Origin of the sequence: Microbacterium sp. APC 3901, from assembly GCF_030407765.1 — a bacterium.
In the GTDB taxonomy this organism is placed as follows: domain Bacteria; phylum Actinomycetota; class Actinomycetes; order Actinomycetales; family Microbacteriaceae; genus Microbacterium.
This window is the reverse complement of the sequence record NZ_JASDCU010000013.1, coordinates 1-112,583: the sequence shown is the minus strand read 5'-3', so window position 1 is coordinate 112,583 and position 112,583 is coordinate 1. Positions and strand designations below refer to the sequence as shown.

Genomic DNA, 112,583 nt, shown 5'->3' with positions numbered 1-112,583 from the left:
GCTTCTCGACGTCGGCCATGCTGCGAACCCCGATCACGTGCAGGTAGAGCACCTGCCTGTCGCGGTCGGCCTCGACCACGAGCGACCCCGGCACCAGAGAGGAGATGACCGCCACGTGCGTCATCATCAGGTCGTCGGCGTAGCGCAGGGGCACCGCGATGATCGCTGCGCCGGGCTGATGCCGGAAGTCGAACACCTGCATGGTGACCGCGACCGCGCCTCGGAGCACCGCGAACAGGAACTGCACGATCAGGAGGGCGGCGTACCAGATGTTGATGCGCCCGGACAGCTCGACGGTCGGGAGCCGGAAGACGCGCGTGACGAACACCGCCACGACGAGCCCCGAGATGAAGGCCAGCACCGTGAACTGGCTCCACAGCAGCATCCAGAGCACGACGAGCCACGCCAGGAACGGCAGCTGCACCCGGATGTCCCGCCAGAAGTGGCGGCCGGTCTCGGTGGGGCTCATCCGTCGACCTCGTCTTCCAGCTGCACGAGGGTGACCGGGTCGAGCAGAGCCGCACCGATGCGGTCGCACAGTGCGTAGAGCGGCCCGGCGAACACGGTGAGCGCGAGAGTGACTCCGACCATGCCGGCGGTGGCGATCGTCATGATGCGAGGGATGCGGCGACGCTCCTGCTGCTCGTCGGCAGCCGGGGCGTTGCCGAGATACGAGATGCGACCCTCGGTCTCAGTCGAGTCGTCCTCCTCGCGCCAGAACGCGAGGTTCCACGCGCGCATCAGGGCGTAGAGGGTGAGCAGCGAGGTGACGATTCCGCCGAAGATCAGCACGATCATCAGAGGGGTGCCCACGGATGCCGCCGCCTCGAACAGCGCGAACTTGCCGATGAACCCGGAGAACGGCGGGAGCCCGCCCAGGTTGATCGCGGGGATGAAGTAGAGCACGGCGATCACCGGCGCGACCTTGAGCAGACCCTTCACGCGGAGGATCGAGGTGCTTCCCGCTCGGCGCTCGATGAGACCGACGGCGAGGAACAGGGTCGTCTGCACGACGATGTGGTGGACGATGTAGTACACCGTCGCACCGATCGCCGCCGGGGTCGCTATCGCGAGGCCGAAGATCATGTACCCGACGTGGCTCACGAGCGTGAACGACAGGATCCGTTTGAGCTCGGCCTGCGCCACGGCGCCGAGCACGCCGACGATCATGGTCGCGAGAGCGATGATCAGCAGCACGGTGTCGATGCTGTTGTCGGCGAAGAGCTGCGTCTCGGTGCGGATCAGCGCGTAGACGCCGACCTTCGTCAGCAGGCCTGCGAACACGGCGGTGACGGGCGCGGGTGCGGTCGGGTACGAGTCGGGCAGCCAGAACGACACCGGGAAGATCGCGGCCTTGATGCCGAACGCGATCACGAGCATGAGGTGCAGCACGAGCTGCGTCTCCTGCGGGAGCTCGGTCATGCGTTCGGCGATCTGCGCCATGTTCACGGTGCCGAGCGCGCCGTAGATCATCGCGATCGAGGCGAGGAAGAGGATAGACGACACCAGGGAGACGACGATGTAGACGGCACCGGTGCGGATGCGCGACTCAGTGCTCCCCAGGGTTATCAGCACGTACGACGCCACGAGCAGGATCTCGAACCCGACATACAGATTGAACAGGTCACCCGCGATGAAGGCGTTGAAGATTCCCGCGGCGAGGATCAGGTACGACGGGTTGAAGATCGAGATCGGGGTCTCGTCGGTGCCGTCGGCCGCGCCCTGACCGATCGAGAAGAGCAGCACCGCGAGCAGCACGATGCTCGAGACGAGCACGAGGAGAGCCGCGAGCCTGTCGACGTAGAGCACGATGCCGAACGGCACCGGCCACCCGCCGACCGAGACCGCCAGCGGCTCGCCTGCGTCGACGACGACCAGCAGCACGGCGGCGATCACCGACACGGTCGCGAGCGTCGCGACCGTGACGAAGGCCTGCAGGCGCGGGTTGCGACCGAAGATCAGGGTCACCGCAGCGCCGAGCAGCGGAAGGGCGACGAGCAGGGGGACGAGGGCGCTCATCGGCGGTCCTCCTCGTCGTCGGTGTGCTCGGGTGCGCTGTCTTCGGATGCCGTGTCGGCCGCCGTGTCTCGGGCGGCATCGGCCGCGTCGGTCTCGTGAGCCTCGGCCGCGTGCGTGTCGGCATCCGTTCGGAAGTCGTCGGAGGGCGGCGCGTCGGCTGAGTCGTCATCGTCGGACGGGGCCGATTCGGCCGTGAGGACGGATGCTGCGGCATCCGCGTCATCCGCGTCCTCCCCGTCGCCATCGCGCTCGGGGGCACGGGCGGCCGTGGGCCTGTCGGTCGGGGCGTCGTCGTGGATCGAAGGGTGGTCGCGCATGTGCAGCACCGTGATCGGCGATGTCTGCACGCCGACGAAGTCGGTGGTCGCCTCGTCGTCGGCTGCGTCGGCCTCGTCGTCCATGAGGTCCTCGTCGGCGTCGGTGCGCTCGCGGAGAGCGATGTCGGCCTCGTCGTCCTCGACGGTGTCTGCCTGGCCCAGCTGCCACGAGCGGTAGATGAGTGCGAGGAGGAAGGCGGAGACGGCGAAGGTGATGACGATGGCCGTCAGGGTGAGCGCCTGCGGCAGCGGGTCGCTGACCTCGCCCTCGACGCCGTAGAACGGCGCGCTGCCCGGCACACCCATCACGATGAGGAGCAGGAGGTTCGTGGCGTTGCCGAGCAACAGGAAGCCGATCAGCACGCGGGTGAGACTGCGCTCGAGCATCGCATAGACACCGCACGCGAACAGCACGGCCATGATCACGATCAGGGTCAACGAGACATCCATCAGACGCTCACCCCCCGCTCGCGGAACTCCTGCGCCTGACGGTCGACCTCGGCACCGAGGCTCCGCAGGACGTCGAGCACGAGTCCGATCACGACGAGGTAGACGCCGACGTCGAAGACGGTCGAGGTCACGAACTCCATGTGGCCGATCCCGGGGATCTCCCACTCCCAGAAGGTGCTGGTGAGAGGGGCCATGCCGAAGAACAGCGGCACGACCGCGGTGCCCACCGCGAGGATCAGACCGGCACCCAGCAGCCGGCCCGCGTCCGTGGGCGCAGCCGCGCCGAGTTCCCAGCGTCCGCCGGCGACGTAGCGCATGACGAGCGCCATGCCCGCGACGAGTCCGCCGGCGAAGCCGCCACCCGGGAGGTTGTGGCCGGAGAAGAGCAGGAAGATCGATACGACGATGATCGTGTGGAAGAGGATGCGGACGATCACCTCGAGCAGGATCGACCTGTTCTCGGGCTTCATCTTCGGGCCTCCGACGAGCCAGGCGCGGGGGCTGCTCTCGTTCTCATCGGTCTGGAAGCGCACACCCTCGGTCGTCTCGACCAGGGGACGGCTGAGGGTCCGTCGGCGACGGGCTTTGGGAAGCGTCTTGGTCGCCGACAGCATGTCGGCGCGATGCGTCACGAAGACCAGTGATGCGACACCGGTCGCGGCCAGCACGAGCACGGAGAGCTCGCCCATCGTGTCCCAGCCGCGCAGGTCGACCAGTGCGACGTTCACGACGTTCTTCCCGTGGCCGATCTCGTACGCGAGCTTCGGGAAGGTCGCGGAGATGGGGTCGGCGACGCGCGACTGGGTCGCCACGATCGCGACCAGGGCCATCGTCAGGCCGACTCCGACTCCCAGCAGCGCTCGCGGGATGCGACCGACCGACGCGTTGTGCTCGCCCATCCGCGCAGGCAGGCGACGAAGGACGAGTGCGAAGGTCACCATCGTCACGGTCTCGATGAGGATCTGCGTGAGCGCGAGGTCGGGGGCGCCGCTGGTCGCGAAGAGAGCGACCATGCCGAGGCCGGTGATCGAGACGAGCACGACGCCGGTGTACCTCTTCTGAGCCCGCACGGCCATGACGCCGGCGGCGGCCATCAAGGGTGCGACCACGATCTGCGTGGGAGTGTGCCACGCCGAGAGCTGGAAGCGGTCGATGTCGCTGGCGACGAGGGCGGTGATCTCGGCCGCGACGAAGACGACGAAGATCGTGCCGACGTAGACCGGAAGCGAGCCTCGCTGCGTGAGCGTCGTGCTCAGCACCGAGAGGCGGTCGACGCCGCGCATGACCAGGTAGTAGACGTCTGCCGCGGTGAATCGGATCAACCGGGCCTTGCGATCCCACCCTGTGCGCAGCGTGAGCAGGAAGACCGCGGCGCCCAGCAGGATCGACAGGATCGAGATGCCGAGGGCAGGCTCGAGACCATGCCAAAGGGCGAGATGCCCTGGCCCCTCGGCGGGGACCCCCTCGGCGTCGAGCCCGGGCGTCGCGGTGAGGGCGTATCCCTGCAGAGCGACGTCGAGAGCAGGGGCTCCGATGCCCGCCGCGAGGGTGAGGCCGGCGAGGATGATCGGCGCCGACAGGAACCCGACGGGCGGATCGGGCCACGCCGTGTCCGGCAGGCGATCGCCCGCCGCGTCGCGCTTGGTCCAGAAGGCACCCCAGAGGAAGCGGATGCCATATGCCGCGGTGAGAATGGATCCGACGCTGACGCCGATGATGGCGACCAGTCCCCACGGTGATCCATGCAGCGCGTCATCGAGGAGGGCCGTGAGAGTGGACTCCTTCGCGACGAAACCGAGGGTCGGCGCGATGCCCGCCATCGACGCGATGGATATGAATGCCGCAGTCGCCATGACCGGAGCCTGGCGCCCCACGCCGCTCAGCTCATCGATGTCTCGGGTCGACAGCTGCCGGTCGATTACGCCGACGATGAGGAACAGCGCCGACTTGAACAGGGCGTGCGCGATCACGAGTGCGAGACCGGCCAGGGCGCTCGCCTGCGTGCCGTAGCCGATCACGATCGAGAAGAACCCGAGCTGGCTGACGGTGCCGAAGGCGAGGATGCGCTTGAGGTCGGTCTCTCGCAGCGCTTGGATGCCGCCGAGCAGCATCGTCACGATTCCCAGCGAGATGATGATCGGACGCCACGGTCCGGTGAACGCGAAGATCGGGGCGAAGCGCGCGATCAGGTAGATGCCCGCCTTCACCATCGCCGCAGCGTGCAGGTACGCGCTCACGGGAGTCGGCGCCGCCATCGCCCCGGGGAGCCAGAAGTGGAACGGGAAGATCGCGGACTTGCTGATGGCGCCGACGAGCAGCATGACCACGGCGGCATCGACGATGGCCCCTGTCGGCGCGATCTCGAGGATCTCGCGAATGCTCGACGTGCCGGCATCGACGACCAGCAGCACGACTCCGACGAACATCACGAGTCCGCCGAGCGTGGTGACCAGGAGCGCCTGGAGGGCAGCTCGTCGGCTGGCCGCTCGGCGTCGGTAGTGGCCGATGAGGAGGTACGAGAGAATGCTCGTCACCTCCCAGAACATGACGAGCATGACCAGGTCGTCGGTCAGGACGAGACCGTACATAGCACCCGCGAAGCCGAGCAGGACCCCGGCGAACTGGCCGATACCCGCGGAGTCGTCGTGGAAGTACCAACGGCAGTACAGCAGCACGAGGGCGCCGACACCGGTGACGATCAGTGTGAGAACCCAGCCGAGGACGTCCATGTTCATCGACAGGTTCAGTCCGAGCTGCGGGATCCACGCGACCGAGACGAAGGGCGTCGGACCGTCGAGCACCTGGGGGGTGAGCACGAGGGCGTGGATGAATGCCGCAGCGGGAATGAGAGCCGCGATGGCGAATGCCTGAGACCCCAGCCAGCGCACCAGGACGGGCATCAGGATCGACCCGAGGAGGAACACGGCGAGGAGAGTCAGCATATACGCGGCTCCTCAAAGCTCGTCGGCCGGGGGCGGCGCAGGCGGGCGGGCGGGTGTCGATCTCGAGTTTACCTTGATATTTCGCTCTTCAGGGTCGATCATGCCGACGCCGAATCGTCCAAATGGCCGGTTTTTCCCGCAATCCGGGCACTTTGCGCGATGGGGATCGCGAAATCAGATCATTCGGATGCGTCGATCGTGGCATCGCTCGTGGTGCATCCTGGTCGGGAGGGGCCGATGCCGTGACGACCGTCGCCGTGTCGAACCGCCCCGTCGGACGAAGGAAGAACTCATGCGAATCGCCCTGCACTCCGAGATCCGCGACGGCGCGATCGACGACTACCGCACGAACCACGCCCGCATCCCCGATGCTCTCGCCGCGACCTTCTCGCGCATCGGCATCCACGACTGGACGATCTGGAGATCCGGTCATCGCCTCTTCCACCTGGTCGAATGCGACGACTGGGATGCCGCCGTCGCCGCCCTCCAGGACGACCCGGCCGATCACGCGTGGCAGGCCGACATCGGCCGCTTCGTCGAGCTCTTCCGCGATGCCGAGGGCTATGAGGCGACCGCTCCTCTCGAACAGGTCTGGGACCTGAGGTCACAGATCGCGTGACCTGCGCGGAGTCCGGAATGCGCCCGGGGTCCGTGACAGAGTAGCCCCGTGACGCGGGCGTGGGTGCGGGAGCTGGCCGGGTGGCTGAGCGCTGCCGCTGTGGCGCTCGTCACCGCCGGTGCGGTCGCGTCGTCAGCCCGAGCCGATCTGCTCTTCCGCGACGGCGACTCCCTGGTCGTCGCGATGCTGGCCCGCTCGGTGCTCTCCGGAGAATCACTCGATTGGGCGATGTCGAGTGTGCTGTTCCTTCCCGAGTCCGCCGCCTTCACCGCGCTCGACGCGGGAACGTCCGTGGATGCGAACGGTCTCTTCGCGATCAGCGCGGTCGTCAACCTGCTCGCCGTCTACGGAGCGATCCGCCTGGTTGCCGGTCGCGCCCGCACAGGCAGGTCTCCTGTGGCCTGGTCCGTAGTCGCGCTCTCGGTGTTCGGCGCGCTCGCGATGACCGACGTCTCCGCGTCCCGCGAAGCGCTGGACCTCGCGTCGCTGCAGTTGACGACGACGTACTACTCCGCGACCGTCGTCGGCGTCATCGTCACGATCGGCGTCGTGCGGCGCACGATCGACCGTCGAACGCTCACACCGTGGCTCTCGCTCACCCTCGGCCTCGTGGCGTTCGTGTCGACCCTCTCGAATCCCCTCTACGCGGCGTGGGCGACGATTCCGCTGGTGATCGTCCTGGCCATCGCCGCCCGCCGGCCGGAGGTGCGATCGCAGACGCCGGTCCTCATCATCGTGCTGCTCGCCGGCACCGCGCTCGGGTTCCTGTCACGTATTCCGCTCGCGGCATGGATCACGAAGACCGGCGTCGGCTACGTGCAGCCCGCGCAGTGGCACGAGTCGATCGACCACTATGCGCGGCTCGTCGGCGACCGGTCGCAGAGTCCCCCCGGGGTGATCGGGCTGCTGATCGCCGCCGCACTGCTCGTCGTCGCCGTCGCGCGAACCGTGCGGCCTCGCGACCCCGGCTCCCGGCTGGTCGCCGCGATGGCCTGGGTCGCGCCGGTCGTGGTCGTCGTCGGCGCCATCGCGCTGGGGACGCACGCCGCACGGTACCTGCAGCCGGTCGTCTTCGCTCCGGTGCTCGCGCTCGTGGCCGCTCCGCACACCCTGCGGATCAGCGAGAGTGCGCGGAGGGCCACGGCAGCGATCGCCGCGACTCTGCTCCTCATCGTCGGGGGCCTCAGCATCCCTCGACTCGCGGATGCCGCCACCCGGCCCGACGCCGACCTCGCCTGTGTCACCGACTGGGTCGACGCCGCCGGTCGCACCGGTGCCGGCCAGTTCTGGACCGTACGGCTGCCCGCACTGCATCTGGCCGATGCCTCACGACTCGTGCAGGTCGATCATCAGCTCAACGCGTACGCCTGGCTGGTGAATCGCACGGACTTCCTGGTCGGCGAGGTGTCGTTCCTCGTCGAGGATTCACAGACCGTGCCGTGGGACCTGCCCGAGGGTGTGCTTCCCGAGACCATCGTCGACTGCGGTCGATATTCGATCCTGGACTTCGGAAGCGAGACACTGCCGTTGGGTCCGCAGCGCTCCTGACGCCGGATCCGTCAGCGGGCGGGCGCCGCCGTGGTCGTTCCCTCACGGAACCGACAGGTGAGGTGCAGGGTGCGGCCCGGCTCCCCCTGCAGCATGCGCGCGACCTGCTCTCCTGCAGCTCGCCCCTTCTCGACGGCCGGCTGCACGCTGGTCGTGAGCACGAGGTCACCGAGTCCATCGGCCGCGATGCCGTCGAAGCCTGCGACCGACAGATCCTCAGGCACGCGCAGCCCCAGCTCCTCCGCCGCACGGATGACGCCCACCGCGATCAGGTCGCTCTGCGCGAGGATCGCCGTCGGCCTCGTCGCGGCATCCGCCAACAGCCGTCGACCCGCGAGGAGGCCCTCATCGATGAAGCTCCCTCCCGCCGAGATCGCCGGTGCGTCGGGGAAGATCTCGCGCATGCCGGCGAGGCGATCGATCGTCACATCGACCGTCGCCGCGTCGATGCGCTCCTGCGTGACCGGCCCCCGCTCGCGTCGCGTGTCGAGCGGCAGGGTGACGAGCGCCACGTCACGGTGTCCGAGATCGCGCAGATGCCGAGCGACATCCGCCGCGGCCGCGGTGTTGTCGAGCATGATCTTCGGGATGCCCTCTCCGGCGTCTCCTTCGATCACGACCACCGGAAGCCCTCGGCTGCGGACGATGTCGAGCGATGCCTTGGCACGCCCGGAGCATCCGATCAGCACGACCGCATCGACCGGGGCGTTCGACAGTGACGATCCGTCATCGCCCGGCTCGTCGCGCATCAGCAGGATGCCCGCGCTCAGTTCGGCCATCCCGTCGGTGAGCCCGTCCATCATGGCGGTGGTCACCGGGTCGAGGAAGGCCGCGCGCAGGTGACCCTCGAGCACCACGGCCACGATGCCGCTGCGACCTCGGCGCAGCGAGGCCGCACGCGGGTCGGGCCCGGCGTATCCGAGGTCCGCCGCTGCGGCGAGCACTCGCTCGCGGGTCGCCGGCGCGACGTTGGCCTTGCCGCTGAAGACCACGGATGCCGTCGACGTCGCCACTCCTGCCTCTCGTGCGACGTCGGCGATCGTCGCTCGGCGCGGGCTGTCGTGGCTCGTCATACTCCGAGGATAGCTGCCCGGGTTCCCGATCATCGAATCGATTCGATATGCTGTGCGACATGGACACGGCTCTCTCTCGATCGCAGTATGTGCGCTGGCGCACGGCGATCTTCGCGATCTTCCTCGCCAGCGGTCTGTCGATCGCGACCTGGGCCTCGCGCGTCCCCGACATCAAGCTCGCGCTCGAGGTCGACAAGGCGCAGGTCGGCATGCTGCTGCTCGGTGCGGGAATCGCCTCGATCATCGGAATCTCGACCAGCCCGGCGATCATGGCGCGCACCGGCGCGCGCCTGGGAATGATGGTGTCGATCTTCACGTTCGCCTCCGGCGTCGCCCTGATCGGCATCGGAGCCAACGTGCTGGGTTCGTACTCGGTGGTGCTCATCGGTCTCGTGCTGTTCGGACTCGGCAACGGCTGCGTCGACGTCATGATGAACGTCGAGGCCACCGCGATCGAGCAGCACTCGGGCAAGACGATCCTTCCGCTCTTCCACGCCTTCTTCAGTTTCGGCACCGTGATCGGCGCCGGCCTGGGCGCACTGGCCGCTCAGCTGCAGATCACCGTCTTCACGCACACGCTCGTCGTCGCGATCGCGATCGCCGCCATCGGCGTCGTCAGCATCGCCAGCGTCCCCCGCCGTGCCGAAGCGCTCGACCCGACGACGGACGACGGCGAGAAGGTGCACTGGCGAGAGCGGATGCACGTCGCCATGTCGGCCTGGCGAGAACCGCGCACCTATGCGATCGGTGTGGTGATGCTCGGCATGTCGTTCGCAGAGGGCGGCGCCAACGATTGGCTGGCCCTCGGCGTCGCAGAGGACCACGGCGCCGGAACCGCGCTCGGCGCCGCCGCCCTCGCCACCTTCTCCGTCGCGATGACGGTGGTGCGCGTGTTCGGCGGACCGCTCGTCGACCGGTTCGGACGCGTCGCGGTGCTGCGCATCCTCTCGGTGGCGGCGGCATCCGGCATCCTGCTGTTCATCCTGGCGCCGAGCCTTCTTCTGGTCTTCGTGGGTGCGGCGCTGTGGGGCGTCGGCGCATCGCTCGGCTTCCCGCTCGGAATGTCGGCCGCGGCAGACGACCCGGCCAAGGCGGCTGCGCGCGTGAGCGCCGCGGCGACGATCGGCTACATCTCATTCCTCGGCGGCCCGCCCGTGCTGGGCTTCATCAGCGAGCACATCGGCCTGCTCAACACGCTCTACATCCTGGTCGGCCTGGTCGTGCTGTCAGGCCTGTTCTCGGGTGCCGCCCGCCCCCTGCGCAAGGACGAGATGTCCGCAGCACCAGCCGCGACGACGACGACGGTCTGACCGCATCCGCACGCGCGACGGTATCCGTCACCGCAGAAGGAGTGCGCCCGACGAAGTAGGCTCGACGGGTGCGTCTCGTCATCGCCCGCTGCTCCGTGGATTACACGGGCCGGCTCAATGCCCACCTCCCGCTTGCCACGCGTCTGCTCGTGCACAAGGGAGACGGGAGTCTGCTCGTGCACTCCGACGGCGGCAGCTACAAGCCGCTGAACTGGATGAGCCCTCCCTGCTCTCTCGCCTCCGAGGAGCCGGGTGAAGAGGAGTCGATCGCCGGCGTCACCGAGGTCTGGCGTGTCACGCACAAGAAGACCGGCGACGCGCTTCGCGTGCAGATCTACGAGATCCTGCACGACACCAACCACGACCTGGGCGTCGACCCCGGGCTGCAGAAGGACGGCGTCGAAGCCGACCTGCAGCGCCTGCTCGCCGAGCAGGTCGAGCGCATCTCCGACGGCGCGACCCTGGTGCGGCGCGAGTACCCGACGGCGATCGGGCCCGTCGATCTTCTCGTGCGGGATGCCGACGGCGCGGCCATCGCGGTCGAGATCAAGCGCCGCGGCGACATCGACGGCGTCGAGCAGCTCACCCGCTACCTCGAGCTGCTAGGACGCGACCCGCACCTCGCCCCCGTGCAGGGCGTCTTCGCCGCGCAGGAGATCAAGCCGCAGGCGCGCGTGCTGGCCGAAGACCGCGGCATCCGCTGCCTCGTGCTCGACTACGACGACATGAAGGGCATCGAGTCCGGCATCCCCCGCCTCTTCTGAGGCGAGCTGCACAGATGTTCACCGTGTTCGGTCGCTTCGCGCACTGCCCATAGGCTGGAAGACATGGCTTCTTCCCCCTACTCGTGCGTGCTCTGGGACGTCGACGGCACCATCGCCGACGCGTCGGTCGGCATCCTCCGCCGCCTGAACGTCGCCCTCACGCACTTCGGTCACCCCGCTCCCACGCGTGAGCAGCTGGTGCACTGGATCGGGCCGCCGATGTTCCAGTCCTTCCAGGAGCAGGCGGGGATGACTCCCGAGCAGTCCGCCGAGGCCGTCGCGTTCTACCGCACGCTCGGCAAGGCCGACGGCTACACGACCGACGTCGCGACCTACCCGGGCGTGCCCGAGATCATCCGTGACCTGCACGCCGCCGGCATCCCGCAGGCGACCGCGAGCTCGAAGCCCGAGATCCAGGTCGACGCGATCGTCGACTTCTTCGAGCTGCGCCCGTACTTCCTCACGACCGTCGGCGCGACTCAAGACGAGTCCACCCTCGCGTCGAAGACCGACATCGTGGCCGAGGCGCTGCGCCGTCTGGCCGATCGCGGCGCTGACGTCTCGCGGCCGGTGCTCATCGGCGACCGTCACCACGATGTCGAGGGCGGAAACGCGAACGGCGTCCCCGTGGTCTTCGTCGAGTGGGGCTTCAGCGACTCGCACGAAGGTGACGAAGCCGCGTTCCGCGCAGCATCCGCCGACGAGCTTCGCGCGCTGCTGCTGAGCTGACTGCCGGGCTGCGGGCCCGCCCCTCGGGAGGAGAACTTCCCTTGGGCAGGAGCCTCGGTCCGAAACACTCCTCCCGAGGCGCAGTCCTCCTCCCGAGAGGCAGACCCGTGCCCGTCGGGCAGGAGGATCCCCTCGGAATCAGCCCGCACAGCACAGAACTCCCCGCCGGAGGGTCGCAACGAGTGCGGACCTCCGGTCGGGGAGTTCTATGACGTCCGCTCTCAGAGCGGACGGATGTTCTCAGCCTGCAGGCCCTTGGGGCCCTGCGCCACGTCGAACTCGACTCGCTGGTTCTCTTCAAGAGAGCGGTAGCCGGATGACTCGATGGCGGAGTAGTGCGCGAAAACGTCAGCGCCGCCGTCGTCGGGGGAGATGAAGCCGAAGCCCTTCTCCGAGTTGAACCACTTAACCGTGCCCTGGGTGCTCATGTACTGCCTGTTCTGCTGGAAAGAAGCCGACGCAGGATGCCCCGACGTGCTCCACGCTAGTGGAGCACGCGCTGAGCGGAAGTCCCGAGGTCAGCCCGTAACCCAAATGTTGCATGAGCGGTCATCTGCGGTCACACGACGGGCGCAGAGGAGCGCAGACGGACGTGCCGGAAAATGGTGTGGCCCTCACCGCGGGGGGAGCGATGAGGGCCGAAGACGACCGGAGGGTGCGTCAGATTCCAGCCTAACCCCTCCGCCACGCGTTTGTCCCCCATTTGGGGGACAAACTTGAAAACTTGTGAAGAGATCACAAACGATAGCGGCCCTCTCGAGCAATCCGTTGGGGACAGAACTACTCGAGAGGGCCCAATCGCATGCACGAATCGCCTTTGCCTCTGGGGAAGGCAGTCCGTCTCTGGGGAAGACGAAGACGATCAATCCCCTGTGCATGCACTTTCACACTAGGGGAGGTCGCCGGATCCCGCTACGGCAGCTCGAGGCACTGTGACATCGATGGGACGCCGAGGTCGCACCGCCTCGCGAGTAGCCTGGTGCGGTGACCATGCTGAATAAGGACATGACCCTGTGCATCTCGCTGTCCGCACGCCCGAGCAACAACGGCACGCGATTCCACAACTTCCTCTACGAGGAGCTGGGTCTGAACTGGATCTACAAGGCGTTCGCGCCGACCGACCTCGGCCAGGCGATCGCCGGCGTGCGAGGTCTCGGCATTCGCGGCTGCGCGATCTCGATGCCCTTCAAGGAGGACGTCATCGCGCTCGTCGACCGCATGGACCCCTCTGCCACAGCGATCGACTCGGTGAACACGATCGTGAACGATGACGGAGTGCTCACGGCCTACAACACCGACTACAGCGCGATCGCCCAGCTGATCGAGCGCAACTCCCTCGACCCTGCGGCATCCGTGCTGCTGCGCGGCTCGGGCGGGATGGCCAAGGCCACGGCCGCCGCCTTCCGTGACGCCGGGTTCTCGCGAGTCACGATCGCGGCGCGCAACGAAGAGCGCGGTCGAGGGCTGGCCGACCTCTACGGATTCGCGTGGACGGCGGACGCGGATGCCGCGACGGCCGACATCATCGTGAACATCACGCCGATCGGCATGGCGGGTGGGGCCGACGAGCGTGCCCTGTCGTTCACCGAGGCGCAGATCGCGGCGGCATCCGTCGTGTTCGACGTCGTCGCCCTGCCTGCCGAGACTCCGCTCATCGCGGCGGGACGCGCAGCCGACAAGACCGTCATCACCGGCGCCGAGGTCGCGACCCTGCAGGCTCTCGAGCAGTTCGTGCTCTACACCGGCATCCGCCCGACTCCTCGCCAGGTGGCCGCGGCCGAGGAGTTCATGCGGGCGCAGTGAGCACGCCACCCGTATGACACGGGAAGACGGTCACGCACCCCGAGCTCGCACCCGTCGTGCACGCGCTGCAGGCTGTGACCGTCGACGCCTGACCGCGGCGAGCGCGGCCCCCCGCTCAGGCCACCGTGCGCGAGACCGTCACCTGGATGCTCTTCATGAGCGGCTGATCGCTCTGCGCGCTGAAGTCCTTGCGGCCGATCAGCACGTTCATCTCGGGCATGTAGCCGGCGGCGCTGCCGCGAGGGAGGTCGTAGGGCACGGCGCGGAACGCGGTCAGCATCCGCGTCGATCCGTCTTTCGAGGTCGACACGATGTCGACCAGATCGCCTTCGACGAGTCCCCGGTCGCGCATGTCGTCTTCGTGCAGGAACACGAGCTCTCGCAGGTTCTTCACGCCGCGATAGCGGTCGTCGTTCGAGTAGATCGTCGTGTTCCACTGGTCATGCGAGCGCATGGTCTGCAGCACCAGGGTCTCGGCCGACTCGGGGATGACGTTCGGCAGAGGTGCGTGCGAGAACTCGGCACGCCCCGACGGGGTCTCGAACTCGCGCTCCCGCGCCGGCTGCGGGATGCGGAAGCCGTGCCTGTCGCGGATCAGGTCGTTGAACCCCTCGAACCCTGGCAGCACCTTCGCCATCACGTCGCGGATGTTGTCGTAGTCGCCGACGTACCAGTCCCAGGGAGTGGCGGTGTGCGGCAGGGTCGCCTTGGCGAGCCCGGCGATGATCGCCGGTTCCGACCTCAGGTACGCGGATGCCGGCTGCTTGCGCCCCATCGAGAGGTGCACCATGCTCATCGCGTCCTCGACCGTGATGCCCTGCGGCCCCTGAGCCTGCTGGTCGCGCTCGGTGCGACCGAGGCAGGGCAGGATCAGCGCCTTCTCGCCGTGCACGAGGTGACTGCGGTTGAGTTTGGTGCTCACCTGCACCGTCAGGCGACACTTCTCGAGCCCCTGCGCCGTGAACGGGGTGTCGGGAGCCGCGAGCACGAAGTTGCCGCCCATGCCCACGAACACCTTCACGCGGCCGTCGTGCATCGCCTCGATCGTGCGCACGGTGTCGAGCCCCGGATGCCGCGGCGGCTCGATGCGGCATGCGTCGGCGAGACGGTCGAGCCAGGCACCGGTGGGATGGTGATCGATGCCGCAGGTGCGGTTGCCCTGCACATTGCTGTGCCCACGGATGGGTGAGGGACCTGCGCCCTTGCGCCCGATGTTGCCTCGGAGCAACAGCAGGTTGACGATCTCTCGCACGGTGTCCACACCGTGCTCGTGCTGACTCACGCCGAGGCACCAGCTGATGATCGTGCGCTCGGACGCGAGGTACACCGCAGCGGCCGCGCGGATCTGCTCCTCTGTGAGCCCCGACTGCATGACCAGGTCGGTCCACGAAGTGGCCTCGACCAGCGCGCGATACTCGTGCATCCCGTGGGTCAGAGCGTCGAGGAAGTCGGTGTCGAGCACCGACGGGTCGTCCGCTGCCGCTTCGAAGACGGCCTTCGACATGCCTCGGATGAGAGCGAGGTCACCGCCGGGACGCACCTGCAGATTCATGGTGCTCGTGCCGGTCGCCGTGAAGCGCGCCATGTCGACGAAGTCGTGCGGCACGATCGTTCGGGTGGCACCGGCCTCGACGAGCGGGTTGACGTGCACGACCTGGGCGCCACGCTTCACGGCATCCGACAGCGCCGTGAGCATGCGCGGAGCGTTGGATGCCGCATTCACGCCGAGCACGAAGAGTGCATCGCAGTCGTCCCAGTCATGCAGGTCGACCGTGCCCTTGCCGGTGGCGATCGAGGCTTTGAGCGCGCGGCCGGACGCCTCATGACACATGTTCGAGCAGTCGGGCAGGTTGTTCGTGCCGTATTCGCGCACCATCAGCTGGTAGAGGAACGTCGCCTCGTTGCTGAGCCGTCCAGAGGTGTAGAACGACGCCTCATCAGGGCTGTCGAGCGCCTGCAGCTCGTCGCCGACCAGCGCGAACGCGTCGTCCCACGTGATCGGCACGTAGTGATCGGTCGCTGCGTCGTAGACCATCGGCTCGGTCAGGCGCCCCTGGTCTTCGAGGTCGAAGTCGGGCCAGGTCGCGAGCTCGGTGACCGTGTGCTCGGCGAAGAACCGCCGATCGACGCGCTTGCGAGTCATCTCCCACGTGACGTGCTTGATGCCGTTCTCGCAGATGTCGAGCTTCAGATTGCCCGGGTCGTCAGGCCACGCGCAGCCCGGGCAGTCATAGCCCGAGACGGGGTGGTTCATCTGCAGCATCGAGAGCGGGCCGGCGATCGGTTCTCGCTGATCCAGCACCACCCGCGCCACCGACAACGCAGCGCCCCAGCCCGCAGCGGGGTGACCGTACGGCTTGCGTGACCAGGGCCGATCGGTGCGAGGGCCGTAGCCGCCCTGGCGCGGCTCGACCGGCATCAGCCCGAAGGCGGTTCCGGCCGTTCCGGCGGTTCCCTGGTTATCGAGCATGGTGTGCCCCTTCTTGGTGGTGGGCAGACGACGCGAGTCCGTCGATGCGCACCCGATGCGCGTGCGTGTAGATGTTCATCGAACGCCCGCGGACGAATCCGACGAGCGTCACGCCCGACTCTTCGGCGAGCTCCGCCGCCAGAGACGAGGGCGCCGAGACGGCGCTGAGCAGAGGGATGCCGGCCATCGCGGCCTTCTGCACCAGCTCGAAGCTCGCTCGACCGGAGACCTGCAGGATCTGCCGGTGCAGCGGCAGCCGATCGTTCAACAGCGCCCACCCCACGACTTTGTCGACGGCGTTATGACGCCCCACGTCTTCGCGCAGCACGAGCAGGTCTCCCGAATCGGCGTCGAAGAGAGCGGCGGCGTGCAGCCCGCCGGTCTTGTCGAACGCCGCCTGCTCGGCGCGCAGACGATCGGGGAAGGCGGCGATCTGCTCGGCATCCACCTGGACGTCGTCGTCGGAGACCGGATGCCGCGACACCGTACGCACCGCGTCGATGCTGGCCTTGCCGCAGACGCCGCACGAACTGGTCGTGTAGAAGCGCCGGGCAGCGTCGGGGTCGGGAAGCGCGACGCCGTGAGCGAGGCTGATGTCGAGCACGTTGTACGTGTTCTCCTGGCCGCCGGCGCCCGGGCCGCCGCAATGGATCGCCGAGTGGAACTCGGCGGTCGCGGCGATGATCCCCTCGGACACGAGGAACCCCGCCGCCAGCTCGACGTCGTGCCCCGGGGTGCGCATGGTGACAGCGAGCGGCGATCCCGCGACCCGTATCTCGAGCGGCTCCTCGACGGCGAGCGTGTCGGCTCTGCGAACCGCACCCTCGCCGAGGGTGAGCTTCAGAATCGGTCTCCGCGTCGTGATCCGCCCCACACCAGCGAGCGTACTCCGGGTCCGCTCGACCCGACCGGTCAGCTGTGGCTCTCGGCGATCATCGCGATCGTGCCGATCATCGTCTTCCTGCTCTGTCTGATGGCGTTCAAGCTCAGCGGACTCGTCGCGGGAGCGATCGCCACCGTGGTGCAGATCATCGTCGCGGCGTGGCCGTTCGGCATGCCGTTCGCCTCGATCGCCGGCGCAGGGCTCGCCGGGGTGCTCACCGCCCTCTGGCCGATCGCCTACATCATCGTGATGGCGGTCTGGCTCTACAAACTCGCGGTCGCCAGTGGTCGCTTCGATGTGATCCGCGCCAGCATCTCGGGAATCTCCCCCGACCAGCGCATCCAGGTGCTGTTGATCAGCTTCTGCTTCGGCGCGTTCCTCGAGGGAGCCGCGGGATTCGGGGTCCCGATCGCGATCTGCGCCGCGCTTCTCGTGCAGCTCGGCTTCGCGCCGATCAAGGCCGCGATGCTCTGCCTGGTCGCGAACGTCGCCGCCGGCGCCTACGGCGCGATCGGCATCCCGGTGGTCGTCGGAGCGCAGGTCGGAGAGGTTCCGCTCGCCGACCTCACCGCCGACATGGTCTTGGTGCTGCAGGCACTCACGCTGTTCGTGCCGTTCCTGCTCGTGATGATCCTCGACGGCTGGCGCGGCGTGCGCGAGACCTGGCCGATCCTGCTCGCGACGAGTGTCGCGTACAGTGCCGCGCAGGCGGCAATCCTGATCTTCCTGGGTCCCGAACTCGCCGACATCGTGCCCGGTCTGCTCGGGATGGTCGTCATCTTCGTCGTCGGTCGCATCTGGCAGCCGAAGCGGGTCTACCGCGAAGACGGCGGCGAGGCCCCCGCCCCCGTGCGCCAGGACTTCGGAGACGTGGTCGTGGCGTGGAGTCCGTTCTACATCCTCACGGGCGTGATCTTCGTCTGGAGCATCCCCGCATTCAAGGCGCTCTTCGCTCAGGACGGCGCGCTCGCTGGCCTCGTGGCCGCGGTGCCGATCCCCGGGATCACCGGGGTCGTCGTGCCCGCGGGCGCCACCGACCCGGTGGCGACGACGTGGGCTTTCACCCCTGTGAACGCGACCGGCACCGCGATCCTCCTCGCCGTGCTGATCACGTTCTGGACGACGCCGCAGCTGCGGGCACCGGACCTGTGGCGACAACTGCGCGTCACCGTGCTCGACCTCTGGCGGCCCATCGTGCTGATCGCCCTCGTGCTGATGATCGCCAACATCGCCAACTTCTCGGGTGGTTCGGCGAGCATCGCGAATGCACTCACCGCCGTCGGACTCGTCTTCCCGCTGCTGGCGCCCGTGATCGGCTGGTTCGGGGTCTTCGTCACCGGTTCCGTGGTCAACAACAACACTCTCTTCGCCCACCTGCAGACCGTGACCGCGCAGAACATCGGGGTCGACCCGACCCTGCTCGTAGCCGCGAACACGGCGGGCGGCACGGTCGCCAAGGTCGTCTCCCCGCAGTCGATCGCGATCGCGGCGGGCGCCGTCGGACTGACCGGACGCGAAGGCGAGATCCTGCGGGCTTCGATCGTCTACAGCCTCGGGATGCTCGCGTTCGTCTGCGTCTGGGTCTTCGTGCTCTCCCTCGTCATCCCCGGCGTCGCCTGAGCATGCCCGCCGAGCAGATCGCACTGGCAGCGCACCGCTGCCGACCGAGAAGATGGAACGGGCGTCGACCCACGGCGCGGGAGAGGTAGGCGATGGAGACCACACGGCTCAGTGCTCCGGACGGCATCGACACGCTGCTCGGCGTGGACGCCGGACGCAGCGAACACGAACGCAGGCACTTCCTCGCGCGCGAGCTGATCGCGATGCGTCTCGAAGCCGCTCATCGCGACATCCGTCTGCGGCGCGAGGAGCCCGGACCGTTCGGATACCAGACTCACCTCTTCGCGATGGTGGGCGACGACGAGCTGCCCTTCGTCATCAAGGCGGCGAGCCGAGGCGATGCCACCGTCGTCGGCCTCGCAGATCTCGGCGTGCCGCTCGGCCTCGACGTCCGCAGCAGCAGGGTGACCGAGCGGGATCTGTCCGAGATACGTCGTCACTCGCATCTGCTCCCGGAGGCCGACGACGACGAGCTGACGCAGCATTGGACTCGCGTGGCCGCCGTCCGAGAGGCGGATGGTCGCGGGGCGCGGGTGCAGCCCGAGCACGTGCGACTCGATCCCGTCAGCAGCACGGGGTGGGTGCCCGATCGACGCATCCACTACCGTCTCGTAGACCTGTCGCGCGACGGATGGACGGTCACGCTCGCCTACAGCGCTGGTCCTTTTGCTAGCGAGCGGTGACGCTCCGGCGACTGGCCTCCGCTCAGCGCCTCGGAACTGCGGCGTCCTCGACGCGACCGTCCACCAGGTGCAGCACCCCGTGCATGCGCGGAAGGTGCACGAGGTCGTGCGTGACGAGCAGCGTCGAGGTGTTCCGCTCGTCCGTCAGTCGCAGGATGAGGTCGATGATCTTCGCCCCGCGTTCCTGATCGAGGGCGCTGGTGGGCTCATCGACCAGGAGCACGCTCGGATCGTTCATCAGGGCTCGAGCGATGTTGACTCGCTGACGCTGTCCTCCGGAGAGCTGGTGCGGCCGCTTGTGGCCGTGCTCTGCGAGGCCGACCGCCGAGAGCAGCTCATCCGCATGAGCGGATGCCTCGGCGCGGCGGCGTCGGCTGCGCGGCGCACCGAGCTCGTTCATGACGCTCAGCTGCTCGCGGGCGGTCAGCGACGGGATGAGGTTGGCCTGCTGGAAGACGATCCCGATCCGGTCCCGCCTCAGGCGCGTCGCCTCGGCCGGGCTGAGCGCGGTGACGTCGCTTCCGTCGATGAGGATCTGTCCGGAATCCGGACGCAGGAGAGTGCCGGCGACGGCGAGCAGGCTCGACTTGCCCGAGCCGCTGGGCCCCGTGATGCCGGTGACGGTTCCGGGGTGGGCGGTGAGGGACACGCCATCCACGGCGGTCACGCGGGAGTCGCCGTCGGGGAAGGTCAGAGTGATGTCGTTCAGGCGGATCATCGGTTGCTCCCGAGTGCGGTGAGGGGGTCGGCGGAGGTGACGGATCGCAGGGCGAAGGCGGCGCCCGCGAGGCCGAGGGCGATCATGATGCCTCCAGGAAGAATCGTCGTGACAGGGCTCAGCAGGAACGGAAGGGCGGTGCCGGCGAGCAGGCCGAGCACGGTGACCAGGCCCAGCCCGATGCCGATGCCCACCAGCAGGACGATCAGCGCCTGACCCAAGGCGTCGCGGATCAGTGATCCGGTGCTCGCGCCGAGTGCTTTGAGCACGGCGACATCGCCCTTGCGCTGCATGGTCCAGACGGTGAAGAAGGCCCCGATGACGAGCCCCGAGATGCCGAAGAGCATGGCCACCATGAGCAGGAGCGATCCGATCTCGGAGCGGAAGGCGCTCAGCGCCGTCAGCGACCCGAGCGTCGTCTCGGAGATCGTGTCATGCGCCGCATCCGCGGCATCCCAATCAGGGTCACCCGTGACAGCGAGCACCGTGGCGTAGGCATCGGGGTTTCCGGTGGATGCCGAGTACGCCTGCCAGTCGTGCAGGGTCATCTGCACGACCGGCGTGTGGCTGTACCACGCGTCTCCCTCGACCGTCTCGACGTCGTAGGAGACGCCGGCGATCTCGACCTGGTCTCCGACCGCCACGTCGAGCGCATCCGCGGCGGGCACCGACAGGCGCAGCTGACCGTCGCCGGACGGCGCACTCGCGTCGAAACCGGGCTCGACACCGAACACCGCGATCGCGGCACGGGTGTCGTCGGTCTCGGCGCGGGTCTGGCTGATGCCGAGTGGGCGCGCCTCGGTCACGTCGGCCGTCGCCGCCCACTCGTTCGCCTGCTGCTCGGTGATCGCCGAATCGGCGAAGCTGGCCGCACCGTCTCCGCTCGAGGGCGCGGAGAACACGATGCGGTCCGCGGGGAGCGCGAGCACGCCCGAGACGTTCTGGATGGCGAGTCCTCCCGTGAGTCCGCTGAGGAACCCCACGAGAAGGGTGATGAGGGCGACGACGGAGCCGATGAGGATGAATCGCCCCTTGGCGAAGCGGAGATCGCGTAACGCGACGAACATGAGAGTGCCTTTCCTGTCTCCGATGCGGCGACCATTCCACTCTCGCCGTCCTGGTCGTCAGGATCATCGGCCACTCGGAGAGCATTCCGCGCCCGGGATGAGGACGCCTCGATCGTCCTTTCGGACGATGCCGCGCTCGAGGCGGCGGCGTAGAGTTCGAGCTATGGCGCATACCGCTCTGACCCCGGTGTTCGTGGGTCTGCGGACCGGCCTCCACGTTCTCTTCTTCGCCCTGACAGGGGTCGTCATCGCCCGTGCCGTGCTCGACCCGTCGGAGTCGAGCGTCGCCGCGATCGTGCTGGCTCTGATCGTCGCAGCGACGTACGCGTCCGGTGTGCTGCTCGCTCGCCTCTCACCCGGGCGACGACCCGTGTCTCTGGGGTGGCTCGCGCTGCTGTCCCTGGAGTGGCTGGGTCTGCTGTGGGTGAGCGCCGATGCCGCCTACCTCGTCTTCCCTCTGTTCTTCCTGTTCCTCCATCTGTTGGGGCGGTGGGCGGGGTCCGCCGCGATACTCGCGTCGACCATCGTCGCGGTGTGCGCGCTCGGCATCCGCGGCGGGTGGAGCGTCGGCGGCGTCGTCGGCCCGTTCGTCGGCGCCGGCGTCGCGCTCCTGATCGGCCTCGGATACCAGGCTCTGGCGAGAGAGGCCGAGCAACGCGAAGCGCTGGTCCGCGAGCTGCTCGCGACCCGTGGACAGCTGGCCGCGCAGGAGCACGAATCGGGTGTTCTCGCGGAGCGCGCTCGCCTTGCCCGTGAGATCCACGACACGCTCGCGCAAGGACTCTCCAGCATCCAGATGCTGCTGCATGCCGCGGAACGCGCCGACGCCGAGCGCCCAGGGATCGAGCACATCCGACTCGCGCGCGAGACAGCTGCCGCGAACCTCGTCGAGGCGCGGCGGTTCATCCGCGAGCTGACGCCTCCCCAGCTCGATGATCAGACGCTCGGTGGTGCGCTGCGTCGACTGGCCCGCACGCAGTGGGCGACGCAGGGGCTCGACGTGCAGGTGCGGGTGTCGGATGCGGTCGTCCTGCCCATGCATCTGCAGACGGCGCTGCTGCGCATCACGCAGGGTGCGATCGCCAACGTCCTCCAGCACGCTCACGCGACGACGGCGACGGTCACGATCAGCGTCGAGAACGACCACCTGCGCTTCACCGTCGAGGACGACGGAACCGGATTCGATGCGGAGCTCCCTGCGCCGGGGACCGCCGAGAAGTCGGATTCCTTCGGTCTGCGCGCCACCGCCGAGCGAGTGCAGCAGCTGGGCGGACGACTCGAGATCGATGCGGCACCCGGACGGGGAACGACACTCACCGTCGACCTCCCGCTGACGGAGTTCGCATGATCCGCCTCGTGATCGCCGACGATCACCCCATCGTCCGCGCAGGCCTCACCGCCCTGTTCAGCCTCGAACCGGATCTCGAGGTGGTGGCAGAGGCAGGCACACCCGAGGAGGCCGTCGCCTGCGCCGAGCGCGAGAATCCCGATGTGGTGCTGATGGATCTGCAGTTCGGGTCCCACTCCCAGACCACAGGGGTGGATGCGACGCGACGCATCCGTGCACTCGCGGCTCCGCCATACGTGCTCGTGCTCACGAACTACGACTCGGATGCCGACATCCTCGGCGCCGTCGAAGCCGGCGCGAGCGGTTATCTGCTGAAGGACGCCCCGCCGCATGAACTGACCGCGGCTGTGCGAGCGGCAGCTGCCGGAGAGAGCGCGCTCGCGCCCGTGATCGCCTCCCGCCTGCTCGACCGCATGCGCGCGCCACGGGTGAGCCTCAGCAGCCGCGAGATCGAGGTCCTCGAGCTCGTCGCCGCCGGACGATCGAACAGCGAGGTCGCCGATCAGCTCTTCGTCAGCGAGACGACCGTGAAGTCGCATCTCGCGCACATCTTCTCGAAGCTCGACGTCAGCTCACGCACCGCCGCGGTCTCGGCGGCACGCCGGAAGGGCATTCTCCGCTGAGAGGTGGTGTGTCGCAGCGGCTCTCAGATGTCGTATACGGAGCGTCGGTGCGCGACCCGGACGACCGTCACGAGCACCTGCTCGTCGATCACCTCATAGAGAACCCGATAGTCGCCGACTCGTATTCTCCAGGCGTTGTCGTACCCGGCCAGCTTGCGGCACCCGTGCGGACGCGGGTCGTGCTCAAGATCGGCCACCCCGCCAAGTATCCGTCGGCGGATCTGCGGGTCGAGCTTGCGGATCTCTCTGGCAGCGGCAGTCGTGAACTCGATCCGAAAGCGCGTCACGCGACTTCCGCGCGCAGCTCATCCAGCGACACGCGTTCACCGTCATCGGCCGCCCGAGCGGCGGCGAACTCGGCAACGTCTCGAGCCGCCTCGAGTTCTTCGAGCAGCTCGAGATCATCGACACTGATCACCACGGCCGTCAGCTTGCCGTGGCGCGTGACGCCCACTCGCTCCGAGCCGTACGCGACCCCGCCGAGAACATCGGCAAGGCTGTCGCGCAGATCCTTCGAGGGCACGCTGCGGGTGATCGTGTTCATGCGTAAATAATACCACTTATGTACATAATGCCGAGATTTCGCGCCGCTCGCTGTCGTGAGTACGCGCCCCTCAGACGGCCGGCGGCGGAGCGGTCGACGCACGCACGATCAGCTGCGAACCGAGGGTCACGACGTCGTCGATCGCGGTGCCGTTCATCGCCTGCAGCAGCAGGTCGACGGCGAGTGCGCCGCTGCGCTCGATCGGCATCCGCACCGTCGTGAGCGCGGGGGTGACCGCACCTGCCAGATCGATGTCGTCGATGCCGACGATGCTGATGTCGGCGGGGCAGCGCTTGCCGAGTTCGAGCATCCCGGCCTCGAGGCCCAGGGCGACGAGGTCGTTGTAGGCGATCACCGCCGTGGCACCGCTCGCGGCGGCCGGGGCGGCAGCAGCGCGCCCGCCCTGGATGGAGGCGGCGTGGTGGCTGAGTCCGGTGAGGCGGATGCCGTGGCGCTCGCACGCCCGGGCGACGGTGTCGGCCCGACGCACGTCGGCCCACGATCCGCGGGGGCCGGCGGCGTACGCGATATGCGTGTGCCCGAGCGCTGCGAGGTGCTCGATCGCCTGAGCGGGTCCGTGCTCGGTGTCCATCAGCACGCAGGGCGCGCCGTCGATCTGGCGGTTGACCACGACGTAGGGGGTGTCGCCGACCAGTTCGAGCACGTCGGCGTCGGGAAGACGAGGGCTGCACAGCAGCATCCCGTCGAGCTTGCGGGCCTGCTCGATCTGCTCGCGCTCGCGGCGCAGATCCTCGTCCGCGTCGAAGAGCACGATGCGGTGGCGCCCATGCCACGCCTGACCCTGGATCGCCTTGAGCAGAGTCGCGTACACGGGGTTCGACACGTCGGGCACGACGACACCGAACGTGCGCGTCGCCGTGGCGGACTGCGAGGTCGCGTAGCCGAGCTCGCCCGCGGCTTCGAGCACGCGACCGAGGGTGTTCGGCGCGAGACGATCCGGCTCTCCGAAGGCCCGGGAGGCGGTCGCGATCGACACGCCTGCGCGCCGCGCCACATCTGTCAGCGTCGCTGCCATCTTCACCTCCCACCCTCGCTGCAATCCTACGATCCTCGACCTCGATGTAAAACAGGTTGACAAGTTTGTACAAACACTGCACACTGATTTTCATGACGATCAACGCCGATCACCCTCAGCGGTGCGCGGCCCCGAGCGAAGGAGCCACCGCGTGAGCATCCCAGCACCGGCCCTGCGCCGCACGACCTCTGCGACAGCCTCTCCCCTGGTCGCTCCCTCCGCAGCCGGCATCCTGCACCTCGGACTCGGCAGCTTCCACCGCGCACATCAGGCGGTCTACACCGCGGCCGCACTGCAGTCCGCCGGCGGCGACTGGGGCATCGTCGGCGTCGCATCCCGTTCGCGATCGATCGTCGACGCGATGCACGCGCAGGACATGCTCTACTCGGTAGCGACCATCTCGCCCGGCAGCACGTCGCTCACCATCCCCGGCGTGCACACCGACGCCTTCGTCGGCGCCGACCAGCCTGAGCGCGTGATCGCGCAGATCGCCGACCCCGGCATCCGCATCGTGACCCTCACCGTCACCGAGAACGGCTACAGCTACTCCCCCGCAACCCAGCGCCTCGATCTCGACGACGACACGGTGCGCGCCGACCTGCGTGGCGGCGCCGCACGCTCCACGATCGGCCAACTCGCCCGCGGGCTGCAGGCCCGCGCCGCTGCCGGTGGAGCACCGATCTCGATCCTCAGCTGCGACAACCTGTCGGCCAACGGCAAGCACACCGAGAAGCTCGTCCGCGAGTTCCTGGGCGAGCTGCCCGGATCCGAGGGCTCCGATGCTCTCGCGTTCCTCGACCGTTCCGTGTCGTTCCCCTCGAGCATGGTCGACCGCATCGTGCCGTCGACCACTGCCGAGCTGCGCACCCGCGTGAGCGCCCTGCTCGGCGCCCGTGACGACATCCCCGTGCCGGCCGAGCCGTTCACGATGTGGGCGATCGAGGACCGTTTCGCCGGAGGCCGCCCCGCGTGGGAGGCCGGCGGTGCCGTCTTCACCGACGAGGTCGCACGCTACGAGCAGATGAAGGTGCGTCTGCTCAACGGCACGCACTCGCTCATCGCCTACCTCGGGGCACTCAGCGGAGTGGGCACGATCCCCGAGGCGATCGGACTCGACCGCATCGAGCGTGCGGCTCGTGCCGTGCTGCGCGACGAGTACGAGCCCTCGATCGAGGTGCCGTCCGGCGTCGACATCCGCGCCTACGAGACCGAGCTGTTCGAGCGCTGGGCCAACAGCGCACTCGGCCACCGCACCAGCCAGGTCGGCACCGACGGGTCCGTCAAGCTGCGTCAGCGCATCCCCGAGCCGGCCCTGCTCGCCCTCGGGAACGGCGAGATGCCGCACATGATCGCCCTGACGGTCGCCGGATACCTGTCGTGCATCGCTCCCCTGCCGGGCTTCGACCCCGGCCTGCACGCCGCCGCGATGACCGACGGTGCCCGCGAACGACTGGCCGGATACGCGGCCACCGCCCGCGACGGACGCGAGCTGGCGCAGCGCGTGATCGGCGACATGCACCTGTTCGGTGATGGACTCGGATCTCAGGATGCGTTCATCGCGCGCGTCGGCGAGCTCGTCGACACCATCCGGAGCAGCGGCGTCGACGCCGCGATCGCGGATGCCGTCTCGGCATCTCGGACCACGAAGAAGGAGCTGCGGCCATGAAGGCTCTCGCCATCCACGGCAAAGAGGACATCCGCTGGGAGGACCGTGAGGTTCCGACCCCCGGCGACGGCGAGGTGCGCCTTCGCGTGAACTACGTCGGCATCTGCGGATCCGACCTGCATTACTACTTCCACGGCGCCAACGGCGAGTACACGATCCAAGAGCCGCTGACCCCCGGCCACGAGCTGTCGGGCGTCGTCGATCTCGACCCGTCGGGTCGCCTGACCCCTGGAACCCCCGTCACCGTGCACCCCGCGCGCTACGGCCCCGAGGTACCCGGCCTCGAAGACCGCCCGCACCTGCGCCCCGGCGGCGACTACTTCGGCAGCGCCGCGGCGAATCCGCACCGCCAGGGTGGAGCATCCGAGATGCTGATCGTCGAAGAGCAGATGGTCCGCGTGCTGCCGGCATCCCTTCCGCTCGAACGCGCAGCCCTCGCCGAGCCGCTCGCGGTCGCCATCCACGCCGTGAACCTCGCCGGCGACATCGCCGGCGCGCGGGTGCTCGTGATCGGCGCGGGCCCCATCGGCCTCCTCGTCGTGGCCGCTGCCGTCAAGGCAGGAGCATCGGTCGTCGGCGCCAGCGATGTGCGCGAAGAGCCCCTCGAGCGGGCCAGGTCCCTCGGCGCGACCGAGGTCTCGCTCGTCGGCCGCGACTCGATCGAGAACGAGTCGTACGACGTCGTCTTCGAGTGCTCCGGCGTCGGAGTAGCCCTCACCTCGGCTGTCCGCGCCGCTCGTCGCGCCGGCGCCATCGTGCAGGTCGGGATGCTCCCCAACGCCGACATCGGCGTGAACCTCGCCCCGATGCTCGCCAAGGAGCTCACGATCCGCGGCGCGTTCCGCTTCTCCACCGAGATCGACGACGCGGTCGCCCTGCTGGCCGAGTCCGACGCCCTCGACTCCGTCATCTCGCACGTCCTCCCCGCATCAGACGCCGTCCAGGCCTTCGAGCTCGCTCGCGACTCATCGGCCTCGGCGAAGGTCCTGCTCTCCCTCTAGCGACACCGCACCCGACATTCCACCCCACCCTGTTCCTGGTCCGAAGGAGTACCTCCCATGTCAGAACCGCAGACGACGGCCACGGCCGCCGATCCCGCCGAGAAGAGGTCCGTCAAAGACCTCGTTCGCGCCGCCATCTCGGGATGGCTCGGCACGGCCCTCGAGTTCATGGACTACCAGCTCTACTCGCTGGCAGCCGCGCTCGTGTTCGCCGACCTCTTCTTCTCGTCGGAGAACCCGGCCGTCGCCGTGGTCGCCGCGATGGCCACGTACGGCGTCGGCTACGTCGCCCGCCCGGTCGGTGCCTTCTTCTTCGCACGCCTCGGTGACAAGACCGGCCGCACGAAGGTGCTGTTCTACACGATCCTCCTGATGGGCCTCGCGACCACCCTCATCGGCTTCCTGCCGACGTACAACCAGGTGGGCGTGCTCGCTCCGATCCTGCTGGTGCTGCTGCGCATCGCGCAGGGCTTCGGCGCGGGAGCCGAGATCTCGGGCGCCGGCGTCATGCTCGCCGAGTACGCGCCGGCCAAGCGCCGAGGCATCATCGCCTCGCTCGTCGCGCTCGGCACCAACTGCGGCACGCTGCTCGCCTCTGGCATCTGGGCCATCCTCCTCGTCGCGTACAGCGAGCAGGAGGTCATCGACTGGGCATGGCGCATCCCGTTCATCGGCAGCGCGATCATCATGCTCTTCGCGATCTGGGTGCGATTCAACCTCAAGGAGACCCCGGTCTTCGAGGAGCGCGACGACGTCGTCGACGGCAAGGCCCTCTCGAAGGCGGAGACGATCCAGCTCGCCACCGAGACCGGCGACGTGCGCACCCTCGAAGCGATGAACCGCAAGCCCTGGAAGGCGTTCTCGATCGCCCTCCTGCTGCGCTTCGGCCAGGCAGGCAACTCGGGCATGATCCAGACGTACCTGATCAGCTACATCACCGTCGTGCTGCTGCTCGACCGCTCGATCGGCGTGAACGCCGTGATCGTCTCGTCTCTCGTCGCCTTCATCACGGTGCCGCTGTCGGGCTGGCTCGGCGACCGCTTCGGCCGCAAGCGCATGTACATGATCTGGTCGATCGTCGCCCTCATCATCATCGTGCCGACGATGCTCATGATCAGCAGCGGGGTCACGGCTCAGGTCTTCATCGGCTACGTCGTGCTGCACAACCTCGCCGTGATGAGCTTCGCGTCGCTCGAGAACCTCACGCTCCCCGAGCTCTTCGGCTCGCGCAACCGCTACACGTTCACGGCCATGGCACGAGAGATCGCCGCGATCATCGCGACCGGTGCCGGACCCGTCATCGCCGCCGCGTGGGTCTCGGCCGTCACCGGCTCGTTCATCCCGATCATCATCATGCTGTTCATCTTCACCCTGAGCGCGCTCATCGCCTCGATCTGGATGCCCGAGGTCGCAGGCCGCGACCTGACCGACCCCCGCGACGCGATCTGATCGCCCCGCACATCACGACCAGGGGTGCGGGCGCCCGAACGCCCGCACCCCGCACCTCGACCCGCTTCTTCAGGAGAACGACATGACCATCGAGATCGTCGACGTCAACATCACCAGCCCCGGACGCAACTTCGTCACGCTCAAGATCACGACCTCCGACGGCATCGTCGGCCTGGGCGACGCCACGCTCAACGGACGCGAGCTCGCCGTCGCGTCGTACCTCTCCGACCACGTCGCCTCGATGCTCATCGGACGCGACGAAGACCGCATCGAAGACACCTGGCAGTACCTCTACCGCGGCCCGTACTGGCGTCGCGGCCCTGTGACGATGGCGGCGATCGCCGCGGTCGACATGGCTCTGTGGGACATCAAGGCGAAGAAGGCCGGGATGCCGTTGTACCAGCTGCTCGGCGGCGCCAGCCGTGAGGGAGTCCGCGTCTACGCGCACGCCTCCGGCACCGACTACGCAGCGCTCAAGAACGCGATCACCGGCTATGAGGAGCTCGGTTACACGGCCGTGCGCGTGCAGACCGGCGTGCCTGGCCTCGGCCAGATCTACGGCGTCTCGTCGACCGGCCCCGGCGTGCGCTACGACTACGAGCCCGCCAAGCGCTCGGGCGACCGCCCCAGTGAGGAGACCTGGGACACCCGCAACTACCTCAACCACATGCCAGGGATCTTCTCGCAGATCCGCGAGGACTTCGGCACCGACCTGCGCATCCTGCACGACGGACACCACCGGATGTCGCCGATCGAGGCCGCGCGCTTCGCGAAGGACATCGAGCCCTACGACCTGTTCTGGCTCGAGGACTGCACCCCGGGTGAAGACCAGACCGCGCTGCGCCTCGTACGCCAGCACTCCACGACGCCGCTCGCGATCGGCGAGGTCTTCAACTCGGTCTTCGACTACCAGACCCTCATCACCGAGCGCCTGATCGACTACGTGCGCTCGGCCGTCACCCACACCGGTGGCATCACGGCCATGAAGAAGCTGCTCGACTTCGCCGCGATCTACGGCATCAAGTCGGGCATCCACGGCCCGACCGACATCTCGCCGGTCGGCATGGCCGCCGCCCTGCACCTCGACCTGGCGATCCACAACTTCGGCATCCAGGAGTACATGCCCCACAACGAGCAGACGCTCGAGGTGTTCCAGACCTCCTTCACGTTCGACAAGGGCTTCCTGCACCCCGGCGACCAGCCCGGTCTCGGGGTGAATCTCGATGAGGATGCCGCGGCCGGCCACGAGTACACCAAGGCCTACCTGCCGGTGAACCGCCTGCTCGACGGAACCGTCCATGACTGGTGAGGCCATGACCGGTGAGGCCATGACCGGTGAGGTGCGCCGGGTCGCCCTGCCGCAGCGCACGGTCGACTCGCGCCTCATCGTCGTCGCCCGCGCGAAGCGCGCCGAGGACTACGACGCCGTGATCGACGTGCTCATCGACGCCGGCATCCGCAGTGTCGAGCTCACGCTGACCACTCCCGGCACCTTCAATCACTTTCCGCACCTGCTTGCACGATTCGGCGACAGGATCGATCTCGGCATCGGCACAGTCACGAACACCGCTGACCTGACACGGGCGATCGAGGTGGGCGCGGCCTACATCGTGACCCCGATCACCTCGACCGAGTTCGTCACGCGGACGACGGATGCCGGTGTGCCGATCGTCCCCGGCGGACTCACGCCGACCGAGCTGTTCGCCTCGTGGTCTGCGGGTGCATCGGCCGTCAAGGTGTTCCCCGCAGGCCAGGTCGGGCCCTCGTACCTCAAAGACCTTCGCGGCCCCTTCCCGGACCTCGACGCGGTGCCCTCCGGCGGCGTCGACCTCACGGGCGCCGAGGCCTGGCTGCGTGCCGGAGCGGTCGCGGTGAGCGTCGGCGGTCCTCTGCTCGGCGATGCCTTCAGCGGTGGGGACCTCACGGCGCTGCGCGAGCGCGCAGCGGCGTTTGTCGAGGTGTGCGCGAGGGACTCCGCGTGACCTCTCCGTCGCGGTCCGTCGTCACGCTCGGCGAGACCATGGCGCTCGTGCGCACGACCGAGATCGGCTCGCTGCGGCACGCGAACTCGCTGGCGTTCGGCATCGGCGGCGCCGAGAGCAACGTGGCGATCGGCCTCGCGCGGCTCGGCATCCCGACATCGTGGCTCGGACGCGTGGGCGACGATTCCCTCGGCGAGCGCGTCGCGCGGGAGATCCGCGGAGACGGTGTCGACGTGCGAGCGATCGTCGACCCGGATGCCGCGACGGGCCTGATGGTGAAGGAGCGCCCCTCCGCGGCATCCACCGCCGTGCACTATTACCGCGCCGGGTCGGCCGGATCGAGACTGCGGCCGGACGACCTGCCGGACGGATGGATCGAAAGCGCCTCCGTGCTGCACCTCACCGGCATCACTCCCCTGCTGTCCGACACGGCCGAGGCCGCCGTGCATGGTGCGATCGACCGGGCGCGGGTGTCCGGAACCATGGTGAGCTTCGACATCAACTACCGCTCGGCGCTCGCCTCGCCCGAGATCGCGGGCCCGGTGCTGCGCGGTATCGCCGAGCGCGCCGATCTCGTCTTCGGCGGTGCCGAGGAGTTCGGCATCCTGTACCCGGCGATGTCGGTGGCGGGTGCCGCGGCACGACTGCAGAAGGCCGGGGGTGCGACGACCGTGCTGAAACAGGGACCCGACGGCGCCTCGGTCTTCACGACTGACTCCGTGATCGGCGCATCCGGTTTCACGATCGACCCGGTCGACACCGTGGGGGCGGGTGACGCCTTCGTCGCCGGCTACCTCAGCGCTCTGCTCGACGGAGAGGATCTCGACGCCGTCCTCCGGCGAGCGAACGCCTGCGGCGCGATGGCCTGCCTGGTTCCCGGTGACTGGGAGGCCGCTCCGACCCTGCGCGACCTCGAGCGGTTCCTCGACGGCGACTCCGACCCGGTGCGGCGCTGAACCGGCGTCGACGCCGCCCGAGAACGCGTAGCCTCGAAGGATGTCCAAAGCCGTCTTCTCTCCGTCCACGGCTTCCGGCCCACCCGATCCAGAGCCCGCGCGCGGATCGCTGTTCTCGCACGCCGCAGTGAACTCCCGCCCGGTCGCTCTCGTCTACCGGCTCATCACGCTGGCGGTCATACTCACCGGTGTCATCCGGCACGCGAACCTCCTGACCGGCGAGCCGTCGTGGACGACCGTGCTGTTCTACACGATGGTCAGCAATCTGATCTGTCTCGCCTGGGTGCTGCTCCTCATCGTCCGTACCGTCCGAGACCTGCGTCAGAGCGGCCCGTTCGGGACCTCGACACCCAGCGCCCGCGTCAGCGGAGCGGTGATGTTCGCGATCACGGTCACGATGCTGATCTACCTGATCGTGCTCGTGCCCACGAGGTTCGCCGACGGCGACGCCGAGATCTTCTCGCTCACCGACAACCTGATCCACATCATCACGCCCGTGCTGGTGATCGTCGACTGGCTGGTCTTCGTGCCGAAGGGGTCGTTCCGGTGGGTCGACCCGCTGCTGTGGACGCTCACCCCCTACGCCTATCTGACGTGGGCGTTCGCCTATGGCGCGCTCGGCGGAGAGTTCACGCCCGGACAGGCGTATCCGTACCCCTTCATGGATGTCGACGCGCTCGGGATCGCGGGTGTCGCGCAGTGGATCATCGCCTTGACCGTCGCCCTCATCGCGGTCGGCTTCGTGTTCGTCATCCTCGACCGTGCGCTCGGCTCACTCGCCCGACGGGTCGCGCAGCACTGATCCGTTCCGTCTTCCCACGGCGCCGGGGAGGCTGCGCGCAGGACCGGCACTGCGCCTCGGGAGGAGAACTGCGCCTGAGGAGGATGAATCCTCGAATTCCCTCCGCCCGAAGCGCAGTTCTCCTCCCGACGGCGCCTGAGGCCCTGGCCCGGACCTGCATCCGTGCTTCAATCCCGCAGATGTGCGAGGCCTGCGAGTCAGTTGATGATCTCGGCACTGTCGTCGGCGTGGAGTGCGGCGAGCCTCTCCCGCCAGGTGGCGAGCGCCTCGGGTGACAGGCGAGTCCAGTCGAGCACTTCGCGGACGACCCTCAACGGCGCAGCGCTGCGGTAGGAGCGAGTCGGATTTCCGGGGAACTTCTTGTCGGTCACATTCGGGTCGTTCTCGAAGTCGCCGGTCGGCTCGACCTCGTACACACGCGGCTCGCGATCACCCGGTGCGAGCTCTGCGGCGAGACCCGCACCATCGGACACGGCGGTGAAGTAGATGTGATTCATCACGATCTCGGGGCGGTAGTTCGAGGCGAACCCCGCCGTCAGAAACTCACCCGGACGCAGATCCGCCTTGGTGCCGTGGAAGAAGGGCCCGTCATCCAGTGCGTCGCTCACCGGCACAGCCTACGACTGCCGCGGATGCCGGGGAAGGGCGCTGCGCCTGGGGAGGGCACTGCTTGTGGGGAGGTCGCGCTGCTCGTGGGGAGGAGAACTGCGCCTGAGGAGGATGAATCCTCGGATTCCCTCCGCCCGAAGCGCAGTTCTCCTCCCGACGGCGCGGTTGCCTCAGCCTCCGGACGGCGCGGTGGCCCGAGTCCCCTCAGTCCCCTGAGTCACCCGAGCGACGCGTACCGACACCCGGCTCGTCGTTATGGACGGACTCGTCCTGCACGGATGACTCCGAGGACGGATCGACTCGCACCGGACCCGACCCTCCGGAGTCCGCGCCGGCATTGCCCGCGGGAACCTCCCCGACCTGGTCAGGGTCGTCGGCATCCCGGTCCTCGATGAGCGCCGCGATCCCGTCTTCGGAGGGTTCCGCGCCGCTCACACCCCGGCCAGACTCCTGGCCGTGGCTCACTCCGTGCCGTCCCGCAGATCCGAGGGCGCATCGCCGCTGTGCGACATGCCTTCGTCTTCCGGGGCGAGATCGCCCTGTCCGTCCTCGCCGAGCTCGGCGTCGAGCGGTTCGTCGCCCTGCGTCTCCGGCTGCGAGGTGTCGGTGGGGAACGTCTCATCCACGAAGTGGTCGACCGGGGGAACCCCCGGCATGTTCGGCGGGAAGCTGTTGGCGAATGCGTCGATGTTCGACATGGTGCCCTCCTTTATTCGTCCGAATCATCATGATCCGCCTGATCCGCGGCGAGCGCAGGGAGGTTGACACACGACCTCCGGACGGGGAGGATTCCGCGCCCGCCCACACAGCACCGTGAGAGCATCGATCACAGACCACGACACGAGGGAGTATTCGGATGCTCGACACAGCAGACAGCGTGCGGCTCGGTCGCTCAGGACTCCGGATCTCCCCGGTGGTTCTCGGATGCATGAGCTTCGGAGCCCCGGATCGCGGCGCGCACGGGTGGTCCCTCGACGAAGAGGCCAGCCGACCGCTGATCAGGCAAGCACTCGAAGCCGGGATCACCACCTTCGACACCGCTGACGTCTACTCCGACGGCACGAGCGAGGAGTTCGTCGGTCGCGCTCTGGCCGACTTCGCGAACCGCGATGAGATCGTGATCGCGACCAAGGTGCACGGGCGCATGGGAGCGGGCGCGAACCAGGCCGGGCTCAGTCGCGCCCACATCCTCTCCGGCATCGACGCGAGCCTGAGGCGCCTCGGCACCGACCACGTCGACCTCTACCAGATCCACCGATGGGATCCGCAGACGCCGATCGAGGAGACGATGCAGGCTCTGCACGACGTCGTCCGCTCCGGCAAGGCGCGATATATCGGTGCGTCGTCGATGTGGGCATGGCAGTTCGCGAACGCTCAGCACGTTGCGGCGCAGAACGGGTGGACGCCGTTCGTGTCGATGCAGGACCAATACAACCTGCTGCAGCGCGAAGAGGAGCGCGAGATGCACCCGTTCTGCCTCGATTCCGGAGTCGGGGTTCTGCCATGGTCGCCGCTCGCGCGCGGCAGGCTCACGCGCGACTGGGACGAGAAGACGGCGCGCACCGCGACGGATGCCTTCGGAGCGACGCTGTATCGCCGCGAAGAGGAATCGAACCGCGCCATCGTCGAGGCGGTCGCTCGCGTCGCCGAGGCGCGAGGAGTGTCCCGCGCGCAGATCGCTCTCGCATGGGTCGCTCAGCAGACTGCGGTCACGGCGCCGATCGTCGGCGCGACGAAGGCGAGTCACATCGAGGATGCCGTCGCGGCCGTCAGCATCCACCTGGAACCCGCTGAGCTCGAAGCGCTCACCAGTGCGTATACGCCTCGCGAGCCGGAGGGTTTCTGACCCAGGTCGAGCGCTACTCGATCTGGCCGATGGGCTCGCGCTTCTCGGCCTGGAACTGGTCCTCGGCACGTCCCCGTGCCCAGTAGGCCGAGATCGACAGCGATTCTCTCGGCACCTCGCGCTGTTTCAGCAGAGCCCGGACAGCCTTGATGGTCCCGCGCTCTCCGTGTGCGAAGACTCCGGGGTGACCCGCACCCCACGGCAGTTCGGCGAGAACGGCCAGCAGTTCGTCATCCGTGCCGGTCCAGCGAACCGTCACGCCGGCCGGCACCTCGGGCAGGAGGCGGTCGGCGGGGTCGGCGACCGTGAGGATGACGTGCCCGACGGCATCCGCGTCCATCGCTTCGACGGCCGACGAGATCGCCGGGAGGGCGGTGTGGTCGCCGACGAGCAGATGCCAGGGCGTTCCCGGTGCCGGCAGGTACCCGCCGCCGGCTCCGCTGACGACGAGCGTGTCGCCGACCTGCGCCGACCGAGCCCAGGGGCCCGCGACGCCCTCGTCGCCGTGCACGACGAAGTCGATCACGAGGCGCTGCTGCTCGGCATCCGCGGCGCGCACCGTGTACGTGCGCCGCGTGGGCAGCTTCTCGGGGCTCTCCTCGCGCAGCTGCGCGAGGTCATAAGGAGGAGTGAGCCCGTGGCGCGGGTCTGCGAACAGGATCTTCACGTACTTGTCGGCGAAGACGTTGTCGGTGAAGGCCTCATATCCGTCGCCTCCGGCCGTGACGCGCACGAGGTCAGGACTGACCTGCTCCACCCGCTGCACGCTGAGCACGGCCTGGCTGGGCGTTCGACGAGGCTGGTCCGGCATTGCGTCTCCTGACGGTGGGGAACGAAGTCCCCTACAGTCTGCCGTCCACCGCGCGGAACGAGGGCCGCTCAGCCGGCGCAGAGGTCGGTGTCGGCGCTGCGGTTCACCGCATCGACGGGCCGCGGTGGCACCGGCGTCTCCCCGGGCTGCGCGATGAGGGCTTCGTAGTCCGCTCCGAGAAGCAGCTGCACCCCGTCGACCTCTCCGATCTGAACGGTCACCGCGAGGCCGAGTTCTGCGGCCAGCGCCTGAGCCGTCTGCTGGGCGTCGGGGGTGTCGGCAGCCGTGATGGTCGTCAGTTCGACCGGATCGGCGTTGGCGATGCTCGCCACGGTGTATCCGTAGCCGGCCGCATCCTCCGAGACACGGGATGCCAGGCCGCTGACACCCGCGCCGTTGAGGATCTGCACCGCAGCCGTGCGCACCGGCGCCTCGGGCTGCACCTCGTCGGTGGTCAGCACGATCGGCACGTCGTCGATCAGCGCACGGAAGATGACGTCGGCATCCGCCGTGGGCACGACGCGGTTGGGATCTTCAGGAGCCTCGGTCGTCGGCATCGTGAGGAACGTGACGCTGCTCAGTGGAACATTGGCGACGCGCGCCGCGAGGCCCGCCAGGTCGGTGAGCGCGCCGAGCCCGGGGTCGACGGTCATCGACGACGTGACGGCGTCGAGAAAGGCGTAGAGACGATCGGGTCGCACGAGCACATTCGACTTCGTCGCCTTCTGCACGATCGCCGACAGCACCATCTGCTGATGCCCGAGGCGGGCGATGTCGCTCTCCTCGGCGAGCGCGTGCCTGGTGCGCGCGAGTGCGAGCGCCTGGTCGCCGTTGATCGACTGAGCGCCGGCGGGCAGATCGAGCCTGGCGTGGCCGTCCTGCAGGGGTTCGGGCAGGCACACGTCGATGCCGCCCATCGCATCGACCATGCCGATGAAACCCTCGAAGTCCATCTGCACGAAGTGATCGATCGTCAGACCTGTGAGCTGCTCGACCGCCGCGACCGAGCACGCCGGCCCATACTGCAGCGCCGAGTTCAGCATCCCCCAGCCGCCGCCATACGACCCACGTCCGTTGTCGTCGCACGCGGGCAGGTCGCCGAGGGTGTCACGCGGAAGCTGCACGGCGTCGATCCGAGTGTTGTCGCTCGAGATGTGCGCGACGACCATCGCGTCGCTGCGCTCACTGCCGTCGTCTTCACCGAAGCCCTCGGATTCGAGCGCCCTCGAGTCGGATCCGAGCAGCAGGATGTTGAGATCCCCCGTCGCGAGCTCGGGTTCGGTCTCTCCGTCGTCGGAGCGGATCGGCGCGGTGGTGACGTTTCCCTGCAGCTGCGCGTAGGCGATCGCGCCGACGGCGACCAGCGCCACGACGACGGCCGCACTGATCCAGCCGATCACCCGACCACGCCGTCGGCGGGGTCGTGTGACGGGTCCGGAATCGCTCGAGTGGTCGCTCTGGTCGTCGCTGCGGGAGGATGCTGGCGGTCTCACCTGTTCACACCATCACGACTCGGCCGCCACCACCGACACGTGGAGGCGGCGAGTCCTGCGAGGGTGCTGTGAGCTCGGGACTCAGGCCGTGACGTAGCCGCGGGAGGAATCGTCGTGGACGAGGCGGTAGTCCGGACTCGCTCCGCGGTGGTCGGCCAGGCTCCACACCCGTGCCGAGCTGGGCTTGCCTGCCGACGACGCACCGTATTCGAGGACGAGCGCATCCGGCATCCGTCCGTCGCGGTATTCGCCGACGAAGTAGCGCGGGCTCCCCAGGCCGCCCGACTCCACCCGCCCGATGAAGTGACCGGACTCGGTCACGCGAGGCGGGGCGGCGAGCAGGTCGGCGGTGGTGATGCGCTGCACGGCCTCCTGCTGTGCAGAACGCAGCAGCGGGGCGGGCAGAGATCTGTACTCTGGGGCGTGTTCGTGACTCATGCGAGCCTCCTCAGTCAGGGATGGTGGTGTCTCACGGACAGTGGTGCCGGGGCTGCAACCCCGGCACCACGTCGTCTCTCCACCGTACCTTATTTTGAGTCATTCAAAATAAACGACTGAACCCGCGCGCCCTGAGCACGGCGGCACGGCGGGCGATTCGCCTCTGACACACTTCCGACGCATGCGAAAGGCCCGGCTTCCTCGAGAGGAACCGGGCCTTTTCACATCTGTTTCTCGCTGTGCGCGAGGGGGGACTTGAACCCCCACGTCCATAAGGACACTGGCACCTGAAGCCAGCGCGTCTACCATTCCGCCACTCGCGCGAGTATGTCGGGCTCCGAAGAACTCAACTTCCCAAAGATATCACGCGTTTCGCCTGTCGAAGAAACCGAGGCCAGCACCGGGCTCAGCACCCTCGGCGCACCGGGCTCAACGCCCCCGGGAGGACTTCTGCCCCTGGGGAGGAGGATCTCCTCGCATTCCTCCTCCCCAGGGGCAGTTCTCCTCCCGAACGGCGCACCCACGACCGCCGCGAGACACCCTCTCAAGACCGCGCACCCCTCCCCCACTCCCCCGGATTCTCGGCACTTTCCCGCCTCGCGACGGCGTTCACCCAGCACACCTGGCTACGATGTGCGTACCGGTCGGTATGCCAGAGGAGCCCAGTGGGACTACTTGACAGCTTTGAGAAGGGTCTCGAGCGCGCTGTGAACAGCGCCTTCGCGAAGACCTTCCGCAGCGGCATCCAGCCCGTGGAGATCGCTTCGGCCCTTCGGCGCGAAGCGGACACCAAAGCGGCTGTGGTGAGCAGGGACCGCATCATCGCGCCCAACAACTTCGTCGTGCGCCTCAGCACAGACGACGCAGAGCGGATGCAGGGGCTCGGCGGAGCCCTCACCGACGAGCTGCATGCACTTCTCACGAAGCACGCGAAGGCCCAGGGCTACAGCTTCTCGGGCCCGCTCGCGATCTCCCTCGAGGGCGACGACAAGATCGCCACCGGCACGATCAACGTGAGCTCGGGCACGGTCGAAGGCCGCGTCAACTGGCAGGCCGTGATCGACGTCGACGGTCGTCGCCATTCCCTCACACGCGCACGCACGGTCATCGGCCGCGGAACGGATGCCGACATCACGATCGCCGACGCCGGATCCAGCCGCAAGCACGTCGAGGTCCTCTGGGACGGCGAGCGCGCCATGATGCGCGACCTCGGCTCGACCAACGGCACCAAGGTCGACGGCCAGAAGGTGCGCGAAGCCGCGCTGCCCTCCGAGACCACCATGACCATCGGACGCACCGATCTGGTGTTCCGCATCGTTCCCGTCGCAAGTCCGTCACGCCCGCCGCGGCCGCGCGACGACGACGCGACCCGCGCGTTCGGAGCCATCTCGTGAGCACTCCCAGCGAGCTCGTCCTACTCCTGCTGCGCATCGGCTTCCTGCTGATCCTGTGGTTCTTCGTGTTCGGTGTCGTGTACTCGCTGCGTGCCGACCTGTTCGGCATGAAGGTGCGCAAGCTCCCGGCCGAGGCTGCTGCCGCGATGCCCGCCCCGACACAGGCACCTGCATCAGCGCCGGCATCTCGCCCCGCGTCTTCGAAGCCCAGCACCGGACCCGCGACGGTCGCGACGGCCAAGCGTCTCGTGATCACCTCAGGGCCGAAGGCGGGACTCGAACTCCCCCTCGGCACCGAGACGCTGACGATCGGCCGCTCGAGCGAGTCCGCTCTCGTGATCCGCGACGACTACACCTCCAGCCATCACGCGCGCCTGCTGCTCCGAGGAGACAGCTGGGCCATCCAGGACCTCGACTCGACCAACGGCACCTACGTCGCCGGCCAGCGGGTGACCGGCGGTCCGGTCGGCCTCGCCCTCGGCACCCCGATCAAGGTGGGCGCCACGACCTTCGAGCTGCGAGCCTGACCCCGGCATGGTCTTCGAAGGCTCGAGCGCCGCGATCTCCCACACCGGGAAGGTCCGCTCCAACAACCAGGACTCCGGATACTCCGGGGCGAACCTGTTCGTCGTCGCCGACGGCATGGGCGGCCACGCGGGCGGCGACGTCGCCTCGAGCATCGCGATCCACCGGCTCGAGCCTCTCGATCACCCCTACACCTCGGTCGAAGACGCCCAGGCCTCCCTTCAGGCCGCCGCGACGACCGCAGCCGGCGACCTGATCCGTGCCGCCAAGGATCGCCCCGAGCTCGCCGGCCTCGGCACCACGCTCAGCGCGATCATCATGGTCGACGACTACGCGGTCATCGGCCACATCGGGGATTCGCGCATCTACCTCTACCGCGACGACGCGGTCACCCAGATCACGGCCGACCACACCTTCGTGCAGCGGCTCGTCGACTCGGGTCGCATCACCCCCGAAGAGGCGCGCTATCACCCGCGTCGTTCGGTGCTCATGCGCGTGCTCAGCGACATGGACGCCGACCCCGAGCTCGACATGTTCGTCATGCACACCCAGCCGGGCGACCGCTGGCTGCTGTGCTCCGACGGACTTTCGGGTGTCGTCGACGAGGCGCACATCCTCAAGGCGATGCGCATGGGCATGGCACCGGGGCGCACGGCCGACAATCTGCTGAAGCAGGCGCTCGACGGCGGCGCGCCCGACAACGTGACGATCGTCCTCGTCGAGGTCGGCGGACAGCACGCCATGCACTCCGGCACCGCGACGATCGTCGGGTCGGCATCGAACCCCGCCAACATCACCGTGCCGCCCGTGCGCGCACCGCGCGGCAACTGGCTGCATCCTGTCCGGCAGGCGGCGAACGAGCCCAGCCACTTCGAGCCGGCCCCCGAGTACCTCGAGGAGCTCATCGAAGAAGACCGCCGACGCGCCAAGCGTCGCCGGCTCGGGTGGATCGCCGGGATGCTGGTGGTCGTCGCAATGCTGGTGTTCGCCGCCTTCGCGGCCTACAGCTGGACCCAGACCCGCTACTTCGTCGGCGCCGACGAAGACAGTGTCGTGATCTATCAGGGCGTGCAGCAGAACATCGGCCCGATCACACTGTCGACACCGCTGCGCGACACCGACATCCTGCTCGCGAACCTGCCGCCGTACCAGCGCGATTCCGTCGAACGCACGATCACCGCCCGTTCCTTCTCCGATGCCGAGGCGATCGTCACGCGGCTTCAGGCCGGAGCCGACCGCGTGACCGGCGAGACTCCCCTGCCGACTCCCGCGCCCACCGCGACGCCCACGGAGGATGCGGGATGACCGCCGACGTCACGGCCGACACGAGCGTCATCAAGGCCCTCAAGAAGATGCGGATGCCGCAGACGCAGCGCAACCGCGAGTTCTGGCTGCTGCTGTTCGCCGTCGCGATCAGCGGCGCGTCTCTGACCCTCGTGCAGCTCGGAGCCCTCGGCCTGATCGACCCGATGATCCTCGCGATCGGCGGCGGACTCGCCGTCCTGGCGTTCGCGGTGCACTTCGTTCTGCGCGCCGTGGCATCCGCAGCCGATCCCTTCATCCTGCCGATCGCCACCCTGCTCACGGGCCTCGGCATCGCGATGATCTACCGCATCGACATAGCCGAATCACTGACCGGGTGGAACGCGTACTCGACGAAGCAGCTCGCGTGGACCGCGATCTCGCTCGCGGGTGCGATCGCCACCATCATCCTGCTGCGCAACTACCGGGTGCTGTTCCGCTACACCTACATCTTCGGCCTCTCCGGAATCCTGCTGCTGCTGCTGCCGTTCGTGCCCGGCCTGCGCATCCCCGACGCGAACGCCCAGGTGTGGGTGTCGCTCGGTGGCATGTTCGCCTTCCAGCCGGGCGAGCTCGCCAAGATCTGCCTCGCCATCTTCTTCGCCGGCTACCTGGTGCGCACCCGCGAGAGCCTCACTTCGGTGGGCACGAAGTTCCTCGGCATCACCTGGCCGCGCATGCGCGAGCTCGGACCCGTGCTCGTCGTGTGGGCGATCTCGCTCGGAATCATCGTGATCCAGCGCGACCTCGGCACCGGAACCCTCATCTTCGGCATGTTCGTCGCGATGCTCTACGTCGCCACCGGCAAGACCAGCTGGGTGCTGATCGGCCTCGGCCTGGTCGCCGCGGGAGTCGCCGTCGCCACGCAGATCCTCAGCTACGTGCAGGGTCGCTTCACGAACTGGCTGTTCCTCTTCGACTCCGAGAAGGTCGACCCGGACGTCGCGGGATTCCAGCCCATGCAGGGCTTGTTCGGTCTCGCGCACGGCGGTCTGCTCGGCACCGGATGGGGTCAGGGTCGCCCCGAGGTCACCCCGCTCGCACACAGCGACTACATCATCACCAGCCTGGGTGAGGAGATCGGTCTGATCGGGCTGTTCGCCATCCTCTGCCTCTACATGGTGTTCGTCAGCCGCGGCGTGCGCATCGGGCTCGCCGGTCAGGACGACTTCGGCAAGCTGCTCGCGATCGGCCTCTCGTTCACCATCGCACTGCAGGTGTTCATCATGGTCGGCGGTGTGACCCGGCTCATCCCGCTCACCGGTCTGACCACCCCGTTCCTCGCCGCCGGCGGCTCGTCGCTCGTGGCCAACTGGCTCATCGTCGCGATCCTGCTGCGCATCTCCGACGGTGTCCGCAGCCAACCCAGGGCGGTGATCGGCTGACATGACGAAAGAACTCCGCCGTCTCAGCATCGTGATGCTGTTCATGTTCCTGTCGCTGTTCGCGGCGACCAGCTGGATCCAGGTCGTCGAGGCCGATTCGCTCGGGCAGAACCCGAACAACAGGCGCACGCTGCTCGACAGCTACGAGATCCAACGAGGATCGATCATCGTCGACGACGTGGCGATCGCCTCCTCGACGGCCTCTGACGATCGCTACCAGTTCCAGCGCGTCTACACGGATGCCGCGATGTGGGCGCCTGTCACCGGGTACTTCAACCCCGCTCTGCAGTCGGCGACGGGAATCGAGCGGGCGATGAACTCCGACCTCTCCGGCACCGGCTCGAGCGCGTTCTTCGCAGAGATCGAGCGGATCCTCTCGGGGCAGCCGCAGAGCGGATTCAGTGTGGAGCTGACTCTCGACACCGCTGCGCAGCGAGCGGCCTACGAGGGACTGCAGGGGCTCAACGGCGCCGTCGTCGCGATCGAGCCGAAGACCGGGCGCATTCTCGCCATGGTGTCGACGCCCGGCTTCGACACGAACCTGCTCGCGACCCATGACGCGGATGCCGCGAACGCGACCTACGATCAGCTCGACGAGGACCCGACGAAGCCGCTCTCGAATCGGGCGATCGCCGGCGACCTCAACCCTCCTGGCTCGACGTTCAAGCTCGTCGTGGCGGCTGCAGCCTATGAGTCGGGCAACTGGACGCCCGACTCGACGCTCCCGAACCCCGCGCGATACACACTCCCGGGTTCCACGAACACGGTCGCCAACGCCTGGGGCGGCACGTGCGGCAGCGGTGACACGGTCACCATCGCCGAAGCCATCCGCCTCAGCTGCAACATCCCGATGGCCGAGCTCGCGGTCGAGCTCGGCGACGACGCGATCCGAGAGACGGCCGAGAAGTTCGGCTTCAACCAGAGCTTCTCGACACCGCTGGAATCGACGCCCTCGAGCTACCCGCGGGCGCTCGACGACGCGCAGACCGCGCTCACCGGATTCGGACAGGGACAGGTCACCGCCACACCGCTGCAGATCGCGATGGTGGCGGCCGGGATCGCGAACGACGGCGTCGTCATGAACCCCCGTCTGATCGATACGGTGATCGGCAACGACCTCTCGGTCATCCGTTCGTACGACGACTCGCAGTTCGGCCAGGCCACCGATGCGACGACCGCCGAGCAGGTCGCGGCGTCGATGGTCGCCAGCGTCTCGAACGGCGCTGCGCAGGGTGCAAGAATAGACGGGGTCGATGTGGCTGGAAAGACAGGCACGACCGAGAACGGTAACAAGCCCTACACGTTGTGGTTCACCGGTTTCGCACCGGCGGACGACCCGGAAGTGGCAGTAGCGGTCCTCGTCGAAGACGGCGGTGGACAAGGGCAGTCAGGATCCGGCGACACCATCGCCGCTCCGATTGCGAAGAAGGTCATAGAGGCGGTGCTGGGCAGATGAGACCGACGCAGGGTGTGTCGTTCGGTGGTCGCTACGAGCTGCAGTCGCGTATTGCGATCGGCGGCATGGGCGAGGTGTGGGAGGCGACGGATCACGTCATCGGCCGCACCGTGGCCATCAAGATCCTCAAGGACGAGTACATGGGGGACCCCGGGTTCCTCGAGCGGTTCCGCGCTGAGGCGCGCCATGCCGCACTCGTCAATCACGAGGGCATCGCGAGCGTCTTCGACTACGGCGAGGAGAACGGCAGCGCCTACCTCGTCATGGAGCTCGTGCCCGGCGAGGCTCTCTCGACCGTGCTCGAGCGCGACGGCGCGCTGAGCGCCGACAAGACCCTCGACATCGTCGCGCAGACGGCATCCGCTCTGCAGGCCGCCCACGCGGCCGGTCTCGTGCACCGCGACATCAAGCCGGGAAACCTGCTGATCACGCCCGACGGCCGCGTCAAGATCACCGACTTCGGCATCGCGCGCATCGCCGACCAGGTCCCGCTGACGGCCACCGGCCAGGTCATGGGCACCGTGCAGTACCTCTCGCCCGAGCAGGCCTCCGGGCACCCGGCATCGCCGGCCACCGACACGTACTCGCTCGGCATCGTCGCGTACGAGTGCCTCGCAGGGAAGCGCCCCTTCACGGGCGAGTCGCAGGTCGCGATCGCGATGGCGCAGATCAACGAGCAGCCTCCGCCGCTGCCGCCGACCGTGCCGATCCCCGTGCAGAACCTCGTCATGGCGATGATCGCCAAGAAGCCGGCCGACCGGCCCTCGTCGTCCGCGACGGTGGCACGCGCCGCGCAGGCACTGCGCCGAGGAGACCTGAACTCTGCGGCGATCGCTGTTCCGGCCATCGCGACCGGCGGCGTGGCCTCCGACGACGCCACCCGACTGCTCACCGCATCGGGCGATGACGGCACGACTCGCATCCTCCCCACCACGGCACAGCTGCCCACGGGCGAGCAGGCCGATGACGATGTCGAGAAGACGAAGAAGAAGCGCAGCCCGTGGACCTGGCCGCTCATCGCTCTGATCGCGCTGCTCGTGGTCGTGCTCGGCGGGACCGTGTTCGCGCTGATGAACCCGGGTGACCCCGAACCCGCGCCGACTCAGTCCGAGACCACCTCGCAGACGCCCAAGCCGACTCCCAGCGAGACCGAGACGCCCGAGCCCGAACTGGTCGACGTCGATGCTCTCGGCCTCGTCGGAATGCAGTGCGAGGCTGCGCAGGCCGCGGCGGTCAACGCCGGGCTGCAGGCCGAGTGCGCGGTGGGCAACACCGTCGCTCCGAGCGCGAATCAGGTCGGAACCGTCGAATCCGTCCAGCCGGGTGGGAACGTCCCCGAGGGTACGGCCATCACGCTGACGACCTTCAAGGAGCAGGTGAAGGTGGGCAAGCCCTCGGGCACCCCGACCATCGCCGGCACCGCCACCGAGGGCGAGCCCGTCACGCTCAACTGGCCGAGCTTCGAGTGCCCGTCCGGCACCCCGGCGCGGTCCGCCTTCGAGGTCACGCTCACCAACGCGACCTTCTCGGGCGGCAACTCGGGCGAGTCCATCCGCAGCTTCGGTCCGAGCGTCCTCTCGACGCAGATCATCCCCGGCACGGCCGGACAGACGATCACCGCCACGTTCCGCGTGTTCTGCGGAAGCGACATGCCGTCCGAGCAGTCGGATGCCATGCCGGGCGTCGCCATCCTGCCTGCCGCACCGGATCCCGGTGAGGGCGACGCAGACGGCGGCGACTCAGGCGAGTAAGCCGCTCGCGCCGTAGGCTAGAGCATCCACAAGGTCGTATCAGGGGGTCAGTACGTGTCGACAGAGCCACGAGTTCTCGCGGGTCGCTACCGCGTAGACGAGCTCATCGGGCACGGTGGCATGGCCAAGGTGTACCGCGGGTACGACCTGACGCTCGGCCGCGCCGTGGCGATCAAGATCCTCGACCCCGAGCTCGCGCGCGACAACGCGTTCCGCACGCGCTTCCGACTCGAGGCGCAGTCGGCGTCACGCATGTCGCACCCGTCGATCGTCCGCGTCTATGACGCCGGCGACCCGTCGACCACCGACAGCAGCACCGATGAGCCTCCGTACATCATCATGGAGCTGATCAGCGGAACCCTGCTGAAGGACATCATCGCGAAGGGGCCGGTGCCGGTCGACGACGCCGTGCGCTATGTCGACGGCATCCTCGAGGCGCTCGACTACTCGCACCGCGCGGGTGTGGTGCACCGCGACATCAAGCCGGGCAACGTCATGGTCACCGACAAGGGCCAGGTCAAGGTCATGGACTTCGGCATCGCCCGAGCCGTGTCCGACTCATCGTCGACCGTCGCCGAGACCACGCAGATCATCGGCACCGCCGCGTACTTCTCGCCCGAGCAGGCGAAGGGCGAGCCGGTCGACGCCAGGGCGGACCTGTACTCCACGGGCGTCGTGCTCTACGAACTGCTCACCGGTCGTCAGCCGTTCCGCGGCGAGTCACCGGTCGCGGTCGCCTACCAGCACGTGAGCGAGACCCCCGTTCCTCCGACCGAGGTGAACGAGGACTCCCCCGGCGCGCTCGACCCGATCGTCCTGCGCGCGCTCGCGAAAGACCCGTACCAGCGGTACCCGGATGCTGCGCACTTCCGCGCAGCGCTCGATTCCGCGGTCTCCGGTCATGCGCCGAGCCGCAAGGAACTCGGAGCGCTCACCAGCGAGCTCTACGGTCCGAGCCCGCGCGCCGCACAGGAGACCGCCCGATCCCTGCGACAGCTGAGCACCGACACGACCATGGCTCGCACACAGTCGGGTCCGCCCGTCGCGTGGATCTGGGCAGGCGTCGCGCTGCTCGCGGTGCTCCTGGCATCCGTGCTGTTCTGGGTGTGGACGCTCAGCATGCGCCCGGACGATGTTCCGTCGAGCGCTCGCGTCGTGCCTGATCTCGTCAACGTCTCCTCCGAGCGCGCACAGGACGATCTCGGCGAGCTCGATCTGACGTCCAAGCTCGTGCTCGAGTCGAGCAACGACATCGTCGAGGGCAACGTGATCCGCACTGACCCCGAGAGCGGCACAGCCGTCAGCGAGGGTGACTCCGTCACCCTCTACGTGTCGTCGGGCAAGGAGACCGTGATGGTCCCGATTCTCGAGGGTCTGTCGTTGACGGCCGCGAAGGATGCTCTCGCGGCGGCGGGTCTCGAACTCGGCACGGTGATCCAGCGCAACGACAAGGGCCTGGCGGCAGAGACGGTGATGGAGGCGAGTGAGGCGGCCGAGAGCGAAGTCGCGCCGCAGACGGTCGTGAATCTCGTGGTCGCCAGCGGACGCGTGACCCTCACCGACGTCACAGGGTGGACGATGGATGCCGCGCAGGCCGAGCTCGAGCGCATCGGTCTCACGCCGAGCCCGGTCGAGCTGATCGACTGCACGCCGACGGAGCCCCCGACCGTGTCGTCGATGTCGGCTGCGCCGGGCGATGTCGCGATCGGATCGACCGTCGAGCTGCGCTACTGCGTCGCCGCCGACTGACCCGTCTCGCTCCCCAGCGGGTGCAGGTCCGATGACAGCGCCACTGCGTCGGCGTCACCGCAGAGTTCGAGCCAGTTGGCGAGCAGACGGTAGCCGCCTTCGGTGAGCACGCTCTCGGGGTGGAACTGCACCCCGACGATCGGCAGCCGGGTGTGTGCCAGGGCCATCACGGTGCCGCTGTCGGTGCGTGCGGTGACGACCACGTCGGGTGGCAGCTCCGCCTCGTCGAGGGCCAGGGAGTGATACCTGCCCGCGTCGAACGGCGAAGGGATGCCGGAGAAGAGAGCCGAGCCGTCATGCGTGACCGGCGACACCATGCCGTGCATGAGCTCGGGCGCCTCCGACACGGCGGTGCCGAATGCCGCGCCGATCACCTGATGCCCGAGGCAGACGCCGAGGAGCGGCATCCGCATCCGCGCGGCGAGACGCACGGCGTCGATCGAGACCCCGGCATCGGCTGGGGCGCCCGGTCCGGGCGAGAGGAGCACCGCATCGAACTCGGGCAGCATCCCCTCGAGCTGGGCGGCATCGGTGGCATCCGCTTCGATCAGCCTGATGTCAGCGCCGAGCTCCCGCAGGTAACCGACGAGGGTGTGCACGAAGCTGTCGTGGTTGTCCACGACGAGCACGCGGGTCATTCGAGATCGACCTCGCCCGGGGTGATCAAGGGGCTCACCCAGGGGAACACGAACCAGAACAGGCCGTAGAGCACCGCAGCGATGAGCACGAGAACGAAGAAGAGCTTCAGCCACCACGGACCGGGCAGCAGGCGCCAGAGGGCGGCATACATGATGTGTCTCGTTCCGTTCGGCTAGATCGACGGCGCAGCCGGCGGAGGCGGTGGGTCGGTGAGGGCCTGGGGTGGGCCTTCGGCGCGTGGTTGGAAGCTCTCGAACACCCCGTACGCCACGATGCGCTCGGCCAGTGAATACAGCGGAGAGCAGGCGGTCAGCGTGATGTACTTCTCGCCGGTCTCGACTCCGGGCATCTGCGGGACATCGAGCAGCACGTCAGTCTGGGTCGGCTTGACGTACTCGAGCGTGCGGAAACGGTAGGTGAACCATCCGTCCGGGGTCTCGACGACGATCGCATCGCCGACCTGGAGCTTGTCGAGCTGGTTGAAGGGCTTGCCCCAGGTGGTGCGGTGCCCGGCCATCGCGAAGTTGCCGACCTCTCCGGGCATCTTCGAGTCGGTGTACACGCCGATTCCGAGGTCGTCGAGAGTGCGCGCGCGGCTCGTGCCCCCGTAGATCCCGACGTTGTACTCGGAACCGAAGCGCGGGACCTGCATCTGTGCGAACCATTGCGCGTCTGCGGGCGCGGCGGGGATCACGGGCTCGTAATAGGTCGTGCCGTCCTCCTCCTCGATCAGGGGCGGGGGCTCGGGTGCCGGCGCCTCGGCAAGAGTCTGAGACATCGCCGCGCCTTCGTCGTTCTTCTGCGCGGCGATGATGATGTCGCCGATCCACATCTGCCAGGCCACGAAGAGAAGCACGAGCACGCCGCCCGTGAGCAGCAGCTCGCCGAGCACGCTCGTGAAGGTCGCGCGCGATCGGGGGCGACGGCGGTGTGCACGTCGCTCCCCCGAGACGACGGATGCAGTCATGGCCAGATCTTATCCGCCAGACCTGGACACCAGCCCTCGGGCCTTGCTTTTCCGCGCGTAATGGCACTCTTGGGTACACTGTGGGAATGGCACGCGACCGCAAGACCGAAGAACCCGAAGCTCCGCGCAGCGAAGGCGAAGCCGCACCCAACGCCGTGTGGTTCAAGCCGGTGATGGTCGGCTTCATGCTCCTCGGTCTGGTGTGGATTCTCGTGTTCTACATCTCGGGCATGCAGTTCCCGATCCCGGGTCTCGACAACTGGAACCTGGCGATCGGCCTGGGCATCGCCCTGATCGGCTTCCTGATGACCACTCGCTGGCGCTGACGCCTGCCGCTCCCTCTTCGAAGAAGGCCCCTCTCGCTCCGGCGAGAGGGGCCTTCTTCGTTCTGGACCACCGAGAGTTATCCACAGGTTATCCCCACCCTGGGGAGAATTACACCCATGTTATTCACAATGGTTGACAACCCTGTTAACAACTCGTGATCAGGAGTAAACCGTCGTGATCAGGAAAGGCGGCAGGAATACGACGATCAGGACGAGGGCCACGACCACTGCCGCGAGAAGCAGGATCTGCAGCGTGCGCTGCTCTCGTCTGCGGGTTCTGGTGAGGATGAACGCGATCAGCGCTCCCACGATCGCCCCACCAAGGTGCGCCTGCCAGGCGATGTTCTGAGAGAACACGAATCCGACGACGAAGTTGATGCCGAGGATCACGAGGATGCCCGTCACGTTCGCGCCGATGTGTCTACCGATGATGAGCAGCGCCGCCATCAGACCGAAGATCGCCCCGGATGCGCCGACCGTGGCGGTCCCGGGCGCGAGCACTGCGACGGCGACAGAGCCTCCGAGACCGCTGATCAGATACAGCGCGAGGAAGCGGACCCGACCCAGCATCGGCTCGAGGCTCTGCCCCAGCATCCACAGCGCGAGCATGTTGAGAGCGAGATGCAGGAATCCTCCGTGCACGAAGACGGCCGTGAGAAGTCGCCACGGCTCGAACGGCATGAGCGACAGGTCCGGATACAGATAGCCGGCTGCGAAGAGGAGCTGACCGGTGATCGCCTGGCCCATCCCGGGGATCAGCTGAAGGAGCCCGATGAACGACGTCACCGCGAGCAGCGCGTAGGTGACGATCGGCTTGCCGCTGCGCACGGTGGCGGTGGCGGTGTTGCGGCCGCCCCAGCGGCGCTCCGCGCGCTTCTGGGCGGGACTGCGGTTCTTGCGCTGCTCCGCCATGCATTCGGGGCAGATCACTCCGACGGGTGCCTGCGTCTGGCACTCGGGGCAGATCGTGCGCAGGCACCGCTGGCAGAGCACGAAGCTCTGCCGATCCGGATGCCGGTAGCAGAAGTTGTCGCGGTTGTCCGCGAACTCAGGCGTGGTCATCCGGATCGGCCAGCGTCGGCGTCAGGCCGCGACGATGTCGATCGACTGCAGCACGACGGGCTCGATGGGGCGGTCACCCGCGGCCGTCGGGACTGCGGCGATCGCGTCGACGACAGCCTTGGAGGCGTCATCGGCGACCTCGCCGAAGATCGTGTGCTTGCCCTGCAGCCAGGGGGTGGGGTCGGTCGTGATGAAGAACTGCGAGCCGTTGGTGCCCTCGGCCTTGCCGGTGATGGCGTTGCGACGCAGACCGGCGTTCGCCATGGCGAGGATGTAGGGCTCGTTGAAGTTGAGCTCCATGTTGATCTCGTCGTCGAAGTTGTAGCCGGGACCGCCGACGCCCTGTCCGAGCGGGTCGCCGCCCTGGATCATGAAGTTCGGGATGATCCGGTGGAAGATGACGTCCTTGTAGAGAGCACCCTCGCCCGGCTTGCCGGTTGCGGGGTGCGTCCACTCCTGGGTGCCGTCGGCGAGGCCGACGAAGTTCTTGACCGTCTTCGGAGCGTGATCGCCGAAGAGGTTGATGACGATGTCACCGTGGTTGGTGTGCAGGGTTGCGACATGAGAAGCGTGAGCCATGCGTCCATTCTCGCAGAGCTTCCCATGAGTTGGCCCGCGTCTAGCGCTGTTCGCCCTTCGGCGCAAGGGTTCGGCGATTCCCTCGCCCCATCCAGGGTCGCGTGGCAAGATGGGGAATCCGTACTCCAATCGACAGGAGAGCATCGTGAGCATCAGCCGCAAGCGGAAGAAGGAGCTGCGTCGTCTTCAGAACGACGCCAACCAGCTCTGGGAGAACCAGCAGGTCCTGGTCGGCCACGCCGCCGACGTCGCCCGTGAGGCCGGACGCCAGCTCGGCCACTTCGGCCGCGAGCAGGTCGGTCCTGTCGTGCAGGACACCTACAACCGTCGCGTCGCTCCGGTCGTCGACCGTGGCGTGCGATTCGGCCACCACGTCGTGGATGACAAGGTCGTCCCGATCGTCGGCGGAGTCGTCGGAACCGCGCTCACCGCGTGGGACGTGGCGAACGCCAAGCGCGAGGGTGTCGTGCGCAAGGTCCGGAAGGCCACCAAGCCCGAACCGAAGGGCCCCGGCGTCGGCTCGATCATCGCGCTGATCCTCGGAGTCGCGGCAGCAGCCGGTGTTCTCTACGCCGCCTGGCAGGCACTGCGCGCGGACGACGAGCTCTGGGTCGCCGACGACCCGCTCTCTGCACCTGACGCGTGACCTCGACATCGGAGCCCCCGGCCTCTGAGCCGGGGGATCTGCATGCCCGGGTGAGGGATGCCGCAGCCGCACGCGGCCTCGACATCGAGATCCGTGAACGGCCGGCCGCCCGCAGCCTCGTCGAAGCTGCGGAACTGCTCGGCATCCTTCCCTCCGGCATCGTCAAGACCCTCGTCGTCAAGCGCTCGGACGACACCTTCCTGTTCGCGCTGGTTCCCGGCGGCAGGTCGATCTCGTGGCCCAAGCTGAGGGCCGTGGTCGGCGTGAACAAACTGCGCCTGCCAGAGCCGGAGCTCGCCCTCGCGGCGACCGGGTACGAGCGCGGCACCATCGTGCCCATCGGCAGCACGACCGAGTGGCCGGTGTTCGCCGACGAGTCGATCGTCGGACAGCGAATCGCCATGGGAGCCGGTTCCCACGGGTACAGCCTCTTCGTGGATGCGGACGACCTCATCGCCGCCTACGGCGCCACGGTCGCCGACATCTCCGTTCCCGAAGAGGCGCGCGGCTGACTCAGAGGATGCCGGCCATCCGCAGTGAGATGTCGACCAGCTTCACTCTCTGCAGGTCCCGCACTGCCCTGAGGGGGAACCACTCCGCCATGTCGGTCGAGCCATCGGCCTCGAAGGTCAGCTTGCCGCCTGTCACCGATGCGCGATAGACGATGCGCAGTGTGTGCAGAGGCTGGTCTGACTCATTCACGCGCTGGCCGGCAGGGATCACTCTCGAGTGGATGCCGAGCAGCTCCCCGACCTTGACGGTGTAGCCGGTCTCCTCACGAAGCTCCCGTCGCACGGCGTCCTCGGGTGCCTCACCCGCCTCGAGACCACCGCCGGGCATGGTCCACGCGACGCGACGACCCTCCGTCCAGCGCGCCAGAAGTATGCGTCCGTCGTCATCGGTGACGACCGCGTACGCCGCGACCCGCATGTCCATGCACTCACCCTAGCCGCCGCGCATCGAGGTCGACCGCTGTGTGTCGATCCGCGGCCCCGACGGTCGATCGTGTCGATCAGCGGCCCCGACGGTCGATCGTGTCGATCAGGAATCGAGAAGCACAGCCGCCGCGGCATCCGTATTCTGAGTTCATCGCAGGTCACACCGAGAAAGGAACCCGTCATGGCTGACGACGACAAGAACTTCAGCGCCGAGGAACGCGAGGCCATGAAGGAGGCCGCGGCCGACAAGCGCAAGTCACGCTCTCGGGCGAAGAAGAGCCCCGAGGAGGTGCGAGCAGAGGGGGTTGCAGATCTCGAGGCGGCGGTGGCGAAGCTGCCGGACGACAAGGATCGCGAGTTGTCCCTGGCGCTGCACGCCCTCGTCACCGAGGTCGCTCCCGAGCTGATGCCGCGCACGTACTACGGCATGCCGGCGTGGGGCAAGGACGGCAAGGTGCTCTGCTTCTTCCAGCCTGCGAGCAAGTTCAAGGTGCGCTACGGCACCTTCGGCTTCGAACCCATCTCGAACCTCGACGACGGCACGATGTGGCCGACCGCCTACGCGCTGCTCGACCTCACCGCTGCGAACCGCAAGCTGCTCACCGAGCGCATCCGCCTCGCCGTCAGCTGAGTCGCCGTTCCCTCGCCGGGGACCGAGCAGTAGCGTGGATGCCGTGAGCACACTGCCGTTCCCCGCCTCCGTGTACGCCGACCGACTCGAGCGCGCAGCGTCTCTCGCCGCGGAGGCCGGTCTCGACGGGGTGGTCGTCGGCCCCGGGCCCGACCTGCACTACCTGGTCGGCGTCGAGGGCGACACGATCGAACGCCTCACAGCACTCGTGCTCGGACCCGGGATCGCTCCCACGATCATCGTGCCGCGGATGGAGCTGGCGAAGGTCAGGACCACCGCGGTGGGGCAGCTCGGACTCGCGGTCTCCGACTGGGTCGACGGAGAGAACCCCTACGACCTCGTGGCCGAGGTTCTCGGCTCCGTCACGAGGCTGGGTGTCTCCGACGCACTGCCGGCACTGCACGTCATTCCGCTGGCCGAGCGGATGGACGTGCGCGCCGAGCTCGCGACGCCGGTGCTGCGCGAGGGTCGCATGATCAAAGACGCCGCCGAGGTCGCCGAGCTGCGCCTCGCCGGTGCGGCGATCGATGCCGTGCACCGTCGCGTGCCCGAGTGGCTGCGCGCAGGTCGCACGGAGCGTGAGGTGGCGGCAGACATCGCCGAGGCGATCATCGCCCAGGGGCACCGCACCGTCGAGTTCGTCATCGTCGGCTCGGGTCCCCACGGCGCCGACCCCCACCACGAGGTGTCGGACCGAGTGATCGGCGACGGGGAGATCGTGGTCGTCGACATCGGGGGAGCGGTGCCCAGCGGCTACAACTCCGACAGCACCCGCACCTACGTGGTCGGAACGCCCGACCCCGACGCTGCCGATCGCATCGCCGTGCTCGTGCGTGCTCAGCAGGCCGCCGTCGACGCCGTCCGCCCCGGGGTGACGGCCGAGGAGGTCGACGCCGCAGCGCGGTCTGTGCTGGCCGAGGCAGGGCTCGCAGAGGCCTTCCTGCATCGCACCGGTCATGGGATCGGGATCTCGGTGCACGAGGAGCCCTACATCGCGCCGGGCAACGATCTGGTGCTGCGCGAGGGCATGGCCTTCAGCATCGAACCCGGCATCTACTTCGCGGGCGACTGGGGTGCGCGCATCGAGGACATCGTGGTCGTGACAGCGGACGGATGCGAGCGACTGAACGTCGCACCCCACGAGCTGCGCGCTGTCTGACGGGGTCAAGCCCCTTTGTCAGCGCTTAAGGCTGCCCGAGACTCTCCCCATGGCATCCGCAGAGCGCGACCGCACCGACCACGCCGCCGGCCCGCAGAAGACGGCCGACGGCCATCACGTCATGATCGACGGGCGCAAGTGGCGGGCTACGGACCCATCCATACCGGAGACGTTCCGTCGGGAACTCGTCGACGAGCTGATGGCGGCACGCAGAGGCGTGAAGGCCGGGGATGCCGACGCGCGACGCCGAGTGCAGGATGCGAAGACGGCCCTCGGTGAACGCGGATCACCATGGTGGGAGGAACGTGGCGGCGGGGCCTTCGACGAGCGGATCGCAGCGGCACTGCGTGCGCTCGTCCGACGACGATCTGAATCGTCGATCTGTCCGAGCGACGTCGCCCGCACGGTGGGCGGTGAGACCTGGCGTCCTCTGATGCCCGACGTCAGGCGCGTCGCGGCAGAGCTGGCGGATCGCGGAGAGATCGTGGTCACTCAGAAGGGCGATCCCGTGAGCATCCGTGAAGCCAGGGGTCCGGTGAGGATCGTGCGCGGCCCCGAGCTCTGACCGCAGTCAGAGCGCGTCGTAGTACCCGCTGTACGGGAAGTCGACGTCACCGGTGTCGCGCGGGTCGTAGGCGACGCTGGAGACGCTGATCGTCACCTGCGTGCTCGGCGTGATGAGAACACTGATCGCCCTGTTGCCCACCACGACCATGTCGACGAAGGTCCCCCCGGTCTTCGTCGCCGCCTCGATGCGTCGTCGCAGCTCGTCGACGTCCTGGTCCTGCGCAAGCAGGAACCGCGAGCCGTCGAAGACTATCTCGGTCTGGACCATCGTCTCCCTGTCACTCATGCGAGCACGCTACGGGCTCGCGCAAGAAGTGTGAAGGGGGGTTGATAACTAGACGGACTCCTGAGAGGGGCCCGGCCGTGCAATGCATCATCGCGGGTCACCGATCGCCGAACGTCGCTCATCTGCAGTCATGTGACTGCATAGAGTCACATATGTCGACTATGGTGGTCGTGAACGCGGACATCCACCAGAACAGAGAGTCCACAGTGCTACGTCTACTCGCTCTTGCTTCCACCGTCTTCACCGCCCTCGTGATCATCGTCAGCATCCTTGCGGGGTTCTTCACGACCAATCTCTGGGGAACGCTGCTTTTCATCCTCTGGTTCCTCGCCTGGACGGCGCTCTGGTGGTGGCTCGCGGCGCGGGCTGCCGAGCGCGCCATGGAAAGGTTCATGGAACTCACCTCGATGCCGTGCTCGCAGTGCGGTGCCCCGGGCACCATGGGGTATCGGGTCTGCAAGAACTGCGGCAGGGTCAAGCAGTCCGGGATCTAGGCGGTCGCTCCTCGTCGTCCTCGGGAGGCGGAGCGGATTCGCGGAGTTGTTAACAGGGTTGTTAACACCTGTGGAGGAATGCGGGCGAGTCGATCCGGAAGCACGTGCGTAGCGAGAAACGAGAAGGCCCCGCACGTGGCGGGGCCTTCTCGAACTGTCTCAACACAGTGTGGAGCCTAGGAGATTCGAACTCCTGACATCCTGCTTGCAAAGCAGGCGCTCTACCAACTGAGCTAAGGCCCCGTGAGGGAATTATTGAGTTGAGGAGTGGGCCCACCAGGACTTGAACCTGGGACCTCTTCATTATCAGTGAAGCGCTCTAACCGCCTGAGCTATGGGCCCGTCAACCTCCGAAACTTTACCGGAGATTCCTGGAAATACCCAATCGAGGGCGGGGCATCGGCGCGCCCCGGCCCTCGATCATGGTCAGCGCCCCGGGCGGATGGTCACACTGCCTGCCGAAAGCGAGACATCGATCACGTTCCGGGTGTCGGATGACTGGTCGACCTTCGCGTCGAGCGATCCGGCGCTGACGTCCTGGACGATCGAGTAGGACTCGTCCGGAACAGTGAGGTCGACCGACCCCGCGCTCACGTCGATCGTCGTCTGCGACGGCGCACGGCCGGTCAGCTCGACGTTGAGATCGCCCGCCGAGACGCTGAGATCCGCCTCGTCCACGCCGTCGAGCAGCGCGTCCGCGCGGCCCGCGCTCATGTCGATGCTGAGGCTGCCAGCGGCTCCTTCCACATCGAGAGCACCCGCATTGACGGTGACGTCGAGAGCGCCGAACTCACCGACCACGTCGAGGCTGCCCGCATCGAGAGTGAGGTCGGCGTCGAGCTGGGCGTCGAGAAGGTCTTCGGGGAGGGTCAGCACGGCCGACTGGTCGTCGCCGAACCAGCTGCCGAACCACCATCCGAAACGGAACTCCGGACTCCGCACGACCAGATCGTCGCCGTCACGCTCGAGAGTCCATGCCGGGCCACGGGTGTCGGTGACCGCAAGCCGGGCCTCGTCGACGTCTCCGAATTCGATACGCATGTTCCCCGCGTCCACATCGAGGTCGATGCCCTCGATGCCCGATACATCCTCTGTCAGCACCGCATCGCTGCCCTGTGCAGAACCCATCATGCTGCCGGTCGCCGCGAACGCGGCAGACCCTCCCGCGCCGAGGAGCGCGATTCCACCGACGATCGCCGTCACGATCATGATCGCCGTCGTTCCCGACGAGCGACCCGCATCGGCGGGTGACGCCTGAGCAGGAGCAGAGGCGGGAGCCGGAGCCGGCTCGTACGCCTGTGGCGCAGACGCGGGCGGGGGAGTGAGCGGAGTGTGTCCGCCCTGGAAGTCGTCGTCGTTCGTGGTCATCGTCCCAGTCCTGTCTGTCCGATCGGCGGCGTGCCGCCCGTGTTCTCGATGTGTGCGAGCGCCGCCAGCACGCGCCGGTTGCCCGACTCGCCCTGCTCGAAGCCCAGCTTCTGGAAGATCGCAGTGATGTGCTTCTCGACGCTCGCTTCCGAGAGGAAGAGCAGGCCGGCGATGGCCTGGTTCGACTTGCCTTCGGCGATGAGCGACAGCACGGTGCGCTCGCGCTCGGTGAGGCGCTGCATGCGGTCGTCGCGGTTGCGACGTGTCAGCAGCTGAGCCACGACCTCGGGATCGAGCACCGTCGCCCCCTCGGATATCCTCTGCACCGAGGCGAGGAACTCCGAGACATCGGCGACCCGATCCTTGAGCAGATACCCGAGCGGCCCGCCCTGTGCCGCGATGAGGTCGGACGCATACCGCTCCTCGACGTACTGCGAGAGCACGAGCAGCGGCAGCGCAGGATTCGTGATACGGAGTCCGAGCGCCGCGCGGATGCCCTCGTCGGTGAACGTCGGGGGCAGTCTCACATCGAGGATGCAGAGCTCCGGATCGGTCTCGACCACGGCCTCGCTGAGACCGCTGGTGTCGGGGAGAGCTGCGACCACGGTGTGACCGGCATCCTCGAGCAGCCGCACGAGTCCCTCACGCAGCAGCACCGAGTCCTCGCAGATCAGGATGCGCATGGCACGTTCACCTCCAGGCTGGTAGGCCCGCCGACGGGACTCTCGAGGCGGAAGGTTCCACCGGCTGCCAGCACACGGTTGGCGATGCCGTCGAGCCCGCCGCCGGGCTGCACCTGTGCGCCACCCATCCCGTTGTCCTCGACACGGGCCCAGAGCACTCCTCCGTCTCGGAGACGCACGGTGACCCGCGCCTCGCTGGCTCGCGAGTGCTTCGCGGCGTTCGTGAGCGACTCGGCGATCGAGAAGTACACGGCGGCCTCGGCCTCACGGCTGCAGCGTCCGTCCATCCGCACGTCGAGACTCACGGGGATGTGCGACCGGCCGGCAAGGGCAGACAGGGCTGCGTCGAGACCTCGATCGTCGAGGACGGATGCATGGATGCCGCGGGCGAGCTGCCGCAGCTCGGTGATCGCCGCCTTGGTCGAGGTGTGTGCCTCGGCGATCAGCTCTTTCGCGGCATCCGGGTCGTTGTCGATCTTCTGCTGTGCGAGTCCCAGCGTCATTCCGACCGAGACGAGGCGCGGCTGGACGCCGTCGTGCAGATCCCGCTCGATGCGTGTGCGCTCGACATCTGCGGCGCGGACGGCGCCCTCACGCTGAGCGCTGCTGGTGCGCACTCGCTCCGTGAGCTCTGCCTCACGGCTGCGAACGACGATGGCGAGCGAGAGCACCCGATTCAGGAGCGCGAGACCGATCATTCCCGCGAGGCAGGCCGCGATGCCGAGGATGCCGACGAGCGGCGCCCACGCGGGGTCGATGCCGCCTCCGCCGAACGGGCCCATCACGGCATCCGCTCCGGTGACGGGTGCGAACGAGATCGTGATCGACCACACCAGGCCGAACGCGAGGCGCAGCACGATCCAGCCGAGCACGGCGGTGATCGCGAAGTTCGCAAGCGCCCGCCACATACGGCCGTCGATGGCCTGACGTCCGAGCGAGCGCAGCCAACCGGAGAATCCGGGCCGGTCGCGCGGGCGCCACCTGAGCGGCGTGATCGGCGATCGGTAGAGGGCGCTGACCCGCGTCACCTCGAACCAGCCCACGCCGAAGAGCGCGTAGACGAGTCCGACGAGCAGCACGATGCCGACGCCCGCCGCGAAGAGCAGGCCGAGGCCGGTGCCGAGGAGTCCCGAGAGAGTCGCGAAGATGAAGCCGCCGATGACTCCGATTCCTGCGAGGTGCAGGATCGTGAGCACGATGCGCAGCGGCGGCTTCGTGGCCGTCGCCTGTGGTGGCGTGGCAGTGTGTGTCGTCATGGTTCAAAGGTACGGCGGTGCCGATCGGGCCGACACCGAGCCACCCAGACACCCGGCTTCGGGTTTTCCCTACTCCGCCGGAGAACAGAAAGAGGGGCGGATGCCGCAGCATCCGCCCCTCTTCGAATCCGGAGGATCAGTTCGACATGAAGCCGACGAGCAGACCGCCCGTCACCTTCACGGCGACGTTGTAGATGCCGGCGACGACCGCGCCGAGCACCGTGAACACGATGAGGTTCAGGATCGAGACGACGGCGGCGAAGGCCATGACCTGCGGCAGACCGGCCACCTCGGAGATGCGCACCGAGTTGTCGGTGATCGCACCGATGATCTCATCGGCCTGGGTGAGGAGTCCCGTCGCCTGGAGCACCAGGAAGATCAGGAAGAACGACACCATGGTGACGATCGCGAGCGCGACCGCTCCGAGGAACGAGAGCTTCACGGCCGACCAGAAGTCGACGTAGACGAGACGCAGGCGCACCTGCTTGCCACTGGTCTTGCGCGTGGACTTCTTCGCCAGCTTGTCGGCTACTGTGCTCATGCGTCTGCTTCCTCAGGGTTCTCGTTCGTCTCGGGGGCGGTGGACTCGGATTCCACCTCAGCCTCATCCGATTCGTCTTCTTCGGTGAGGCCCCGCTCGCCGTTGCGGGCGATGGCGAGGATCCGGTCGGCTTCCGTCGTCCGTGCGAACACCACTCCCATGGTGTCTCGGCCCTTGGCGGGCACCTCGGCCACGGCAGAGCGTACCACCTTGCCGCTGGACAGAACCACAAGGACCTCGTCGTCGGACGAGACCATCAGACCACCCGCGAGAGTGCCCCGATCGTCGTGGAGCTTGGCCACCTTGATGCCGAAACCACCGCGTCCCTGGACGCGATATTCCTCGACGGCCGTGCGCTTCGCGTACCCGCCGTCCGTCACCACGAACACGAACTGGCCGGGGGCTGCGACGGATGCCGACAGCAGGCTGTCGCCCTCACGGAACTTCATGCCCTTCACTCCGGCGGTCGCGCGTCCCATCGGCCGCAGCGCCTCGTCGGTCGCGCTGAACCTGACCGACATGCCCCGGCGGCTGATGAGAAGGATGTCGTCCTCGGCGTTCACCATGAGCGCCGAGACGAGCTCGTCCTCGTCGTTCAGACGGATCGCGATGACGCCGCCCTGACGGTTGGTGTCATATGTGTCGAGGCGCGTCTTCTTGACGAGACCGTCACGCGTGGCGAGCACCAGATAGTCGGCCACCTCGTAGTCGCGGATGTCGAGCACCTGAGCGATGTTCTCGTCGGGCTGCAGCGCGAGCAGGTTCGCGACGTGCGTTCCCTTGGCATCGCGCCCCGCCTCGGGGACCTCATAGGTCTTCGCGCGGTAGACGCGCCCCTTGTCGGTGAAGAACAGCAGCCAGTGGTGCGTCGTCGTCACGAAGAAGTGCTCGACGATGTCATCCGCCCGCAGCTGAGCGCCCTTGATGCCCTTGCCGCCGCGGTGCTGCGACCGGTAGTTGTCGCTCCGCGTGCGCTTGATGTACCCGGCGCGGGTGATGGTGACGACCATCTCCTCTTCGGCGATGAGGTCCTCCATCGAGACGTCGCCGTCGAAACCATGCAGGATGTGCGTGCGGCGTTCGTCGCCGAAGCGGTCGACGATGCCCGTGAGCTCTTCGCGGATGATGTCGCGCTGCAGCGACTCGTCGGCCAGGATCGCCTGGTATTCGGCGATGAGTCGCTCGAGCTCGGCGGCCTCGTCGAGGATCTTCTGCCGCTCGAGGGCCGCGAGGCGACGGAGCTGCATGTCGAGGATGGCCTGGGCCTGGTCGTCGTCGATGTCGAGAAGCTTCTTCAGGCCCTCGCGGGCATCCTCGACCGTCGCCGAACGGCGGATCAGGGCGATGACCTCGTCGAGCGCGTCGAGCGCCTTGAGGTAACCGCGCAGGATGTGCATGCGACGCTCGGCCTTCGCCAGACGGAAGCGCGTGCGGCGGACGATGACTTCGAGCTGGTGGGTGATCCAGTACGTCACGAAACCGTCGATCGCCAGCGTGCGCGGCACGCCGTCGACGATCGCGAGCATGTTGGCGCCGAAGTTCTCCTGCAGCTGCGTGTGCTTGTACAGGTTGTTGAGCACGACCTTCGCGACGGCGTCGCGCTTGAGCACGACGACGAGTCGCTGACCCGTGCGGTCGGAGGACTCGTCGCGGATGTCGGCGATGCCGCTGATCTTGCCGTCACGGACGAGGTCGCCGATCTTCACCGCGACGTTGTCGGGGTTGACCTGGTACGGCAGCTCGGTGATCACGAGGCACGTGCGGCCCTGGATCTCCTCGACGTTGACGACCGCGCGCATCGTGATGGATCCGCGGCCGGTGCGATACGCCTCGTGGATTCCCTTGGTACCCAGGATCTGAGCGCCGGTCGGGAAGTCGGGGCCCGGAACGCGCTGGATCAGTCCGTCGAGGAGCTCCTCACGCGGAAGACCCGGGTTGTCGAGGGCCCAGAGCGCAGCATCCGAGATCTCACGCAGGTTGTGCGGGGGGATGTTCGTCGCCATGCCGACGGCGATTCCGACCGAGCCGTTGACGAGCAGGTTCGGGAACCTGGCGGGGAGGACCGTCGGCTCCTGGGTCTGGCCGTCGTAGTTGTCCTGGAAGTCGACGGTGTCTTCTTCGATGTCGCGCACCATCTCGAGCGCGAGGGGGGCCATCTTTGTCTCGGTGTATCGAGGGGCCGCGGCTCCCATGTTGCCGGGAGAGCCGAAGTTCCCCTGTCCCAGCGCCAGCGGGTACCGCAGCGCCCACGGCTGCACCAGACGCACGAGGGCGTCGTAGATGGCCGAGTCACCGTGCGGGTGGTACTGACCCATGACCTCGCCGACGACACGGGCGCACTTCGAGAACGACTTGTCGGGACGGAATCCGCCGTCGTACATGCCGTAGATGACACGGCGGTGCACAGGCTTCAGACCGTCGCGCACGTCGGGGAGGGCGCGGCCGACGATCACGGCCATCGCGTAGTCGAGATAGCTGCGCTGCATCTCGGACTGCAGATCGACCTGGTCGATCTTTCCGTGGTCGTGTGCCGGGGGCTCGGGGCGTACGTCGTCAGTCATGTGTGTTGTCGATTCCGGTCGTTAGTCGAGCGAATGCAGGGCGCGGGGCGCCTCAGATGTCGAGGAAGCGGACGTCCTTGGCGTTGCGCTGGATGAAGCTGCGTCGGGATTCGACGTCCTCACCCATCAGCACGCTGAAGATCTCGTCGGCCGCTGCGGCATCCTCGATGGTCACCTGGCGGAGCGTCCGCGTGGTGTGGTCCATCGTGGTCTCCCACAGCTCCTTGGCGTTCATCTCGCCGAGACCCTTGTACCGCTGGATGCCGGCATCCTTCGGGATGCGCTTGCCGTTGTCGAGGCCGAACTTCAGCAGCGCGTCGCGCTCGGCGTCGCTGAACACATACTCGTGCGCGGAGTTCGACCACTTGAGGCGGTACAGCGGGGGCATCGCGAGGTACACGAAACCCGCCTCGATGAGTCCGCGCATGTACCGGAACAGCAGCGTGAGCAGCAGCGTCGTGATGTGCTGACCGTCGACGTCGGCATCCGCCATCAGCACGATCTTGTGATAGCGCGCCTTCTCGATGTCGAACTCTTCGCCGATGCCCGTGCCGAAGGCCTGGATCATCGCCTGGACTTCGCGGTTGCCGAGCGCCTTGTCGAGACGTGCGCGCTCGACGTTGAGGATCTTGCCGCGGAGCGCGAGGATCGCCTGCGTGTGCGGGTCGCGTCCCTGCACCGCCGAGCCGCCGGCCGAGTCACCCTCGACGAGGAAGATCTCGCTGATCGAGGGGTCCTTGCTGGTGCAGTCCTTGAGCTTGTCGGGCATCGCCGCAGACTCGAACACGCTCTTGCGTCGTGCGGTCTCGCGCGCCTTGCGGGCGGCGAGACGTGCGGTCGCGGCGTCGAGCGCCTTGCGGATGATGTTCTTCGCCTGGGCCGGGTTGCGGTCGAACCAGTCGCCGAGCTGATCGCCCACGACCTTCTGCACGAACGCCTTGGCCTCGGTGTTGCCGAGCTTGGTCTTGGTCTGACCCTCGAACTGGGGCTCGCCGAGCTTGATCGAGATGACGGCGGTCAGTCCCTCGCGCACGTCGTCGCCGGAGAGGTTCTCTTCCTTCTCCTTGAGGATGTTGTTCGCACGCGCGTACTTGTTCACCAGTGTGGTGAGTGCGGCGCGGAAGCCCTCTTCGTGGGTGCCGCCCTCGTGCGTGTTGATCGTGTTCGCGTAGGTGAAGACGTTCTCGGTGTACGAGGTGGTCCACTGCATCGCGACCTCGAGTGAGATCTTGCGTGCCGTGTCCTCGGACTCGAACGCGATGATCTCGTCGTTGACGACCTCGGCGTGACGCACCTTGTTCAGGTACTCGACGTAGTCGACGAGTCCGCGCTCGTAGAAGAAGACATCGCCGGGCTGCTTGGTCGTGGTCACACCGGCGTCTTCGACCTCGTAGGCAGAGGACGCGCGCTCGTCGAGCAGCTCGATGCGCAGCCCCTTGTTCAGGAACGCCATCTGCTGGAAGCGAGTCCGCAGGGTGTCGTAGTCGAAGTCGGTCGTCTCGGTGAAGATCGAGGCGTCCGGCCAGAACGTGATGCTCGTGCCGGTGTCGTCGGTCTCCTCGCCCTTGATGAGCTTCTGCTGCGGCAGCCCGCCGTCGGCGAAGCTGTGCCGCCAGACGAAGCCCTTCTGCTTGACCTCGACGTCGAACCGGGTCGACAGGGCGTTCACGACAGAGGAGCCGACGCCGTGCAGACCACCCGAGACGGCGTACGCACCGCCGCCGAACTTGCCACCCGCGTGCAGGATCGTCAGCACGACCTCGACCGTCGACTTCGACGGGTCGGAGGAGTGCGGGTCGACCGGGATTCCTCGGCCGTTGTCGATGACGCGCACGCCGCCGTCCTCGAGCAGCGTCACGTAGATCGTGTCGGCGTAGCCGGCCAGAGCCTCATCGACCGAGTTGTCGACGATCTCGTAGACCAGGTGGTGCAGACCACGCGGACCCGTGGATCCGATGTACATGCCGGGGCGCTTGCGCACCGCCTCGAGTCCCTCGAGGATCTGGATCGAGTCGGCACCGTACTCGCCGGGCTGCTTGATCTTGGGGGAGATCGATGTAGACCTCGTCTCCGCGTCCGCGGGAGTCTGGGTCTCTGCGCCCTGGGAGGGGTCAGGGGTTTCCCCGGTGGTCGATTCCGTCTCGTCAGCAGGGAATTCAGGCGTCATCAGAGGGCATTCTCCACATCGATATTACGAACTCCCATTCTAGCGGTCTTTCGACTCGAAATCCCGCTGAACGGCCGTGTGTGGCCCTCTGAGCCTCTCGAACCCCCTGGACGGTGCCCTACCCGTAGGTATCGCGCGGGCCCCGTCCTGGAACGACTCTGGGACCCCATTTCCACGAGGGTACGTCCGGTCCGATGAAGCGGAGGTTCTCGACTCCGGCATCCGGATACCGACGACCGATCTCGGTGAGGATGGTGCCGCGCATGTACTGGAGGTTCTTCGCCCACGCCGTCGAATCGCACTTCACCGTGAGGACTCCACGCTCGAGCGAGACCGGCTCGGAGTGCTTCGCCGTGTCGGTGCCCGCGAGATCGGCCCACTGTCTGACCAGGTCTTCGCGGGCGAGAGTCTTCTGCCACCCGGAGTCGCGGCTCAGCTTGTCGAGCACCGCCCCGAGGGGACCGGGGTCGCGGCCGGGCGTGAAGGGTGCGTTGTCATCGTCTGCGACGATCCGCCGCTTGCGCTTCCACGACTTCGAGCTCGGTGCGAGACCACGCAGTCGCAGATACGTCGCGACCGTCTCGGGGGTCTCTGATGCGGGACCAGGTGTGGCGTCACTCATCCGGCGCCTCCCTCTCGTCGCTGATGGTTCCGGCCGTGATCCTCACCACATGCGCATGGAGCACTTCGGGAATGTCCTCCTCGACCGCAGCGGTCACGACCACCTGCTCGTACCCCGCGGTGAGTGCGGCGAGTCGCTGACGGCGATCGGCATCGAGTTCGGCGAACACGTCATCGAGGATCAGCACGGGGTCGCCCGCGGGGGACTCGCTGCGCAGCAGCTCTGCCGAGGCGAGGCGCAGGGCGAGAGCCACAGACCAGGATTCTCCGTGGGATGCATAGCCCTTCACAGGCAGACCGCGCACTCGGAGCACGAGATCGTCGCGATGAGGGCCGGTGAGGGTGAGTCCGCGGTCGAGCTCGTTCGAACGTTTGGCGAGCAGTGCGGCGTGGAACATCTCCGCGATGTCTCCCGATGTCTCGGCCGGCGCATCGACTCCCTCCTCGGGGTCTGCGCCTCGCACGGAGAGCGCCCAGTCGAGTTGGGGACGATGGTCCTCACCGGCGATCGCCGCATATGCCTCTGCGACCGGGACCTGCAGATCGGCCGCGAGACGCTGACGTGCGGTGATGATCTCTGCCCCGAGGGAGACGAGCTTGTCGTCCCACACATCGAGGGTGGTCAGGCCCTCGCCCTTGACGCCCCGCGCTCGTGCCGATTTCAGAAGGGCGTTGCGCTGCTTGAGGACACGGTCGTAGTCGGCGAGCACGGACGACATGCGGGGAGTGCGCTGGATCAGCAGCTGGTCGACGAAGCGACGCCGCGAAGACGGGTCACCACGCACGATCTGCAGATCTTCAGGGGCGAACAGCACCACGTGGGCATACCGGGGGAGCTCGTTGGTCTTCGAAGGCGAGCCGTTGATGCGCGCCTTGTTGGATCCCTGCTTGTTGAGCTGCACCTCGATCAGCACTCTGCGTTCACCGTGCGAGAGGCGTGCACGGATGATGGCGAAATCCTGGCCCTCGCGCACCATCGGGGCATCCGACGAGACGCGGTGGGATCCGAGTGTGGCGAGGAAGACGACCGCCTCGGCGAGATTGGTCTTGCCCTGACCGTTGCGGCCGACCAGGACGTTGGGGCCCTTGTGCAGGGCGAGATCCGCGGTCGCGTAATTGCGGAAGTCGACCAGGCTCAGGTGTTCCACAATCACGCTGTCAGCCTACCTTCGGGGTCTGACACCGCTGTCGCCGCGCGGAGCGCGTCCGTCGCAGGATCAGCGGAGCAGCAGGTTGGGCTGCAGCAGGTACTTGAACGAGTCGAGTCCTGCCTGATCGACCGAGGTCTGGCTCGTGATCAGCACCGGGCTGAGTTTGTTCGCGTTGTCGCTCGAGGTGAACGTGACCCGGACGAACTCGCTCTTGACCGCGCCGAGCGCCTCGATGAGGTACTGCGGGTTGAGCCCGAGAGTGACGTCGTCTCCACCGTTCAGGATCGCGTCGACGGATTCGGAGGCACGTGCGTGCTCGCTGCCCGAGGCATCCATCGTGACGCTGTCGGACGTGAAAGTGAAGCGCAGCGGAGCTGCTCGATCCAGCACGAGCGACACTCGACGCACCGCTTCGACCAGGTCGGCGGTGTTGACGACCGCGTAGTGATCGGTCTGCTCGGGGAAGAGACGACGGACAGGCGGGAAGTTGCCCTTGATCAGCAACGAGGTGACGGTCTTGTTCCCCGCCGTGAAGGCGATGATCTCGCGGTCGCCGGCTCCGGAGAACGCGATCTGGATCGTTCCGGCGTGACCGAAGGTCTTTCCGACTTCCAGCAGTGTTCGTGCGGGGACCAGTGCGCTCGCCTCGACAGCCTCGCCATCCCACGGGACATCCCGGAGCGAGACGCGGTAGCGGTCGGTCGCAACCAGGCTCAGCGTGTGACCGGAGACCTCGAGCTGGACACCGGTGAGCACCGGGGTGACATCATCGCGCGATGCGGCGAAGCCGACCTGGGCGATCGCGGTTCCGAAGTCATCGGCGGGGACGACACCCGACGAGCCCGACACCTCGGGGATGGAGGGATATTCCTCGACCGGCATGGCCGCGAGCGTGAATCGTGCCGAGCCGCAGGTGACCGTGATGCTGCCGTCGTCCTCGACGGCGATCTCGATCGGAGCGTTCGGGAGGCGGCTTGCGATGTCGGAGAGCAGTCGGCCGTGGACGAGGATCGTGCCGGGTGTGTCGACCGTGGCCTCGATGGTGGTCCGAGCGGATGCTTCGTAGTCGAAGGCCGAGAGGGTCAGCCCGGATCCGTCTGCCTCGATGAGGACTCCGGCGAGGATCGGCTGCGGGTTGCGCTGCGGAAGCAGCTTGACGACGAACGAGACAGCCTCGCTGAAGACATCGCGGTTGACCTGAAACCTCACTGGTGCTCCCTTGTCGTCATTCTGAGACGTGTCGTCATCGGTCCTGCCTGTGCAGGGCTTCCCATGCTAGCCCCACAGTCGGGCGTATCCCTACGACCGGTGCAAACCTCCGGCCCGTCGGACTTTCCCCACCGTCTGGTGATCGGATCGCCCTTGAATTGAATTAACTCCTTAACGGTGTTAACACCTGTGGATACTGTGGATAACTCGGTGGAAAGCAGACGCGAGTAGGGAACTACATGGTTGTCAGTTGTGGAAACCCTGAGGAATCCGCGGGTGGACAGCTTCCCCTCGGTCGAACCGACTCCCCAAGTTATCCACAGGTTCGACGGTTTCCCACACATCCGTCCCGATCTCGAGGCCACTCATCCACAAGTTATCCACATGTGCAAACTGGCATCGATCCGGTTGACCATATGCCTCCCACACGCACGGAAAGGGGGTCGTAGCGTCCTATCGGAAGCTACGACCCCCTTTTCAAGGTGTCGTGGGCTCAGCGTCGACCGAGCTGCGTGGTGATCTCCGTCACCTGGTTGTAGATCGAACGACGCTCCTTCATGAGCTCACTGATCTTCTTGTAGGCGTACATCACCGTGGTGTGATCGCGATTGCCGAACAGCTGTCCGATCTTCGGCAGAGACAGGCTCGTGCGTTCGCGGCACAGGTACATGGCGATCTGACGCGACGTCGCGATCTGCTGCGACCTGCTCGATCCGTAGAGGTCGTCGACAGTCAGCTTGAAGTACTGTGCGGTCGCGGTGATGATGTCGGTCGGGGAGATGATGTTGTCCTCCGCCGTGTCGATGATGTCGCGCAGCACCGTCTGCGCCAGCGAGATGTCGAGAGCCGAGCGGTTCAGGCTGGCGAAGGCCGAGACCCGGATCAGCGCACCCTCGAGTTCCCGGATGTTCGAGGACACGACCGTGGCGATGTATTCGAGTACCTCATCGGGAATATGAAGTGCTTCGCTCTGCGCCTTCTTGCGCAGGATCGCGATCCTCGTCTCGAGGTCGGGAGCCTGGACGTCGGTGATCAGGCCCCACTCGAAGCGACTCCGCATCCGATCCTCGAATCCGGTCAGATGCTTCGGCGCGACGTCGCTCGTGATCACGACCTGCTTGTTGTGGTCATGGAGGGTGTTGAACGTGTGGAAGAACGCCTCCTGAGTCTCGGCGCGACCCTGCAGGAACTGGATGTCGTCGATCAGGAGGATGTCGACATCGCGGTAACGCGCCTGAAAGGCTGCACCGCGGTTGTTGGCGATCGAGTTGATGAAGTCGTTCGTGAACTCCTCACTCGAGACATACCTCACCTTGACGCCGGCGTAGAGCGACTGGGCGTAGTCGCCGATCGCGTGCAGCAGGTGCGTCTTGCCCAGGCCCGAGTCACCGTAGATGAAGAGCGGGTTGTAGGCCTTGGCCGGCGCTTCGGCGACTGCGACGGCGGCGGCGTGAGCGAACCTGTTGGACTGCCCGATGACGAAGTTGTCGAAGGTGTACTTGGGATTGAGGCGGGACTCATGACGCTGCTGCGTCGGCTGCTCCATCGGAGACTCGACGCGGATCTGCTCCTGGCGGCCGTAGTCCGCGACGGCGATGGGCGCGGTCGGCTGCTCGGCGAGTTCGTGATTGACCACCACTCGATACGAGGTGACCTCGTCGCCGATGTGAGACAGAGCCTCCATGATGGGCAGGCGCAGTCTCTTGTTGATCTGCGCGGCGGTGAGATCGTTGGGGACCTCGAGATACAGCGTCGCCGCCATCACACCGGCCGGCACAGCGAGGCTGAGGAAACCCTGGAGCTGAGGAGTGACCCTGTCATCCGATTCGAGCAGCTCCTGCACCGTGGTCCAGATCGGAACGTCGGGCTGGGCAGGTGATGACATGACGCTCCGTGCTGAGGGGGGCGACGGGCCGTCGGGATGACGCGCCTCGCCTGTGGATAACTTCGGATGCCACGGTAGTCACCACGGCTGTGAACGGCAACCTGCCCCTGGAAATCCGCGCGCGTGTTGCGCATACGTGCAGGCCAGAGGTTGTGGATAATGGCTGTGCGGATCCTGATGTGGTCCGGACCGAAGCGCGCAGATTTGCTCTGTGGGCCGCCAGGACGTACCCTTAATCGGTTGACTTATGCCTGTATGGCAGATCCCTATGTCTCCGGTCAAGATGATCCCGGTGGCAGCATTCCCGGAGTGATTTCATGAGCAAGCGCACCTTCCAGCCCAACAACCGTCGTCGCGCCAAGAAGCACGGCTTCCGCCTTCGCATGCGCACCCGCGCCGGCCGCGCGATCCTTTCGGCTCGCCGTGCGAAGGGCCGCACCGAGCTCTCCGCGTAGACCGCTGTGCTCGCCCGCCCGTTTCGTGTGACCCGCGGGAGCGACTATCGACTGGTCGTTCGACGCGGATCCCGTTGTGGCGGAGCCAAAGTCGTCACCTCGATGCTGGCGACGGGCGAGAGCAGAGCCGCGAGGTTCGGATTCATCATCAGCAAGCAGGTGGGCACCGCAGTGGTGCGCAATACCGTGCGACGGCGACTCAAAGCCGTGTGTGCGGATGCGCTGGCGCGGGTCCCCGAGGGCACGGATGTCGTCATCCGTGCCCTTCCTGCATCCGCCACCGCCAGCTATGCAGAGCTCAGCGCCGATGTGAATCGCTGCCTCGAACGCCTCGCGCAGGTGCGATCATGACGGCCCTTCCGTCGTCATCGGTCGGCACCGCCCACATGCAGATCGGCGATGCGCTGCGCAGCATCCCGTTGATCCCGAGGAATCTGGTTCTGGGTTTCCTGACCGGGTATCGCAAGGTGATCTCCCCGATGTATGGAGATGTCTGTGCCTATTACCCATCCTGTTCCGCTTACGCTGTAGGTGCGGTGCAACAGCATGGCGCGGTGCGGGGAGCGATGCTCTCGGCGTGGCGCATCCTGCGTTGCAATCCCTGGAGCCACGGCGGCGTCGATGACGTCCGTCCGCACCAACACTTCCGTTATGACCTGACCGCTCGCGGTTTCGTCGTCCCTGCCCGAAAGGATTGATCGGTGGGTCTTGACCTCCTGCTCGCCAGCGCAACACCGTCACCGGAGCCTGCCTCCGGTGGCTTCGATCTGATCGGGACCATCCTCTGGCCCCTCAAGTGGGTCGTCGAGCTCGTGCTCGTCGCCTGGCACTGGCTGCTGACGGCTGTCGGTCTTCCGGCGGCATCCGGTCTGACCTGGGTGCTCTCGATCGTCGGCCTCGTGATCGTGGTGCGCGCTGCGCTGATCCCGCTCTTCGTGAAGCAGATCAAGAGCCAGCGAAAGATGATGGAAATTGCTCCTGAACTGCGAAAAGTTCAGGAGAAGTACCGGGGCAAGAAGGATCAGCTCTCTCGTGAGGCAATGAGCCGCGAGACCATGGCCCTCTACAAGAAGCACGGCACGACGCCGATGTCGAGTTGTCTTCCGCTTCTTGTGCAGATGCCGATCTTCTTCTCGCTGTTCAGCGTGCTGAGCGACGTCTCGAAGCACCACAACCTGGGCGTGGGAGGTGTGGGTCTCCTCAACGCCGAACTCACTGAGCAGTTCTACAACGCGGAGCTCTTCGGCGTCGCATCGTTGCACGAGACCCTCGGCAACGCAGTGGATGCCGGCAACACGGTCGCGATCGTGATTCTGGTCGTGCTGGTCGTGCTCATGATCGCGTCGCAGTTCTTCACCCAGCTGCAGATCATCTCGAAGAACCTGTCGCCTGAGGCCAAGACCGGCCAGGCGTACCAGATGCAGAAGATCATGCTCTACGTGCTGCCGCTCGGCTTCATCTTCTCGGGCATCTTCTTCCCGCTCGGCGTGGTCGTCTACTGGTTCATCTCGAACCTCTGGACCATGGGTCAGCAGTTCCTCGTCATCCGCGAGATGCCGACCCCCGGGTCTGAGGCGGCGAAGGCCCGCGAGGAGCGACTGGCTCGCAAGGGCAAGGCGATCGACTCCTCGGGCAAGGTCGTTCCCATGGCGGCGTACGAAGCAGAACAGCAGCGCCTGCTCGAAGAGGCGGAGCGCGCCAAGGCGCAGACTCCCAAGCGCCAGCAGCCTGTGGGCAAGAAGCGTGCCAAGAAGAAGGGGAGCGGTTCATGACCGACAACATGACCGAGACCGTGGAGCCCACGGTCGCAGAGCTCGAGAACGAGGGCGACGTCGCAGCTGACTACCTCGAGGAGCTGCTCGACATCGCTGACATCGACGGCGATCTGAATCTCGACGTCCGCCAGGGCCGTGCTTACGTGTCGGTCGAGGCCGAGGGGGATGGGCTCGCTCTGCTGTCGGCACCCGACACCGTGCAGGCGCTCCAGGAGCTGACCCGCCTCGCTGTTCAGAACAAGACCGGTTCGTTCTCGCGACTGATCCTCGATGTCGGCGGGTCTCGGGACGCGCGTCGCCGCCAGCTCGAGACGCTGGTGAATGCAGCGGCTGCGAAGCTCGATGATGGCGCGACGCAGGCCTCTCTGCCGGCGATGTCGAGCTACGAGCGCAAGCTGGTTCACGACATCGCTGCCGATCAGGGGCTCGTCTCTGAGTCCTACGGCGAGGGTGCTGACCGCCACACGGTCCTGCGCCGTCGTTGACGTTTCACGTGAAACATTTGGTCGGGATGCCGTCGTGAGCGACGTGGAGATCGAGCCTTCCGTAGCCGCCGAGTTGTTCGGGGATCGGATCGAGGTGGCACGACAGTTCACGGCGGCCCTGACTGAGCACGGCGAGGAGAGGGGCCTGATCGGCCCGCTGGAACTGCCTCGCCTGTGGACCAGACACATCCTGAACAGCGTCATCGCTGCTCCGCTGTTCCACGGATCTGTTGCCGATATCGGCTCCGGTGCCGGCCTGCCCGGAATCGTCCTGGCGATCGCCCGGCCGGATGTGCAGTGGACTCTCATCGAACCGATGGAGCGCCGCGTGATCTGGCTGAACGAGCAGGTTGCGGAGTTGCACCTCGACAACGTCGAAGTGCTCCGCGCGCGTGCCGAAGACGTACGGCGACCGGTGGGCTTCGATGTCGTCACCGCGCGAGCCGTCAGTGCTTTGAAGACGTTGATTCCTCTTACCGCACCGCTCGTGAGGGACGGTGGCGAGCTCATCCTGCTCAAGGGGATGAATGCCGGCAATGAGATCGACGCGGCGCAGAAGCAGATCAAAAAGTTCCGCCTCTCTGACATCCGAGTCGAGACTCTCGGGGAGAACGTGCTCCCTGAGACGACACGAGTCGTTCGGGCTGTCGTTCGGTAGCTGCCGACCGAGGAGCGGACGTTCCTTGTCGCTGTGGGAGTTGCTCCGCGGATGTGACAGGGTTGGGGCATCTACGGGACCTTGGCTTCAGTTGGCGTGTGAGTCATGCGTGCCATGCACGTGGATACCCTCCCCACTTGCGTACTTCGTCAGGAGTGAGGGCGAGAGCGCGGTGAGCGGTGGACGGTGTTTCACTTGAAACGTACGGTTCCCCTCATGCTCTCGGATCGCGTGAGTGCGTGTCTGTCGTGCTCTAGTCGGCGAAGGCAGCGGGGAGGTCGATGTGTTGAGATGATCACGGCCTCGACAGTTCGCGCGGGTTGTGGATGTGTTTCACGTGAAACGGCCTGTTACACGGCCTCCATACCTTCCGCAGTGCACGTCGAGGCTCAGGTGTGGGTTCCCGTTCAATGACTGGCGGGCGCGGAAGTGAGTGGCAAGCTCTGCTCGGGTGTGGTCTGCGTCGTGAATCTGTCGTAGGGGTCGGTGCCCCGTCGGAGAGGGCGCGGATCTCCGCGGGTTTCCTTCAGTGTGCAGTACGACGTGGACGGCTGGGGGATTCTGCGGGACACGTCTGAGCTGCGTATATCGATGCCGCATGGGGAACTTCGCATAACGGCCCCGGCGAGGTACGTCGACAGGGGGCAGGCGTTTCACGTGGAACATTCCGCCCTCGTGTCAGTACACGGTTGCCGCGGTAGGAAAGTAAGTGCTGTCACCGTCGAGCGGCAGTTCGCGTGATGGAGAAGGCGCGCAGATCTAGAACAGGGACGTCGAGGTGGAGCTGTCCCAACGTTTCACGTGAAACGGGGGACAATGGCTCGCCTGCATCCGTAACCGGGTGTGATGTGGCCACACGGCTGCTCTGCGGAAGTACGGCGTCGGCTCGAAAGGTGACGTACGCGGTAGAGCACCGGTCGACCCGTCGATGTGGAGACAGAGGAGCGCGGCCTGCATAACGCCATTCAGTCACTCACCCGCCCACTGACGGTCTCATCACGGTGCATGGGGGAGTGTGCGCCGGCAGGGTGCGTGCTGGCGCAGTGCGCGCAGGATCGTCTCGGCGATCGGCAGCCAACCGCTGTGCACGGTCTCGTCGATGGTCGTCGAAGTCGTGTCTCTCCGAGTTGTAATCGTGTACGCCGCCTCGGTTCGGCCTGCAAGCGTCGCGGCCGTGGTGGACAGACTGCTGATCGGCGCCCACTGCCCCCGATGCCCCCATCGCGGGTGCCCAGGAGTGAGGCTCCGTCGGCAGCCGCGGAGGCTCGAGGCGACTCGTGTGTGTGGCTACGACCGGTGGGAGGGTTTCACGTGAAACGCCTGCTCTGGCCCGAGCGTGTGTGCTGAGGCGCTGCTCGATCCCCGTGCCGCGCGGCAGGGTGCGGGGCGGCAGGTGCCGCGGCGTATGGCGCACCCAGGTCGAGCTCCGGTGGCCCGTCCTGTCCGAGCTCCCCGTGGATAGGTCTTGCGAGTGGCTCGCCTGAAACGCATGAGTGCCCGCTCACGCGTGAGCAGTGCAACCTCCCCCACGATGATCGGCACCGAAGTCCTTTGTCTTGCCGAAGCGCTTCGATGCCGCTCATGACGAGGGCGGAGCGGTCTTGTCGAAGCGTCGATCGCCGAGATTCAGTGGTGGCGCGGTATCGCGGTGACGATTCGCGACCGATTCGCTTGAGACAGCACGGGGGATAGGGCCTCGAATCTTCGGGGGATTGCTGGAGACTTCGCGCTCATGACTCATCATGTACTGCCGAAGAGTCATGATGCCTCTGAAGACGGGCCGGAGTGGACTGGCGACGCGTCGAGAGCCGATATCTCGTGGTGTGCGGGACCGCGACGACGATTCCTGCGCCGACTCGGTGGAGACACAGGGGCTACCCACGCGCCGGAGGCGGCACGTCGTAGTAGGTGAGAGCGTGCGACGGGACATCTATAGACATTGCCATCTCTCGGTCGTGCCACCGTCTCGCGCCATTCACGGCTGCGCGGCATCCGGCACGAACGTTCTTGTGTGTTGCGGGCGATTCGCCAGTGGGTAAGCCGGCAAGCCCTGCGAGGGAGGACGGCGCGACTTCAGCGCCGCATTCATGTTTCACGTGAAACAGGCGAGTGCGACGCCAGTAAGACAGTAGGGGAGGTGATGACCACAACGGAGTGGCGCCACATGTCTCATGTGACACGGGTGCTACCGACTGTCCAGCGGCCGCCGGTAGAGCGCACTCGGTGATGATCCGTGCGAGCGGCGCTATGTGGGTGCCGCGAGATGGTGACCCTGTGACGTCGCAGATATGCGCGCGTGTCTGCGAAGTCCCCGGGAGATAGGCCGAGTACAACAGACGTCCGCCCCCTGAGCACTCGGTAGGGGATCCGAGAGGGACAGGGTGACTGACGATCATAGGACCGCAGCGATCAGGGGGCGCCAGGGATCATTGGGGCTGGGCTCGCGGATCGCGACCAGCCGCCTCTTCACACTGCGAACCTGGGATGAACGCCCTGTCAACACCGCAGCCCCGGTGTCTGGCGTCTCTTCAGGCAGATGCACTGTCAAGCCATCGGTTCCACGTGAAACACCGATATTCTGACGGAATGGTCCGCCTACTCATCACCGGCATGTCAGGCGTCGGCAAGTCGAGCGTTCTTTGTGAGCTGGGGGAGCGGGGCTACCCCGTCATCGACACGGATTACGGGCCGTGGAAGACGGAGACGGGTCTGTGGGATGACGTGCTGATGGGTGCCCTTCTCGGGGAGAGCACCGAGGTGGTGGTGTCAGGCACCGTCGCGAACCAGGGCGACTTCTATGATCGCTTCGATCATGTGGTTCTGTTGTCGGCTCCTCTATCGGTGCTGCTCGACCGCGTCAGTATGCGCACCACGAACCCCTATGGCTCGACTGCGGACGAGCGTGAAGAGATCACGTCGAATCTGGCTTCGATCGAGCCACTGCTGCGTGCGTCGGCGACGGTGGAGATCGACGCCACACAGCCACTTCATCACGTCGTCGATCGAGTGGAAGAGCTGCTTCATCGCCTGTGACCGTCCTGGCGATGGATGGCCACGCAGTCGCCGTCTCTGCGGCCCTGGGCCCACGGAGGAGCCTCCGCATCGTTGCGATCCGAGAGGCCGAGGCCACCTCCGTCACGGCAACGTCCGCCGCAGCGATTAGAGTGGAGGACGGCCCCGAAAGGAGTGGATGTTTCACGTGAAACAGCCCGAAAAGGCATCACCGAAGGACTCCTTCGGGATGGATACGCCGCTCGCGCGGGAACTTGCCGACCTCTCCGCTCGACGCCGACTGCTCGAGAGTGTCGACATCGACTTCACGGGAGACACCCGCATCCTCACGGTCTCGAACCAGAAGGGTGGCGTCGGCAAGACCACGAGCGCGGTCAATGTCGCTTCGGCGCTGGCGGGTCTCGGCGCGAAGGTCCTGGTGATAGACCTCGACCCCCAGGGCAACGCGTCGACCGCTCTCGGCGTGCCGCACAACGCAGACACTCCGAGCGTCTATGACGTGCTGATCGAAGACCTCCCGCTCGCCGACATCGTGCAGCAGAGCCCCGAAGACAAGAACCTCTTCTGCGCCCCGAGCACCATCCACCTGGCAGGCGCCGAGATCGAACTCGTGGCACAGGTCGCCCGAGAACACAGGCTGCGACGAGCTCTCGACGACTACCTCGTCGACAACCCGATGGATTTCGTGATCATCGATTGCCCTCCTTCCCTCGGGCTGCTCACGATCAACGCCTTCACCGCGGCGAGTGAGGTCTTCATCCCGATCCAATGCGAGTACTACGCACTCGAGGGACTGAGCCAGCTTCTCGGCAGCATTCAGATGATCCAGAAGCACCTGAATCCCGGACTCCATCTCTCCACGATCCTTCTGACGATGTTCGACGGCCGCACGCGACTGGCGCAACAGGTCGCCGACGAGGTCCGCACACACTTCCCCGATCAGGTGCTCGATACCGTCATCCCGCGCTCGGTGCGGGTGTCGGAGGCGCCGAGTTTCGGTCAGACCGTGATCGCCTACGATGGGCAATCCGCCGGCGCCGTCGCGTATCGCGAGGCCGCTGTCGAGATCGCGTCGCGGACGGCGACGCAGAGCAAGGAGAAATGATGGCGAAGCGCACTGGACTGGGTCGGGGCATCGGTGCCCTCATTCCTACAGCCGATCAGTCCGAGCGTCCCGTGGATGTGTTCTTTCCCGGCGCGAACCTGCGTCCGGCGACGGATCAGGCCAGTGACCAGCCCGCTGCAGAAGCGGATCTCGAGGTCGTGCCCGGCATCCATCTGATCCAGATCGACCCGCAGAAGATCGTGCCGAACCCGCGTCAGCCGCGCACGCATTTCAATGCGGAGGACCTCGCCGAGCTCGTGCACAGCGTGCGTGAGTTCGGGGTGCTGCAGCCGGTCGTCGTTCGCAAGAACAGCGATGGCGAGTATGAGCTGATCATGGGGGAGCGGCGCACCCGTGCCGCGCGTGAGGCGGGCCTCGACAAGATCCCGGCCATCGTCCGCGAGACCGCCGACGAAGACCTCCTCCGCGACGCACTGCTCGAGAACCTGCACCGCTCCGAGCTGAACCCGCTCGAAGAGGCCTCGGCGTACCAGCAGCTGCTCGAGGACTTCGGCATCACGCAGGAGGAGCTGGCCACGCGGATCGGTCGGTCGCGTCCTCAGATCAGCAACACGATCCGTCTGCTCAAGCTGCCCATGCCGGTGCAGCAGCGCGTCGCCGCTGGTGTGCTGACCGCAGGACACGCTCGTGCGATCCTCAGCCTGGAGTCGCCGGAGGCGATGCAGCGCCTTGCTGACAAGGTCGTGAACGAAGACCTGTCGGTGCGAGCCACCGAGGTCGCAGCGAAGACCGAGCCTGCAGGACCGAGCCGCTCCGCGGCGAAGGCGACGCCCGGCGCCCGCCGTGCCTATCTCGATGAGGTCGCCGGCAACCTCGGAGACCGCCTCAACACACGGGTCAAGGTTTCGCTAGGCGCACGAAAGGGCCAGGTCATCATCGATTTCGCATCGATTCAGGATCTGAACCGCATCCTCAGTGAGCTCGGAGAGTCGGGATACGGCCCGGCATGATCTCCGCACGTTCAGCCGTCGGTTCGCCTAGACTCGCGACATCTCGACGATGAGGGGGAAGGCCATGTCCGGAGTGCAGGATCCCGCGAAGTTCCAGCGGCGAGTGATCGCGGTGAGTATCGCCGCAGCACTCGGCGGCTTCCTCTTCGGCTTCGATACCGCCGTCATCAACGGTGCCGTCGACGCGCTCGCGGGTGACGTCTCAGGGTTCGATCTCGGGGTGGGACTGAAGGGCTTCGCGGTCTCGTCGGCTCTGATCGGCTGTGCGGTCGGAGCCTGGTTCGCCGGGCCGATCGCGAACAAGCGCGGTCGTATCCCGGTGATGGTCTTCGCCGCCGCCATGTTCTTCATCTCGGCCATCGGCTCGGGTCTCGCCTTCAGCGTGGTCGACCTCATCATCTGGCGTGTGATCGGCGGACTCGGTGTCGGCGCAGCATCCGTCATCGCCCCCGCGTACATCGCGGAGGTCTCACCTGCTCGCGTGCGCGGTCGACTCGGCTCACTGCAGCAACTCGCCATCGTCACCGGAATCTTCGCCGCGCTTCTCTCGGACGCGTGGCTGGCAGGGCTGGCCGGCGCCGCTGATCAGCCCCTGTGGGGCCTCACGGCCTGGCGGTGGATGTTCATCGTCGAGGCGATCCCGGCACTCGTGTACGGGATCATGGCGTTCCGTCTACCGGAGTCCCCGCGCTATCTCGTACGCAAGGGAGACCTGAAGCGAGCGTCGGAGGTCCTGGAGACGGTCACGGGCGCCGTCGACGTCGATGCCAAGATCAAGGAGATCACGAGCACGATCGATACGGAGCGCAAGGAGTCGCTGAGCGACCTGCGCGGCAGCCGTCTGGGGCTGAAGCCGATCGTCTGGGTCGGCATCCTGCTGTCGGTCTTCCAGCAGTTCGTCGGCATCAACGTCATCTTCTACTACTCGACCACGCTGTGGCAGTCCGTCGGATTCGATGAATCCAGTGCTCTGCTGACGTCGGTCATCACGTCGGTGACGAACATCGTCGTGACGATCATCGCGATCCTGCTCGTCGACAAGGTCGGGCGCCGCATCATGCTCCTGGTCGGTTCGGTCGGCATGACCGTGACTCTCGGCCTGATGGCGCTGGCCTTCTCGTTCGGCACCCTCGACGCCGAAGGGGCGGCGACGCTGCCGGATCCGTGGGCGACGGTCGCCCTGATCTGCGCGAACGGGTTCGTGGTCTTCTTCGGAGCAACGTGGGGCCCGCTGGTGTGGGTCCTCCTCGGAGAGATCTTCCCGAACTCCATCCGTGCAGGCGCCCTCGCGGTAGCCGCGGCAGCGCAGTGGGCTGCCAACTTCTTCATCTCGACGACCTTCCCGATCTTCGCGGAGATCGGGCTCACGTTCGCGTATGGCTTCTACGCGTTCTTCGCGCTGGTGTCGTTCTTCTTCGTGTACTTCAAGGTGCCCGAGACCAAGGGCAGAGAGCTCGAGGAGATGACCGACGAACTGAAGGTGGAGCGCCGGGGCACTCGAAAGGCGTCGTAGGCTGGAAGCATGACCGAGTCCGTTCCGCGCCGCGCCAGCCTCGAAGTGCTGCGAGCAGAAGCGTCGGATGAACTCGCCGTGCTGATCCAGGAGAGGCTTCTCGGTGGAGAAGACCCTTGGGACTTCATGGAGGAGCTGCCGAGCGTCGACGAGCTGGTCGTCTACCTGCTGCGTGCCGACAACATCACAGCCAACGACGGTGTGCGCCCGAATGAGGCACGCCACTATCGGGTGCTTCGCCAGATCGCGCTGGAGTATCCGGAGCTGACGCCGGCGGTCTGGGGGCTTCTCGACGAGAAGCAGCGTCATCGACGCTGGGATCCCTCGGTCGCCGACCGCTCCTGAGGACCCACCGCACGATGCCTCGGATGCTCGTCGGCTACGACCCCTCTTGGCCGCAGCAGTTCGCGAGGATCGCCGCAGAGCTGCGCACGCTCGGGGACTCCGAGTGGACGATCGAGCACATCGGCTCGACGGCGATTCCGGGAATGCGCGCCAAACCCATCATCGACCTGGCGGTACGGGTCCGGGACCCCGACGAACTCGAGGCCCACAGCGCGGCGCTGGAGGAGGCCGGCTGGCGCCTCGGCAGCGCTGTGCGCACGCATCCGGTGATGATCCTCGAGGTCGACGGCATCCGCAGCGCGATCGCACACTTCTTCACCGAGGAGGAGTGGGCCGACGTGCACCAGCGACTGCTCCGGGACTGGCTGCTCGCGCACCCGGAGGATGCCGACCGGTACTCCCATGCCAAGTGCGACGCGGTCGCCGCCGCCGCGCGCGGGATGTCGACGTACAACGCCGCGAAGACGCCCGTGATCCAGGAGATCGTCGATCGCGCCCGGGCGGCGCGGGGACTCGCCTCCGTGCCGGTCCACGACAAGTAGGTGGCGGAGCGGTCCCGATCGGCGGACGTTGCCACGATCTGCGTGCGCACGGGCTGAATCCGTCCGCAGAACGGGACGGGGTCCGCAGAACGGGACGGGGGGAGAACGGAAAGGGCCGCCACTCCCGAAGGAGTGACGGCCCTTGTCGACGCGTGATCAGCCGATGAACGCCGCGAGGTCCTGCTCGAGGGCCGGCTTCGGCTTGGCGCCGATGATGGTCGTCTTGACCTCACCGCCCTGGAACACCTTCATCGCGGGGATCGAGGTGATCTGGTACTTCATCGCCAGCTGCGGGTTCTCGTCCACGTTCAGCTTGAGGATGGTGATCTTGTCGGGGTTGTCAGCCTGGATCTGGTCCAGAACCGGGGCGACCATGCGACACGGTCCGCACCACTCGGCCCAGAAGTCCACGAGGACGGGACCTTCGGCCTGCAGAACGTCCTGCTCCCAGGTCGCCTGGCTCGTAGCCTTTGCACTCATCAGAGTTCTCCTTGTTCGAGGTTCGCCTGCTACAACAGCAGACGAGGTGAAACTGTTCCCTGCCGCTCAGGCGGTGATGATCTCGGCGGCCTCTGCAGCCGGGAACTCGACCGACGCGTCTTCGAGATCGGCGAGGAAGTGCTCGGCGTCGAGGGCCGCGACCGTGCCCGAACCTGCGGCCGTGATGGCCTGACGGTAGGTGGGGTCGATGACGTCACCGGCGGCGAAGACACCGGGCACTGAGGTGACCGACGAGCGGCCGTCGACCCAGATGGTGCCCTCTGCGGTGAGCTCGAGCTTGTCATGCACGAGGTGCGTGCGCGGGTCGTTGCCGATCGCGATGAACAGGCCGTCGAGCGGGAGGTCGCTCAGCGTGCCGTCGACCGTGTTGCGCAGCTGCACGCCTGAGACGGAGTCGCCACCGAGGATCTCGGCGACCTCGCTGTTCCACACGAACTCGATCTTCTCGTTCGCGAAGGCGCGCTCCTGCATGATCTTCGACGCACGCAGCGAGTCCTTGCGGTGGATGACGTAGACCTTCTCGGCGAAGCGGGTGAGGAACGTGGCCTCTTCCATCGCCGAGTCGCCGCCGCCGACGACCGCGATCGTCTTCTCCCGGAAGAAGAAACCGTCGCAGGTGGCGCACCACGAGACGCCGTAGCCCGAGAGGCGCTCTTCGCCCTCGATGCCGAGCTTGCGGTAGGCCGAGCCGGTCGCGTAGATCAGCGACTGCGCTTCGTGCACCGTGCCGCTGCCCAGCGTGACCTTCTTGACGGGGCCGGCGACGTCGAGCTCGGTGACGTCGTCGTAGACGACCTCGGTGCCGAATCTCTCAGCCTGCTCCTGGAACTTGGCCATGAGCTCGGGGCCCTGGATTCCCTCCGGGAACCCGGGGTAGTTCTCGACCTCGGTGGTGTTCATCAGCTCGCCACCGACCTCGACCGTGCTCGCGATGAGCAGCGGCTTGAGGTTGGCGCGTGCCGCGTAGATGGCGGCGGTGAATCCGGCGGGGCCGGAACCGATGATGATGACCTGACGCATGTGCTCTCCGTCGTAGATGCTGAGACGCCGAAAGACGTTCGACTGCTTCAACCAATGGTAACCGCGCGACATTCCCGCGCGAGGGGGCTCAGCGGCCCGGCAGGAATCGTCGCAGCATGGAGTCTGCGACCTTGAGCTCGGGGGCACGCATCAGGGCCAGGATGCCGATGTAGACGACCACGACGGCGATGCCGATGATGCAGGTGCCGAGGGCGCCCTGGATCTTGTCTGACGTGGTCCACCCCGTCGGACCGCCCAGCAGAAGGAAGACGCCCCAGCCCGCGAATCCGGCCGGCACGGCCGCGACGGCGTACCGGCCGATCGCTGTCATCCACGAGCGGATCTGGAGGCCGCCGATCTTGCGGTGCAGAAGCCAGCTGGCCACGATCATCTGCAGCGTGCTCGCGATCGACTGCCCCAGTGCGATGGCGGCGGCCAGCATGGTCACCTCGATGACCTCGGCGTCGAGCAGCCACTGTGCGACCAGGGCGCTGACGACCACGAGACCGCACTGGAAGAGGGTGAACCAGAAGGGCGTGCGCGTGTCGCCGTAGGCATAGAAGGTGCGCTGCACGATGAACAGGATCGTCAGCGGCACCAGGCACACGAGGAAGCAGACCAGCACGAGTGCGGCCTCTTCGGCGTGCGACGCCTGGTTGGTGAACACCCTCGACGCGGGGACCGCGGCCGCAGCGACGGCGGCGACCGCGACCGCGATGAAGAAGAGCAGGGTGCGGATGCTCTGGGCGATGTCCGCCTGGACCTCTGCATGTCTGCCGGCCGCAGCGTGCTCGCTGATCTGCGTGAAGTAGGGCGTTCCGATGGAGAGGACGATGATCGAGTACGGCAGCATGAAGATGAGCCAGGCGTACTGGAACGTGGCGACCGACGCGCCTTGACCGGAGGCCTCGGTGAGGATCTGCGTCTGCACCAGCCCGGCGCCGAGGCTCGCGAGCGCCATCAGGAAAGTCCAGCCGGCGAGCCTGCCGACGTTGCCGAGGCCGACCCCGCGCCAACGGAAGTCAGGGCGCAGCGCGAGACCCGTGCGCCTCCAGAAGATCAGCAGGATCGCGGCCTGGATCACGATGCCGAGCGTCGCCGTTCCGCCGAGCGCCGCGATCATCTCGGGAGTCCAGTCGGCGACGCGGGTGAGGGGGCCGCCGAACAGAGCGCCGACGATCAGGAAGCCGACGATCGACACGATGTTGTTGACGACGGGCGCCCAGGTGAAGGGACCGAAGATGCGCCGAGCGTTGAGCGCCTCGCCCAGCAGCGCGTACAGGCCGTAGAACAGGATCTGCGGCATGCACCAGTAGGCGAATGCCGTCGCGAGCGCGAGGAACTCTGAGGACCCCCCCTTGCCGGCATACAGCCACACCAGCCAGGGCGCGGCGATCGTCGCGAACCCGGTGATCACGACCAGCACGACTGTGCCGAGGGTGAACAGCTTGGAGATGAACGCGTTGCCGCCGTCGGCATCGGCGGTCGCCTTGACGATCTGAGGGATGATCACCGCGGTGAGCACGCCGACCGAGATCAGCGAGAAGACGTTGTTGGGCAGCTGATTCGCGATGGCGAAGGCGTCGGCCGCGCCGGCACCCACCGATCCGATCACACCGACCAGGACGATGGTTCGCAGGAGCCCGGTGACGCGCGAGATGAGCGTGCCGGCCCCGATCAGTGCACTGGCGCGCCCGAGACTACTCATTCATCTCCTCGACGGCATCCGAGTGGGATGTCGTCTCCTGGTCGTTCTCTGCGTCGGCCTCGCGGCGCCGGCGTCGGATGGTGCGGATGATGCCGAGCCCGAGGAGCAGCACGATGAGGCCGCCGAAGACCCCGAGACCGATGGCCTCCCATTCGGCGCGCACCGAGACGCGGACGCTCTCAGGCTGACTGATGGGCACGCCGGTGGGGCTCGAGAGCGACAGCGTCAGGGTGACCTCGCCACTGCCGACTCGGGCGGACACGGGCACCTTGACCCTCGTCGTGGTGCCGGGCTGGATGGTCCAGGGCGTCACCGACTGCACGTCGAGACGCGGATCGCTCGGCTTGACGCTGAGCTGGATGTTCACCGGCCACGGCAGATCGTTGCGCACCGAGAACGGCAGGTCGGCATTGGCGGAGAGCAGCTGGATGGTGCTCGCCGGAGGGATGTCGACGGCATTCAGCGTCTCCGTCGTCGCCTCGTTCACGTCGAAGACGGCGTCGTCGAATCCCTTCTCCGTGAGGCCGACCGCGGTCGCCCGCATGATCTGGATGCGCTTGGGGCTCAGCAGCAGTTGACTGTCGTCGAGGATCGACGCGAACTCGCCGAGCACCACCTCGCTGTCGAGCATCCGCTGCAGGGCCGTCGCACGCGCCTGGTCGGGTTCGGCCGAGAGCGTCGCCGAGGTAGCCGGGACCGCGAGGACCTCGGCGAGGCCGAATCCGGGAGAGTCGACCGACGCGACCGCTTCTCCGAGCGCCTCGGCCGTGCGCGTCTCGTCGCGGTCGAGGCCGATCAGGAGAGGCGTGCTCGGATTCGACTGGCTCGACAGGGACAGGAGAGCGCTGGCCTCGGCGAGCCGCTGCTGACGCGCGGCGGTGTCGTCTTCACTCGCGGCCTGCGAGAGGGCAGTCGAAACCGCAGCGTCGGTGACCAGCACGCCGCGTCCGTTCACGTCGGCGTGTGCCCCGGGGACGTCTCCGACCGAGGAGGACGACAGGACGGTGACCGCGCCGCCGCTCACGAACGTCGAGAACACCTCGAGGTCGGCGGCGGACACATCGCTGCGCGGCCACAGGATGCCGGGCGTCGCTCCCTCGATGGCGGTGAGTTCGGCATCACGGGGCAGCACGGGGCCGTCGGTGGGCTGAGGAGTCGGTTCGTCGCTCGGCTCCGGTTCTGCCGTCGGCTCGGTGCCGTCCGAGCCCTCCGACGGCACAGAGGCCGGGGTCGGCGCGGGGGTCGCGGTGGGCGTGGGAGTCCCGTCTGCGGGCTCGGTGAAGCCGCTCGAGCTGAGGAACGGCGCGAGGGTCGTGGGCTGCAGGAGCGCGGACAGACCTGCCTGCGCCTGTGTGGTGGCGTCGGCATCGCCGAACTGCAGGGCGAAGCGCTCGTTCGGCAGTGCATCGAGAAGACGCAGCCATTCCCGGGCACTCTCCGGAGCCGAAGAGCCGAGCACCCTGATGGCCGCAGGGATCGCCGGGTCGATCGCCAGGATCGCCGACGTCCCGCGAACTCCGTCGACCACCGCGGTGAGCGCACCGTCGGGGGCGGTGAGCGCACTGAGCTCGTCCGCGGTCAGAAGGGCGCCGCCGTCGGGTGTCGCCGTGACCGGCACCATCACGGCGATGGGCGGGTTCGCCGCAGCGGTCACCACGAGCACCGTCGTCGACGTCACCGAGCGCGCATCGTCCTGAGCGTCGGTCTGCGCTCCGCTGAGGGTCGCACGCAACGGATAGACGCCGGGAGCCAGGTCTCCGAGAACCTCCGGCGGAAGGAAGAGACTCGTGGTCGCGGATGCTTCGGCGTCGACGGGCGCGGTCGTGTCTGAGCCGAGCTGTTCGAAGCCGCCTGTCGCGTCGGCCTCGTCGAGCCAGGTCGTGATCGCGGCTTCGTCGGTGAGGGGAGTGCGATTGAGCTCCACAGTGACGCGACCGGACGAGAGCTCGGACCTGGAGTCGTTCTGCACGGTGATCGAGGCCGTCGTCGCAGTTCCGGGAGCGACCGTGCCACGCACTCCGGCCGAGAGGAGCAGATCGACCGACGAGCCTTCGGACTCGGCATCGGTGGCTGCGAACGCCCCGGGTGCGCCTGCACCCGCCAGGCCGAGAACGATCGCCGAGATGACGGATCCGCGTGCCAGGCGGTGCAGGCGCGTGCGGAGGCCGTTCTCGGGGGTGGTCGCGGTCATGAAGGTCTTCCTCGAACGCCCGGGGATCCCAGGCTGCTCGTGAGTGCTGACCTTGTGATTCTAAGCGGCTGGCTGAATGAGAACCCTGAAGACGCGTAGAGTGACGGCCGTGTCCGACACCCTCGCCCCCAGGCCCGATCCGCTCCGCAGCACCGCGCTCGCCGCAGATCTCGACGACGCGGATCTGCGTTCGGAGCCGCTTCGTCGCCTGTGGGGCGATGAAGCGGACGACGCACTTGCCAGAGGCATGCGTGAGCCGATCCTGCGGGCGATAGCCGACGACGACGGCGTGCTCGCGACTCTCGGCAGGCTGCTGGTGCTCGGAATGCCGCAGCCCCTCGCCGCGGTCGCCGATGCTCTGCCGAGACTCGGCGCCGACGGCCTCGCCGCTCTCGGTCTCGCACGGATCGAGGGGGGCACGGTCGTTCCCACTGCCCTTCTGCGGCCGCAATCGTTCGTCGACTCCGACGGGATGGGCGAATGGTGGATCGCCAGCGACCTGGATGAGGTGGCGCTCGACGGTGCGCTTCCGGCGGATCACGTGCTCGGTGTCGGCGGAGCCTCGCGCACTCTCGCCGAGATCATCATGCCGATCGAGGTCGACCGCGCACTGGATCTGGGCACGGGATGCGGCATCCAGGCGCTTCTGGTCGCTCGCCACGCAGGTTCGGTCGTCGCCACCGACATCTCGGCGCGAGCGCTCGCCTATGCCGAGCTGAACGCCCAGCTGAACGGCGTCTCGAACATCGAGTTCCGACTCGGGAGCATGTTCGAGCCCGTACCGGGGGAGGCCTTCGACCTGATCGTCTCGAACCCGCCGTTCGTCATCACGCCGCGTGCGGAGGGGGTGCCGGAGTACGAGTACCGCGACGGCGGCCTCGTCGGCGACGCGCTCGTCGAGCAGTTCCTGCGTGCGGTCCCGTCGTTCCTGACCCCGGGAGGCGTGGCGCAGCTGCTCGGCAACTGGGAGTCACGCGGGGGTCAGGTGTCGCTGACCGGGCGCTCCGGTCTCGACCGCCTCTCGTCCTGGGTTCCCGGAGACCTCGACCTGTGGGTGATCCAGCGTGAAGAGCTCTCGCCGCTCGGCTACGCAGAACTGTGGATCCGGGATGGGGGCACGACCCCGCGGGATGCCGCTTTCACCCCGCTGCTCACGGCGTGGCTCGACGACTTCACCGCTCGAGGCGTCACCGCGGTCGGATTCGGCTACATCCTGGTGCGCCGGCCGGGTGCCGGCGGCACCCCACTGCGCCGTCTCGAGCGAGTGTCGCAACCCGTCTCGAACGTGGGTGGTGCGTTGCGTGCGGGTCTCGCCGCGCACGATGTGCTCGCGGCGGGACTGCCCGGCACGCTGCTCGTCGCTCCCGATGTCACCGAGGCACGCCATCTGCTCCCGGGCAACGATGATCCGAGCATCATCGAGCTCCGACAGGGCGGGGGATTCGCTCGCACGATCGCGGTGGATCCCGCGCTCGCCGGCTTCGTGGGAGCGTGCGACGGCGATCTCACCGTCATGCAGATCGTCTCGGCCCTCGCTGACCTTTTCGAGGTGCCGCTCGTCGACCTGTGGGCCGACCTCGAACCCCGCATCCGACAGCTCGTGCTCGACGGCCTTCTGGTGGCGGGGGAGTGATGCAGGAATACCGCACCGCATCTATGCGTTCGAATACACCATGAAGGCTTTCGGATTCCTCTCCTTCGGGCACTATGCAGACGTGCCCGGTTCGGCGACCCGCACCGCGGGAGACATGCTGAAGCAGACCATCGAGATCGCGGAGGGTGCCGACGAGATCGGCGTGAACGGCGCCTCGGTGCGCGTTCACCACTGGGCTCGCCAGGCGGCGTCGCCCATGCCGCTGCTGTCAGCCATGGCTGCGCGTACGAAGCGCATCGAGGTCGGCACCGGCGTGATCGACATGAGGTACGAGAACCCGTTCCAGTTCGCTGAGGAGGCGGCGGCACTCGACCTGATCGCCGACGGTCGCATCGCGCTCGGCGTGAGCCGTGGGTCACCCGAGACGGCTCTGCGCGGATACGAGACCTTCGGCTTCCACGACGAGGAGGACCCCGAGCGCGGCAGTGTGATCGCGCGCGAGAAGTTCGACCTCTTCCTCCGCGCCATCGACGGCGAGGGTCTCGCCCCCGGCGACCCCCGTATGGTCGGCGCCGGGCGCTACCTCGCGATCGAGCCGCAGTCGCCGACTCTGCGCGACCACATCTGGTGGGGCTCCGGTTCACGGGCCACGGCTGAGGAGACCGGCCGCAAGGGCCTCAACATGATGAGCTCCACTCTCCTCACCGAGGCGACGGGAGTGCCGTTCCACCAGCTGCAGCGCGAGCAGATCGACCTCTTCCGCGCGGCGTACAAGGAGGCCGGTCACACCGGCGCACCGCGAGTTTCGGTCAGTCGCAGCGTCTTCCCGCTGGTATCCGACATGGACAGGGCGTACTTCGGCCTGCGCAGCGAGGAGAACGCCGACCAGATCGGCATCATCGACGGCTTCCGCTCGACGTTCGGCAAGACGTATGCGGCCGAGCCCGACGTGCTGATCCAGCAGCTCTTGGCTGACGAGGCCGTCATGTCGGCAGACACCCTGTTGCTGACGATCCCGAACCAGCTGGGGCCCGCCTACAACCTCCACGTGCTCGAGGCGTTCGCGACGCACGTCGCCCCGGCGCTCGGCTGGAAGCCGAACACCGAGGGCCCTGTGCAGGGCGATCCGGTCTGATCACGCTCGCACGCTGAATCACACGGAGAAGGGGCGGATGCGTACGGCATCCGCCCCTTCTCCATGCTCCGAACCGGTGGACTCCGCGGCGACTGAGGCCTGCGCCTCGAAGACAGGCGGGCCGGTCAGGCAGGGTGGACGACGCGGAAGCGCTCGCAGATGATCGGCATGTCGGCCTCGAAGCCTCGGGGGCTCTCGGAGTGGGCGCGCCAGTACCGTTCGTGTGATTCGCGCCAGTAGGTGAGGGTGCGGTCTCCCTCCCCTTCCGAGTGCGCGTGCTCTTCGGTGACCTCGTCGAAGGGCACGGTGCGGACATCGGTCGTCTCGAGCACGGCGCGCGGCACACCGGATCCGTCGAGGATGATGCTCAGCTCACCGACGTACGGTTCGGGATCACCCGTCTCGTCGTAGTCCCACTGGGAAGAGGCGGTGCCGGTCTTCACCCCGTCGAGAACCAGTGCCAGCAGAGCGTCGGCATGCGCGGGCGTCGCCCCGAAGGCCCAGGCGCCGGGCGTCTGCTCCGGAAGCGCGGGATTCTCTGCGCGGACGTGGTTCCAGAAGGCGGTGAGCACGGCGCTGTCGGTCATGCGGCAAGCCTATTGCCGCGGCTACGTCGAGTCGGCTGGGCCGAACAGCTCCTCGCCGTGCTCGTGCAGCAGACGGTAGGCGTCGGCGAACGTCTCGGGCTCGGGTTCTCCCGGCTTGCCGTACTTGGCGATGAGCAGACCGAGCAGACCGCGAGCGGGCGGAGTGAGCGGCTTCATCTCGGTGGGATCGCCGGGCTTCGGCTCAGCGCGCTCGGGATTCGGGGGCGTGTACGCGGGTGTCGTGACGGGCCAGTCGGCCGGATGCCGGGGCTGGTCGAGGTTCACGGCGGTGAACAGCGTGTTCGCCGACTGGTCGCGATCGTTGAGCGGCTTCAGACCGTGCAGGCGCGAGAGAGTGGCCGTGACCGACCCGTGGTGCATCTCGTCGTGGACGACGGTGCCGCGCTTCGTATAGGCCGACACGGCGACGGCCGGCACTCGGCATCCGAGTCGATCGAAGGTGAAGCCCATCTCTCCCGCCTCGGTGTCTTTCGTCGGCTTCGTCGCCGAGGGAGGGGGCACATGGTCGTAGCAACCGCCGTGCTCGTCGAAGGTGATGAGCAGCAGGGTGTTGACGGCGTTGGAGCCCGTCGGCGACGCGCTGGTGCGCACGGCCTCGTAGATGTCGTGGATCAGCCGATCGCCGGCCCGGACGTCCGAGATCGCACTGTCGTACACGGCTTCGCCGTCGACCTCGCTCTCGCGCGGCGCGCCGAACGGCGGGTGGAAGTCGTTGTGGTCGTAGACCATGCGCGGCTCGATGAACGCGTATGCCGGCAGGGTGCCGTTCTTCGCATCCGCGTAGAAGTCCTCCATCGTGCCGAAATGCTCGGTGCGCCAGTACTTCTCGAGAACCGCGGCGTGCAGCATCCCGGTGAACGACACCAGCTGCAGCTTGTCGATGTAGATCTTCCAGCTGACCTTCTCGTCTTCGAGCCGGTTGAACACCGTCGGTGCCGCGGGCGCATCGAGCCACTTGCGGTACCCGCCGCCCGCCTGGTTGGTCACGAAGCCATGAGAGGTCGACGCGTGGAAGAACGACCGGTTGCAGAACGTCTGCGACGGCACCGCCGCGTACCAGTGGTCGAACACCGCGAACCCGGAGGCGAGAGTCGACAGCACGGGCAGCATCTCAGGAGAGAAGGAGCCCATGATGTGGGCAGCCTCATCGGGGCGGGGCTCGACGCCCTTGCGCAGACGGCGGAAGTTGATGATGTAGTCGTCGAGGAACCCCGACATCGTCGCCTTCTCGCCGTGCGTCGGTGCGTTGAACGGTGCCGACATCTCGTCGACGAACAGGTCGGCGTTGCCTTTCGGGTCGACCGTGCCGAAGATCTGCGTGTTGACGTGCGGATACTCCTCGCCCGGATCGGGGTCGGGCAGGCTCATGATCCGGTCGGTGTCGCCCGTGTAGACGTGCGCGTCGACGACTGTGCCGTCGGCTGAGGTGTTGCTGTGCGTGCCGAACGCGAGACCCTCGAACTTCTCGCCCTTCGGAAGCGTCTCCGTCGAGTACAGGTACCCGAGCAGGTTGTCGAACGAGCGGTTCTCGCCCATCACCACGACGAGGTGGTCGAACCCGGGCTCGCTGCGCGGAGTGAGTGCGGCGAAGGGATCGGGGGCAGTCGCGAAGCCGTTGCGCTGATTCGCGACGTTCGCACCGATCGCCGCGCCTCCGGCACCACCGATCACGGCACCGGCCAGCGCGGCTCCGCCCATCTTGAGGAATCCCCGCCGCGAGGGCACAGGCGCTGTGGGGGGATCGCTCCGTTCTCCGCTCACGATGCCGATCCTAGGCCGCGGAGGCTGCGAGCACGAGATGCTGAACGCCGCACCGCTACGGTGGGGGCATGAGCTACGCAGGAGAGTCCTCGATCGACGCGCGCGTTCGGGCTGTCAACGCCGATTTCGGCCGTCGCCAGACGCGGCTGTTCATCACGTTCGCGCTGGTCGAGGGTCCGGTGCTGCTTCTCCTCGCTGTCGCGATCTACGGCTTCGAGGTCATCGACCCCGAGATCGGGATCTGGTTCATCGTTGCGGTCGCCGTGATCGGCGGGTTCCTGATGAGCATGCTCCTGATGCGGCTGATGCAGGCGAGAGTTCGCGCGGTCGCGCAGGCCAAGGGCGAGAACCCTCTGTTCTGACGCCCTGCCTCGACTCACCCGACGCCGACGGATGACACCCGCACCCCGGTACGCTGGAACCCATGCTCAACATGGCTGACGGCCTCGTCCGTCTCGGCGCGCTCGCCGAGAATCCGGTCGTCCGCACCCTCGCCGAGGCCTTCGAGGCAGCGGGGTTCGACCTGGCCGTGGTCGGCGGCCCCGTGCGTGACGCGCTGATCGGCAGGCCGACCCACGACCTCGACTTCACGACCAACGCGCTGCCGGACGACATCCTGCGCATCGTCAAGCCGATCTCGACCGCCCAGTGGGACATCGGACGCGCGTTCGGCACCATCGGCGCGCGGGTGCAGGGCGAGCAGGTCGAGGTCACGACGTATCGTGCCGACAGCTACGACGGGGTGACGCGCAAGCCGACCGTCGAGTTCGGCGACACGATCGATGCGGATCTGCACCGACGCGACTTCACCGTCAATGCGATGGCGCTGCTGGTTCCGGACGTGAAGCTCGTGGATCCGACCGGGGGAGTCGAAGACCTCGTCGCCGGCGTCCTGCGGACACCCGCCGACCCTCACGTGTCGTTCGGCGACGACCCGCTGCGGATGCTGCGCGCTGCGCGCTTCAGCGCTCAGCTGGGTTTCCATATCGACGACGACACATCCGATGCGATCGCACAGTTGCGAGCGACCCTCGAGATCGTGAGCCCCGAGCGCATCCAGTCGGAGCTCGTGCGGCTGATGCAGACCGATGATCCCGTGCGTGGTGTCCGCGTGCTGGTCGACACGGGGTTGATCGAGCAGTTCCTGCCCGAGGTGAGTGCTCTGCGCCTCGAGGTCGACGAGCATCACCACCACAAGGACGTCTACGAGCACTCGCTGACAGTGCTCACGCAGGCGATCTCTCTCGAGCACGCGCGCAACCCGGGCGCAGAGCCCGATGTCGCCCTGCGCATCGCGGCCCTGCTGCACGACATCGGCAAGCCGCGCACGCGCAAACTCGAAGACGGCGGCGTCGTCACGTTCCACCACCATGACGTCGTCGGCTCGCGCATGGCACGCAAGCGTCTGCAGGCGCTGCGGTTCGACACCGATACGACCGAGGCGGTGTCGAAGCTGATCGAACTGCATCTGCGGTTCTTCGGCTACGCAGAGGGCGCCTGGACGGATGCCGCGGTGCGGCGTTACGTGCGCGATGCGGGCGACCAGCTCGAGCGCCTGCACATCCTCACCCGCGCCGACGTCACCACGCGCAACAAGCGCAAGGCGGGGCGGCTCGCGTCGGCGTACGACGACATCGAGTCGCGCATCGCGGCGCTGCGAGAGCAGGAGGAGCTCGACTCCATCCGCCCGGAGCTCGACGGCAATCAGATCCAGGACATCCTCGGGATCGCGCCCGGTCGCGAAGTCGGTGAGGCCTACCGATTCCTGCTCGAGCTGCGTCTCGACGAGGGCGTCATCGGAGCGGATGCCGCCGAGCAGCGCCTCCGCGAATGGTGGGCCGCCAGGGCCTGAGCTCATCGAGCAGCTCGACTCCCTGACGGCCCGCGCGCAGCGCGCCCATGAGGGGGGTCCCCCCAGTCGAACGCCCCCTCACGGCGAGGAGCCGCATCGGCTCCTCTGTCGCAGACGTCCGAGGACGTGTGCCGTGTCGCGCCCCACGCGCGACCGAGGTCACGTCGCACGAGCGGCGATCACGTCGCCTTTCGAGCCACAGCGACCTCCCGAACATCCTCTCGGCTCTCGTCGATGCGCCTGACCACGGCAGGGGCCTTCCGCATCAGCCCGACGCGTTCTGTCCGTTTTCCGTCGCTATTCCGACTCGTCGATCTCGACCGTCGCGTGCGCGGCGCGCCAGCGAGCGGGAGGAACCCCGTGCACGTCCTGAAAGGCGCGTCGCAAGCTGCGCGGACTGCTGAAGCCGCTTCGCCGGGTGATCTCGGTCGCCGTGAGGCGCTCCACTCCGAGCATCAGCATCGCGGCCACCCCGACGCGATGATCGCGGATCGCATCCTGCACCGAACGTCCGTCGCGTGCGTACGCCCTCTGCAGCTGGCGTGCCGAGACGTGCAGCGAGTCAGCGAGGGTGTGCAGTGTGAAATCCATCGAGTGGGCCTGCTCCGAGATCGCGAGATCGGCACGCTCACGCAGAAGATCGAGCGGATGCCCGGCTCGGATCTCCTGATCGGTGGGGTCGTCAGGTCGGCTCGGCGGGATGTCGGCGACGAACTCACTGTGCATGACCTCGTCGATCTCGGATTGGCCGGCGAAGCTCTGTCGGGATGAGAGAGCGCTGCGCACCCGGGCCACCGATCGGAGCCGAGAGCGAAGCTCTCGCAGCGAGAACGGTTTGGCGAGATAGTGCGCGACGCCCAGCATCCGCATCTGCGCGACGCTGCTCGCCCTGCGGTCTGCCGTGACGGCGATGACATCGACATCGTCACCGTGATGCGTGCGCAGCAGGCGCAGAACATCGATTCCCGAGATGCCGGGAAGCTGCAGGTCGAGCAGGACGACGTCGGGACGGTCGCCCTGCACCATCTCGACGGCAGCCTCCCCTGTGGACGCGATGCCCGTCACGATGAAACCGGGGGTCCGCTCGACGAACATCCGATGCAGCTGCGCGACCATCGGGTCGTCGTCGACGATCAGTACGCGCAGGGCAGCCATCGCCCGACCTCGAGCGGCGCGACGGGGCCTGTTCGCATGATCCCTCCGATCCCGACGATGCACCTCGCTCATCTGCATCGATCTGATGGGCCGAAGTGTGCACCGCGAGGGTTCGCCTCGGGGTGTCACCGCGCCCCGGGGCGTCGCTCGGGTCGCGAGAGGCCGTCAAGGTCGCACCAGCAGGTGTCTTCGTGCATGTTACGGACTCTGGCGCGAAGTGCCGGTATACCAGTTAAGGCACCTGTGCTCGGGCGGAATATCGCGGGTTCCGCCCGCGGCATCCGGCTCCTACACTGGGGTAACGCTCCACCGACGACGAATGGAGACGCTGTGGTCGCGTCGTGGCAGGTGTCACGTGATGGTCCTCCTGAGGCCTCTCGTCTGCTGATCGAGCGCGCACATGAGGAACTCATCGCCGGCAACCTCGACGACCATCGACTGCAGCAGGTGCGTCCTCTCGTCCGTGAGTCCTGGGTTCGCTCGTGGAGAGGGCGGGTCGCGCCCGAGGAGGCCCCGCGCATCGAGCTCGTGACCGAGGAGCTCGATGCCTATCGACTCGCGCATCCGCTGGCATCCGCCATGGACATGATCCGTGCGCTGCTCCTCCCCGGCACTCCCGAGGAGTCGGGGGTCGTGGTGGCGGTCGGCGATCAGGCCGGTCGGCTGCTGTGGATCGAAGGCGACCGGCAGCTGCAATCGCTGACCGAGGGCATGGGATTCGTCGCAGGAGCGAACTGGGCAGAGGATGCCGTGGGCACCACCGCCCCCGGCACCGCGCTCGAGCTCGGTCAGTCGGTGCAGATCCGCGGAGCCGAGCACTACAACCGACTCGTGCATCCGTGGTCGTGCACCGCGGCGCCCGTGCGCGACCCCGAGACGCGGCGGGTGCTCGGGGTGATCGACGTCACGGGCGGAGACGACGTCGTCTCGACTCAGGCACGGCTGCTGGTGGATGCCACGGCGCGCGCCGTCGAGTCCGAGCTGATGGTGGCGCGGCTTCGAGCGCGCAGCGACGCGCCACGCCCGACGACCTTCTCGTCTCGCGCCAAGCCCACGACCCGCGCGACCCTGCACGTGCTCGGGCGGGACAGAGCGCGCCTCGAGTCCGAGACCGAGCTCGAGGAGTCGATGATCGAGCTCAGCGCTCGCCACGCCGCCATCCTGCTGATGCTCGCGGTGAACCGGCAGGGCCTGTCTGCCGAGCGCCTGAGCGAGCTCGTCTACGGACCCGACGCATCCGCCGACACTCTGCGCCCTGAGATGGTGCGCCTGCGCAAGGTGCTCGAGAAGCACGCGCCCAGCCTCGTTCCCGAATCCCGGCCCTACCGACTGACGGTGCCCCTCGAGACGGACGCGCAGGACGTGCTCTCGCTGCTCGACCGAGGCGCGCATCGAGTCGCCCTCACCGCCTATCGCGGCCCCGTGCTTCCCGAGTCGACCTCGCCCGGTGTGGAGGAGTTCCGAGAGTCGGTGCGAGCGGCGCTGCGCGAGGTGATGCTGTCGGAAGCGAGCCTCGACGTGCTCCTGGAGTACGCCGACATCCCGGAGGGGCAGGGGGATGCCGCGGCTCTCCGTCTCGCTCTCGAGATGCTGCCCGCCCGGTCGCCGAAGCGCGCCGGACTGGTCGCGCGCATCGAACGCATCGAAGATCGCTGACCCACCTTTCGAATCGCGCGATTGGTTGCATTCCGACCTCGGATCGGGTCATTCACGCGATTCGAAAAGGTGCCGGCGTGACGTGCAACCGTTCGCAACGTTGCGCATCGGAGCGCAACCTCCGCCGGCCTACCGTCGGAGGACAGCCGCAGCACCGACGCCGTGGCCCGTCGAAGGAGTTCCGATGACGATCGTCGAAGAAGACGTGTCCACCGCCCCCGCATCCTCCGCGTACGCCGCCCCCGGTCAGCCGGGCGCTGTCGCCACCTACCGTCCGCGGTACGGTCATTACATCGGCGGCGAGTTCGTGGATCCGGTCAAGGGCCAGTTCTTCGACAACGTGAGCCCGGTCAACGGCAAGCCGTTCACCGAGGTCGGCCGCGGCACCGTCGAAGACATCGACCGTGCCGTCGACGTCGCCTGGAAGGCGTTCGCGAGTTGGGGCAAGACCAGTCCGGCCGAGCGCGCGGTCGTGCTCAACCGGATCGCCGATCGCATCGAGCAGCACCTCGAGGAGATCGCCGTCGCCGAGACGTGGGAGAACGGCAAGCCGGTGCGCGAGACGCTCGCCGCCGACATCCCCCTCGCGGTCGATCACTTCCGCTACTTCGCCGGCGTGCTCCGGGCGCAGGAGGGCGGCATCAGCCAGCTCGACGAGAACACCGTCGCGTACCACTTCCACGAGCCGCTCGGAGTGGTCGGCCAGATCATCCCCTGGAACTTCCCGATCCTGATGGCCGTGTGGAAGCTCGCACCGGCGCTCGCCGCAGGCAACTGCGTGGTCATCAAGCCGGCGGAGCAGACCCCGGCATCCCTGCTGTTCCTCTTCGACATCATCGGAGACCTGCTGCCGCCCGGTGTCGTGAACATCGTCAACGGCTTCGGCATCGAGGCGGGCGCACCGCTCGCGCAGCACAAGCGCATCCGCAAGGTCGCCTTCACGGGTGAGACCACGACGGGGCGCCTGATCATGCAGTACGCCTCGCAGAACCTGATACCCGTGACCCTCGAACTCGGAGGCAAGAGCCCCAACGTGTTCTTCGAGGACGTCGCTCGCGACACCGCCGACCCGTTCTACGACAAGGCGCTCGAAGGCTTCACGATGTTCGCGCTGAACCAGGGCGAGGTCTGCACGTGCCCGTCGCGGGCGCTCATCCAGCGGTCGATCTACGACGGCTTCCTCGCCGACGGTCTCGAGCGCGTCGGCAAGGTGATCCAGGGCAACCCGCTCGACCCCGCCACGATGATCGGTGCCCAGGCGTCGAACGACCAGCTGGAGAAGATCCTCAGCTACATCGACATCGGGAAGCAGGGCGGCGCGCGACTGCTCGCTGGTGGCGACCGCGTCGACCTCGGTGGAGATCTCAGCGAGGGGTACTACGTCGCACCGACCGTCTTCGAGGGCACCAACGACATGCGCATCTTCCAGGAGGAGATCTTCGGGCCGGTGCTGTCGGTCACCTCGTTCGACGGTTTCGACGATGCGATCTCGATCGCGAACGACACGCTCTACGGTCTCGGTGCCGGGGTGTGGAGCCGCAGTGGCGACACCGCCTATCGGGCAGGGCGTGCGATCGAGGCAGGTCGCGTGTGGACCAACACGTATCACCAGTACCCCGCGCACGCCGCGTTCGGTGGATACAAGCAGTCGGGCGTCGGGCGCGAGAACCACAAGATGATGCTCGATCACTACCAGCAGACCAAGAACCTCCTGGTCTCGTATGCAGAGGGCCCGATGGGCTTCTTCTGAGTTCGACCCCGGGCGGGCGCTGCACCCTCAGCGTCCGCCCGGAACCATCTGCCCTCGAACCACCCCAGGAAGGCGCGGACCATGGTGAGCATCGGCACCTATCAGCGGGTCGACGTGACGGATGCCGCGGCATCCCTCGTCCGCGATCTCACTGTGCAGCATGGACCTCTGATGTTCCATCAGTCGGGCGGATGTTGCGACGGCTCGTCGCCCATGTGCTACCCGGTGGGGATGTTCATCACAGGACCGGGCGATGTGCTGCTGGGCGCGCTCGACGTCGGGCTCGACGCCCCGGTCGAGGTCTTCATGTCGGAGTCGCAGTTCGAGTACTGGAAGTACACGCACCTGACGATCGATGTCGTGCCTGGTCGCGGTGCCGGCTTCTCGGTCGAGGGGCCGACGGGGATGCGGTTCCTGATCCGCTCCCGGATGCTGAACGATGCGGAGCTCGCGTACTTCGGGCTGGCGGGTTCGGCGGGCTGACGGCGCTCGGTGCGACCGGCAGCGCGATTCGTCTGGTTACCATGGGCCGATGTGGTGGACGGATGAGGAGTGGGCAGAACTCGTGGACCCTGAGCTCTGCGGGATGTGCGCCGACGCTCATCTGCCGGAGAACGAGCACAGCATCCTCGTTGCCTCCACAGACGCGACTCGCATCCGTCTGGTGCGAAACCAGGCGCATCCCGGCTACACCGTGGTCATCCTCCGCGAGCATCTCACCGACCTCGGTCAGCTGGACGCCGCTCAGCTCAGTGCGTTCTGGCGCGATGTCCAGCGCGCGGGCCGGGCCGTCGACACGGCGTTCGACCCGCGGAAGATCAACTACCTGGTGATGGGGCATCGGGCACCGCATCTGCACTGCCACGTGTTCCCGCAGCACGTCGCGGATGACCCCCTGCAGAACGTGGACATCTCGGACGGACCCCTGTATCTCCCTGACGCGGAGCTGGATGCGTCAGTGTCCGCGCTGCGAAGAGGGTGGCAGGCGAGCGCCTGATCGGACTCAGCGGGGGAGGCGCGGAACCGCGTCGACCAATGCCCGCGTGTACGGGTCGTGCGGGGCATGAAGCACGGATGCCGTCGCACCCTGCTCGACGACGCGCCCGTTCTGCAGCACCACCGTGCGGTCGCACGCCGAGGCGATGGCCGTGAGGTCGTGCGACACCATGATGAGCGACAGGCCGTTCTCGCGACGCAGCCGATCGAGCAGTTCGAGCACCTGCACGCGTGTCGTGACGTCGAGTGCACTGACCGGCTCGTCGGCGAGCAGCACGCGAGGCCGGGAGACGACGGCGCGGGCGATGGCGATGCGCTGGCGTTGCCCGCCCGAGAACTCGTGGGGATACCGGCGGGCGGTGTCGGCGGGAAGCCCGACCGATTCGAGGGATTCGGCGATGCGGCGCTTCGCGTCGGCGCCGGAGGCGAGGCCGAGTGAACGAAGGGGCTCGCCGATGATGCGGTCGATGCGCTGACGGGGGTCGAGCGACGAGTACGGGTCTTGGAAGACCGGCTGCACGCTGGCACGGAAGCGACGCATCTGGGCGCGGTCGCGCAGCGACAGGGGCACGCCGTCGAACAGCACCTGTCCCTCTCGCGGCGCCGAGAGCCCCAGCAGCAGACGCAGGATCGTCGACTTGCCGGCACCCGACTCGCCGACGAGACCCAGGGAGTCGCCGTCGTCGAGGCTCAGCGACACGTCGTCGAGCACCTGACGGGATCCATAGGCGAAGCCCGCACCGCGCAGTTCGAGAAGGCTCATCGCTCGCCCTCCGCGGCGTCGAGGAACGCGTCGAGTGCGCGGGCGCTGTCGACCAGCATCCGGGTGTACGGCTCTGCCGGGCTCTGCAGCACCTGCGCGACCGCACCCTCCTCGACGACCAGCCCGTCGCGCAGCACGACGATGCGATCGACCATGCGCGAGACGACGGCGAGGTCGTGGCTGATGAACAGCAACGCCATGCCACGGTCGGCGACGAGTCGCTCGAGCAGGGAGAGCACGGCATCCTGCACCGTCACGTCGAGCGCCGTCGTCGGCTCGTCGGCGATGAGCAGCTCAGGGCGCGCTGCGAGGGCGATCGCGATCGCCACGCGTTGCCGCTGACCGCCTGAGAGCTCGTGTGGGTAGGCGCGCGCGATGCGCGGATCCGACAGCGCCACCTCGTCGAGAGCACTCGTGACAGCCGAACGCAGCTCCGTGCCCCGCAGCCCGAGATGACGGCGCAGCGGCTCGGCGATCTGGCGGCCGACCCGCATCAGCGGATCGAGCGCGGTGAGCGGCTCCTGGAACACGATCTGCGCGACGGGTCCTCGCAGTGGGCGGAGGTCGACATCCCGAGCACCGACGACCTGATGCCCGTCGAGCAGCACCGAACCGGATGCATGCAGAGAGTCGGGAAGCAGCCCGGTCACCGCGAGCGAGGTCAACGACTTGCCTGACCCCGATTCACCGATCAGCCCGAGGCGCTCGCCGGGCTGGAGCGAGAACGAGACGTCGCGAACGAGTGCGCCGGATGCCGAGCGCACGATGAGGCCTGAGACGTCGAGGATGCTCATCGGCTCCTCCTGCGGGTCGGGTCGGCGAGGTCGCGCAGGCCGTCGGCGAGGAAGTTGACCCCGAGCACGAGGGCGATGATGGCGATGCCGGGGGCGATCGCGCCGACCGGAGCGGTCAGCACGGTGCCCTGCGCCTCCTGCAGCATGCGACCCCACGACGCGTTGGGCGGCGGTGCGCCGAGTCCGAGGTACGACAGGCTCGCCTCGGCGAGCACGGCGGCACCGAACTGCAGCGCGAGGCTGACGGCGAGGGTCGGCGCGATGTTCGGCAGCACATGCTGGAACACGATGCCCAGCGTCGAAGTGCCGCTGGTGCGGGCGGCGGTGACGAACTGCTCCTGCAGCACGCGGCGCGACAGGATGCGGGTGAGTCGCGCGACGACCGCCGACATCGCGAGACCGATCGCGAGGACCGCAGACCAGAGCGAGGCGCCCTGCACAGCGACCACGAGCATCGCGAGCAGCAGCACGGGGAACGCGATGACGACGTCTAGCCCGGCCGAGAGCGTGTCGTCGACCCAGGGGCGGGAGAACGCGGCGATGAGGCCGACGACGGTGCCGAGCACGGCGGCGATGGCGACCGAGCAGGTGCCGACGATCAGCGCGATCCGTGCACCCCACATGAGCTGCGACAGCAGGTCACGGCCGAGTCGATCGGTGCCGAGCAGGTGCAGGGCGCTCGGCCCTTCGAGGCGACCGCCGCTGGTGTCGGCGAGCGGATAGGGCAGCCAGAACAGCGAGACCAGGGCGATCAGCACGATGGCGCCGGTGAGCACGAGTCCGATCAGCAGAGTCGCCTTCGGCCGCCTCCGCACGGGGACGGAACCGGTTATCAGCTGCTCGGCGACGCGGCTCATCGGTTGCCCGAGACGCTCGTGCGCAGACGCGGATCGATCAGGCGCTGCACGATGTCGGCGGCGAAGCCGACGAGCAGCACGAACAGGGTGCTGACGACGAGGACGCCCTGGATGACCTGGAAGTCGTGCTGCTCGATGGCCGACAGCAGCAGACTGCCGAGGCCGGGGAGGGTGAAGACGCTCTCGACGACGACCGCGCCGAGCAGTGTCGTCGACAGCTCGATGCCGAGGATCGCGACGACGGGTACTGAGCCGTTTCGCACGCCGTGACGGATGAGTGCTTCGGCCGTGCCGGATCCGCCGGCCCGGGCGGTGCGCAGATAGTCGCTGCCGATCACGTCGAGGGTGGCGGACCGCACGTAGCGGCTGAGGGAGGCGCTCATCACGATCACGATGGTGATCACCGGCAGGGCGAGCGAGCGCAGCGCGTCGGCCGGGTCCTCCCAGTCGTCGCGCGGGAATCCGCCGGAGGGCAGCAGGCCCAGTCCGAGTGCGAAGACCCACACGAGCACGACGCCCACCCAGAAGACGGGAACCGCGACGCCGAGCTGTGCGAAACCGGAGAGGGCGATGCCGTACCAGCGGTCGGACTTCACGGCGGCCGTGATGCCGATCACGAGCGAGACGAGCAGGGCCACCGTGAAGGCGATGAGAGTGAGGGGGAGAGTCACGGCGAGGCGATCGGCGATGTCGGGGCCGACCGGACGAGAACTCAGGAAGGACTCTCCGAGATCGAAGCGCAGCAGCTGCCCCGCCCAGGTGGTGAACTGCTGCAGCAGCGGCTGGTCGGATCCGACCTGCGCGCGGGCTGCGGCGATCTGCTCGGGAGTGGCGTTCACCGAGAGCAGGGCGTTCGCCGGGTCACCGGGAAGCAGCCGCAGCAGCACGAAGATCGCGATCATCGCGACGATGAGCGAGACCACGAGGAACGCGAGGCGGCGCAGCAGGTAGGCGAGCATGGCTTCTCAGGATGAAAGAGGGGGATGCCGACGCGCGGCATCCCCCTCGCGCGTCAGGACTTGACGATGTCGTAGGCGAAGAACTGCGAGTTCAGGCCGTTGACCGGGTAACCGCTGAGGTCGCTCGACGCGACCACGATCTGCGGATACAGGTACAACCATACGCTCGCGGCATCCTCGGCGATCTTCTCGTTGACCTGCTTCAGCAGGGCCGTCTGCTCGTCGGTCGTCGCAGCCTGCTCGGCCTCGGCGACCCACTGCTGCACCTGAGCGTCGTTGTAGCCCCAGTAGAAGTCGGGGTTGCCGTACCAGACCACGTCGCGGTCGTTCACGTGCTCCTGGAGGGTGGCCTCGAAGTCCTGCTCCTTGAACACCTTCGTGTACCACTCGTCGGCGCTGATCGTGTTGATCTCGACCGTGATGCCGACCTCGGCGAGCTGTGACTGCAGGAACTCCGCCACGGCGGGGTGCGGGTCGTAGCTCGGGGTGTCGAGTGTGAACGTGAAGCCGTCGGCGTAGCCGGCCTGAGCGAGCAGATCCTTCGAGAGCTCGACGTCGTACGGGTTCACCGAGGTGAGGTCTTCGTACCAGGGGTCGGTCGGCGGCACCATCGAGCCGATCAGCGTGCCGTAGTCGCCCCAGATCGACTCGAGGAGCTTCTGGGTGTCGACGGCCGAGTAGATCGCCTTGCGCACGAGCGCATTGTCGAAGGGAGCGACGCGGTCGTTGAACGCGAGCAGCTCCTTCGTGGTCGAGGTGCCCTCACTGATCACGTAGTCGTCGCCGGAGAACTGCGCGAGCGAATCCGGGCTCTGCACGCTGGTGATCACGTCGATCTCGCCTGTGGCCAGAGCGTTGTTCTCAGCGGTCGCGTCGGTGAAGTACGTGTAGACGACCTCGGCGTTCTTGGCCGGCTCGCCCCAGTAGTCGTCCCAGCGCTCGAGCGTCAGGGTCGAGCCCTTCTTCCACTCGTCGAGCGTGTAGGGGCCCGTGCCGTCTTCCGATCCGGTGATGTCGCCGGCCTCGTCGTTCACGACCCAGACGTAGCTGAGGTTGTAGAGGAACGAGATCGACCGCTGCGACAGCGTGAAGACGACTGTCGTGTCGTCGGGCGTCGCGATGTCGGCGATGGTCTTGAAGCTCGACTTGCGTGCCGAGACCGAGTCTTCAGCGGTGACGGCCTCGACGCTCGACTTCACGTCGGCGGAGGTCAGTGGGTCACCCGAGTGGAACGTCACGTCGTCGCGCAACGTGATCGTGTAGGTGAGCCCGTCGTCGGACACCTGAGCGTCCTCGGCGAGAAGCGGTTCGACCTCGCCGTCGTCGGTCAGCCGATAGAGGCCCTCGTAGACATTGCCGGTCAGCGCCTCGGTCACACCCTGGCCGCCGCCCTGGGTGTTGCTGAGGTTGGTCGGCTCGTACAGCGAGCCGATGAAGATCGTGGCGTCTTCGCTCGCGGCGTCGTCGGTCGCGCCCGACGCGCATCCGGCCACGAGGGCGAGCGTGGCCACGGCGCCGAGCGCGCCGAGGATGCGGGTTCTTCTCATGAGTGCTCCAGGGTGAGGGGGTGCGGCGTCACGCCGCGTAGATGTCGAAGCCGTCGCGGAAGACGACATTCTTCTCGCCTGCTCGGATAGGCAGGGGGAAGCGGTTGGATGCCGGCGGCAGCGGGCAGTTGTACTGGGCGCTGAATCCGCAGGGCGGCACGAAAGCGCGGTTGAAGTCGAGGGTCACGGATCCCGCGTCGTCGCGCAGCTCGACGAACAGGAAGCGACCGGATCCGTAGGTCTCCGAGCCGTTGGTCTCGTCGCCGAACACGAGCAGCAGCGTGCCGCCGTCGTCGAAGGCCGCCAGGGTGTACTCGCGGCCGTCGAGCGCGAAGTGGATGTCGCCGGGGACGACGAGTTCCCGGGTGCCGCCGTTGTCGCGGATGTGTTCGAACGACACCCGCCGCTCACCGGACACCGGGGTGAAGTGCCCCTCGAGCACCCACGCGGGGTCGTAGACGTAGGTGTCGATGCGGTCGAAGGCGCGGATCGCGGGCGCCTCGGCATCCCACAGGCGCAGCCCGTGCTCGGCTTCACCGGTCTCGATGTTCGTGCGCTGGATCGGCGTCACGGTCACCGTGTCGGACGCCGCCTGCTGCTCGGCATCCAGATCGGGCGCCTCGCCCGTCCAGCGGGTCTCGATCAGAGCGAGGTTTCCGGTCGCCGAGGTGACGGAGGCGCGACGCTCGGCCTGCCACTGGGTGTGATCTTCGAATTCAGACATCACCTTCAATTCTCTTGCATGCAGAAAGAGGTGGGGCCGGGTCCGTCACTCTGGGTAATGCGCGACGTCACGGGGGACAGGGCCTTTCCGAGCATGCACGAATGCCGCGTCAGAAGGGGGCTGCAGGCCCTCATTTCGCACGTTTTCGGACGCGATGCAACGCGTTCGGTCGAGTCGCTGAAACGCAATGGAATGCAACGTATGCCGGTATACCATTACTCATATACGCGCAGAGTCGTCAGTCCCCAGCTGACCCGCGCGTACGGACGGTTCGACCGTCCTGCGGAGGGAGTGTCAGATCTCCTTCTGATCCCGAGGGGGGATGGGGTGGGAACGCTGATCCCCAGTCAGCACCCACCCCCACAACCCACCCTCGGGGGTTCGCGTTCAGAAAGATCTGGACCAGAACCAGAACGCCGCGAAGCCGATCAGGACGACGATCGGCACCCACGGGAAGCTGCGCTTCAGTCTGCGTCCTTCGTGGGCGACGCCCGGCGGCGGCGACAGCAGGCCGACCGGCGGAGCGAACGGAAGGCGCTCGTTCGCAGGCCGGGCTGAGGCTGCCGGGGAAGCGGATGCCGCAGCCGTCGGATTCTCGACGAGCAGACGCTCGTCTCTCCAGCGCTCCCACTGATCGAGCTTCGTGATCAATGCGCCGACGGCACCGAACAGCCAGGCCCAGGTCGCAGGGTCGAGCGTCGACACCCTGCGCTGCGTATAGAGGAACATCCAGTCGTCGACGATCTCGACGTCGAGCTCGGCGGCGTTGTCGATGAACCGGGCCATGATGTCGGGCGTGAACAGATACAGCGCGTCACGTTCGTACCCCTCGGGGCAGTAGAGCGTGAAGTACTCGTCGAAGTCGCCTTCGAGCGACAGCCGCTGCTCCTTCTGGAAGGACGCCGGCAGGTTCGACCCGAATCCGTTGTTGCCCTTGGCATCGAGCACGATGTTGGGCAGCGGTGCGTCGAGCTTCACCGCGACGTAGCCCCAGCGATAGGTGGTCGAGCTCTTGCCGCGCTTCACCGTGTATTGGTAGTTGCCGAACTCGACGAACCTCGGCGTCGTGCCGCGCACGAGATCGGTCGACATGCGCGAGCCGCCGAGGCTGAAGATCATCCCCGGCAGCGAGGGAGCGGTGACTCGTCCCTCGTACGACATGCCGTTCGCCTGTGCGAAGCGGTGGAGGCGGTAGCGGGTGACGCGGGCGCGACGCCAGCCGATGACACCGCCGACGGCGATCATGACCGCGATGACGCCGAAGATCACCAGCGGGACTGTCGCGAACCCGGATCCGCCGGGCGTGGAGACGATGCTGACGATGGTCATGAAGACCACAGGGACCACGACGAGGGCCATGAGAGAGATGACGACGATCGCGAAGATGGTCGTGCCGCGCGTGCCGCTGGATCCACGGGCACGCAGCTCGGCCGCGAACGCGGTGACCGCCTTCGGATCGACCGGGTCGGTGAGAGGAGCAGCGTCGAAGGTGGGCCCTGTCTGCGGCGGTGGTGTCGTCATCGATTCACCTCGTCGGCATCCCAGGTGAGGTCGGCGTTCTCGGGGATCGGGAACGCCTCGAGCCGCTCGTCGGCGCAGATCGCGGCGACCAGCTCGGTCGACCCGGCCACGATGGTCGAGTCGTAGTCGATCTCGCTCACCATCACCCAGGCGTGGTCGTCGGGCCACAGGATGCTCGGGGTCTGCGCGGACGGCTCGAACCCGTGCTCCTCGGCCGGGCGGTCGCGCCAGGGGACGTCCAGCACCCAGTCATGACGCGTGAAGTCCGTGATGGCTCCACGAAAGAGCACGTGGTCCCGCTCCGGCAGACGGAATCGTGGGCCCTCCGAGATCTCGCGCGCCAGGATGCCCTCCTGCCAGGTCTGCTTTCGGAAGACGTTGTTGAACGGATCCTTCACGCTGCGATCGAGCATCGCCTGATGATTCGGGTCGTCGCTGAATGTCAGGAAGGCGCGGGACGGGCCGTGCCCCATGTGACCGACCAGACCGCCCCGGCCCTCCCAGAGCGCCGCGAAGCCGGCATCCGGAGTCGCGGTGTGGGTAGTGAGGTGCCCGGCGATCACTGAGAGCATCTCCGGAGAGACTTCGCCCTCCATCGGACCCGTGAACTCTCGGCCGTCGGGCGACAGCCGCAGGTTCCAGTCGGCATCGGGTGGGGTGCGGACGATGCGCTGCCACTGCGCCAGCGGATGCAGCGTGGTGCCGAAGGCGGATGCCGTCTCGGCCCAGGTCGCAGGCTCATCGATGAACCGATCGAACAGCGCCTGCCGCTCCGCCTCCGGCATCGCGTCGTACTCGTCGTAGGTCGGCACCGGCCGGTCGGGCAGTGAGCGCACGATGGCGGGGTGCAGGATGCGGGCATAGGCCGGAAAGCCGTGGGGAACGACGGCGTGCATCGTCGCGTTCCATGGATCGTCGAGGCGCTCGCGCAGCCAGTCGCCGGCCGAGGTGTCAGACATCCAATGCATGCGACCCACGGTACCTGCGAGATATCGGATAACCCCTTCGCGCGGCGGAGGCGGCGGAATATGCGGGGGGAAGGAGAGGCTCGTCGAGCTCGAACGGCGTCAGACAAAACGCCGCGGGCGCCGAGGGCCAGGCATGTTTCGTCTCGCCCGATCTACCCGGCGAGCGGGCTGGGAAGACGCTTGCCGACAGGGCTTCAGCGCACCCAAGAGCGCCCTCCATAATCGGAGGGTGAGCTCGACTGCAACCATTCCCTCGCTCGATGGCCGCCGGTTCCGGATGGTCTCCTCCACCACCTCGGCGGTCGACCCCGAATCGCCCAGCGAGTTCGTCTACCGGGAGAAGGACGGTGCGATCTGGGGCGATTACTCCGGTGACACCGTCACCTTCGGACGCTTCGTCGGCACCCGCACCGGCGACACCATCTGGGTGTCGTTCGTGCACGTGCTGGTCTCAGACGGCGCCGTCGTGACCGGAGACGGTGAGAGCCTGCTCGAACTCACGGACGACGGTCGCATCCGACTCGTCGAGCACTACGAGATGCACGGACTGCCGCAGCTCAGTGTGTGCGAAGAGGCCGCAGCCGCCTGATCAGCGCGGCGGAAGCATGTCGCGACCCGGCGTCGCCGGCGTCCATCGCGTCATACCCAGGGGCGTCGCCAGATCGCGTTCCGGCAGGTCGCTCGGCAGCAGGAACGAACGACGGATCACCTCGTCGAGCACGACCACGCTGACGACCGTGCGCACCTCGGGCAGCTGCGCGACGACGCCGGTCGTGAACTCGTGCACGCCGCTCACATCGACGGCGCGGATGAGCAGCATGGCGTCGTGCTCGCCCGTGGTGATGGCGCACCACTCGACGTCGGGCATCTCGAGCACGCTCTCGCGGAACGACGCCCAGGCCTGCGGGTGCACGGTGACGAACACGAGTGCGCCGATCGACAGTCCCGCCTTGGACTGGTCGACCCGGGCACTGAACCCGGTGATCACACCGTCCTGCATGAGCGTCTCGACTCGCGTGTAGGCGTTCGCGCGGGAGATCCCCACTGTTTCGGCCAGCGCGGCGATCGAGATGCGACCGTTATCGCGCAGCGTCTCGAGGATTCTGTATCCGATGTCGTCCAGCGGGGCGGCACTTCGTCCAGATTGCTTCGCGGCTTCGTCGCTCTTGGTGGACACAATGCTCCTCATGGGCGGGGTCTTGGACAGACTGTGATGACGTCTGCATTCTTGCTGGACACATAGTCCCATACAATGCGAATCTGATCACCGGTCGTCCACCCGGCGTCGACCGAACCCGATAAAACTCCTCGCCCCTGGAGGCCCATATGTCGTCACGTCGCAGCACGTCCGTCATCGCGATCGGAGCTGTCGCGCTCTTCGCTCTCGCCGGTTGCTCCGGTGGCAACTCGGCGAACAACGGGGGAGAGTCCTCCGGTTCCGACTCGCTGGTCATCGACACCGCGTTCTCGATCGAGACCGCCGACCCCGGCCACACCTACGACCCGACCGGCAACATGATCGCGAAGGCTCTGTACGAGACTCTCGTCGACTTCGAGGGCTCTGATGTCTCGACTCCCGTCCCCGGCCTCGCGTCGTGGGAGCAGAACGACGAGGCGACCGAGTTCACCTTCACGCTCGAGGGCGACCGCGTGTTCTCCGACGGCACGCCGATCGAGGCGAAGGACGTCGTCTTCACCCTGCAGCGCATCCAGGGCATGACCGATGCCAAGCCGAACTTCCTCCTGGGCGGCCTGACGATCACCGAGGTCGACGAGAAGACGATCTCGATCACCTCCGAGACGCCGCTGCTGCAGCTTCCCGCGATCCTCGCCAACCCCGCGCTCGGCATCGTCAATTCCGACGTCGTGATCGAGAACGGCGGAACGATCGACGGCACCGACAGCGCGCAGGAGTTCCTGGACGGCACCTCAGCCGGCTCCGGTCCGTTCGTGCTCGACACGCTCGACCTCTCGTCGCAGGTCGTGCTGACCAAGAGCGACGAGTACAACGGCGATGAAGAGGCCGCCTACGGCCGCGTCGTCGTGCGCAACGTGTCGGAGAGCGCGACGCAGCTCGCCAACCTCAAGGGCGGCGACTCGATGGTCGCGATGGACCTCAACGGCGACCAGGTCTCCGGACTCGGCGACGGACTGACTGTCGAGTCGGTGCCGTCGGGCCAGACGATCTTCCTGCTGCTCAACCAGTCCGAGGCCGTCGCGGGTGAGCTCGCGAACGTCAAGATCGCCGAGGCGATCCGCTACGCACTCGACTACGACGCGCTGCTCGAGCTCGCAGGTGCGGGTGCTGTGCAGGCGACCGGCGTGATCCCGCCCGGATTCGAGGGCGCCCTCGACACCGGTGTCGAGCAGGACCTCGACAAGGCCGAGGCCGCTCTCGCCGAGGCCGGCTACACGGGTCAGACCCTGAAGCTGCAGTTCCCGAACGACTACCCGGTCGGCGGTGTGGAGTTCACTCCGCTCGCCGAGCGCATCCAGGCTCAGCTCGAGGATGCCGGCATCGCCGTCGAACTCGCTCCGGCCCCGTTCGCCACCGAGCTCGACGCGTACGTCAACGGCACCGAGGGCTTCGGCCTGTGGTTCTGGGGTCCTGACTACGCGGACTCCGCGAACTTCCTCCCGTTCGCCCCCGGTCTGAAGGTCGGTCTGCGCGCGGGATGGGCTGCCGAGGCCAACCCCGAGATCGCGGGGATCGCAGCCGGTGCCGCGGCCGCGACCGACGAGGCGCAGCGCAGCGAGGCCTTCACCTCGTTCGCCGAGGCGATGCAGGCCGAGGGCCCCTTCGTGCCGCTGATCGTGCCGGGTCGCAACATCGCCACGGCGGATGCCGTCACCGGCGCCGTGTACAACTCGGTGTGGGAGATGGACATCGCCGAGATCACGCCCGCCGGCTGATCGGGGTTCGACTCATGACGACGGTGGCCGTGCGACGGCAGGCTCAGCGTCGCAGGTCGCCGCTCGTCGGATACCTGCTGCGCCGGATCGGCACCTCGCTGCTCCTTCTCGTGGGGGTCACGATCGTGACCTTCGCTCTGACGAACCTCGTGCCCGGCGACCCCGTGTCGGCGGCACTGGGCGAGGGGGCATCGCAGAACCCCGAGACGCGCGAGGCGTTCATCAAGGCCCAGGGTCTCGATCAGCCTCTGTTCGTGCAGTACTTCATCTACATGGGCAACCTGCTTCGAGGAGACCTCGGAACATCGCTGGTGACCGGGAGACCGGTCACCAGCGACCTGGCCACCGCGGTGCCGGCGACGATCGAGATCGCGATCGGCGCCATCATCCTCAGCCTCGCGGTGAGCGTCGTGCTCGGAACGCTCGCGGCCTACCGTCGCGGTCTGGTCACCGACCAGGTCATCCGTGTCGTGACGCTGATCGGACTGAGCGTCCCGACGTTCTGGCTCGCGCTGGTCAGCTTCTATGTGTTCTTCCTGGAGCTGCGCATCGCGCCCGGTTCCGGTCGCATCTCTCCGTCGATCACCCCGCCTCCCCGCGTCACGGGCCTCTACACCGTCGACTATCTGCTCAACGGAGACGGCGTCGGTTTCGCCGACGCCCTCGCGCACCTGGCTCTGCCGGTGATGGTGCTGTCTCTCGTGACGATCGGTCTGCTCACGCGCTTCATCCGCACGTCGGTGCTCGAGGTGCTCGGCAGCGACTACGTGCGGGCGGCTCGCGCCAAGGGGCTTCCCGCGATGCGGGTCATCCTCGACTACGTGCTCCGGGGTGCATCCCTGCCCATCCTCACCGTCGTCGGCGTCGCCTTCGGCTCGCTGCTCTCGGGCACCGTGCTCGTCGAGTCGGTGTTCGCGTGGCCGGGTCTGGGCACCTACGCCTACAACTCGGCGGCGAACCTCGATCTCCCGGGCATCATGGGTGTCGGTCTCGTCGTCGGATTCATCTACCTCCTCATCAATTTCGTCGTCGATCTGCTCTACGGCGTCCTCGACCCGAGAGTGAGGATCGCATGAGCCGCATCGACTCGGCATCCGGCGCCTGGCGGTTCCGGTTCCGCTGGCCCCGCGCCTGGCGCACGCCCCTGGGCGTGATCGGCACCGTCATCGCCGGAGCATGGATCATCGTCGCCTTCACCGCGCAGTGGTGGGTGCCGTACGGCCCGAACGCCCAGGTGCTTCCTCGTCTGCAGGCGCCGGGCATCGACACACTGCTCGGCACCGACGGCAACGGGCGGGACATCTTCTCCCGTCTGATGACCGGCGCGACGGTGAGCCTTCCCCTGGCACTGATGCTCGTGATCGCGGCGATGATCATCGGAACGGTGATCGGCGCCGTCGCCGGGTACTTCGGCGGCTGGGTCGATGAGACGCTGATGCGCATCACCGACCTGTTCATGGCGTTCCCGACCGTCATCCTCGCGATGGTGGTGGCTGCGTCCCTCGGACCGTCGCTGTTCAACGCGGTGATCGCGGCGATCGTCGTCTCGTGGCCGCAGTACTCGCGCGTCACCCGCAGCATCGTGCTCGGCCTCCGCGGGCAGAACTACGTGATCGCGGGTCGCCTGCTCGGCCACTCGCCGCTGCGGACGCTGTTCATCGACATCCTCCCGAACATCGCCGGCCCCGTGCTGGTGCTGGCGACGCTCGACATCGGCGCGGCGATCCTGCTGCTCTCCGGTCTCTCGTTCCTCGGCCTCGGCGCGCAGCCGCCCACCGCCGAGTGGGGCTCGATGATCTCCGCCGCCATGCAGAACTTCGACGCCTGGTGGCTCGGGGTCTTCCCCGGTCTCGCGATCCTCACGGTGGTGCTCGCCTTCAACTTCCTCGGTGACGCCATGCGCGACATCCTCGACCCGACGGCCGAGGTCACGCACGAGAAGCAGGCCGAGCATGTCGCGTCGGCGAAGGGGGCGGCAGCATGACCGCCTCGGCTCCGCTGACAGTCCTCAGCATCCGCGACCTGACGATCGAGATCGGTCGTCCGCTCGTGCACGGCGTCTCGCTCGACCTGGAGGCAGGTCGCATCCACGGCCTCGCCGGAGAATCCGGATCAGGCAAGACGCTCACGTCGCTCGCTGTGCTCGGGCTGCTCCCTCGGCAGGCACGCACCGGCGGGTCCATCCTGCTCGCGGGGGAGGAGCTGGTCGGCATGCGCCGCCGGGCCCTCAACCGCATCCGGGGCACACGCATCGCGATGATCTTCCAGGACCCCTCGGCGTCGCTGCACCCGCAGCTGCCGATCGGTCGACAGCTCACCGATCACATGCGCGTGCACCTCGGCCTGCGCGGCGAGGCTGCGAAGGCCAGGGCCATCGAGCTGCTCGAGACCGTGCAGGTACCCAACCCGGATGCCGCACTCAAGCGCTACCCCCACCAGTTCTCGGGCGGGCAGCGGCAGCGCATCGCGATCGCCTGCGCTCTCGCATGCGACCCCGAGGTGCTGCTGGCCGACGAGCCGACCACCGCGCTCGACGTCACCGTGCAGGCCGGCATCCTGCGTCTGCTGCGCGACCTCGCGACAGAGCGCAACCTCGCCGTGCTGCTCGTCACGCACGACCTGGGCGTCATGAGCGCGATCGCCGACGAGGTGGCCGTGATGAAGAACGGACAGATCGTCGAGCGGGCCGACCGCGCGACGCTGTTCCGCGACCCGCAGCACGAATACACCCGCACGCTGCTCGCGGCCCTGCCGGGGTCGAAGCTCGAGATCGCCTCACCGGATCCCGCTCTCATCGATCCGGTGATGTCGGATGCGGCCGTGAAGGATGCCGAAGAGGAGGCCGCAGATGAGTGAAGTCGCCGTCCTCGACGCGCAGGGCGTTGTCGTGCGCTACCCCGGGAGCCCCCCGGTGGTCGCCGTCGACGGCGTCTCGCTGACCGTCGCACCCGGGGAGACCGTCGCGCTCGTCGGCGAGTCCGGCAGCGGCAAGTCGAGCCTCGCCCGCGCGGTCGTCGGCATCGAGAAGCTCGCCGGGGGAGAGGTGCGCTTCCGCGATGCGCCCGTCAAGCCGCTCGGCATCCGGCGCCGCGACCTCGCGCTCACCGGCATCCAGATGGTGTTCCAGGATCCGTCGACGTCGCTCAACCCGCGGCGCCGTGTCGGAGACCAGATCGCCGACGGCATCGCCACCGCTCGCGCCCGCGGCGCCGAAGGGTCGACCGTCGCGGAGTGGCTCGAACGGGTCGGGCTGCCGATCGACGTCGCGACGCGCTTCCCGCATCAGTTCTCGGGCGGTCAGAAGCAGCGGCTCGCGATCGCGCGGGCGCTCGCCGCACGGCCGTCGCTGCTCGTCGCCGACGAGCCGATCTCGGCCCTGGACGCATCGACCCAGACGAGCGTCGCGGGGCTCATGCGCGACCTGGTCGCCGAGGCCGGTGCGGGAATGCTCTTCATCTCGCACGACCTTGCGGTCGTCCGGCGCATCGCCGACCGCACCTTCGTCATGTTCGCCGGCCGGGTGCTCGAAGCGGGGGCCACCGATCGTGTGTGGTCTGCGCCGCAGCATCCGTACACTCAGGCGCTGCTCGCAGCGATCCCTGAGCCGGACGGAACAGGCCGCATCCCCGTCGCACCGTCGACGAACGAGCGCATCGTCTGGTCGGAGATCGCCCCCGTCATCGACTGACCTATGCTCCGGCGCTCGTGCGCTCGTGCGCTCGGGAGGAGATCTGCCCGTCGGGAGGAGGGATGGGCGTGAAGCATCCTCCCGTGGCGCAGTCCTCCTCCCGTGGTGCGGTCCTCCTCACGTGGCGGAGTCCTCCTCCCGTGG

109 protein-coding genes, 3 tRNA genes and 1 pseudogene (1 of these 113 running past the window's edge) are annotated in these 112,583 nt (G+C 67.3%); 58 read left to right on the top strand and 55 right to left on the bottom strand.

Annotated elements, in window-relative coordinates; all coding sequences use genetic code 11:
- The 4 genes and pseudogenes from QMA07_RS13310 to QMA07_RS13295 form a co-directional block, all read right to left on the bottom strand.
- Positions 1-469: the 5' portion of a Na+/H+ antiporter subunit E gene (locus QMA07_RS13310; RefSeq protein WP_290162629.1), read on the bottom strand. It extends 140 nt beyond the left edge of the window; the window shows 469 of its 609 coding nt (coding positions 1-469); it begins with the start codon at positions 467-469; the stop codon falls past the left edge of the window.
- A complete protein-coding gene (locus tag QMA07_RS13305; protein WP_290162627.1) occupies positions 466-2,019 on the bottom strand; it encodes a Na+/H+ antiporter subunit D in 1,554 nt (517 codons plus the stop codon). Before QMA07_RS13305 ends, QMA07_RS13310 begins: the two co-directional genes overlap by 4 nt.
- Positions 2,020-2,285: 266 nt before the next feature.
- A pseudogene (locus QMA07_RS13300) lies at positions 2,286-2,786 on the bottom strand (Na(+)/H(+) antiporter subunit C); the annotation flags it as partial.
- On the bottom strand, positions 2,786-5,728 hold the full coding sequence (locus QMA07_RS13295) for a Na+/H+ antiporter subunit A (protein ID WP_290162625.1): 2,943 nt from the start codon (positions 5,726-5,728) through the stop codon (positions 2,786-2,788). The gene QMA07_RS13295 and the pseudogene QMA07_RS13300, both read right to left, overlap by 1 nt.
- Positions 5,729-6,020: 292 nt before the next feature.
- Between QMA07_RS13295 and QMA07_RS13290 the strand changes: the two genes are divergently transcribed.
- Both QMA07_RS13290 and QMA07_RS13285 read left to right on the top strand, forming a co-directional pair.
- Positions 6,021-6,347: an L-rhamnose mutarotase gene (locus QMA07_RS13290; RefSeq protein WP_290162624.1), complete on the top strand. Its 327-nt coding sequence runs from the start codon at positions 6,021-6,023 to the stop codon at positions 6,345-6,347.
- A gap of 48 nt (positions 6,348-6,395) precedes the next feature.
- Positions 6,396-7,895: a hypothetical protein gene (locus tag QMA07_RS13285; protein ID WP_290162622.1), complete on the top strand. Its 1,500-nt coding sequence runs from the start codon at positions 6,396-6,398 to the stop codon at positions 7,893-7,895.
- An 11-nt stretch (positions 7,896-7,906) separates the two neighbouring features.
- Here QMA07_RS13285 and QMA07_RS13280 read toward each other — a convergent pair whose 3' ends face one another.
- Positions 7,907-8,968, bottom strand: coding sequence for a LacI family DNA-binding transcriptional regulator (locus QMA07_RS13280; RefSeq protein WP_290162620.1), 1,062 nt, complete (start codon positions 8,966-8,968; stop codon positions 7,907-7,909).
- 59 nt (positions 8,969-9,027) lie between these two features.
- Between QMA07_RS13280 and QMA07_RS13275 the strand changes: the two genes are divergently transcribed.
- The 3 genes from QMA07_RS13275 (at position 9,028) to QMA07_RS13265 (ending at position 11,771) form a co-directional block, all read left to right on the top strand.
- Entirely contained in the window at positions 9,028-10,278 is a 1,251-nt protein-coding gene (locus QMA07_RS13275; protein WP_290162618.1) for an MFS transporter, read from the top strand.
- Between the two features lie 68 nt (positions 10,279-10,346).
- Positions 10,347-11,042 carry an endonuclease NucS gene (nucS, locus tag QMA07_RS13270; RefSeq protein ID WP_290162616.1) on the top strand — a complete coding sequence of 232 codons (696 nt, stop codon included), beginning with the start codon at positions 10,347-10,349 and terminating at the stop codon, positions 11,040-11,042.
- A 63-nt stretch (positions 11,043-11,105) separates the two neighbouring features.
- On the top strand, positions 11,106-11,771 hold the full coding sequence (locus QMA07_RS13265; RefSeq protein ID WP_290162614.1) for an HAD hydrolase-like protein: 666 nt from the start codon (positions 11,106-11,108) through the stop codon (positions 11,769-11,771).
- Positions 11,772-11,992: 221 nt separating this feature from the next.
- Here QMA07_RS13265 and QMA07_RS13260 read toward each other — a convergent pair whose 3' ends face one another.
- Positions 11,993-12,199: a cold-shock protein gene (locus QMA07_RS13260; protein WP_042540947.1), complete on the bottom strand. Its 207-nt coding sequence runs from the start codon at positions 12,197-12,199 to the stop codon at positions 11,993-11,995.
- Between the two features lie 556 nt (positions 12,200-12,755).
- On the opposite strand from QMA07_RS13260, the gene QMA07_RS13255 reads away from it, so the two are divergent.
- Positions 12,756-13,574, top strand: coding sequence for a shikimate 5-dehydrogenase (locus tag QMA07_RS13255; protein WP_290162610.1), 819 nt, complete (start codon positions 12,756-12,758; stop codon positions 13,572-13,574).
- A gap of 115 nt (positions 13,575-13,689) precedes the next feature.
- Here the strand turns inward: QMA07_RS13255 and QMA07_RS13250 are convergent, their stop codons facing one another.
- Both QMA07_RS13250 and fdhD read right to left on the bottom strand, forming a co-directional pair.
- Positions 13,690-16,044: an FdhF/YdeP family oxidoreductase gene (locus QMA07_RS13250; protein ID WP_290162609.1), complete on the bottom strand. Its 2,355-nt coding sequence runs from the start codon at positions 16,042-16,044 to the stop codon at positions 13,690-13,692.
- A complete protein-coding gene (gene fdhD, locus QMA07_RS13245) occupies positions 16,034-16,918 on the bottom strand; it encodes a formate dehydrogenase accessory sulfurtransferase FdhD (RefSeq protein WP_290162607.1) in 885 nt (294 codons plus the stop codon). Before fdhD ends, QMA07_RS13250 begins: the two co-directional genes overlap by 11 nt.
- A gap of 42 nt (positions 16,919-16,960) precedes the next feature.
- Here fdhD and QMA07_RS13240 point away from each other — a divergent pair, with 42 nt between their 5' ends.
- Positions 16,961-18,547, top strand: coding sequence for an L-lactate permease (locus QMA07_RS13240; RefSeq protein WP_290162636.1), 1,587 nt, complete (start codon positions 16,961-16,963; stop codon positions 18,545-18,547).
- A gap of 92 nt (positions 18,548-18,639) precedes the next feature.
- Positions 18,640-19,230 (top strand): hypothetical protein, encoded by a 591-nt coding sequence (locus tag QMA07_RS13235; RefSeq protein WP_290162605.1) that lies wholly within the window; start codon positions 18,640-18,642, stop codon positions 19,228-19,230.
- Positions 19,231-19,252: 22 nt separating this feature from the next.
- On the opposite strand, the gene QMA07_RS13230 is transcribed toward QMA07_RS13235, so the two are convergent.
- Both QMA07_RS13230 and QMA07_RS13225 read right to left on the bottom strand, forming a co-directional pair.
- Positions 19,253-19,948, bottom strand: coding sequence for an ABC transporter ATP-binding protein (locus QMA07_RS13230; RefSeq protein WP_290162603.1), 696 nt, complete (start codon positions 19,946-19,948; stop codon positions 19,253-19,255).
- Entirely contained in the window at positions 19,945-21,015 is a 1,071-nt protein-coding gene (locus tag QMA07_RS13225) for an ABC transporter permease (protein ID WP_290162601.1), read from the bottom strand. The genes QMA07_RS13230 and QMA07_RS13225 overlap by 4 nt, the downstream gene beginning before the upstream one ends.
- A gap of 163 nt (positions 21,016-21,178) precedes the next feature.
- Between QMA07_RS13225 and QMA07_RS13220 the strand changes: the two genes are divergently transcribed.
- Positions 21,179-22,363 carry a sensor histidine kinase gene (locus QMA07_RS13220; RefSeq protein ID WP_290162600.1) on the top strand — a complete coding sequence of 395 codons (1,185 nt, stop codon included), beginning with the start codon at positions 21,179-21,181 and terminating at the stop codon, positions 22,361-22,363.
- Complete coding sequence (locus QMA07_RS13215) at positions 22,360-22,986, top strand: response regulator transcription factor (protein WP_290162598.1); 627 nt, start codon at positions 22,360-22,362, stop codon at positions 22,984-22,986. Before QMA07_RS13220 ends, QMA07_RS13215 begins: the two co-directional genes overlap by 4 nt.
- Positions 22,987-23,009: 23 nt before the next feature.
- Here the strand turns inward: QMA07_RS13215 and QMA07_RS13210 are convergent, their stop codons facing one another.
- The 3 genes from QMA07_RS13210 to QMA07_RS13200 form a co-directional block, all read right to left on the bottom strand.
- Positions 23,010-23,273, bottom strand: a complete 264-nt coding sequence (locus QMA07_RS13210) for a type II toxin-antitoxin system RelE/ParE family toxin (RefSeq protein ID WP_290162595.1) — start codon at positions 23,271-23,273, stop codon at positions 23,010-23,012.
- The gene (locus tag QMA07_RS13205; protein WP_290162593.1) at positions 23,270-23,530 is read right to left on the bottom strand and encodes a type II toxin-antitoxin system prevent-host-death family antitoxin; all 261 of its coding nucleotides are present in this window, start codon (positions 23,528-23,530) and stop codon (positions 23,270-23,272) included. Before QMA07_RS13205 ends, QMA07_RS13210 begins: the two co-directional genes overlap by 4 nt.
- Before the next feature lie 70 nt (positions 23,531-23,600).
- Entirely contained in the window at positions 23,601-24,566 is a 966-nt protein-coding gene (locus tag QMA07_RS13200; RefSeq protein WP_290162591.1) for a LacI family DNA-binding transcriptional regulator, read from the bottom strand.
- 151 nt (positions 24,567-24,717) lie between these two features.
- Between QMA07_RS13200 and QMA07_RS13195 the strand changes: the two genes are divergently transcribed.
- The 7 genes from QMA07_RS13195 to QMA07_RS13165 all read left to right on the top strand — a co-directional run bounded on the left by QMA07_RS13195 (position 24,718) and on the right by QMA07_RS13165 (position 32,422).
- Complete coding sequence (locus QMA07_RS13195) at positions 24,718-26,232, top strand: mannitol dehydrogenase family protein (protein WP_290162589.1); 1,515 nt, start codon at positions 24,718-24,720, stop codon at positions 26,230-26,232.
- Entirely contained in the window at positions 26,229-27,233 is a 1,005-nt protein-coding gene (locus QMA07_RS13190; protein ID WP_290162586.1) for a zinc-binding dehydrogenase, read from the top strand. The genes QMA07_RS13195 and QMA07_RS13190 overlap by 4 nt, the downstream gene beginning before the upstream one ends.
- Positions 27,234-27,290: 57 nt before the next feature.
- Positions 27,291-28,682 (top strand): MFS transporter, encoded by a 1,392-nt coding sequence (locus QMA07_RS13185; protein ID WP_290162585.1) that lies wholly within the window; start codon positions 27,291-27,293, stop codon positions 28,680-28,682.
- Between the two features lie 82 nt (positions 28,683-28,764).
- Positions 28,765-29,991 carry a D-mannonate dehydratase ManD gene (gene manD / locus QMA07_RS13180; protein WP_290162584.1) on the top strand — a complete coding sequence of 409 codons (1,227 nt, stop codon included), beginning with the start codon at positions 28,765-28,767 and terminating at the stop codon, positions 29,989-29,991.
- The gene (locus tag QMA07_RS13175) at positions 29,981-30,664 is read left to right on the top strand and encodes a bifunctional 4-hydroxy-2-oxoglutarate aldolase/2-dehydro-3-deoxy-phosphogluconate aldolase (protein ID WP_290162582.1); all 684 of its coding nucleotides are present in this window, start codon (positions 29,981-29,983) and stop codon (positions 30,662-30,664) included. The genes manD and QMA07_RS13175 overlap by 11 nt, the downstream gene beginning before the upstream one ends.
- Positions 30,661-31,620, top strand: a complete 960-nt coding sequence (locus QMA07_RS13170; RefSeq protein WP_290162580.1) for a sugar kinase — start codon at positions 30,661-30,663, stop codon at positions 31,618-31,620. Before QMA07_RS13175 ends, QMA07_RS13170 begins: the two co-directional genes overlap by 4 nt.
- 40 nt (positions 31,621-31,660) lie before the next feature.
- Positions 31,661-32,422, top strand: a complete 762-nt coding sequence (locus QMA07_RS13165; RefSeq protein WP_290162578.1) for a Pr6Pr family membrane protein — start codon at positions 31,661-31,663, stop codon at positions 32,420-32,422.
- A gap of 197 nt (positions 32,423-32,619) precedes the next feature.
- Here the strand turns inward: QMA07_RS13165 and arr are convergent, their stop codons facing one another.
- The 3 genes from arr to QMA07_RS13150 all read right to left on the bottom strand — a co-directional run bounded on the left by arr (position 32,620) and on the right by QMA07_RS13150 (position 33,729).
- A complete protein-coding gene (gene arr, locus QMA07_RS13160; protein ID WP_290162576.1) occupies positions 32,620-33,030 on the bottom strand; it encodes an NAD(+)--rifampin ADP-ribosyltransferase in 411 nt (136 codons plus the stop codon).
- 205 nt (positions 33,031-33,235) lie between these two features.
- The gene (locus QMA07_RS13155; RefSeq protein ID WP_290162574.1) at positions 33,236-33,466 is read right to left on the bottom strand and encodes a hypothetical protein; all 231 of its coding nucleotides are present in this window, start codon (positions 33,464-33,466) and stop codon (positions 33,236-33,238) included.
- Between the two features lie 26 nt (positions 33,467-33,492).
- Complete coding sequence (locus tag QMA07_RS13150) at positions 33,493-33,729, bottom strand: hypothetical protein (protein ID WP_290162572.1); 237 nt, start codon at positions 33,727-33,729, stop codon at positions 33,493-33,495.
- A 158-nt stretch (positions 33,730-33,887) separates the two neighbouring features.
- On the opposite strand from QMA07_RS13150, the gene QMA07_RS13145 reads away from it, so the two are divergent.
- A complete protein-coding gene (locus tag QMA07_RS13145; RefSeq protein ID WP_290162570.1) occupies positions 33,888-34,877 on the top strand; it encodes an aldo/keto reductase in 990 nt (329 codons plus the stop codon).
- A 13-nt stretch (positions 34,878-34,890) separates the two neighbouring features.
- Here the strand turns inward: QMA07_RS13145 and QMA07_RS13140 are convergent, their stop codons facing one another.
- From QMA07_RS13140 to QMA07_RS13125, 4 genes are all read right to left on the bottom strand, one after another.
- Positions 34,891-35,688, bottom strand: a complete 798-nt coding sequence (locus tag QMA07_RS13140; RefSeq protein ID WP_290162568.1) for a siderophore-interacting protein — start codon at positions 35,686-35,688, stop codon at positions 34,891-34,893.
- Between the two features lie 68 nt (positions 35,689-35,756).
- The gene (locus QMA07_RS13135; protein WP_290162565.1) at positions 35,757-37,088 is read right to left on the bottom strand and encodes an LCP family protein; all 1,332 of its coding nucleotides are present in this window, start codon (positions 37,086-37,088) and stop codon (positions 35,757-35,759) included.
- A 174-nt stretch (positions 37,089-37,262) separates the two neighbouring features.
- Positions 37,263-37,619: a hypothetical protein gene (locus tag QMA07_RS13130; RefSeq protein WP_290162563.1), complete on the bottom strand. Its 357-nt coding sequence runs from the start codon at positions 37,617-37,619 to the stop codon at positions 37,263-37,265.
- 240 nt (positions 37,620-37,859) lie between these two features.
- Positions 37,860-37,942 (bottom strand) — tRNA-Leu (locus tag QMA07_RS13125).
- Between the two features lie 342 nt (positions 37,943-38,284).
- On the opposite strand from QMA07_RS13125, the gene QMA07_RS13120 reads away from it, so the two are divergent.
- The 7 genes from QMA07_RS13120 to pknB are packed head-to-tail and all read left to right on the top strand — an operon-like array spanning position 38,285 to position 47,181.
- On the top strand, positions 38,285-39,013 hold the full coding sequence (locus QMA07_RS13120) for a DUF3662 and FHA domain-containing protein (RefSeq protein WP_290162561.1): 729 nt from the start codon (positions 38,285-38,287) through the stop codon (positions 39,011-39,013).
- Positions 39,010-39,540, top strand: a complete 531-nt coding sequence (locus QMA07_RS13115; protein ID WP_290162559.1) for an FHA domain-containing protein — start codon at positions 39,010-39,012, stop codon at positions 39,538-39,540. The genes QMA07_RS13120 and QMA07_RS13115 overlap by 4 nt, the downstream gene beginning before the upstream one ends.
- A 7-nt stretch (positions 39,541-39,547) precedes the next feature.
- Positions 39,548-40,843: a PP2C family serine/threonine-protein phosphatase gene (locus QMA07_RS13110; protein ID WP_290162557.1), complete on the top strand. Its 1,296-nt coding sequence runs from the start codon at positions 39,548-39,550 to the stop codon at positions 40,841-40,843.
- A complete protein-coding gene (locus tag QMA07_RS13105; protein WP_290162555.1) occupies positions 40,840-42,225 on the top strand; it encodes an FtsW/RodA/SpoVE family cell cycle protein in 1,386 nt (461 codons plus the stop codon). Before QMA07_RS13110 ends, QMA07_RS13105 begins: the two co-directional genes overlap by 4 nt.
- 1 nt (position 42,226) lies before the next feature.
- A complete protein-coding gene (locus tag QMA07_RS13100; protein ID WP_290162553.1) occupies positions 42,227-43,681 on the top strand; it encodes a penicillin-binding transpeptidase domain-containing protein in 1,455 nt (484 codons plus the stop codon).
- Positions 43,678-45,432, top strand: coding sequence for a protein kinase (locus QMA07_RS13095; RefSeq protein ID WP_290162551.1), 1,755 nt, complete (start codon positions 43,678-43,680; stop codon positions 45,430-45,432). Before QMA07_RS13100 ends, QMA07_RS13095 begins: the two co-directional genes overlap by 4 nt.
- Before the next feature lie 54 nt (positions 45,433-45,486).
- Complete coding sequence (pknB, locus tag QMA07_RS13090) at positions 45,487-47,181, top strand: Stk1 family PASTA domain-containing Ser/Thr kinase (protein WP_290162549.1); 1,695 nt, start codon at positions 45,487-45,489, stop codon at positions 47,179-47,181.
- Here the strand turns inward: pknB and QMA07_RS13085 are convergent.
- Genes QMA07_RS13085 through QMA07_RS13075 form a run of 3 tightly spaced genes read right to left on the bottom strand, consistent with a single transcriptional unit; the run spans position 47,160 to position 48,787 of the window.
- Positions 47,160-47,819: a gamma-glutamyl-gamma-aminobutyrate hydrolase family protein gene (locus QMA07_RS13085; RefSeq protein WP_290162547.1), complete on the bottom strand. Its 660-nt coding sequence runs from the start codon at positions 47,817-47,819 to the stop codon at positions 47,160-47,162. The two genes, pknB and QMA07_RS13085, sit on opposite strands and share 22 nt — an antisense overlap.
- Entirely contained in the window at positions 47,816-47,971 is a 156-nt protein-coding gene (locus QMA07_RS13080) for a hypothetical protein (RefSeq protein ID WP_290162545.1), read from the bottom strand. The genes QMA07_RS13085 and QMA07_RS13080 overlap by 4 nt, the downstream gene beginning before the upstream one ends.
- Positions 47,972-47,992: 21 nt before the next feature.
- Entirely contained in the window at positions 47,993-48,787 is a 795-nt protein-coding gene (locus QMA07_RS13075; protein WP_290162544.1) for a class E sortase, read from the bottom strand.
- An 86-nt stretch (positions 48,788-48,873) separates the two neighbouring features.
- Here QMA07_RS13075 and QMA07_RS13070 point away from each other — a divergent pair, with 86 nt between their 5' ends.
- On the top strand, positions 48,874-49,113 hold the full coding sequence (locus QMA07_RS13070) for a cell division protein CrgA (protein WP_042541028.1): 240 nt from the start codon (positions 48,874-48,876) through the stop codon (positions 49,111-49,113).
- Positions 49,114-49,272: 159 nt separating this feature from the next.
- On the opposite strand, the gene QMA07_RS13065 is transcribed toward QMA07_RS13070, so the two are convergent.
- The gene (locus QMA07_RS13065) at positions 49,273-50,175 is read right to left on the bottom strand and encodes a rhomboid family intramembrane serine protease (RefSeq protein ID WP_290162543.1); all 903 of its coding nucleotides are present in this window, start codon (positions 50,173-50,175) and stop codon (positions 49,273-49,275) included.
- Positions 50,176-50,196: 21 nt separating this feature from the next.
- The gene (locus tag QMA07_RS13060) at positions 50,197-50,754 is read right to left on the bottom strand and encodes a peptidylprolyl isomerase (protein ID WP_053098262.1); all 558 of its coding nucleotides are present in this window, start codon (positions 50,752-50,754) and stop codon (positions 50,197-50,199) included.
- A 145-nt stretch (positions 50,755-50,899) separates the two neighbouring features.
- Here QMA07_RS13060 and QMA07_RS13055 point away from each other — a divergent pair, with 145 nt between their 5' ends.
- A complete protein-coding gene (locus QMA07_RS13055; RefSeq protein WP_042541033.1) occupies positions 50,900-51,400 on the top strand; it encodes a hypothetical protein in 501 nt (166 codons plus the stop codon).
- A gap of 50 nt (positions 51,401-51,450) precedes the next feature.
- Positions 51,451-51,912, top strand: coding sequence for a YbaK/EbsC family protein (locus tag QMA07_RS13050; RefSeq protein ID WP_290162634.1), 462 nt, complete (start codon positions 51,451-51,453; stop codon positions 51,910-51,912).
- A 1-nt stretch (position 51,913) separates the two neighbouring features.
- Here the strand turns inward: QMA07_RS13050 and QMA07_RS13045 are convergent, their stop codons facing one another.
- The gene (locus QMA07_RS13045) at positions 51,914-52,336 is read right to left on the bottom strand and encodes an NUDIX domain-containing protein (RefSeq protein WP_290162537.1); all 423 of its coding nucleotides are present in this window, start codon (positions 52,334-52,336) and stop codon (positions 51,914-51,916) included.
- Positions 52,337-52,519: 183 nt separating this feature from the next.
- Between QMA07_RS13045 and QMA07_RS13040 the strand changes: the two genes are divergently transcribed.
- The 3 genes from QMA07_RS13040 to QMA07_RS13030 are packed head-to-tail and all read left to right on the top strand — an operon-like array spanning position 52,520 to position 54,693.
- On the top strand, positions 52,520-52,969 hold the full coding sequence (locus tag QMA07_RS13040) for a DUF1801 domain-containing protein (RefSeq protein ID WP_290162535.1): 450 nt from the start codon (positions 52,520-52,522) through the stop codon (positions 52,967-52,969).
- 43 nt (positions 52,970-53,012) lie between these two features.
- Positions 53,013-54,128: a Xaa-Pro peptidase family protein gene (locus QMA07_RS13035; RefSeq protein WP_290162533.1), complete on the top strand. Its 1,116-nt coding sequence runs from the start codon at positions 53,013-53,015 to the stop codon at positions 54,126-54,128.
- A 49-nt stretch (positions 54,129-54,177) separates the two neighbouring features.
- Entirely contained in the window at positions 54,178-54,693 is a 516-nt protein-coding gene (locus QMA07_RS13030; protein ID WP_290162531.1) for a DUF3253 domain-containing protein, read from the top strand.
- Between the two features lie 6 nt (positions 54,694-54,699).
- Here the strand turns inward: QMA07_RS13030 and QMA07_RS13025 are convergent, their stop codons facing one another.
- Entirely contained in the window at positions 54,700-54,981 is a 282-nt protein-coding gene (locus QMA07_RS13025) for a hypothetical protein (RefSeq protein WP_290162529.1), read from the bottom strand.
- A 152-nt stretch (positions 54,982-55,133) separates the two neighbouring features.
- On the opposite strand from QMA07_RS13025, the gene QMA07_RS13020 reads away from it, so the two are divergent.
- Positions 55,134-55,475: a hypothetical protein gene (locus tag QMA07_RS13020; protein WP_290162527.1), complete on the top strand. Its 342-nt coding sequence runs from the start codon at positions 55,134-55,136 to the stop codon at positions 55,473-55,475.
- Between the two features lie 170 nt (positions 55,476-55,645).
- Here the strand turns inward: QMA07_RS13020 and QMA07_RS13015 are convergent.
- The 12 genes from QMA07_RS13015 to dnaA all read right to left on the bottom strand — a co-directional run bounded on the left by QMA07_RS13015 (position 55,646) and on the right by dnaA (position 68,917).
- Positions 55,646-55,718 (bottom strand) — tRNA-Ala (locus tag QMA07_RS13015).
- A gap of 25 nt (positions 55,719-55,743) precedes the next feature.
- A tRNA-Ile gene (locus QMA07_RS13010) sits at positions 55,744-55,817 on the bottom strand.
- Positions 55,818-55,901: 84 nt separating this feature from the next.
- The gene (locus tag QMA07_RS13005) at positions 55,902-56,843 is read right to left on the bottom strand and encodes a DUF4097 family beta strand repeat-containing protein (RefSeq protein ID WP_290162525.1); all 942 of its coding nucleotides are present in this window, start codon (positions 56,841-56,843) and stop codon (positions 55,902-55,904) included.
- A complete protein-coding gene (locus QMA07_RS13000) occupies positions 56,840-57,526 on the bottom strand; it encodes a response regulator transcription factor (RefSeq protein ID WP_290162523.1) in 687 nt (228 codons plus the stop codon). The genes QMA07_RS13005 and QMA07_RS13000 overlap by 4 nt, the downstream gene beginning before the upstream one ends.
- The gene (locus QMA07_RS12995; protein ID WP_290162521.1) at positions 57,514-58,782 is read right to left on the bottom strand and encodes a histidine kinase; all 1,269 of its coding nucleotides are present in this window, start codon (positions 58,780-58,782) and stop codon (positions 57,514-57,516) included. The genes QMA07_RS13000 and QMA07_RS12995 overlap by 13 nt, the downstream gene beginning before the upstream one ends.
- Positions 58,783-58,918: 136 nt before the next feature.
- Positions 58,919-59,323 (bottom strand): DUF3566 domain-containing protein, encoded by a 405-nt coding sequence (locus tag QMA07_RS12990; protein WP_140035642.1) that lies wholly within the window; start codon positions 59,321-59,323, stop codon positions 58,919-58,921.
- Complete coding sequence (gene gyrA / locus QMA07_RS12985) at positions 59,320-61,884, bottom strand: DNA gyrase subunit A (RefSeq protein WP_290162518.1); 2,565 nt, start codon at positions 61,882-61,884, stop codon at positions 59,320-59,322. The genes QMA07_RS12990 and gyrA overlap by 4 nt, the downstream gene beginning before the upstream one ends.
- A 52-nt stretch (positions 61,885-61,936) precedes the next feature.
- Complete coding sequence (gene gyrB / locus QMA07_RS12980) at positions 61,937-64,051, bottom strand: DNA topoisomerase (ATP-hydrolyzing) subunit B (RefSeq protein ID WP_290162516.1); 2,115 nt, start codon at positions 64,049-64,051, stop codon at positions 61,937-61,939.
- A gap of 118 nt (positions 64,052-64,169) precedes the next feature.
- Positions 64,170-64,673 (bottom strand): DciA family protein, encoded by a 504-nt coding sequence (locus QMA07_RS12975; RefSeq protein WP_290162514.1) that lies wholly within the window; start codon positions 64,671-64,673, stop codon positions 64,170-64,172.
- Positions 64,666-65,826, bottom strand: a complete 1,161-nt coding sequence (gene recF, locus QMA07_RS12970) for a DNA replication/repair protein RecF (RefSeq protein WP_290162513.1) — start codon at positions 65,824-65,826, stop codon at positions 64,666-64,668. The genes QMA07_RS12975 and recF overlap by 8 nt, the downstream gene beginning before the upstream one ends.
- Before the next feature lie 63 nt (positions 65,827-65,889).
- The gene (gene dnaN / locus QMA07_RS12965) at positions 65,890-67,032 is read right to left on the bottom strand and encodes a DNA polymerase III subunit beta (RefSeq protein WP_290162512.1); all 1,143 of its coding nucleotides are present in this window, start codon (positions 67,030-67,032) and stop codon (positions 65,890-65,892) included.
- Between the two features lie 493 nt (positions 67,033-67,525).
- A complete protein-coding gene (gene dnaA, locus QMA07_RS12960; protein WP_290162510.1) occupies positions 67,526-68,917 on the bottom strand; it encodes a chromosomal replication initiator protein DnaA in 1,392 nt (463 codons plus the stop codon).
- A 317-nt stretch (positions 68,918-69,234) separates the two neighbouring features.
- Between dnaA and rpmH the strand changes: the two genes are divergently transcribed.
- The 12 genes from rpmH (at position 69,235) to QMA07_RS12900 (ending at position 79,778) form a co-directional block, all read left to right on the top strand.
- Positions 69,235-69,372: a 50S ribosomal protein L34 gene (gene rpmH, locus QMA07_RS12955; protein WP_022889115.1), complete on the top strand. Its 138-nt coding sequence runs from the start codon at positions 69,235-69,237 to the stop codon at positions 69,370-69,372.
- 6 nt (positions 69,373-69,378) lie between these two features.
- A complete protein-coding gene (gene rnpA / locus QMA07_RS12950; protein ID WP_290162501.1) occupies positions 69,379-69,723 on the top strand; it encodes a ribonuclease P protein component in 345 nt (114 codons plus the stop codon).
- Positions 69,720-70,070: a membrane protein insertion efficiency factor YidD gene (gene yidD / locus QMA07_RS12945; RefSeq protein ID WP_290162499.1), complete on the top strand. Its 351-nt coding sequence runs from the start codon at positions 69,720-69,722 to the stop codon at positions 70,068-70,070. Before rnpA ends, yidD begins: the two co-directional genes overlap by 4 nt.
- Before the next feature lie 3 nt (positions 70,071-70,073).
- Entirely contained in the window at positions 70,074-71,144 is a 1,071-nt protein-coding gene (yidC, locus tag QMA07_RS12940) for a membrane protein insertase YidC (RefSeq protein WP_290162497.1), read from the top strand.
- A complete protein-coding gene (locus QMA07_RS12935) occupies positions 71,141-71,632 on the top strand; it encodes a R3H domain-containing nucleic acid-binding protein (RefSeq protein ID WP_056374982.1) in 492 nt (163 codons plus the stop codon). The genes yidC and QMA07_RS12935 overlap by 4 nt, the downstream gene beginning before the upstream one ends.
- Positions 71,633-71,666: 34 nt before the next feature.
- Complete coding sequence (rsmG, locus tag QMA07_RS12930; RefSeq protein WP_290162493.1) at positions 71,667-72,290, top strand: 16S rRNA (guanine(527)-N(7))-methyltransferase RsmG; 624 nt, start codon at positions 71,667-71,669, stop codon at positions 72,288-72,290.
- Between the two features lie 2,484 nt (positions 72,291-74,774).
- Positions 74,775-75,323, top strand: a complete 549-nt coding sequence (locus QMA07_RS12925) for an AAA family ATPase (RefSeq protein ID WP_290162491.1) — start codon at positions 74,775-74,777, stop codon at positions 75,321-75,323.
- Between the two features lie 157 nt (positions 75,324-75,480).
- Complete coding sequence (locus tag QMA07_RS12920; protein WP_290162489.1) at positions 75,481-76,407, top strand: ParA family protein; 927 nt, start codon at positions 75,481-75,483, stop codon at positions 76,405-76,407.
- Positions 76,407-77,378, top strand: coding sequence for a ParB/RepB/Spo0J family partition protein (locus QMA07_RS12915; RefSeq protein ID WP_290162487.1), 972 nt, complete (start codon positions 76,407-76,409; stop codon positions 77,376-77,378). The genes QMA07_RS12920 and QMA07_RS12915 overlap by 1 nt, the downstream gene beginning before the upstream one ends.
- A 64-nt stretch (positions 77,379-77,442) precedes the next feature.
- The gene (locus QMA07_RS12910) at positions 77,443-78,891 is read left to right on the top strand and encodes a sugar porter family MFS transporter (RefSeq protein WP_290162484.1); all 1,449 of its coding nucleotides are present in this window, start codon (positions 77,443-77,445) and stop codon (positions 78,889-78,891) included.
- Positions 78,892-78,900: 9 nt separating this feature from the next.
- Complete coding sequence (locus tag QMA07_RS12905; RefSeq protein ID WP_140038535.1) at positions 78,901-79,236, top strand: tryptophan synthase subunit alpha; 336 nt, start codon at positions 78,901-78,903, stop codon at positions 79,234-79,236.
- 14 nt (positions 79,237-79,250) lie between these two features.
- Positions 79,251-79,778: a GrpB family protein gene (locus QMA07_RS12900; RefSeq protein WP_290162482.1), complete on the top strand. Its 528-nt coding sequence runs from the start codon at positions 79,251-79,253 to the stop codon at positions 79,776-79,778.
- 156 nt (positions 79,779-79,934) lie between these two features.
- On the opposite strand, the gene trxA is transcribed toward QMA07_RS12900, so the two are convergent.
- The 4 genes from trxA to QMA07_RS12880 form a co-directional block, all read right to left on the bottom strand.
- On the bottom strand, positions 79,935-80,258 hold the full coding sequence (gene trxA / locus QMA07_RS12895) for a thioredoxin (protein ID WP_042541543.1): 324 nt from the start codon (positions 80,256-80,258) through the stop codon (positions 79,935-79,937).
- Between the two features lie 66 nt (positions 80,259-80,324).
- Positions 80,325-81,299: a thioredoxin-disulfide reductase gene (trxB, locus tag QMA07_RS12890; protein ID WP_290162477.1), complete on the bottom strand. Its 975-nt coding sequence runs from the start codon at positions 81,297-81,299 to the stop codon at positions 80,325-80,327.
- 88 nt (positions 81,300-81,387) lie between these two features.
- Positions 81,388-83,007, bottom strand: coding sequence for a murein biosynthesis integral membrane protein MurJ (gene murJ, locus QMA07_RS12885; protein WP_290162475.1), 1,620 nt, complete (start codon positions 83,005-83,007; stop codon positions 81,388-81,390).
- Positions 83,000-85,198, bottom strand: coding sequence for a DUF6049 family protein (locus tag QMA07_RS12880; protein WP_290162473.1), 2,199 nt, complete (start codon positions 85,196-85,198; stop codon positions 83,000-83,002). The genes murJ and QMA07_RS12880 overlap by 8 nt, the downstream gene beginning before the upstream one ends.
- A 109-nt stretch (positions 85,199-85,307) precedes the next feature.
- Between QMA07_RS12880 and QMA07_RS12875 the strand changes: the two genes are divergently transcribed.
- On the top strand, positions 85,308-86,831 hold the full coding sequence (locus QMA07_RS12875) for a methyltransferase (RefSeq protein WP_356763014.1): 1,524 nt from the start codon (positions 85,308-85,310) through the stop codon (positions 86,829-86,831).
- 40 nt (positions 86,832-86,871) lie between these two features.
- A complete protein-coding gene (locus QMA07_RS12870) occupies positions 86,872-87,927 on the top strand; it encodes an LLM class flavin-dependent oxidoreductase (protein ID WP_290162469.1) in 1,056 nt (351 codons plus the stop codon).
- Positions 87,928-88,052: 125 nt separating this feature from the next.
- Here the strand turns inward: QMA07_RS12870 and QMA07_RS12865 are convergent, their stop codons facing one another.
- Positions 88,053-88,514 carry an ASCH domain-containing protein gene (locus QMA07_RS12865; RefSeq protein ID WP_290162467.1) on the bottom strand — a complete coding sequence of 154 codons (462 nt, stop codon included), beginning with the start codon at positions 88,512-88,514 and terminating at the stop codon, positions 88,053-88,055.
- A 21-nt stretch (positions 88,515-88,535) separates the two neighbouring features.
- Positions 88,536-90,296 carry an alkaline phosphatase family protein gene (locus QMA07_RS12860; protein WP_290162465.1) on the bottom strand — a complete coding sequence of 587 codons (1,761 nt, stop codon included), beginning with the start codon at positions 90,294-90,296 and terminating at the stop codon, positions 88,536-88,538.
- 68 nt (positions 90,297-90,364) lie between these two features.
- On the opposite strand from QMA07_RS12860, the gene QMA07_RS12855 reads away from it, so the two are divergent.
- The gene (locus QMA07_RS12855; protein ID WP_290162463.1) at positions 90,365-90,658 is read left to right on the top strand and encodes a hypothetical protein; all 294 of its coding nucleotides are present in this window, start codon (positions 90,365-90,367) and stop codon (positions 90,656-90,658) included.
- 62 nt (positions 90,659-90,720) lie between these two features.
- Positions 90,721-92,148 (top strand): CCA tRNA nucleotidyltransferase, encoded by a 1,428-nt coding sequence (locus tag QMA07_RS12850; protein ID WP_290162461.1) that lies wholly within the window; start codon positions 90,721-90,723, stop codon positions 92,146-92,148.
- A gap of 297 nt (positions 92,149-92,445) precedes the next feature.
- Here the strand turns inward: QMA07_RS12850 and QMA07_RS12845 are convergent, their stop codons facing one another.
- Positions 92,446-93,303, bottom strand: coding sequence for a response regulator (locus tag QMA07_RS12845; protein ID WP_290162459.1), 858 nt, complete (start codon positions 93,301-93,303; stop codon positions 92,446-92,448).
- Between the two features lie 330 nt (positions 93,304-93,633).
- Here QMA07_RS12845 and QMA07_RS12840 point away from each other — a divergent pair, with 330 nt between their 5' ends.
- From QMA07_RS12840 to QMA07_RS12825, 4 genes are all read left to right on the top strand, one after another.
- Positions 93,634-94,959: a GAF domain-containing protein gene (locus QMA07_RS12840; RefSeq protein WP_290162457.1), complete on the top strand. Its 1,326-nt coding sequence runs from the start codon at positions 93,634-93,636 to the stop codon at positions 94,957-94,959.
- Positions 94,960-95,143: 184 nt separating this feature from the next.
- On the top strand, positions 95,144-96,709 hold the full coding sequence (locus tag QMA07_RS12835) for an aldehyde dehydrogenase family protein (protein WP_290162455.1): 1,566 nt from the start codon (positions 95,144-95,146) through the stop codon (positions 96,707-96,709).
- 81 nt (positions 96,710-96,790) lie between these two features.
- The gene (locus tag QMA07_RS12830; RefSeq protein WP_290162452.1) at positions 96,791-97,192 is read left to right on the top strand and encodes a DUF779 domain-containing protein; all 402 of its coding nucleotides are present in this window, start codon (positions 96,791-96,793) and stop codon (positions 97,190-97,192) included.
- Positions 97,193-97,241: 49 nt separating this feature from the next.
- A complete protein-coding gene (locus QMA07_RS12825) occupies positions 97,242-97,706 on the top strand; it encodes an HIT family protein (protein WP_290162451.1) in 465 nt (154 codons plus the stop codon).
- A 6-nt stretch (positions 97,707-97,712) separates the two neighbouring features.
- Here QMA07_RS12825 and QMA07_RS12820 read toward each other — a convergent pair whose 3' ends face one another.
- The 8 genes from QMA07_RS12820 to QMA07_RS12785 all read right to left on the bottom strand — a co-directional run bounded on the left by QMA07_RS12820 (position 97,713) and on the right by QMA07_RS12785 (position 105,829).
- On the bottom strand, positions 97,713-98,468 hold the full coding sequence (locus tag QMA07_RS12820) for an ABC transporter ATP-binding protein (protein WP_290162449.1): 756 nt from the start codon (positions 98,466-98,468) through the stop codon (positions 97,713-97,715).
- Positions 98,465-99,262 carry an ABC transporter ATP-binding protein gene (locus QMA07_RS12815; protein WP_290162448.1) on the bottom strand — a complete coding sequence of 266 codons (798 nt, stop codon included), beginning with the start codon at positions 99,260-99,262 and terminating at the stop codon, positions 98,465-98,467. The genes QMA07_RS12820 and QMA07_RS12815 overlap by 4 nt, the downstream gene beginning before the upstream one ends.
- Positions 99,259-100,119, bottom strand: a complete 861-nt coding sequence (locus QMA07_RS12810; protein ID WP_290162447.1) for an ABC transporter permease — start codon at positions 100,117-100,119, stop codon at positions 99,259-99,261. The genes QMA07_RS12815 and QMA07_RS12810 overlap by 4 nt, the downstream gene beginning before the upstream one ends.
- Entirely contained in the window at positions 100,116-101,078 is a 963-nt protein-coding gene (locus QMA07_RS12805; protein WP_290162446.1) for an ABC transporter permease, read from the bottom strand. The genes QMA07_RS12810 and QMA07_RS12805 overlap by 4 nt, the downstream gene beginning before the upstream one ends.
- A 53-nt stretch (positions 101,079-101,131) precedes the next feature.
- Entirely contained in the window at positions 101,132-102,625 is a 1,494-nt protein-coding gene (locus QMA07_RS12800) for an ABC transporter substrate-binding protein (protein WP_290162445.1), read from the bottom strand.
- A 28-nt stretch (positions 102,626-102,653) separates the two neighbouring features.
- Positions 102,654-103,349 (bottom strand): DUF1684 domain-containing protein, encoded by a 696-nt coding sequence (locus QMA07_RS12795; RefSeq protein ID WP_290162444.1) that lies wholly within the window; start codon positions 103,347-103,349, stop codon positions 102,654-102,656.
- Between the two features lie 387 nt (positions 103,350-103,736).
- Entirely contained in the window at positions 103,737-104,870 is a 1,134-nt protein-coding gene (locus QMA07_RS12790; protein WP_290162443.1) for a hypothetical protein, read from the bottom strand.
- On the bottom strand, positions 104,867-105,829 hold the full coding sequence (locus QMA07_RS12785; RefSeq protein WP_290162442.1) for a hypothetical protein: 963 nt from the start codon (positions 105,827-105,829) through the stop codon (positions 104,867-104,869). The genes QMA07_RS12790 and QMA07_RS12785 overlap by 4 nt, the downstream gene beginning before the upstream one ends.
- Before the next feature lie 238 nt (positions 105,830-106,067).
- Between QMA07_RS12785 and QMA07_RS12780 the strand changes: the two genes are divergently transcribed.
- Positions 106,068-106,427 (top strand): hypothetical protein, encoded by a 360-nt coding sequence (locus QMA07_RS12780; RefSeq protein WP_290162441.1) that lies wholly within the window; start codon positions 106,068-106,070, stop codon positions 106,425-106,427.
- On the opposite strand, the gene QMA07_RS12775 is transcribed toward QMA07_RS12780, so the two are convergent.
- A complete protein-coding gene (locus QMA07_RS12775; protein ID WP_290162440.1) occupies positions 106,428-107,015 on the bottom strand; it encodes an Lrp/AsnC family transcriptional regulator in 588 nt (195 codons plus the stop codon).
- Between the two features lie 149 nt (positions 107,016-107,164).
- Here QMA07_RS12775 and QMA07_RS12770 point away from each other — a divergent pair, with 149 nt between their 5' ends.
- From QMA07_RS12770 to QMA07_RS12750, 5 genes are read left to right on the top strand one after another with little or no spacing between them, the layout of a single operon-like run.
- A complete protein-coding gene (locus QMA07_RS12770) occupies positions 107,165-108,751 on the top strand; it encodes an ABC transporter substrate-binding protein (protein WP_290162438.1) in 1,587 nt (528 codons plus the stop codon).
- 14 nt (positions 108,752-108,765) lie between these two features.
- Positions 108,766-109,827 carry an ABC transporter permease gene (locus QMA07_RS12765; protein ID WP_290162436.1) on the top strand — a complete coding sequence of 354 codons (1,062 nt, stop codon included), beginning with the start codon at positions 108,766-108,768 and terminating at the stop codon, positions 109,825-109,827.
- On the top strand, positions 109,824-110,735 hold the full coding sequence (locus tag QMA07_RS12760) for an ABC transporter permease (RefSeq protein ID WP_290162434.1): 912 nt from the start codon (positions 109,824-109,826) through the stop codon (positions 110,733-110,735). Before QMA07_RS12765 ends, QMA07_RS12760 begins: the two co-directional genes overlap by 4 nt.
- Positions 110,732-111,607, top strand: coding sequence for an ABC transporter ATP-binding protein (locus tag QMA07_RS12755; RefSeq protein ID WP_290162432.1), 876 nt, complete (start codon positions 110,732-110,734; stop codon positions 111,605-111,607). The genes QMA07_RS12760 and QMA07_RS12755 overlap by 4 nt, the downstream gene beginning before the upstream one ends.
- Positions 111,600-112,439, top strand: coding sequence for an ATP-binding cassette domain-containing protein (locus QMA07_RS12750; protein ID WP_290162430.1), 840 nt, complete (start codon positions 111,600-111,602; stop codon positions 112,437-112,439). The genes QMA07_RS12755 and QMA07_RS12750 overlap by 8 nt, the downstream gene beginning before the upstream one ends.
- The last annotated feature ends 144 nt before the right edge of the window (positions 112,440-112,583 follow it).

Bases quoted from the DNA above. Each gene is read 5' to 3' on its own strand.
- QMA07_RS12835 (WP_290162455.1), top strand. From the start codon at position 95,144: ATGACGATCGTCGAAGAAGACGTGTCCACCGCCCCCGCATCCTCCGCG.
- QMA07_RS13105 (WP_290162555.1), top strand. From the start codon at position 40,840: ATGACCGCCGACGTCACGGCCGACACGAGCGTCATCAAGGCCCTCAAG.
- QMA07_RS13275 (WP_290162618.1), top strand. From the start codon at position 9,028: ATGGACACGGCTCTCTCTCGATCGCAGTATGTGCGCTGGCGCACGGCG.
- QMA07_RS13045 (WP_290162537.1), bottom strand. From the start codon at position 52,336: ATGGACATGCGGGTCGCGGCGTACGCGGTCGTCACCGATGACGACGGA.
- QMA07_RS13265 (WP_290162614.1), top strand. From the start codon at position 11,106: ATGGCTTCTTCCCCCTACTCGTGCGTGCTCTGGGACGTCGACGGCACC.
- QMA07_RS12820 (WP_290162449.1), bottom strand. From the start codon at position 98,468: ATGAGCCTTCTCGAACTGCGCGGTGCGGGCTTCGCCTATGGATCCCGT.
- QMA07_RS12920 (WP_290162489.1), top strand. From the start codon at position 75,481: ATGTTTCACGTGAAACAGCCCGAAAAGGCATCACCGAAGGACTCCTTC.
- QMA07_RS13295 (WP_290162625.1), bottom strand. From the start codon at position 5,728: ATGCTGACTCTCCTCGCCGTGTTCCTCCTCGGGTCGATCCTGATGCCC.
- QMA07_RS12770 (WP_290162438.1), top strand. From the start codon at position 107,165: ATGTCGTCACGTCGCAGCACGTCCGTCATCGCGATCGGAGCTGTCGCG.
- QMA07_RS12990 (WP_140035642.1), bottom strand. From the start codon at position 59,323: ATGAGCACAGTAGCCGACAAGCTGGCGAAGAAGTCCACGCGCAAGACC.
- QMA07_RS13070 (WP_042541028.1), top strand. From the start codon at position 48,874: ATGGCACGCGACCGCAAGACCGAAGAACCCGAAGCTCCGCGCAGCGAA.
- QMA07_RS13305 (WP_290162627.1), bottom strand. From the start codon at position 2,019: ATGAGCGCCCTCGTCCCCCTGCTCGTCGCCCTTCCGCTGCTCGGCGCT.
- dnaA (WP_290162510.1), bottom strand. From the start codon at position 68,917: ATGTCATCACCTGCCCAGCCCGACGTTCCGATCTGGACCACGGTGCAG.
- QMA07_RS13095 (WP_290162551.1), top strand. From the start codon at position 43,678: ATGAGACCGACGCAGGGTGTGTCGTTCGGTGGTCGCTACGAGCTGCAG.
- QMA07_RS13030 (WP_290162531.1), top strand. From the start codon at position 54,178: ATGGCATCCGCAGAGCGCGACCGCACCGACCACGCCGCCGGCCCGCAG.
- QMA07_RS13140 (WP_290162568.1), bottom strand. From the start codon at position 35,688: ATGCCGGACCAGCCTCGTCGAACGCCCAGCCAGGCCGTGCTCAGCGTG.
- QMA07_RS12855 (WP_290162463.1), top strand. From the start codon at position 90,365: ATGAGCTACGCAGGAGAGTCCTCGATCGACGCGCGCGTTCGGGCTGTC.
- QMA07_RS12915 (WP_290162487.1), top strand. From the start codon at position 76,407: ATGGCGAAGCGCACTGGACTGGGTCGGGGCATCGGTGCCCTCATTCCT.
- QMA07_RS13020 (WP_290162527.1), top strand. From the start codon at position 55,134: ATGTCGACTATGGTGGTCGTGAACGCGGACATCCACCAGAACAGAGAG.
- QMA07_RS13085 (WP_290162547.1), bottom strand. From the start codon at position 47,819: ATGACCCGCGTGCTCGTCGTGGACAACCACGACAGCTTCGTGCACACC.
- manD (WP_290162584.1), top strand. From the start codon at position 28,765: ATGACCATCGAGATCGTCGACGTCAACATCACCAGCCCCGGACGCAAC.
- murJ (WP_290162475.1), bottom strand. From the start codon at position 83,007: ATGAGTAGTCTCGGGCGCGCCAGTGCACTGATCGGGGCCGGCACGCTC.
- QMA07_RS13185 (WP_290162585.1), top strand. From the start codon at position 27,291: ATGTCAGAACCGCAGACGACGGCCACGGCCGCCGATCCCGCCGAGAAG.
- QMA07_RS13235 (WP_290162605.1), top strand. From the start codon at position 18,640: ATGGAGACCACACGGCTCAGTGCTCCGGACGGCATCGACACGCTGCTC.
- QMA07_RS12850 (WP_290162461.1), top strand. From the start codon at position 90,721: ATGCTCAACATGGCTGACGGCCTCGTCCGTCTCGGCGCGCTCGCCGAG.
- QMA07_RS12830 (WP_290162452.1), top strand. From the start codon at position 96,791: ATGGTGAGCATCGGCACCTATCAGCGGGTCGACGTGACGGATGCCGCG.
- QMA07_RS13005 (WP_290162525.1), bottom strand. From the start codon at position 56,843: ATGACCACGAACGACGACGACTTCCAGGGCGGACACACTCCGCTCACT.
- QMA07_RS12800 (WP_290162445.1), bottom strand. From the start codon at position 102,625: ATGAGAAGAACCCGCATCCTCGGCGCGCTCGGCGCCGTGGCCACGCTC.
- QMA07_RS12925 (WP_290162491.1), top strand. From the start codon at position 74,775: ATGAACGCCCTGTCAACACCGCAGCCCCGGTGTCTGGCGTCTCTTCAG.
- QMA07_RS13230 (WP_290162603.1), bottom strand. From the start codon at position 19,948: ATGATCCGCCTGAACGACATCACTCTGACCTTCCCCGACGGCGACTCC.
- QMA07_RS12900 (WP_290162482.1), top strand. From the start codon at position 79,251: ATGCCTCGGATGCTCGTCGGCTACGACCCCTCTTGGCCGCAGCAGTTC.
- QMA07_RS12795 (WP_290162444.1), bottom strand. From the start codon at position 103,349: ATGTCTGAATTCGAAGATCACACCCAGTGGCAGGCCGAGCGTCGCGCC.
- QMA07_RS13100 (WP_290162553.1), top strand. From the start codon at position 42,227: ATGACGAAAGAACTCCGCCGTCTCAGCATCGTGATGCTGTTCATGTTC.
- QMA07_RS12870 (WP_290162469.1), top strand. From the start codon at position 86,872: ATGAAGGCTTTCGGATTCCTCTCCTTCGGGCACTATGCAGACGTGCCC.
- QMA07_RS13145 (WP_290162570.1), top strand. From the start codon at position 33,888: ATGCTCGACACAGCAGACAGCGTGCGGCTCGGTCGCTCAGGACTCCGG.
- QMA07_RS12815 (WP_290162448.1), bottom strand. From the start codon at position 99,262: ATGAGCATCCTCGACGTCTCAGGCCTCATCGTGCGCTCGGCATCCGGC.
- QMA07_RS13200 (WP_290162591.1), bottom strand. From the start codon at position 24,566: ATGGCAGCGACGCTGACAGATGTGGCGCGGCGCGCAGGCGTGTCGATC.
- QMA07_RS13215 (WP_290162598.1), top strand. From the start codon at position 22,360: ATGATCCGCCTCGTGATCGCCGACGATCACCCCATCGTCCGCGCAGGC.
- rpmH (WP_022889115.1), top strand. From the start codon at position 69,235: ATGAGCAAGCGCACCTTCCAGCCCAACAACCGTCGTCGCGCCAAGAAG.
- QMA07_RS13080 (WP_290162545.1), bottom strand. From the start codon at position 47,971: ATGTATGCCGCCCTCTGGCGCCTGCTGCCCGGTCCGTGGTGGCTGAAG.
- QMA07_RS12935 (WP_056374982.1), top strand. From the start codon at position 71,141: ATGACCGACAACATGACCGAGACCGTGGAGCCCACGGTCGCAGAGCTC.
- QMA07_RS13130 (WP_290162563.1), bottom strand. From the start codon at position 37,619: ATGAGTCACGAACACGCCCCAGAGTACAGATCTCTGCCCGCCCCGCTG.
- QMA07_RS13205 (WP_290162593.1), bottom strand. From the start codon at position 23,530: ATGAACACGATCACCCGCAGCGTGCCCTCGAAGGATCTGCGCGACAGC.
- QMA07_RS13225 (WP_290162601.1), bottom strand. From the start codon at position 21,015: ATGTTCGTCGCGTTACGCGATCTCCGCTTCGCCAAGGGGCGATTCATC.
- QMA07_RS12760 (WP_290162434.1), top strand. From the start codon at position 109,824: ATGAGCCGCATCGACTCGGCATCCGGCGCCTGGCGGTTCCGGTTCCGC.
- QMA07_RS12880 (WP_290162473.1), bottom strand. From the start codon at position 85,198: ATGACCGCGACCACCCCCGAGAACGGCCTCCGCACGCGCCTGCACCGC.
- QMA07_RS13000 (WP_290162523.1), bottom strand. From the start codon at position 57,526: ATGCGCATCCTGATCTGCGAGGACTCGGTGCTGCTGCGTGAGGGACTC.
- QMA07_RS12975 (WP_290162514.1), bottom strand. From the start codon at position 64,673: ATGAGTGACGCCACACCTGGTCCCGCATCAGAGACCCCCGAGACGGTC.
- QMA07_RS12765 (WP_290162436.1), top strand. From the start codon at position 108,766: ATGACGACGGTGGCCGTGCGACGGCAGGCTCAGCGTCGCAGGTCGCCG.
- QMA07_RS13250 (WP_290162609.1), bottom strand. From the start codon at position 16,044: ATGCTCGATAACCAGGGAACCGCCGGAACGGCCGGAACCGCCTTCGGG.
- QMA07_RS13290 (WP_290162624.1), top strand. From the start codon at position 6,021: ATGCGAATCGCCCTGCACTCCGAGATCCGCGACGGCGCGATCGACGAC.
- gyrB (WP_290162516.1), bottom strand. From the start codon at position 64,051: ATGACGCCTGAATTCCCTGCTGACGAGACGGAATCGACCACCGGGGAA.
- QMA07_RS13220 (WP_290162600.1), top strand. From the start codon at position 21,179: ATGGCGCATACCGCTCTGACCCCGGTGTTCGTGGGTCTGCGGACCGGC.
- QMA07_RS12825 (WP_290162451.1), top strand. From the start codon at position 97,242: ATGTGGTGGACGGATGAGGAGTGGGCAGAACTCGTGGACCCTGAGCTC.
- QMA07_RS12910 (WP_290162484.1), top strand. From the start codon at position 77,443: ATGTCCGGAGTGCAGGATCCCGCGAAGTTCCAGCGGCGAGTGATCGCG.
- QMA07_RS13060 (WP_053098262.1), bottom strand. From the start codon at position 50,754: ATGGCTCACGCTTCTCATGTCGCAACCCTGCACACCAACCACGGTGAC.
- gyrA (WP_290162518.1), bottom strand. From the start codon at position 61,884: ATGACTGACGACGTACGCCCCGAGCCCCCGGCACACGACCACGGAAAG.
- QMA07_RS13190 (WP_290162586.1), top strand. From the start codon at position 26,229: ATGAAGGCTCTCGCCATCCACGGCAAAGAGGACATCCGCTGGGAGGAC.
- QMA07_RS13025 (WP_290162529.1), bottom strand. From the start codon at position 54,981: ATGAGTGACAGGGAGACGATGGTCCAGACCGAGATAGTCTTCGACGGC.
- QMA07_RS13150 (WP_290162572.1), bottom strand. From the start codon at position 33,729: ATGTCGAACATCGACGCATTCGCCAACAGCTTCCCGCCGAACATGCCG.
- QMA07_RS13075 (WP_290162544.1), bottom strand. From the start codon at position 48,787: ATGACTGCATCCGTCGTCTCGGGGGAGCGACGTGCACACCGCCGTCGC.
- QMA07_RS12750 (WP_290162430.1), top strand. From the start codon at position 111,600: ATGAGTGAAGTCGCCGTCCTCGACGCGCAGGGCGTTGTCGTGCGCTAC.
- QMA07_RS12995 (WP_290162521.1), bottom strand. From the start codon at position 58,782: ATGACGACACACACTGCCACGCCACCACAGGCGACGGCCACGAAGCCG.
- trxB (WP_290162477.1), bottom strand. From the start codon at position 81,299: ATGCGTCAGGTCATCATCATCGGTTCCGGCCCCGCCGGATTCACCGCC.
- QMA07_RS12865 (WP_290162467.1), bottom strand. From the start codon at position 88,514: ATGACCGACAGCGCCGTGCTCACCGCCTTCTGGAACCACGTCCGCGCA.
- QMA07_RS12790 (WP_290162443.1), bottom strand. From the start codon at position 104,870: ATGACGACACCACCGCCGCAGACAGGGCCCACCTTCGACGCTGCTCCT.
- QMA07_RS12905 (WP_140038535.1), top strand. From the start codon at position 78,901: ATGACCGAGTCCGTTCCGCGCCGCGCCAGCCTCGAAGTGCTGCGAGCA.
- QMA07_RS12755 (WP_290162432.1), top strand. From the start codon at position 110,732: ATGACCGCCTCGGCTCCGCTGACAGTCCTCAGCATCCGCGACCTGACG.
- yidD (WP_290162499.1), top strand. From the start codon at position 69,720: ATGACGGCCCTTCCGTCGTCATCGGTCGGCACCGCCCACATGCAGATC.
- QMA07_RS13040 (WP_290162535.1), top strand. From the start codon at position 52,520: ATGGCTGACGACGACAAGAACTTCAGCGCCGAGGAACGCGAGGCCATG.
- trxA (WP_042541543.1), bottom strand. From the start codon at position 80,258: ATGAGTGCAAAGGCTACGAGCCAGGCGACCTGGGAGCAGGACGTTCTG.
- QMA07_RS13260 (WP_042540947.1), bottom strand. From the start codon at position 12,199: ATGAGCACCCAGGGCACGGTTAAGTGGTTCAACTCGGAGAAGGGCTTC.
- QMA07_RS13280 (WP_290162620.1), bottom strand. From the start codon at position 8,968: ATGACGAGCCACGACAGCCCGCGCCGAGCGACGATCGCCGACGTCGCA.
- QMA07_RS12805 (WP_290162446.1), bottom strand. From the start codon at position 101,078: ATGCTCGCCTACCTGCTGCGCCGCCTCGCGTTCCTCGTGGTCTCGCTC.
- QMA07_RS13175 (WP_290162582.1), top strand. From the start codon at position 29,981: ATGACTGGTGAGGCCATGACCGGTGAGGCCATGACCGGTGAGGTGCGC.
- QMA07_RS13065 (WP_290162543.1), bottom strand. From the start codon at position 50,175: ATGACCACGCCTGAGTTCGCGGACAACCGCGACAACTTCTGCTACCGG.
- QMA07_RS13110 (WP_290162557.1), top strand. From the start codon at position 39,548: ATGGTCTTCGAAGGCTCGAGCGCCGCGATCTCCCACACCGGGAAGGTC.
- QMA07_RS12785 (WP_290162442.1), bottom strand. From the start codon at position 105,829: ATGTCTGACACCTCGGCCGGCGACTGGCTGCGCGAGCGCCTCGACGAT.
- QMA07_RS12810 (WP_290162447.1), bottom strand. From the start codon at position 100,119: ATGAGCCGCGTCGCCGAGCAGCTGATAACCGGTTCCGTCCCCGTGCGG.
- QMA07_RS12845 (WP_290162459.1), bottom strand. From the start codon at position 93,303: ATGGCTGCCCTGCGCGTACTGATCGTCGACGACGACCCGATGGTCGCG.
- QMA07_RS13165 (WP_290162578.1), top strand. From the start codon at position 31,661: ATGTCCAAAGCCGTCTTCTCTCCGTCCACGGCTTCCGGCCCACCCGAT.